Consider the following 115343-nt stretch of genomic DNA (forward strand, 5'->3'; position numbering starts at 1 on the left):
GTCCCCGGACCGTACACCCCTTAGGGGAGAGGGGATCGGATCTTACTCTACAGTCAGTACGCGCGTGGTATTGGTTGAGCCGATGGTGCTCATCACGTCACCCTGCGTCACGATGACGATATCACCAGACACCAGGTAACCTTTATCGCGCAGCAGGTTTACGGCATCGTGCGCCGCGGCTACGCCATCATTGGTGCTGTCGAAGTGTACCGGGGTAACACCGCGGTACAGCGCCGTCAGGTTCAGCGTACGCTCGTGGCGTGACATGGCGAAAATCGGCAGGCCGGAGCTGATGCGAGAGGTCATCAGCGCGGTGCGGCCAGATTCGGTCATGGTGATGATCGCCGTAACGCCTTTCAGATGGTTGGCCGCATACATGGCGGACATCGCAATCGCTTCTTCCACATTGTCGAACTGGATATCCAGGCGGTGCTTGGAGACGTTAATGCTTGGGATCTTCTCCGCGCCCAGGCAGACGCGCGCCATTGCGGCCACGGTTTCTGCCGGATACTGGCCCGCCGCGGTTTCTGCTGACAGCATCACCGCATCGGTACCGTCCAGCACGGCGTTAGCGACGTCCATGACTTCCGCACGGGTTGGCATTGGGTTAGTGATCATGGATTCCATCATCTGGGTGGCGGTGATCACCGCGCGGTTCAGCTGACGTGCGCGACGAATCAGCGCTTTCTGGATACCGACCAGTTCAGGGTCGCCGATTTCCACGCCCAGATCGCCACGGGCAACCATCACCACGTCAGAGGCGAGGATCACATCGTCCATCGCATCCTGATCGCACACGGCTTCCGCGCGTTCAACCTTAGCGACGATTTTGGCATCACAGCCTGCGTCACGGGCCAGGCGGCGCGCATAGTTCAGATCTTCGCCACAGCGTGGGAAGGAGACTGCCAGGTAGTCAACACCGATCTGGGCCGCCGTTACGATATCCGCTTTGTCTTTGTCGGTCAGGGCTTCCGCAGAGAGGCCGCCGCCCAGTTTGTTGATGCCTTTATTGTTGGAGAGCGGGCCGCCGACGGTGACTTCAGTGAACACTTTCATCCCCTGAACTTCCAGCACCTTCAGCTGGACGCGACCGTCGTCGAGCAGCAGGATATCGCCAGGTACCACATCAGCCGGCAGGCCTTTATAGTCGATCCCGACTTTCTCTTTATCGCCTTCGCCTTTGCCGAGGTTGGCATCCAGCAGGAATTTGTCGCCGATATTGAGGAAAACTTTACCTTCTTTAAAGGTTGATACACGAATTTTTGGACCCTGCAGGTCGCCGAGGATAGCGACGTGGCGGCCCAGCTTAGCGGCGATCTCACGCACTTTATCGGCACGCAATTTATGGTCTTCTGGCGTACCGTGAGAGAAGTTCATACGCACCACGTTGGCGCCAGCGGCGATAATCTTTTCGAGGTTATTATCGCGATCGGTGGCCGGGCCTAAGGTGGTGACGATCTTGGTTCTGCGAAGCCTTCTGGACATGTAATACTCCGTTGACTGAAACAACTTTGGTGTTGCGTGAACATTGAATCGACCTTCATCTACCGCAAGGCAGCAAAGAGGGGGCCGAATGCCGAAAATCGTTACATCTAATTATGGGTTACGTCTTCGTTATCTACTTTCAGGGAACATCGCTCTTTATAAGCAATTCTTTATCAAAACGCGATTCCTTCAGCGCTTCCTTGACTCGCTTCAAGTTATCTCGGAATTTTGCGCCCCGGCGTAAGGTAAATCCGGTCGCCAGCACGTCGATTACCGTGAGTTGCGCCAGACGGGACACCATTGGCATATACATGTCGGTATCCTCAGGCACGTCCAGGGTAATGGCGAGAGTCGCCTCCCGCGCCAATGGCGTGCCGGCGGTGGTGAGGGCGATTACCATGGCATCGTTTTCACGGGCCAGCTGCGCCAGCTCAACCTGGCTTTTGGTGCGGCCAGTGTGCGAAATCAGTACCACGACGTCATCCTCACTGCAATTCATACAGCTCATGCGTTGCAGCACAATGTCATCGGAATAAATAACCGGCACGTTAAAGCGGAAGAATTTATTCATGGCGTCGTGCGCCACGGCGGCTGACGAGCCAAGACCGAAGAACGCAATGCGTTTGGCCTGGGTGAGTAAATCCACCGCGCGGTTTACTGAACTCATATCCAGACTTTGACGAACGTGATCGAGCGTGGCCATGGCCGACTCAAATATTTTTGCCGTATAGGCATCTACGCTGTCGTCTTCATCCACATTACGATTAACATAGGGGGTGCCGTTTGCCAGACTTTGTGCCAGATGCAGTTTAAAATCAGGAAAGCCGCGCGTTTCCAGGCTGCGGCAGAAGCGGTTGACCGTCGGTTCACTGACGCCCGCTTCCTGAGCCAGAGCGGCGATGCTTGAATGAATCGCCTGAGCGGGCGCGGCCAGAATGACTTCAGCCACTTTTCGCTCGGATTTGCTAAGGTGTTCCAGTTGATACTGGATTTTTTCAAGCATGTTCATTGTTAACAAGGCGCTCATGGGGGTGGAAACGATTTCACTCATTGATGAAATCTTGATTCGATTAGCCGATATTACCCCTGTGGCTTCCCTAAAGGGTAACAGTCGACAAGATAATGTTGTTGTTTTTTTTCATTACTTGATCGATGTCGGGTTTTGCTATGACCCTGTTGCGCAAATTATCGACGGCTGTTGCGTCATTACGTCGCCATAATCGGCTGAATGGCGAAAAATCGCCGTATCGCACGAGACGATAAGCGCTAATGGTTTCGGGAATGACGTAAAAGCAGTACAGTGCATTGTAATAAAATTACAACGATACCTGGCAGAAGCACCAGGTGATCCAACTGAGGAGAATGACATGGCGGTAACGCAAACAGCCCAGGCATGTGACCTGGTCATTTTCGGCGCGAAAGGCGATCTTGCACGCCGAAAATTGCTGCCTTCCCTGTATCAACTGGAGAAAGCGGGCCAAATTCATCCGGATACGCGTATCCTGGGTGTTGGGCGCGCCGACTGGGACAAGGACGCTTATACCAAAGTTGTCCGCGAGGCGCTCGAAACTTTCATGAAGGAAAAAATTGATGAAAGTTTGTGGGATACCCTCAGCGGTCGTCTCGATTTCTGCAACCTGGACGTTAATGACGTCAGCGCGTTTTCCCGCCTGGGTGCCATGCTGGATCAGAAAAACCGTGTCACCATTAACTATTTCGCCATGCCGCCAAGCACCTTTGGCGCCATCTGCAAAGGTTTGGGCGAAGCCAAACTGAACGCCAAGCCGGCGCGCGTGGTGATGGAAAAGCCGCTGGGGACGTCGCTGGCTACCTCGCGTGAAATCAACGACCAGGTGGGCGAGTTCTTTGAAGAGTGCCAGGTCTACCGTATCGACCACTATCTCGGTAAAGAGACGGTACTGAACCTGCTGGCGCTGCGTTTCGCTAACTCCCTGTTTGTGAATAACTGGGACAACCGTACCATTGACCACGTGGAAATTACCGTGGCGGAAGAGGTGGGGATTGAAGGTCGCTGGGGTTACTTTGACCAGGCCGGCCAGATGCGCGACATGATCCAGAACCACCTGCTGCAAATTCTGTGCATGATTGCCATGTCTCCACCGTCTGACCTGACGGCTGACAGCATCCGCGATGCCAAAGTGAAAGTGCTGAAGTCGCTGCGCCGCATCGACCGCTCCAACGTGCGCGAGAAAACCGTTCGCGGCCAGTACACTGCCGGGTTTGCGCAAGGCAAAAAGGTGCCAGGCTACCTGGAAGAAGAGGGCGCGAACAAGTCCAGCAACACCGAGACGTTCGTGGCCATCCGCGTGGACATCGACGACTGGCGCTGGGCGGGGGTTCCGTTCTACCTGCGCACTGGTAAGCGTCTGCCGACGAAGTGTTCCGAAGTGGTTGTCTACTTTAAGAACCCGGAACTGAACCTGTTCAAAGAGTCCTGGCAGGAGCTGCCGCAGAACAAGCTGACCATCCGTCTGCAGCCGGACGAAGGGGTGGATATCCAGATCCTCAACAAAGTGCCGGGCCTGGATCATAAGCACAACCTGCAGACCACCAAGCTGGATCTGAGCTACTCCGAAACCTTCAACCAGACGCACCTTGCGGATGCTTACGAGCGTCTGCTGCTGGAAACCATGCGCGGTATCCAGGCGCTGTTCGTGCGTCGCGACGAAGTGGAAGAGGCGTGGAAATGGGTCGATTCCATCACCGAAGCCTGGGCTGCCGATCAGGATGCGCCAAAACCGTATCAGGCGGGTACCTGGGGGCCTGTGGCGTCGGTGGCGATGATCACCCGCGATGGCCGCTCCTGGAACGAGTTTGAGTAGGATATTCCGCTAGCCCGAAAGTGTTATTTTACCGGTAACATGATCTAACACAGCTAGTGGCACAATTTTTATACTTTTAAGCTCCGCGTGGATTCACCCGCGGGGCTTTTTTTATTACACTGCCGGAAGTGATTTTGCCCCTGAGCTCCGGACAGCAAGCGTTTCAGCGTTGTTAACAACCGCCAGCGACTTTGTAAACTCCCGAGCCCGGACAGATAAATTAAAGGAGCTTTTATGAATCCTGTATTGTTACGCGTAACACAACGCATTATCGAGCGCTCAAAAGAGACCCGTTCGGCCTACCTCGCCCGCATTGAACAGGCGAAAAGCAACACCGTTCACCGCTCCCAGCTGGCCTGCGGTAACCTGGCCCACGGCTTCGCCGCCTGCCAGCCTGATGACAAAGCCTCCCTGAAAAGCATGTTGCGTAACAATATCGCTATTATCACGTCCTATAACGATATGCTCTCCGCGCACCAGCCGTATGAGGTCTATCCCAACATCATTCGTAAAGCGCTGCACAGCGTGAACGCGGTCGGGCAGGTGGCGGGGGGCGTCCCGGCCATGTGCGACGGCGTGACGCAGGGGCAGGATGGTATGGAGCTGTCGCTGCTGAGCCGCGAAGTGATTGCGATGTCTGCGGCTGTGGGCCTGTCACACAACATGTTTGATGGCGCGCTGTATCTCGGCGTGTGCGACAAAATCGTCCCGGGCCTGGTGATGGCAGCGCTGTCGTTTGGTCATCTGCCTGCGATTTTCGTGCCGTCCGGCCCGATGGCCAGCGGTCTGCCGAATAAAGAAAAAGTGCGTATCCGCCAGCTGTATGCGGAAGGCAAAGCCGATCGTCAGGCGCTGCTGGAAGCCGAAGCCGCCTCCTACCATGCGCCGGGCACCTGTACGTTCTACGGCACGGCCAACACCAACCAGATGGTAGTGGAGTTTATGGGGATGCAGCTTCCGGGCTCGTCCTTCATCCAGCCGGACGCGCCGCTGCGCCAGGCGCTGACCGAGGCCGCGGCCCGTCAGGTGACGCGCCTGACAGGAAACGGCAATGAATGGATGCCGATGGGCAAAATGGTCGACGAAAAAGTGATCGTTAACGGTATCGTCGCCCTGCTGGCGACCGGCGGTTCAACTAACCACACCATGCACCTGGTGGCCATGGCGCGCGCGGCGGGTATCCTGATTAACTGGGATGACTTCTCCGATATCTCCTCCGTGGTACCGCTGATGGCGCGTCTGTACCCGAACGGCCCGGCGGACATCAACCACTTCCAGGCCGCGGGCGGCGTGCCGCTGCTGATGCGCGAGCTGCTGAAAGGCGGTCTGCTGCATGAAGACGTGAACACCGTAGCCGGATTTGGTCTGCAGCGCTACACCCAGGAGCCGTGGCTGAACAACGGCGAGCTGGACTGGCGCGACGGGACGACCGCGTCTCTTGATCCGCAGGTGATTGCCACTATCGACAAACCGTTCTCCCACCACGGCGGTACCAAAGTGCTGAGCGGCAACCTTGGCCGCGCGGTGATGAAAACCTCTGCCGTGCCGGAAGAGAACCAGGTTATCGAGGCCCCGGCGGTAGTGTTTGAAAGCCAGCACGACGTGTTGCCTGCCTTCGACGCCGGTCTGCTGGATAAAGACTGCGTGGTGGTCGTGCGTCATCAGGGGCCAAAAGCGAACGGCATGCCAGAATTACATAAACTTATGCCACCACTTGGTGTATTATTGGACCGCCGTTTCAAAATTGCGTTAGTGACCGATGGCCGCCTGTCAGGCGCATCCGGCAAAGTGCCTTCCGCCATCCACGTCACGCCTGAAGCCTACGACGGCGGCTTGCTGGCGAAAGTGCGCGACGGCGACATGATCCGCGTGAACGGCCAGACTGGCGAGTTAACCCTGCTGGTGGATGACGCGGAGCTGGCGGCACGTCAGCCTCATATTCCTGACCTGAGCGCATCGCGCGTGGGGACCGGACGCGAAATGTTCAGCGCGCTGCGTGAGAAGCTCTCCGGTGCGGAGCAGGGCGCAACCTGTATTACGTTTTAAGACGACTTGATTTTAACGATCTGGCGAGAGAGAACTCTGATGAAAAACTGGAAAACAAGTGCAGAAGCAATCCTGACCACTGGCCCTGTCGTGCCGGTTATCGTGGTAAACAAGCTGGAGCACGCTGTGCCAATGGCGAAAGCGCTGGTTGCGGGCGGCGTTCGCGTTCTGGAAGTGACCCTGCGTACCGCCTGCGCGATGGATGCCATCCGCGCCATCGCTAAAGAAGTGCCGGACGCCATCATCGGTGCGGGTACCGTTCTCAACGCGCAGCAGCTGGCGGAAGTGACCGAAGCCGGCGCACAGTTTGCCATCAGCCCGGGCCTGACCGAGCCGCTGCTAAAGGCCGCGACCGAAGGCACCATTCCCTTGATCCCGGGCATCAGCACCGTATCTGAACTGATGCTGGGCATGGACTACGGTCTGAAAGAGTTCAAATTCTTCCCGGCAGAAGCGAACGGCGGCACCAAAGCGCTGCAGGCAATTGCGGGTCCCTTCTCTCAGGTACGCTTCTGCCCGACGGGCGGTATCTCCCCGGCTAACTACCGCGACTACCTGGCGCTGAAAAGCGTGCTGTGCATCGGCGGCTCATGGCTGGTTCCGGCGGATGCGCTGGAAGCGGGCGACTGGGATCGCATCACGAAACTGGCTCGTGAAGCGGTTGAAGGCGCGAAGCAGTAAGCCATATGCAGCATGAAAAACGGGCCTTTCGGCCCGTTTTTTTTATCCTGCTACCTGAACGTTCGCAGCCGCTGCTTTTGCTCTTACTACGGCCTCGTCAACGTTATCCCCGGTGGCTAACGCCACGCCCAGACGACGCGTACCGTCGATCTCCGGCTTGCCGAACAGACGGACCTGCAGGCCTGCGCCCACCGCGCCTTCGACGTTATCAAACGTCACATTCTGGCTGGTCAACTTCGGAAGGATCACCGCCGACGCCGCCGGGCCGTACTGGCGGATGCCGCCAACCGGCAGGCCGAGGAAGGCGCGCACGTGCAGGGCGAACTCCGAGAGATCCTGCGAAATGAGCGTGACCATACCGGTGTCGTGCGGGCGAGGGGAGACTTCGCTGAAGATCACTTCGTCACCGCAGACGAACAGCTCCACGCCGAACAGGCCATAACCGCCCAGGGCCAGAACGGTTTTACGGGCAATCTCCCGGGCACGCTTCAGCGCCAGGTCGCTCATCTGCTGCGGCTGCCAGGATTCACGATAATCGCCATCTTCCTGACGGTGACCGATTGGGTCGCAGAAATGGACGCCGTCCACGGCACTGACGGTGAGCAGAGTGATTTCGAAATCAAACTTCACCACGCCTTCGACGATCACGCGACCGGCACCGGCACGGCCACCCTGTTGCGCATAATCCCACGCGCTGTCCAGAGCGCTGCTGTCGCGAATAAAGCTCTGACCTTTTCCGGAAGAGCTCATCACCGGCTTAATGATGCACGGGTAGCCAATCTCTTCAACGGCCTGCAGGAATGCGGCTTTGTCACCCGCAAAACGGTAGCTAGAGGTAGGCAGCCCCAGCTCCTCCGCCGCCAGGCGGCGAATGCCTTCACGGTTCATGGTCAGCTTTGCGGCTTTCGCGCAGGGCACCACGCGCTGGCCTTCCTGCTCAAGGGCGATCAGCGTATCGGTTGCGATAGCTTCAATTTCCGGCACGACAAAATCCGGTTTCTCCCGTGCAATGAGCGTACGCAGGGCATCACCGTCCAGCATGTTAATCACATAAGAACGATGGGCGACGTGCATGGCGGGCGCGTCGGCGTAGCGGTCTACGGCAATCACCTCCACCCCTAAACGCTGACACTCAATGGCGACTTCTTTACCCAGTTCGCCCGATCCCAACAGCATTACGCGCGTCGCCGCAGGTCGCAGCGCGGTTCCTAAACGAGTCATAACATTCCCCCTGAAAAAGATGCGCGCAGTATAAACGAAAACGTTTGCGTCTGTCTTGCGCACGGCAAAAGGGCAGACCAGAAATTTGCGCTTCTTTAGGCTTGATGGACATTTCCTGACGCCTGCTCGCTTACGCTGGAGAACATGTTAACCGTTAAGCGAGGGAAACCATGTCAGGCTGGTTAAATCAACTGCAATCCATGTTAGGGCAGAAAACGTCTGGTTCCGGCGAACAGGGGCTTAGCAAACTGCTGGTACCGGGGGCGCTAGGTGGGCTGGCAGGGCTGCTGGTTGCCAATAAATCCTCACGCAAGCTGCTGGCGAAGTACGGTACCGGCGCGCTGCTTGCCGGGGGCGGCGCTATCGCCGGCACCGTGCTGTGGAACAAATATAAGGACAGGGTGCGAGCGGCGCACCGCGATGAACCTCACTATGGGGAGCATACTTCTCCGCTGGATCTGCGCACGGAGCGGCTCATCCTTGCGCTGGTGTTTGCCGCCAAAAGCGACGGGCATATTGATGATAATGAAAGAGCGGCTATCGAACAGCAGCTGCGCGAGGCGGGTATTGAAGAACAGGGCAGAACGCTGGTGGCGCAGGCCATTGAACAGCCGCTCGATCCGCAGCGTCTGGCACTGAGCGTGAAAAATGAGGAAGAAGCGCTGGAACTCTATTTTCTCAGCTGTGCCGCCATAGATATCGATCACTTTATGGAGCGTAGCTACCTTAACGCCCTCGGCGACGCGCTGAAGATCCCTCAGGACGTGCGCGAGGGGATAGAAAAAGATATCGGGGAACAAAAACAGGCGCTACAGGGCTAACTCGCGCCCCGTGGTCATGTTTCGCTTGCATCATGCGCGGGTTTTGCCAACCTTATAGGGTGTAAAACTTAAAAGAATGATGACATGCCACCGAAAGCCCGACGTAATCCTTATGCGATCGTCACGCATGGCGATACGCGCATAGACAACTACTACTGGCTGCGGGACGATTCGCGTTCCCGGCCAGAGGTGCTCGACTACCTGCACGAGGAAAACGACTATGGCCGCAGGGTCATGGCCAGCCAGCAGGCGCTGCAGGACCAGCTGCTGAACGAAATGGTGCAGCGTATTCCCCAGCGCGACATCTCCGCGCCCTGGACCAAAAACGGCTATCGCTATCGCCATATCTTTGAGCCGGGCAACGAGTATCCCATCTATCAACGACAGTCGGTATTAAGCGCCGAGTGGGATGAATGGGACATCTTGCTGGATGCGAACCAGCGCGCCGCCCACAGCGAGTTTTATACCCTGGGTGGTATGTCCATCTCCCCTGACAACACCATCATGGCACTGGCGGAGGATTATCTCTCCCGGCGCCAGTACGGCCTGCGTTTTCGCAATCTGGAAACCGGCAACTGGTATCCGGAAATGCTGGAGAACGTCTCCCCGGATTTTGTCTGGGCGAACGATTCCGAGACGGTCTACTACGTTAAAAAGCACGCCTCCACGCTGCTGCCTTATCAGGTGTGGCGCCATACCGTAGGCACGGACTCAGCCGATGACGAGCTGGTCTATGAAGAGAAAGACGAAACGTTTTATGTCAGCCTGCATAAAACCTCCTCGCGCCACTATGTGATTATCTTCCTCGCCAGCGCCACCACCTCGGAAGTGCTGCTCCTGGATGCCGAACTGCCTGATGCCCAGCCGCTCTGTTTCCTGCCGCGCCGCAAGGACCACGAGTACAGCCTGGATCACTTCCAGCACAGCTTTTATCTGCGTTCGAATCGTGAAGGCAAGAACTTTGGTCTGTACAAAACCAAGGTGCGCGACGAGCGCAAGTGGGAGGTGCTCATTCCCGCGCGGGATCAGGTGATGCTGGAAGGGTTCACGCTGTTTACCGACTGGCTGGTGGTGGAGGAGCGCCAGCGGGGGCTGACCAGTATCCGGCAGATCAACCGTAAAACGCGTGAGGTGATAGGGATTGCGTTCGACGATCCGGCCTACGTCACGTGGATCGGCTTTAACCCGGAACCTGAATCGTCCCGGCTGCGCTACGGCTACTCGTCTATGACCACGCCGGATACGCTCTTTGAGCTGGATATGGATACCGGACAGCGCCAGGTGCTTAAGCAAACCGAAGTGAAGGGCTTTGATTCCGACAATTACCGCAGCGAACACCTGTGGGTCACCGCGCGCGATGGCGTGGAGGTGCCTGTTTCGCTCGTTTATCACAAGGCGCATTTCCATAAGGGTAAAAATCCGATCCTGGTCTACGGCTACGGCTCCTATGGCTCCAGCATGGATGCCGACTTCAGCAGCAGCAGATTAAGCCTGCTCGACCGCGGCTTTGTTTTCGCCATTGCCCATATTCGCGGTGGCGGCGAGCTGGGGCAGCACTGGTATGAAGACGGGAAATTCCTTAAAAAGAAAAACACCTTCAACGACTATCTCGACGTCTGCGATGCGCTGATTGAGCAAGGCTATGGCGATCCTCAGCTATGCTTCGGCATGGGCGGCAGCGCAGGGGGGATGCTGATGGGGGCGGTCATCAATCAGCGGCCCGATCGCTTTAAGGGCATTGTTGCGCAGGTCCCGTTTGTCGATGTGGTTACCACCATGCTCGATGAGTCCATCCCTTTGACGACCGGGGAGTTTGAGGAGTGGGGCAACCCGCAGGATGAAACCTATTATCGCTATATGAAAGAGTACAGCCCGTATGACAACGTAGAAGCGAAAGCGTACCCGCACATGCTGGTGACGACCGGTTTGCACGATTCACAGGTGCAATACTGGGAACCGGCAAAATGGGTAGCAAAGCTGCGGGAGCTGAAAACTGATGACAACCTGCTGCTGCTCTGTACTGATATGGACTCCGGGCACGGGGGGAAATCGGGTCGATTCAAATCCTACGAAGGGGTGGCCCTGGAGTATGCCTTTTTGATAGGCCTGGCGCAGGATACGTTGCCAGGCCGTGTGCAGCGTTAAGCTTCACCCAGATAGTGTTTCAGGGTTAAGCGCAGCTCCGGGCTCATTTTGTCGAGGTTGTTATACAGCCAGCGCAGATAGCCCGGATCTTTATCTGCAATATCCGATACCGCTCTCCCGCGGTATTTGCCGAAGGTGAACGTCGTCAGCAGCGCAGGGCGTCCGGTGATCGTTGCCATATCATCCGGCGTCCAGCCCGATGTGTTCATAATATCTATGAGCAGCGCAGCGGTGATATAGCAGTCATACAGGGCGCGGTGATGGTGCAGCCCTTCAGGGGTTCTGACGCTGAGCTTGCGGGATTTATACAGCGCCATATTGCTGTACTTGATCCCTGGCCAGAGGCGACGCGCCAGCTTCATGGTACAAATCCACTCCCCGGGCATTTCGGGGAGTACCCGACGGTCAAAGCTGGCGTTGTGGGCAACGTACCATGGGCTGCCGTAGTAGTGCGGGATAACGTCTTCTATCCAGGGTTTATCCGCCACCATTGATTCTGTAATGCGATGGATAGCCATGGCCTGTGGGCTAATAGGACGATCGGGACGCACCAGATGGCTCATCGGGTTGACGATTTTTCCATCAACCACGTCCACCGAGGCCACTTCCACAATTCCGCCCTGAAGATCGCAAGTTTCGGTATCAATGACGCGCAGCATGAAAATCTCCTGAGCTTAAAACGCTTAGCCTAAAGGAATGATATCGCCTTGCCAACCCTGTCCGTTGCGCGTGCCGGTCAACAGGAGCTCACCCTTATCTGCCCGAACGATCAGCTGGCCTTTTTCATCCCATAACGCGCTGCCCGCGCCGGCATTTGCCATTAACACCGCGATGGCATACCTGTGTGCAAAGCGCTGCAGGGTATTGATGGACTGTCGCCAGCGGTAATCCCTCACCGACTGGCAGCTGGTGAAGAGTGTTGCCTGCGGATCAAGATTCGGTGAATCGCTTTGCCCATCTATAATCGTGAGTTGTTTATCACCCGGCACCAGGCTGGCGCCGCTCCCCTGAGGGTAACGCAGAATACGATCGCGGGAGGGGATAAACAGCGCAAGGCCTTTCTGGCGCTGACCGTTTCGTTCAACGGGAAGCCCTGCAATGAGGGTAATGCGGTAAAAATGCGCGGCATCAAGCAACGGCTGTAGTCGATCGTCTTCGGGCGGAAGCGGTAATGCCGTCGCGCCCGGGCCGGTTAATGAGAGTTCCGGGAAAACCAGCAAATCGCACTGATGCTGTGCTGCTTCGGCAATAAAGTGGAGATGGTGCGCAATATGGTCATCTACGCTGTGATGCTGCCCGCCATACTGGGCTGCCGCAATATTCCAATGTGACATCGTGACTTCCTTATACACAGAGTCGCAGGGATTAAAGAGTACACCTAATTTAATCAGGGTTTTCTTATCCTGCCAGATTCCGCGTAAGGAAGTGTAACGAGTCGTTAAGCTTATTTAACTTTCGGCTCGTACGGCAAGCGGGAGAGGTTGACCGAGGCGAGACGGTGGGCAATTAACCTTTCGCGAAACCAGTCACGCAGATGGGCGGGCTGTTCTCGCTCCACCACTTCAGCCACGACGGGCATGTTGTAACGCTCTTTAAAGGCGACGCCAGCGGCAGCGAGATCGACATTCACTTTATCCATCTCGTCCTGAGGAAGGGCGGCCAGATTGATCTTCATTACCTTCTCCTTATTTTGCGGCGGCAACGTTACCGCGATTGCGCGACGATGACAAGCAGAGCGGGATGATCCTCGACTCGTTTATTATACAGCGTTATTCTTTAGCATACAGACATAACAAAAAGGAATGATTGTGATGGGTTTATCCGCTTCCCGCGCGGTATGCGCACTGGTTTTTTTGGCCTCAACGGTAATCTCACCCTCCGTGTTGGCGCATGCGCATCTTAAGCAGCAGAGCCCGGCAGCGGACAGCCAGGTGGCGTCACCGCAGGTGCTGACGCTGAATTTCTCCGAAGGTATCGAGCCCGGATTTAGCGGCGTTGTGGTGACGGATGCGCAAAAGCAGGTGATCAAAACCGGCACCGCCACGCGAGACGAAAAGAACAAAGCACAGCTGACCGTTCCGCTGGAACAGACGCTGGCGCCGGGGGCTTACCGGGTGGACTGGCACGTGGTTTCCGTCGACGGCCATAAAACCAAAGGCAGCTATCGCTTCAGCGTGAAATAGCATGCTGGGACTGTTATACGTAGGATTGCGCTTTATCCATTTTGCGGCGCTAATGCTCGTTTTTGGCAACGCGCTTTACAGCGTCTGGTTTGCGCCTTCCGGGCTGCACCGCCTGATGGCCCGGCGTTTCCAGCTCCAGCAGAGAGTGGCGTCCATCGTCAGCCTGACCGCTGCGATCCTGATGTTTATGCTTCAGGGCGGCTTAATGGGCAACGGCTGGGGCGATGTGTTTAACCCGCAAATCTGGTACAGCGTGCTGGGAACGCGGTTTGGTGGCGTCTGGTTGTGGCAAATTATCCTCGCTGCCATCACCGTTGTCGTCGCGTGGCTCGCGCCGCTGAAAGGATCGCGCCTGCTGCTGCTCGCCATGGGCCAGCTTATCCTGCTGGCAGGGGTAGGGCACGCGGCGATGAGCGACGGCCCGATGGGAACGATACAGCGACTCAATCATGCTGTTCACCTGCTGTGTGCCGCAACCTGGGTGGGTGGATTGCTGCCGCTGCTGTTTTGCATGCGTCTGGCGAAAGGACGCTGGCAGAACGCGGCCATCTATACCATGATGCGTTTCTCGCGCGTGGGGCATTATGCCGTCGCAGGCGTGCTGCTCACCGGCGTAGTGAATGCGCTGTTGATTCTGGGCATCCATATTCCCTGGCAGGCTGGCTACGTGCAGTTTTTGTTGTTCAAATGTGCTCTCGTGGCGTTGATGGTGGCAATTGCGCTGGCAAATCGGTATTTTCTGGTGCCACGGTTCCGTCCGGATTCCGGGCGCGCACAACAGATGTTTATCAGGATGACACAGGCAGAGGTGGTGCTGGGCGCGCTGGTTCTGGCAACGGTCAGTCTGTTTGCTACCTGGGAACCCTTCTGACAAGGTTAACTATTAAATGAAAAAGACAGTACTTTCTCTCTTATTGCTGGCCTGCGCGGGAAGCGCTCTGGCGGCACCGCAGGTAATCACCGTAAGCCGCTTTGAAGTGGGCAAAGACAAATGGGCCTTTAATCGCGAAGAGGTGATGCTGACCTGCCGTCCGGGCCATGCGCTGTATGCGATCAACCCGAGCACGCTGGTCCAGTACCCGCTCAACGATACCGCTGAGCAGCAGGTCGCCAGCGGCAAGAGCAGCGGTCAGCCAGTCAGCGTGATTCAGATTGATGACCCGGCCAACCCGGGGCAGAAGATGAGCCTGGCACCGTTTATCGAGCGCGCTGACAAGCTCTGCTGACGTTCAGGTTTCCAATAAAAAAACCGCAGATGCTCGCCAAAGCACTGCGGTTTTTCACTTTTAATGATGCTCTGCCGCTTTTTTTCAGGCCACTTTTGCTGTGGACTGGAAAACCTGGCGTCGTCATCTATTCTTAAAAGGCAAGGCGACTTAGCCTGCATTAATGCCAACTTTTAGCGCACGGCTCTCTCCCAAGAGCCATTTCCCTGGACCGAATACAGGAATCGTATTCGGTCTCTTTTTATCCCTATGTTTCTCAAAAGGTTTCTTCGGTTATGGACCTAAAACCCCGAGAATAGATGGACAGTTCCCTATCCTGACTAAACCATAACATACTCAGGACCGCGTACGTCCAGGGTTTTTTGGCATCTTTGTTAAAAAATTGTGGCCTGGCGATCGCTGTGGAATCTTCGTCGGTGAAGTAAAGGCCCGGCCTGATAGTTAAATAATGAATTCCCTGAATTTATCTTTGTTGTTAACGATATACTCGGGGAAATTGTCTGCCGACAGCTCTTGCCTGATTAACTTCCTGTCTCGTCCCCAGATATCTTCGGCGTTTTTTATCACCTTCATGATATGTTCCGGGTTATTGAACTCAGGCAGATCGTATTCCGTGTGGGAGATGGTGGACATTTTTTCAGAGATGCGTTCAGGGGTCATAACCCATGAGAAATGCCAGCCACTATTTTCAATGATGCGATTGTTAAGTTTGAACCAATTCCATTTAAGCCAGGACCAGTTTTTGACGCTTCTGGTGCGTTTAAGATTTCTGAACGACTCAGGCTCGCCGCCAAAAAAATGAACGAGGTTTTTATATTTTGTGGCTCTCGGCAGTTTACATTTTCTTGGGGTGTTATCTGTATTAAAAACCTGCAGATTAAACTGATAATTATAAAAGTTTTGATAAAGCGTTGTGCAGAGTTTATTCGCGTTGATAGAGCCGATAACCTGTGGTGAAAAAATCTCGTCCACATCGGAAATTAAAATCAAATCATCATCTTTAGCACTTTTGAGGCCCTGCATGATGGCATTTCTCTGCGCGGCTTCATTCGCCCATGCATCCACCACCAGACCGTCCTGATGCTGATCGCCGCCGTCAGAGGCTTTCATGAGAGGTGTTTCATCATGCACAACATAAATAATTTTATCTTTAAAAGGACCGTATTTATTTATGTCAAAGTGAAGCTGTCGCTTTTTGCCGGTAAAGGTATGCGTTGACTCAACAATAACGAAGCGATCAACAACGCCTGCTAGCGTATTCAGCCTGATATCAAGAAGCATATCTTCATCGTAATACAAGAAGCAGTCGTAAATCATCATCAAAGTCCTTAAATTTGCGTCTACACTGCGCTTTTCCAACGCATTCGCTATTTTCATTTCGCGCAATGCTAACTGAGCACCCCTGGCATATGCAAGAGTGCTCTGCTTTATCATTCCTTTCTCAAACCGAGTGCATTCTCTGTGCTGAGAGCGAAAACGCTTGTCGCGATTAGAAATGGGACTTAACGGACGCCTCAATTTCATCAAGCAGTTCAAAGCGACGACGGTATTCAGCGCGTTTTTTACTGGCTATCTCGTCGAGGGATTTGCGCTCCATCTGCAGCGGCAGCTGCCAGCAGAAGGCGGAAAGTTTTTTTCCACCCAAAGAATCCCAGAATTCGTCATAGCTGGCGTGGAAATGACGGCCTTTGCTGAGGCGATAGCGCAGCGCGCGGAAAACGTGTCCCTCATCGCTGACGGCAAAAATGGCCCGAACAGATGACTGCGCTGCCAGCTGGAAAAGTACCTCCATCAGCACGCGCTTGGGAAACAGGCCATGGCAGGCGCGAGTTGCCAGTTTAATGGCATCTCGTGACACGCAGCGACGGGGGCCCTGAAGACCGCCAATGACCATAACGGGCTGGCCATTGCTGCGGGCGACGCTAAAGGTCAGGCTGGCAAGAAGCGTATCCTCGTTGTCGCGCAGCCAGAGCGTACTCTCACCTTCACGCTCGGCTTTGCCAGCTGAGGACGCATTAACCGTGTAGGTCACGCCGTCTTTGACGTGGAACTGCGCAATAGGTTGTTCCTGCGCGCCGGTCATAGCCTGGGCAAGACGGCTCTCCTTCAGGCGATCGATCCAGTAGTAATGGTTAACGATAGCGTCGGCGCGATCGTTAGCCGTTAAGCCGCGCATCAGGTACTGCCGATGGGTCTTGCTGGGCAACGTAATTTGCGATGTCAGCAGTTTGTCGAAATCGTCACGGCCAGAGAGGGCTTCCAGCATACGGTGGGTGGAAGACCAAAAGAGCAGGGAACGTAAAAGGAACTTCAGTCTGTAGTCGCGTTTCCGCCAGATTGGCCCCGGGACGCGTTTACCGTTCACCAGCTCGGAAATAATATTCGTGCGATGCGGATAGAAAACATCGTTATGTAGCTGTGTATTAGACACGTGAAGACCTCTCGTTTTTATCTCCCCTTATTCTAAGGAGCCAGTAAAAAGGGATTAAGAGCGCGCGGATCTTTATTTCTCTTTGGTTTACCGTTTGTTTTACTTTGTAAGGGCTGCGCTGATCTTCTTGCGCTTTTGACGGCGGCTATACTGTTAAAGGGAGGCCTTATGTATCAGCGAATAGAAGGTGGAGAGTGGCGTCACGTATGGGTTGTCAGCGACATACACGGCTGTTACCAGAGGCTCATGGAGGAACTGAAACGCCGTCATTTCAATCCTTATGAGGATTTACTTATTTCCGTTGGCGATCTGATCGATCGTGGTCCGGACAGCGTTAAATCATTGCAGCTCATCAATGAGAAATGGTTTCGAGCAGTGCGGGGCAATCATGAGCAAATGGCAATAGATAGCCTGGATAATAATGATTTTGCGCTCTGGACAATGAATGGCGGAATGTGGTTTTCGCGGCTTGAGCATGAAGAGCAGCAGCGGGCGCGCTCGTTACTTAACGCATGTCGTGCGTTACCGCATATTATCGAAATTACCTGCGCGAACGGGGTGAACGTTATTGCTCATGCTGATTACCCGGCGGAGGAATACCGCTGGGAAAAACCGGTAAGCGCCCAGCGCGTGTTATGGGATCGCGACCGCCTGATGGGGTTTATGGTGGGCAAAGGGCAGGGAATTAGCGGGGCGGATCACTTCTGGTTCGGACATACGCCCGTCGACAGAAGGTATGATTTTGACAATCTGCACTACATTGATACGGGAGCCGTATTTGACGGTTATTTTACGCTGGCGCAGCTGCAGTAATAAATAACCCGCCTTCGGGCGGGTTCTCTTTAGGTCAGGCAAGACGCATGACCCAGGCATCGGTTTTACTATCGTAATGCTCACGGTAAAGGACAGAATGTTCGCCATCAAGTATTGCCGGGACGCTGGTGTCTGCATCCCATGCATCGAGCTGCATGCACAAATCCGGGTCGGATTTGCAGGGAATACTTAACGTTCGATCGCCTTGTGCTTCGCCGCGCAGCTCTGCGTCGTCGATCTCAAAAGCGCCAATACGCACGCTGGTTTTCGTCATAGTGCTCTCCGGGTCGGTTGTCAAAATCTGGTATGACCAGTATGGGCATCCATTTTTGATCGTAGACAAGGAGAGCAAAATCGCCAGTAAAAAAATGCGCTTTTTTCAGGCGGTGCGATCGTTACCGGTAAACAGTCGGCCATCCCGGACCAGTTCGCGTGGATAGCTGTTTTTAAGCCTTGAACCGACCTTTTTGGCCAGCCCCAGCGGGAATCCCTGATAGGTCACTACCACTTCATCTGCGGAAGGCGAGCTGTCAGGATAAACATCGCGGCCACGGTACCACTCTTCGGCTTCCTGATGCGTCAGGGCAAAGGTATTCTCGTGTCCGGCAAGCGCGATGACGGCCTCATGCTGCCAGCGATAGCCTTTATTATGCACTTCCGCCAGGCGGATCCCGATTCGGGAAAAACGCACTTTGCCAATCAGTGGCTCGATATTCGCCGGGAAAAGCCAAACCTCTTTGTCGCGCTGCCAGAGATGCATGCTCTCATCCCACTGCAACCCGACCTTGCTGGCTGCGGCTTCAAGCTGCGCGACGTCGCGGCCTTTAAGCGGCGCAAACGGGAAATTGCCGACCTTGAATTTGGGTGCGGGCAGGGGAGTAATCGCCTGCGTTTTACGCAGACGCGCCACAAAGAACCCTTCGCAGTCGTAAATCTGCGGGAACACGTGGAGGAAACCTTCCGGCGTGACCGCCTCCTGTGCCGAGGAAAACAGATCGTTGAGCGGCATGAACTCGACGGCATCCGGGTATTGCGCTTTCAGCCACAGGCAGACGTCTTCGTTTTCATCGCGGTTTAAGGTACACGTTGAATAGACCAGCGTGCCGCCGGGGCGCAGGGCGTGGAACGCGCTGTCGATCAGCTCGCGCTGCGTGGCGGCGATCTCAAGATTGCTCTCCACGGACCAGTTCTTTAACGCATCGGGATCTTTACGCACTACCCCTTCACCGGAGCAGGGGGCGTCCAGCAGGATGGCATCAAACATTTCCGGCAGGGCGGCGCCAAAGACGCGACCGTCGAAGTGCGTAAGAGCGACATTGTGAATACCGCAGCGGCTGATATTGGCATGCAACACCTTCACACGGCTGGCGGAAAATTCGTTAGCGAGGATTGCTCCGCGGTTGCCCATGCGCGCGGCAATCTGCGTGGTTTTCGAGCCGGGCGCGGCGGCGACATCCATCACGCGTTCAGGCGCGTTGCCGTCGGCGAACAGGGCGGCAACCGGTAACATCGAGCTCGCTTCCTGAATATAAAACAGACCGCTCAGATGTTCTGCGGTACTTCCCAGCGGCACCGCGTCTTCGTCATCGCGGTCGATCCAGAATCCCTCTTCACACCACGGAACCGGCGTAAGCTGCCAGCCGTACGGAGAAACCAGCGTCAGAAAATCCTCGACGCTGATTTTCAGGGTGTTGACGCGAATGCTGCGGCGTAACGGACGCTGACAGGCGGCGATAAAATCGTCCAGCGAGAGATGAGAGGGAAGCGCCTCGCGCATCTGCGCCAGGAATTGATCGGGAAGAAATACGGAGTTTTGAGCCACGAGCACACCACAGGGAAAAGTTCAGGTGCGCAGTGTAACATAAAGGCTCCGGTGCGTTGACACCGGAGCCTGTCAGATTAACGCGGCAGGGCCGTTCCCCATTCGCGCCACTCTTTCGGTTCGCTTTCCAGCAGCAGGAAGTGTTTACCCGGTTGCGCTTTCGGCGCCAGCGGCGTTCCCGGCGGGGTGGCAAAGGCAATACCGCCGCGGATGAACTGGTTGAAGGTACCGGTTTTCACCACGCCACCCGTCAGGCCGAAGTCCAGCGAATAGCCGGATGCCAGCCAGAACACCGAGTTATTACGCACCAGATGCTGGTAACGCTCGCTGATGCGTAGCGCCACCATCACGCGGTCGGAGAGCGTGCCGAGCGTGAGGCCCGTTACCGTACCCACCTCAATGCCGCGGAACAGCACCGGCGTACCGATGCCAAGCGAGCCCGCTTCCGGCACTTCCACTACAATGCTCAGGCCGCCAAGGTAGCGCGAGTCGGTAATGGTAGCTTCCTGCAGCTCGAAATCACGACGGGCTTTGCCCTGACCGGGCTCGACGTTGATGTAAGGCTGCAGAATGGTGTCGAGATGCTCAACGCCCGCGGCCGAAATCTGTGGGGTCACCACCGAGAAGCGGGAACCCGAGCGGGCGAAGGTCTGCACATATTCCGGATAAAGCACGGCGGTGGCCTGCACCTCGTTGCGCGAGGTGATGAGCGTCAGCTTCTGGATCTGCCCGATATCAATGCCCAGGTAGCGAATTGGCATGCCTTCCGCCAGCTTGCCGGCATCGAACGCATGCAGGGTAATCTGCCCACCCACGGCACGCGCGGCGGTTTCGGATGGGAAGAGAATTCGCTTATCGCCTTTACGCAGGTTCGCGCCCGCGCCGCTGAGGTTATCAAAGCTGATCGCCCCGCGCAGCGCGCGAGAGAGCGGGGAGGCCTGCACGGTCAGGCCGTTGCCGTTAAGCTGCACCTTCGCGCCGCCCTCGGCCCAGAAGACGCTGTTTGGGGTCAGCAGCTTGCGGTACTCGGGTTTGATATGCAGTTCGATATCAAACGCGTCCGCACGCGGGCGAACGGCGATCACCTCCCCAACCTCAAATTTGCGGTAGAGCACCACGGAGCCCGCCTGAACGTCAGGCAGCGTCTCGGCGCTTAAGGTCAGGGTCGTGGTTGGCATATCGCTCAGGCTGTTTTCAATCGCTTTGTCCAGGTTGGCGTAGAGCGGGTAGCTGTCGCGAACGGGGCCTTTATTGCCCGGCAAAATGCGAATGCCGCCGTTAACCCATTCGCTGGCGCTGGCGCCGAGGAACTCCACGCCGTCCAGACCCACCTTCACGTCGACGCGGCTGTTCACCACGAACTTACTGTCGCCATGGACGAGGTTGCTGTATTGCGGATCGATAGCTACCGAGAAGCTCACGCCATTTTCGGAGAGCGTTCGCTCCAGCACCTGACCCACCTGTACGCCGTGCAGAATCAGCGGCTGACCGGCCTCAATGCCGTAACTTTCAGGCGCATTGAGCGTAACCGTCACGACGCCCGGTTTTTGCAGCAGCGCTTTATCCGCCGGGGCAATGACGAAGCTATTGCTGGGCTGACCTTCACCGGGGATCAGTTCAAAGGTATTTCCGGTCAGCAGCGTGCTGAGGCTGGCATCGTTCAGAGAAAGTTTAGGGCTGCGCATCTCGATGCGCGTTTTCTCGCGCAGGAGATCGACCACGCTCGGATCGACCGTCATTTCGCCCGTGACCGAGCCGCCCGGATTGAGCGTCATTTTGGTGAGCTGGCCGACCTGCAGCCCCTGGTACATCAGCGGCGTTGACCCCGCTTTCAGTCCTTTGGCATCAGGCAGAACGAGCTTAACGATCACGCCACGCTGGCTGTGCGCCAGATCCGGGTATAAACCGAACGTGTCATCGGCCGTGGCAGGGCTTGAGTTTTCCGGGGAGTCAAAGGCAATGGCACCGTTAACCAGGGCGGCCAGACTCTCAAGCTTTACTTTTGCACCGCTCAGGCTGAGGTCGGCATCGACGCCGGAAACGTTCCAGAAACGGCTGCCTTTTTTCACCAGATTGGTGAAACGACGCTCGATCAGCACATCAATGGTGACGCCCTGTTTATTCGGGTTGATGCTGTAATCATACACGCGGCCAACCGGAATCTTGCGGAAGTAGACCAGCGAGCCGCTGTTCAGCGAGCCCAAATCCGGTGCCTGAAGATGGATCATCAGATCGCCGTTATTGAGGCGGTATTTCGGCTGCGTATCCAGCGCGACAAAGTGATCCTGCGGTTCACCCTTGCCCGGCATCATGCCGATGTAGTTGCCGCCAACCAGCGCATCCAGCCCGGACACGCCGGCCAGGGAGGCTTTCGGCGTCACCAGCCAGAACTGCGTTTCGCTGCGAAGAGCATCCTGCATGTCAGATTTTATACTGACCCGCACCTGAATCTTGTTAAGCCCTTTTCCAAGGGAGATGTCCTGAACCGTACCGACTTCGACCCCCTGAAAACGAACGGGGGTTCGTCCGGCGACGATGCCGTCGGCGGTCTGAAAATCAATGGTGACGGTACTGCCGCGATCTTCATAGCTCGTCCAGATAAGCCAGCCTGCAATCATCAGGGCGATGACGGGCAGCAACCAGAATGGCGAAATGCGGCGTTTAGTTTTAATTCTCGCTTCAGTCGGCGAAGCGGGGGTTTCCTGACTCATGTGCATCCCAAAGTAAGCGGCTATCCAGCCATTCCACAGCAAGAATAGTCAATATCACCGCAGAGCCGAAATAAAAAGCCGCGGGTCCCATAGTAAAAGCAAGAAGCTGGTCGCGATTGATCAGCGACATCATCAGCGAAATCACAAACAGATCCAGCATTGACCAGCGGCCAATCCAGGTGACGAATCGCAGAAGCAGAATACGGGTACGTAAACCTTGTTCACACTTAAAGTGAATGCTGACGAGCAGGGTAAACATCACCACCACTTTGGTAAAGGGAACCAGGATACTGGCAATAAAGACGATGGCCGCCACCCCAACGTTACTGTGTGCAAGAGAGATAATACCGGAGAGGATAGTATCTTCCTGACGGCCACCGTTCACGTAAATAATGGATATCGGCAGCATATTGGCCGGGAACAGAAACACCAGGGAGGCAATCAGCGCCGCCCAGCATTTTTGCAGGCTGTTGTTGCGTCGTAACCTCAACGGTATGTGGCAGCGCGGGCAGCGTCCACGCTTGTCGGGCAACCCGGTGTAATGGCATCCCAGACAGACGCGGAGGTTTTCATCCGGGCGGGTGGCAGGGCGCTGCGGGTAAAAACGCTCCCAAAGCTGCTCAACGTTCAGGTGGATCAGTGTCAGGATGCTGAGCAATACCAGGCAGATAAAGGCAAAAAGCCCGACGCCCGGCTGCAGAAAGGCATAGTCCTGCACCTTGATTGATGCCACGCCCACGCCCACCAGATAGATATCCAGCATGACCCACTCTTTAAGCTTTTCCAGCATCAGCAATACCGGACGCAGGTTCATCCCCAGGATGTTACCAAACCACAGGTAGGCAATGGCTGCAACCAGCACCAGCGGCGCGCCGACAACGCAGAACAGTACCATGGCGGCGGTGAGAGGATCGCCCTGGCTCGTCATCTGCCAGATACCCTGCAGCACGTTGGCGTCAATGCGCACACCAAGCAGGTAAAGCTTCAGAAGCGGTTCGGTCCAGGCGAAAGGCATCAGCAGCAGCATAGTAACGGCCATAGCGGCAAGGCGGGTTAACGACCAGTCGCGGCCGTCACGAATTTTAGCGTCGCAGCGGGGACAAAAGGCGCTTTGGTGCGATTTCATCTTCGGCAACATAAAAAGCGTATCGCACTGGGGGCAACGCTGATAATGTGCACGAGGCAAAGCGTCGCTTACCGTATGGACAGTTATCTTTTTTGTCGGCGTAATTTTGGTTGTTTTTAAGGCCATCAGCTGCGCGCAAATAAGTATTGTTGAACGTTATATTAACTCATGAACGGATTCATCTTGAGCATGAGCGCATTTATTGCTTATTTTAATAGGCTATGCGGTAATTTTGTAAGACAACTAAGTGATTGAATAATGAACAAAACAGAATTCTACGCGGATCTGAACCGCGATTTTAAGGCATTGATGGCAGGTGAAACCAGCTTCTTAGCCACTCTGGCAAATACTAGCGCATTGCTGTTCGAACGGCTATCCGATGTGAACTGGGCTGGCTTTTATCTCCTGGAAGGTGAAACGCTGGTGCTGGGTCCGTTTCAGGGCAAACTGGCCTGCGTGCGTATTCCGGTAGGGCGCGGCGTATGCGGTACCGCGGTGGCCGAGAATCAGGTTCAGCGCGTGGAAGATGTTCATGCGTTTGACGGGCATATCGCCTGTGATGCTGCCAGCAATTCAGAGATCGTTCTGCCGCTGGTGGTAAAAAATCAGATTATTGGCGTTCTGGATATCGACAGTACGGTCTTCAGTCGCTTTACAACCGAGGACGAACAGGGGCTGCGCGAGCTGGTGGCGAATCTGGAAAACGTCCTCGCTGCAACCGATTATCAAAAATTCTTTGCGAGCGTCGCAGGATAATCAACGGATAACGTAGCATTTACTGATAGCGTCATTATAATGACGCCTGTTCATGCCTGCGCTTGTTGGCAACGTCCGTTGTAATCAGGAAATTTCATGGAAAATCAACCTAAGTTGAATAGCAGTAAAGAAGTTATCGCATTTCTGGCCGAGCGTTTCCCGCAGTGCTTCAGCGCGGAAGGTGAAGCACGTCCCCTGAAAGTCGGTATTTTTCAGGATCTGGTAGCGCGTGTTGAAGGGGAAATGAACCTCAGCAAAACTCAGCTGCGTTCTGCCTTACGTCTTTATACTTCGAGCTGGCGTTACCTGTACGGTATCAAACCGGGCGCGACCCGCGTGGATCTCGACGGCAACCCTTGTGGCGAGCTGGACGAGCAGCACGTAGAACACGCGCGCAAGCAGCTGGAAGAAGCCAAAGCACGCGTTCAGGCACAACGTGCAGAACAGCAGGCGAAAAAACGCGAAGCCGCAGCGGCAAACGGCCAGGAAGAAGCGCCTCGTCGTGAGCGTAAACCACGTCCTGCGCCGCGTCGTCACGACAATAACGATCGCAAACCGCGTGCAGACAAACCAGCAGCGAAAGCCCCTCGTGCGCCTCGTGAAGAGCAGCGCCATACTCCGGTTTCTGACATTAACGCCCTGAGCGTGGGTCAGGCTCTGAAGGTAAAAGCGGGCAACAACGCAATGGACGCCACCGTACTGGAAATCACCAAAGATGGCGTTCGTGTACAGCTGACTTCTGGTATGTCAATGATTGTACGCGCAGAACACTTGTTGTTCTGAAACGGAGGCCAAGCCTGGCATGAACACTTTTTTTAAGCTCACCGCGCTGGCGGGCCTGTTTGCCATAACAGGTCACGCTTTCGCAGTGGACGATATCACGCGTGTTGATCAAATTCCGGTACTCAAGGAAGAGACGCAGCACGCGACGGTAAGCGAACGTGTAACCTCTCGCTTTACCCGCTCGCACTATCGTCAGTTCGATCTCGATCAGGCCTTTTCGGCCAAAATCTTTGACCGCTATCTGAACTTGCTGGATTACAGCCATAACGTTTTGCTCGCCAGCGATGTCGAGCAGTTCGCTAAGCGCAAATCCGAGGTGGGTGATGAGCTGCGGTCAGGCAAGCTGGATCTGTTCTACGATCTCTACAACCTGTCGCAGAAGCGCCGCTTTGAACGCTATCAGTACGCGCTGAAAGTGCTGGAACGTCCAATGGACTTCACCGGCAACGACACCTTTAATCTCGATCGCAGCAAAGCGCCCTGGCCGAAAGACGAAGCCGAGCTGAACGCGCTGTGGGATGGAAAGGTCAAATACGACGAGCTAAGCCTCAAGCTGACCGGCAAAGATGAAAAAGAGATCCGCGACACGCTGACGCGTCGTTACAAATTTGCCATTCGCCGTCTGGCGCAGACCAACAGTGAAGATGTTTTCTCACTGGCGATGACCGCCTTTGCGCACGAAATCGATCCGCACACCAACTATCTCTCTCCACGCAATACCGAACAGTTCAATACTGAGATGAGCCTGTCTCTGGAAGGTATTGGCGCGGTACTGCAAATGGATGATGACTACACGGTGATCAACTCCATGGTCGCGGGCGGCCCGGCATCCAAAAGCAAAGCGATAAGCGTAGGCGATCGCATTGTGGGGGTAGGACAAACCGGTCAGAGCATGGTTGATGTCATTGGCTGGCGTCTGGACGATGTGGTTGCGCTGATCAAAGGTCCGAAAGGCAGCAAAGTTCGTCTGGAAATTCTGCCTGCCGGTAAAGGCACCAAAACCCGTATCGTGACCCTGACCCGCGAGCGTATCCGTCTGGAAGACCGCGCGGTGAAAATGTCGGTGAAAACCGTGGGTAAAGAGAAGGTGGGTGTCCTGGATATCCCTGGCTTCTACGTGGGGCTGACCGACGATGTAAAAGTTCAGCTGCAGAAACTTGAGAAGCAGAACGTGAGCAGCGTCATTATCGACCTGCGCACGAACGGTGGCGGTGCGCTGACCGAAGCGGTGTCGCTCTCAGGCCTGTTTATCCCGTCTGGCCCGGTTGTACAGGTGCGTGATAACAACGGTAAAGTTCGTGAAGATGCTGATAACGACGGTGTGGTCTATTACAAAGGCCCGCTGGTGGTCCTGGTTGACCGCTTCAGCGCGTCCGCATCTGAAATCTTTGCCGCTGCAATGCAGGACTATGGCCGCGCGCTAATCGTGGGTGAGCCCACCTTCGGCAAAGGTACTGTTCAGCAGTATCGCTCGCTGAATCGTATTTACGATCAGATGCTGCGTCCGGAATGGCCTGCGCTGGGCTCCGTTCAGTACACCATTCAGAAGTTCTACCGCGTTAACGGCGGCAGTACGCAGCGTAAAGGCGTAACGCCGGATATCATGATGCCGACCGGCACGGAAGAGACCGAAACCGGCGAGAAGTTTGAAGATAACGCGTTGCCGTGGGACAGCATCAATGCTGCGACATTCGTGAAGGCAGGTGATATGACGCAGTTTGGCCCTGAGCTGCTGAAAGCGCATAATGAACGCATCGCGAAAGACCCGGAATTCCAGTACATCATGAAGGACATTGCGCGTTTCAATGCCCTGAAAGATAAGCGGAATATTGTTTCTCTGAACTACGCTCAGCGTGAAAAAGAGAACAACGAGGACGACGCAACGCGTCTGGCGCGTATCAACGATCGCTTCAAGCGAGAAGGTAAGCCTCTGCTCAAGAAACTGGACGATCTGCCAAAAGATTACCAGGAGCCGGATCCGTACCTGGACGAGACGGTGCATATCGCGCTCGACCTGGCGAATCTGGAAAAAGAGAAGCCTGCCGTACAGCCCGCTCCGGCAAAATAATCTCCCAACAGGCACAAGAAATTGTGCCTGTTTCTTTTTGTTCTGCATCCTTCCGTCAGGCTGATTTCCAATTGTGTAAAGTTGTGTCTTTCTGGTGACTTACGCCCACCGGATGCTTGAAAATAGCCGTAATACCCATACGATGTGGGTAATCGCATAGTGCGTTTTGTTAAACTGAGGTTAAAAGAAAATTATGATGCGAATCGCGCTCTTCCTGCTCACCAACCTGGCGGTGATGGTGGTTTTCGGGCTAGTGCTAAGCCTGACGGGAATTCAGTCGAGCAGCGTTCAGGGTCTGTTGATTATGGCGCTGCTGTTTGGTTTTGGTGGCTCTTTCATTTCCCTGCTGATGTCAAAGTGGATGGCGCTGAAATCCGTAGGCGGTGAAGTGATTGAACAGCCGCGTAACGACATGGAACAGTGGCTGATGAATACGGTGGCACAGCAGTCTAAGCAGGCAGGCATTGCGATGCCGCAGGTTGCTATTTACCATGCCCCGGATATTAACGCGTTTGCTACGGGTGCCCGTCGTGATGCGTCACTGGTTGCCGTGAGCACCGGGTTGTTGCAGAACATGAGCCGTGATGAAGCCGAAGCGGTTATCGCGCACGAAATCAGCCATATCGCCAACGGTGACATGGTGACCATGACCCTGATTCAGGGTGTGGTGAACACCTTCGTTATCTTCATCTCCCGTATCCTGGCGCAGATTGCGGCTGGCTTCATGGGCGGCAACCGTGATGAAGGTGAAGAGAGCAACGGTAATCCGCTGATTTACTTCGCCGTATCGATGGTGCTGGAACTGGTGTTCGGTATTCTGGCCAGCATTATCACCATGTGGTTCTCCCGTCACCGTGAGTTCCATGCGGATGCTGGTTCAGCGAAGCTGGTAGGGCGTGAAAAGATGATAGCTGCTCTGCAGCGTCTGAAAACCAGCTACGAGCCGCAAGAAGCGAACAGCATGATGGCATTCTGCATCAACGGCAAATCAAAGTCGCTGAGCGAGCTGTTTATGTCTCACCCGCCGCTGGATAAACGTATTGAAGCGCTGCGCAGTGGGGAATACCTGAAGTAACGCTAAGTGCTTAAATAAGCCGGGCAGGAGAAGACTCCGCCCGGCTTTTTTTATGCCTGAACGCCGGGTTGGGTCACGCGCAACCCGCTGACGATGGCTGCAAGGGTGGCAAGCGCACCTGCGGTGAGAAGCGCAACGTGGTTGCCGTTTTGCCCGGCAAGGTTAAACATCAGGGCAACCAGCGCCGCACCGGTGCTTTGCCCCAGCAGACGCGCGGTCCCCAACATGCCGCTGGCCCCTCCGCTGCGGTGGCGCGGCGCAGAGGTAATAATGGTGTGGTTGTTGGGGGACTGAAACAGGCCAAACCCGGCTCCGCACAGAATCATGCGCCAGATGATGTCCAGATCCCCTGGCGATGATGGAAGCAGCGCCAGCGCGAAAAGACCTGTTGCCATCACGGCCAGCCCCACCGCGCCCAACAAACCGGCATGTACACGTTCTATTAAATAACCTGCCAGGGGTGCCATCACCATCGTCGCCAGCGGCCAGGGGGTTAACAGCAGCCCGGTCTCCACTTCGGAACGTCCTATCACGCTTTGCAGGAAGAAGGGCAGAGAAACCAGAGCCAGCATCTGGGCGCAGAATGAGCAGACAGAGGTGCAGATGGAAAGCGAAAAGAGGGGAATACGCAGCAGATCGACCGGCAGTAAGGGCACCGGCAGGGAAAGCTGGCGGCGAACAAAGAAGAAGCCCGTCACCAGCAGGGCAACAAGCTCCACGGCGGTTAGCATCAGGGATTGACCCTGCGCAAAACCGCTCAGGGCGGTAATCAGCAGACCAAAGGTGAGCGCATTCATCACCGCGCTTGCCACGTCAAAGCGCGGCATGGTGCTTTTCGGGCCGTTAGCGGGGAGAAATCGCAGGGCAAAGAAGATGGCCACGATACCCAGCGGCACGTTTATGGCGAACAGCCACTGCCACGAGGCGACAGAAAGAATGGCCGCTGCAATCGTTGGCCCGGCGGCAGAAGAGACCGCGACAATAAACGAATTTATCCCCATGCCGCGGCCCAGATGGCGGTGCGGATAGATTAAGCGGATTAGCGCCGTATTGACGCTCATCAGCGCCGCGCCGCCAAAACCTTGCGCGATGCGTGCCAGCGTCAACGTATGCAGAGAGTCCGAAAGGGCGCACAGCAGTGATGTAAAGGTAAATACCACCAGCCCGCACTGATATACCCGACGGTGGCCGAACATATCGCCCAGAAAAGAGAAAGAGAGCAGGGAAACCACAATCGCAATCTGATAGGCGTTAACAATCCATATCGAACTGGCCGGGGAAGCATGCAGATCGGTGGCAATGGTGGGAAGGGCAACGTTCGCAATCGCGCCGTCAAGAACGGCCATTGAGATACCAATAATAATCGTAGCGATAGCGCCATACCGCTGGGGCAAAGGCAGGCCATCGGAAAGGTTCTTTTCCATCGGGGATAAAAAGCTCAGAGTGAAATTATTCTCAGGGTAACTATTTTAGCATCGTTAACACCGTTTTATGTCGCAGATTTGTAACGAAGTAAACGCGGATTGATTGCAGGTAACATGACGGGAATTTATAATAAAAACCGGTTCTGATTTTTATAAAACACTCTCTATGAGGTGGTAAATGGCAATTGCGGATTTGGATAAACAGCCAGATTCAGTTTCTTCCGTGCTGAAGGTGTTTGGCATCTTACAGGCGCTCGGGGAAGAGCGTGAAATTGGTATCACAGAGTTGTCACAGCGCGTGATGATGTCGAAAAGCACCGTTTACCGCTTTTTGCAAACCATGAAATCACTGGGTTACGTTGCACAGGAAGGCGAATCTGAAAAATATTCTCTGACGCTGAAACTGTTTGAACTGGGTGCCCGGGCATTGCAAAACGTGGATCTGATCCGTAGCGCGGATATTCAGATGCGCGAGATCTCCCGCCTGACCAAAGAGACTATCCACCTGGGCGCGCTGGATGAAGACAGTATTGTTTACATCCATAAAATAGACTCCATGTATAACCTGCGTATGTATTCGCGCATTGGTCGCCGCAACCCGCTTTACAGCACGGCAATCGGTAAGGTTCTGCTGGCGTGGCGCGATCGTGAAGAAGTTAAACAGATCCTCGATGGCGTGGAGTACAAACGCAGCACAGAACGCACCATTACTAACACCGATGAGTTATTAACGGTGCTCGACAAGGTGCGTGAGCAAGGGTACGGCGAAGATAACGAAGAGCAGGAAGAAGGGCTGCGCTGTATTGGCGTTCCGGTGTTTGACCGTTTTGGCGTCGTGATCGCGGGGTTGAGCATCTCTTTCCCAACGCTTCGCTTCTCGGAAGAGCGCCTGCACGAGTACGTGGCTATTCTGCATACCGCCGCGCGTAAGATTTCTGAACAGATGGGTTACCACGACTATCCGTTCTAACCCCGGTTAGCATAAAAAACGCCGCATCTTTGCGGCGTTTTTTATTTGTCGTAAACGCTGTGGCTCAGCCATTATCAATCACGACGGAGGTCTTACGCAGTACCGGGCAGTTGGTTAACCCAATGATCCCGCTATCAGAATGGAGATACTGCGCCGTGCTGACTCCCTGTGCTGTTAAATACTTACATTGAATGCCTAACCCTGCTGCGTTTTCGGTACTTCCCACCAGCACGCCATAACCCGTTAAAAGAAGGCCAATCCAGAGTATCGCCAGTGCAACAATTGTACGAATAATTAAGCGCATTATTACCTCTTTATCATTGTTATCATGATGCTAGCCTAACCGGTTTACGTAATGAAACAAGTGCAGGATTCTGAAAAGAGCCTGATGGCGCTACAGTTAGTCCTTGTTTAAGATAACCGTGATAACCTGGTCATATCAGGTCTGTAAACGGAGTGTGGAGTGAAAAAAATACGCTGGGTGATTCTGATTATCGTGCTGATAGCGTGCGTGGTATTGTGGACGCAGACTATCAACGTGATGTGCGATCAGGATGTACAGTTTTTTAGCGGCGTTTGCGCAATCAATAAGTTTATTCCGTGGTAGCACGCATTTTTTCTTCAGGTGATTTCCTTCCTTCGCGCCAGTGGTAAAATAGACGTTTTTATTGAGGTGGTGAAATGGGTGAGTTACTGAATTCAGGGCTGCTAAATATGGCATCCCTGACGATCTCTTTGGTTGTTCTGCTGGTGGGGCTGGTCATTTGGTTTTTCGTAAACCGTGCCAGTTCACGTACCAATGAGCAGATCGAACTGCTGGAAGCGCTGCTTGAGCAGCAAAAACGGCAGAATGCACTGTTGCGTCGTCTGTGCGAGGCTAACGAGCCGGAAGAGAAAGAAGCACAAAAAGAAGCGGTCGCTGACGAGAACAACGATCAAGACGATTTTATCCGCCTGGTGGCTGAGCGTTAATCGTATTATTCCGGGAGGTGGCAGTGGTCTGGAAAAATCCCTGGTATGACCCCTCCCTGAAACATCACACCCCAAACGGTTTTCGTAATACCACTTCTGCAGGACACCAGCCTGGCGACCTTGACCGCTGGCGCAAAGAACGCAAAGCCGCTGGCTTACCGAAGCCGCCCGCGTTCGGCTACGATGACTTTATACGGCGGTGGTGGCAACCGGCCGATCTTCAGCAGCCGCAGCAGGATGGGGCGTGGTGGCTCGGACATGCGAGCATACTGCTGCAGCTGGACGGCAATATCCTTCTTACCGATCCCGTTTTTTCAAGGCGCGCTTCTCCACTTCCTTTCTTAGGCCCGCAGCGTAGAACGCCTCCGGCACTCTCTGTCGATCAGCTGCACCAGCTTGACGCGGTCGTTATCTCGCATAACCATTACGATCATCTTGATGAACTCACTGTTCGCCACATTCTCAAACGCTTTCCGGACGTTAGCGTGTTTGTTCCTTTAGGCCTGGGCGGCTGGTTTCGCCGCCGGGGCGCAAAACACGTGGTTGAGCTCGACTGGTGGCAGAGTTTTACCTGGCAGGGGATAACATTATCCGCCGTACCGGCGCAGCACTGGAGTATGCGCACGCCCTGGAACCGCAATCGCTCATTGTGGTGTGGCTGGGTCTTTGAAGGGCGGCATCACCGGTTCTGGTTTAGTGGCGATACCGGCTATTCGCCTGAGCTGCTGTTGATACCGGAACGTTTGGGGAAAATTGATGCTGCAGCATTGCCCGTTGGCGCCTATGCTCCGCGATGGTTTATGGCCGTACACCATATGGATCCCCAGTCTGCCGTTGCGCTGTGGCAACAGTTAGGTTGCCCGCTGGCGTTCCCTGTTCACTGGGGCGTGTTTGAGCTGGCGGATGAAGCGCTGGATGACCCCATAAAAGAATTAACTGATGCGCTGGATAATGTAGCACCAGTTAATAATACTTTCAGGATACTGAAAGTTGGCGAGTATTTACCCTTATAAACGAAGCGATAAATTGTTGCGTATATTGTGTATGTATTCGTCGTCAGGAAAATTTTAATTTTATCGAAACGTTTTGCTTGCCTTGTTTTGATGCAGAGTCATAAAAATTTCATTATTTTGGTGCATAACACTGCTAATTACCTGATGGATTTTAATACAGAAGGGTGCGGATTATTAACATCGTTTTTGGCTGAAACAATACGGTCACGTTACAATGATTTAAGCATAAGTTTTCACAATTTGTTCTAACTCAATCAACGCCAAAGATTTCTTTTCCCGACTGCTGGACGCATTGTAATGATTGAGCTATGTTAAAAAAGTCTTAGATTACAGCGGTTGTGCAAGCAGCGTTGAGTCTGTGTAAGGGAGTATAGCCGTCTGTTTGAGAAGCGCATAATTGTGCAATTCCTTACAGACAGTGTTCGAATTTGTGCGGCGGATCGAGACATGTTTAAAAATGGCTTGCCATATTAAACATAGTGTGTGATAACACGTTTTGGGTCAAACGAGGTACAGTTCTGTTTATGTGTGGCATTTTCAGTAAAGAAGTCCTGAGTAAACACGTTGTCGTTGAATACCGCTTCTCTGCCGAACCTTATATTAGTGCCTCATGCAGTAATGTCTCAGTTTTATCTCAGTTAATGCCTGCGGGCTAAGAAAACACTCTAAGGAATTTTGCAAAATGGCAAAGATTAAAGGTCAAGTTAAGTGGTTCAACGAGTCTAAAGGTTTTGGTTTCATTACTCCTGCTGATGGCAGCAAAGACGTGTTCGTACACTTCTCTGCAATCCAGGGTAACGGCTTCAAAACTCTGGCCGAAGGCCAGAACGTTGAGTTCGAAATTCAGGACGGCCAGAAAGGCCCAGCTGCAGTTAACGTAACTGCTATCTGATCGAACCGCTGCTGACTGGGGCGCATAGCGCTTCACTCTCAGACATAAAGCCTCGCATCATGCGGGGCTTTTTTATTCCCTATCTTTCAAAATATTACTATCTACGGTCTTGTTAGCAACTTGTTGCAAAGCTGCGAGGTTAGTATCACAGTTTCGCCTCCCTAAGCGCATCTTTTCTCGTTAAATCAGAGCGTTGTTTAACAGCTCTGGGGTTCAGGTGAAGAAAAAAATGATATTAACCGCTGGCAATTTCACGCCGGCGCGTTTTGCGCTGCTCTGTTTCGCTATTTTCTGCAGTCTGGCCTTTTTACTTGGCCGCGTTGCCTGGCTACAAATCATCAAACCTGACAATCTGGTGAAGCAAGAAGATATGCGATCCCTCCGTCAGCTGGCGATTGATGCGCCGCGTGGGATGATTATGGATCGTGAAGGACGTCCTCTGGCGGTCAGCGTGCCCGTCAGGGCCGTATGGGCCGATCCTAAAACGGTGCTGGCAAAAGGTGGCGTTGGGTTTGATGAACGCTGGCAGGCGCTGGCGAGCGCGCTGCACCTCTCGTTGAGCACCCTTTCATCACGAATTAACGCCAACCCCCAGGGACGCTTCATCTACCTGGCGCGTCAGGTCGATCCTGCTCAGGCGAAGTGGATTGATAAGCTCAATTTACCCGGCATTAATTTGCGCGATGAATCCCGCCGCTTTTACCCGGCAGGCCACGTGGCGGCGAACCTGATTGGCTTCACCAATATTGACGGGCAGGGCATTGAAGGGGTGGAGAAAAGCTTCAATACTCAGCTGACCGGTAAAGCGGGTGTCCGACAGGTCCGGGAGGATCGCTACGGGCGCGTGGTTGAAAACCTGACGGAAGTGGCGCCCACGCCGGCACATAACATCCAGTTGAGTATTGACGAGCGGCTGCAAACCATTACCGAAGACGCGCTGGACAATGCCGTCGCCTGGAATAAGGCCGAGTCAGGGGCATCGGTGCTCATTAATATCCCCACCGGGGAAATACTCGCCATGGCGAGCTATCCGGATTTCAATCCCAATAACCGGGAAGGCGCGACGATAAACGATTTTCGCAACCGGGCAATCAGCGATACGTTCGAGCCCGGTTCGACCGTCAAGCCGCTGGTGTTGATGACGGCTCTGCAGCAGGGGCTGGTCCAGCCGGACAGCGTCATTGATACCCACCCGTATACCCTTGACGGGCATCGTATCCGCGATGTGGGTTATTATCCTGAGCTGACCATGACCGGGATCCTGCAAAAATCGAGCGACACCGGCGTATCCCGGCTCTCGCTGGCAATGCCTGTCCAGCATCTTATTGATACCTATCGAAACTTTGGGTTTGGCACCAACACGGGGCTGGGCTTAACGGGCGAAAGCGCCGGGCTGTTGCCACAGCGTAAATACTGGAGTCAGCTAGACCGCGCGACTTTTGCCTTTGGCTACGGCCTGATGGTCACACCGCTCCAGCTGGCCCACGTCTATGCGACGATTGGCGGCTTCGGGCTTGAGCGTCCACTCTCCATCACCCGCATCGATCCCCCGGTTATCGGCCACCGCGTCATGCCGGAGGAGATCGCGCATGAAGTGGAGCACATGATGGAAAGCGTCGCGCTGCCCGGCGGCGGGGGCGTTAAGGCCGCCGTTCGCGATTATCGCGTGGCGGTTAAGACCGGGACGGCGAAGAAAATTGATTATAGCGGCAAATATGTCGATAAATACGTTGCCTATACCGCAGGCGTTGCGCCTGCCAGCGACCCGCGTTTCGCCCTGGTGGTGGTGATTAACGATCCTCAAAACGGGGCCTACTATGGCGGGGCGGTTTCCGCGCCGGTCTTCAGCGAAATCATGGGCAACGTGCTGCGCCTGGAGAATATTAAACCCGATGGCCTGCCGGCCGGTTCAGACCACCTTATCGTCATGCGGTAATCCAGCCATTTTATAGCAGGGCGAATAGCGGTACACTTCGCCCTTTGGTTTATCTCCCGGAGTTTCCATGCCCTTCAGCTGTCCCCTTTGCCACGCGTCACTGACGCGCTCAGATAAAAGTTATGCCTGTCCGCAGGGACATCAGTTTGATATGGCGAAAGAAGGATATGTGAATCTTCTTCCGGTGCAGCACAAGCGCTCCCGCGATCCGGGCGATAGCGCAGAGATGATGCAGGCGCGCAGGGCGTTTCTCGATGCCGGGCACTATCTGCCGCTGCGGGAGACGGTGGCGCAGATGCTGGGTGACTTATTGCCTGATTCGGCGTCCGCCATGCTTGATATCGGCTGTGGGGAAGGGTACTACACCGCACGGTTTGCGGATGTGGTGCGGGAGAAGGGGGCCGTGACATTCGGTCTCGACGTGTCGAAAGTGGCGATCCGCGCGGCGGCAAAACGTTACGCTGGCGTGACGTTTTGCGTGGCATCCAGCCACCGGCTGCCATTTGATAATGCCAGTATGGATGCCGTTATCCGCATCTACGCGCCGTGTAAAGCAGACGAGCTGGCGCGCGTGGTGAAGCCCGGAGGCTGGGTGATAACCGTCACGCCGGGTCCGCGTCACCTGATGGAGCTGAAGGGACTCATTTACGACGAGGTGCGTCTGCATGCCCCACACTCTGAACAGCTGACAGGCTTTACGCTGAAGCAGGAGCATTCAGTGGCGTATGAAATGAATTTGAACGGGGAAGAAGCGGTAGCCCTGCTGCAGATGACGCCGTTCGCGTGGCGGGCAAAGCCGGAAGTATGGGATGCGTTAGCGGCTCGGACGACGTTTGTCTGCCAGACGGATTTCAGTATCCACGTCTGGCAGCGCGACGCTTAAGGCGCGAAGTGTGCCCAGAGGATCTGGGCACCAATGCCGATCAGCACAATACCGCCTAAGATCTCGGCGCGTTTACCCAGCAGCGGGCCGATAAACCGCCCGACCATCATGCCCAGCGTGGACATAATCAGCGTTGCACAGCCAATGGCCAGCGCGGTGGCGATAATATTGACCTGCAGGAATGCCAGACCCACCCCGACGGCCATGGCGTCAAGACTGGTTGCGATAGCGGTTGTCACCAGAAGCCAGAAACCGTGGCGGTGCAGCGGTGCTTCATCTTCATCATCATTCCCGCGAAAACCTTCAATCATCATTCGGCCTCCGAGAAACACCAGCAGGACGAACGCAATCCAGTGGTTCCACTCCAGCACGAACTGGCTGGCGAGCATGCCCAAACCCCAGCCGATGAGCGGCGTCAGCGTTTCGATGGCACCAAAGATCAGACCGGTGCGCAGAGCTTCTGTGAATTTAGGTTTGTGAAGCGTGGCGCCTTTGCCGATGGAGGCGGCAAATGCATCCATGGACATGCCAAAAGCGAGAAGGATCGTAGCGGAGATGTTCATAAGAGCGTCCAGACCGGGGATATCCATATGACACATCACTGCCCCCAGTAAACAGCAGTTGATGTATCTATGGTCTCGCCTGATCTCTTTTGCACGGTAAGCGTGCTGAAAGCGATCCGTACGCGCCACGTTTTTCAACGAGTATGTTGACGCGTACATTTCCTGCGTGCAGGAAATCGGCTACTCCCCAACGACGGGCGCAACCTTAACATATTTTGAGAATATAAAACAACAACGAGCAAGGCTTAATTTATCTGCGTCTTTGATAACGATTTTCATTTAGGTTTAAGCGTGAAAATATCGTTAATAAATATAAGTCAAAGAGGAGAGAAGATATAGCAACGGCTATATTCTTTGCGAAAGAATATCACAATATATAGCCGAGGTTATAATGTTAACTTATTGAGTTTTAACGAGTAATGTGTAGATTTTCTCAAGGTCATCAATATTTTTGACCCGAATGAGCAGGCGGCGCTGTTCTAATTGCATCACTAACACGCCGTCTTCGGATAAATTCATCTCTTTAATGCGGTTATATTCTATCCATACGTTGGCAAAGAAGAATCCCTGTTTTTTAAAAATGAGTTTCGGCGAGCGGATCCAGAACAGGTAAATCGCCATTAATGCCAGCGCACATAATAACCATGTGGTTAATATTGCACCGTGGCTGGTCACGTTATTGTAAATCAGAATGACCACCAGGCCGGCGAAGATAAATGCATCAATGCGTCCACGGCGTAAGAGGGGAAGGGTCAGCAGCGTCTCGCCGTTACGGCGAGGCATAATGAACTCGTCATAGATCGCGTAAGCCAGAAGGGCAACAATAAACAACACCAGTACGATGTCCGTAACAGTCATTCATCCTCCAGATAAAAAGACCGGGGGCAAGCCCCCGGTCGATAACGCAATGTTTTACAGGCCCAGCAGGCCGACAGCGTAGCCCGCGATACCGATGACGAAGAAGCCAACGATGATCCACAGCGGGTTCACTTTCTTACGCAGCAGCCACATACAGGCGAAGGTCAACAGCAGCGGCACCAGGCCAGGCATCAGCTGGTCCAGAATCGTCTGCACGGTGGTGACGCGGGTTTGACCATCCTGACCGGTGATGGTCGAAACCACCAGCGGGATGTTCACGTGCGTCCACTTGTTAACCAGCGCCCCCATCACAAACAGGCCGAGAATTGACGCCCCCTCGGTCAGTTTCTGCAGGAAGCCGCCGCCCATATCCTTAACGATGTCCACGCCCTTACGGTAGCCGTAGGCCACGCCGTAGTAACGGGTCAGCAGACGTACCGCGTTGAACAGGATAAAGAACAGCAGAGGACCGAGCAGGCTGCCGCTCATCGCGATCCCGGCACCCAGCGCCGCGAAGACCGGACGAACAGTACCCCAGAAGATAGGGTCGCCCACGCCGGCCAGCGGACCCATCAGACCGACTTTGATACCGTTGATGGCACCATCGTCAATCTCCGCGCCGTTCGCACGCTGCTCTTCCATCGCCAGCGTCACGCCCAGAACCGGAGCCGCGACGTAAGGATGGGTGTTGAAGAATTCCAGGTGACGCTTAATCGCCTGACGGCGTGCTTCGTTGTTCTCAGGGTAGAGGCGTTTTATCGCCGGCACCATAGAGAAGCAGAAGCCCAGCGCCTGCATACGTTCGAAGTTCCATGAACCCTGAAACAGGTTAGAACGGATGAACACGCCACGAATATCACCCGGAGTGAGTTTTTTCTCGGTGGTAGTTTTTGTCATATCAACCATTTCGCTCACCTGTTAGTCCAGTTCGTTATCGAGATCGTTGTTACCAGCAGCCTGCGCTGGGGCACCCGCAACACGGTTGTATTTTGGGCTGAGCTGGATGTAGAGAATCGCCATCACGGCACCAATCACGCCCAGCGCAACCAGGTTGAAGTTGGTGAATGCTGCGGTGACGAAGCCAAGGTAGAAGAACGGCATCAGGTAGCCCGCGCGCATCATGTTGATGACCATCGCGTAACCTACCACGACGATCATACCGCCCGCGATGTTCAGACCGCTGGTGACCACTTCAGGAATCGCGTTCAGCATGCCCTGAACTTCACTGGTGCCGACAGAGATCGCAACGATAACCGCCGGGATTGCGATACGCATCGCCTGCAGGAACAGGGACGACACGTGGATCCAGGAGAGTGCCGTGAGGTTGCCGTTCTCGGCCGCCTTATCCGCCGCGTGCTGGAAGGCCACGGTGATGGTACGAACGATGATGGTCAGCACCTGGCCTGCTGCGGCCAGAGGAATGGCAAGGGCAATACCTGCACCAATACTCTGATGACCGGCAATAACCAGAACGGTTGAGATGATTGAGGCCAGTGCGGCATCAGGCGCAACGGCGGCACCGATGTTCATCCAGCCCAGGGCGATCATTTCCAGCGTACCACCGATGATGATACCGGTTTTCATATCACCCAGAACGGCACCGATCAACGTACAGGCCACCAGAGGTCGGTGGAACTGAAATTCATCAAGTACGGATTCCATACCCGCAATACACGCGACGATGAACACCAGCACAATCTGAAGAGTGGTAATCTCCATTGTACTTCTCCTATAACATAAGCTTTATGTGAAAAACCGGCGCGGGCTTATTTCCCAACTTTACCGATCAAATCCATCATTTTCAGTTTCTGGTCAGTGGAAACCTTACGGGCTTCCAGCTCAATACCGCGAGCATTCAGCTTGTTGAACGCCTCGATATCTTTCGCATCAACTGAAATCGCGTTGTTGACCTGCGTTTTGCCCTGACGGAAAGCCATACCGCCGATGTTCACGGAGGTGATTTTCACGCCGCCTTCAACAATGCGCTCGACGTCTGTCGGGTTAGTAAACAGGAGCATCACGCGTTCACCCGCATATTTCGGGTTGTTGTAAACGCGGATCATCTTGGCGACATCCACCACGTGCGCGGTAACGCCCGGTGGTGCAACCTGAGTCAGAAGGGTTTTACGGACACTGTCGGCGGCCACTTCGTCACTGACCACGATGATACGCTGTACGTTGGTCTCTTTGGTCCAGCGAGTCGCAACCTGTCCGTGAATCAGACGGTCATCAATACGCGCCAGGCCGATAACCATGTAATCGTTCGGTCCCATCGGTTTTGCCGGTGCCGCTGCTTTCGGTGCCGCCGCAGCCGGGGCAGGGGCGGGTTTTTCAACCGGCTGAGCCTTCAGGGCTTTCACCCCTTCGCGGCCGGTTTCAACGGCCAGCGCGACCAGCTCATCGAAGCCTGGGTTGTCGTCGCGCGCCATAAAGGTTTCCACCAGCATGGGAATGTTTACCCCGGCGACGACTTCATAATGCTCTTTATCGACGACAATGCGGCTGGCAGCATTAAACGGACTGCCGCCCCATGTATCGACGAGAAACAGCACGCCTTTGCTGGTATCCAGCTTCGCGAGTTGAGCGTTGTACTTCTCAATCAGCGTCTCGGCATTTTCACCGGGAACGAAATCGATCCAGCCGACGTTTTCCTGCTCGCCCAACAGCATCTCTGCCGTTTTGAGTAGCTGCTCAGCAGCCCAACCATGTGTGCCTATGACAATAGCAATGGTCACTTGCTACCTCCTTTTATTATCATTAATACGCCTGCCGGGCAGACGTACTGAGAATCGTATTGGCGAACCGAATCGATTCAGATAAGGGTTAGACTTCAAAAAACTAAGACTTCCGCGAATTATTTTAGATAGTGAAAAAATAATTTATGTGATGAAGATCCGTAATTTAGCCACGCGTTACAGAATTATCTGTAGCGTATAGCCGCTGTGTTACAGAACTTTGCAAAGGAACGTAAATCTTTGCTAAAAACACAGTCTCTCTGATATGTTTAGCCTCCGTTTACTTGTTCAGGAGTATAGGGCTACAGCCCACTATATGGACCGTCACCGACGTCAGTCATCTACCAGGCCATTCCGCGCCTTTTTCACCGGCGAACCACGCCACGTATCAACTCTGTCTGCCTCTTATTTGCCCACGTTGAGTGGGGCACCGTTTTGTCATTCCTTTAGCAGGAGCTTGTCATGGAATTCTTAATGGACCCGTCAATCTGGGTGGGACTGCTCACGCTGGTGGTGCTGGAGATCGTTCTCGGCATCGATAACCTGGTGTTTATCGCCATCCTTGCGGATAAGCTGCCGCCAAAACAGCGTGATAAAGCGCGTCTGATTGGGCTCTCGCTGGCGCTGGTCATGCGACTGGGGCTGCTCTCCGTGATCTCGTGGATGGTCACGCTGACCAAACCGCTGTTCTCCGTCATGGACTTCACCTTCTCCGGCCGTGATTTGATCATGCTAATCGGGGGGATATTCCTGCTGTTCAAAGCGACAACAGAGCTGCATGAACGGCTGGAGAACCGGCAGCATGATGATGGTCACGGTAAGGGCTACGCCAGCTTCTGGGTCGTGGTGCTGCAAATTGTGGTGCTGGATGCAGTCTTCTCGCTGGATGCGGTGATTACCGCGGTCGGTATGGTGAACCACCTGCCGGTGATGATGGCGGCTGTCGTGATTGCGATGGCGGTGATGCTGCTGGCCTCGAAACCGCTGACGCGCTTCGTCAACCAGCATCCGACGGTGGTCGTGCTCTGTCTGAGCTTCCTGCTGATGATTGGTTTGAGCCTGGTGGCGGAAGGTTTCGGCTTCCATATTCCGAAAGGCTACCTGTACGCCGCGATTGGCTTCTCGATCCTGATCGAACTGTTCAACCAGATTGCGCGCCGTAACTTTATTAAGCAGCAGTCAAATCAGCCGCTGCGCGCCCGTACGGCGGACGCCATTCTGCGCCTGATGGGCGGACGCCGTCAGGTGAACGTCCAGTCTGACCCTGAAAACCGTAACCCGGTGCCGGTTCCGGAAGGGGCATTTGTGGAAGAAGAACGCTACATGATTAACGGCGTGCTCTCCCTGGCCTCCCGCTCGCTGCGCGGCATCATGACGCCGCGCGGGGAAATTAGCTGGGTCGATGCGAACCTGAGCGTTGATGAAATTCGTCAGCAATTGCTCTCATCTCCGCACAGCCTGTTCCCGGTGTGTCGCGGTGAACTGGATGAAATCATCGGCGTGGTTCGGGCGAAAGAGATGCTGGTGGCGCTGGAAGAGGGCGTCAACGTGGAGGCCATTGCAGCTTCGTCGCCAGCGATTGTCGTACCGGAAACGCTGGATCCGATCAACCTGCTGGGCGTATTGCGTCGCGCGCGCGGTAGCTTTGTTATCGTCACCAACGAGTTTGGTGTGGTACAGGGGCTGGTGACGCCGCTGGACGTGCTTGAAGCGATTGCCGGTGAATTCCCGGATGAAGACGAAACGCCTGAGATTGTGGCCGACGGCGAAGGCTGGCTGGTCAAAGGTGCGACCGACCTGCACGCGCTCTCGCATACGCTGGGGCTGGAAAATGTGGTTAACGATGAAGAAGACATCGCAACCGTGGCGGGGCTGGTTATCGCCGTAAACGGTCAGATTCCGCGCGTCGGGGATGTGATCGAGCTTCCTCCATTGCACATCACTATCGTTGAAGCTAACGACTACCGCGTCGATCTGGTCCGCATTGTTAAAGAGCAGTCTGCACACGACGAAGACGAATAAGTCTGCTTAACGGGTACGATGTGCCCGTTACGATCTTCTGGCGGGGAAGATTTTCCCGCCAGCCATTGTGGCGTTACTACCGCGCCTGCTTCTCTCTCAACCCGTTCGCTATTTAGCCGCTGCCTGATGTCAGGCCGAGCGCGAGCAGCCGCGACCGTAAAAGTGTAGTGGGGAAAGAAGAAGGAGACGAGAATGAAGGGAGAAATTCGCCCATCCGTTGCGGATGGGCGAAAGAGAGGGATTAGTCGCACTGCACCTTAATGGCCAGACCGCCGCGCGACGTTTCACGGTACTTCGCGTTCATGTCTTTGCCGGTTTCGTACATGGTTTCGATAACCTTATCCAACGACACGCGTGGTTCGCTGGTACGGCGCATCGCCATGCGTGAGGCGTTAATCGCTTTGACGGAGGCAATCGCGTTACGCTCAATGCACGGCACCTGCACCTGGCCTGCGACCGGATCACAGGTCAGACCGAGGTTATGCTCCATGCCAATTTCCGCCGCCACGCAAACCTGTTCAGGGCTTGCGCCCAGCAGTTCGGCCAGACCGGCCGCCGCCATGGAGCAGGCCACGCCTACTTCACCCTGACAGCCCACTTCAGCGCCTGAAATGGACGCGTTCATCTTGTACAGCGCGCCGATAGCGCCTGCCGCGAGGAAATAACGGATATAAATATCCGGCGTCACAGGCTCGATAAAGTGATCGTAGTAGGCCAGCACCGCCGGAACGATCCCGCACGCGCCGTTGGTTGGCGCAGTCACGACGCGCCCCCCCGCGGCGTTCTCTTCGTTCACCGCCAGAGCAAACATGTTCACCCAGTCAACTACGTTCATCGGGTCGTTAGAGAATTTGTCCGTGGTCACCAGCATACGGCGCAGGGCAGAGGCACGACGCGGCACGCGCAGTGGCCCTGGCAGTACGCCTTCGGTGTTCATCCCGCGATCGATACAGGCGCGCATGGTTTGCCACACGTTGGCAAAATAGTCTTCGATCTCTTTTTTGCTGTGCAGCGCCAGCTCGTTCTGCATCACCATGCCGGACAGCGACAAACCGGTCTCTTTGCAGTAGCCCAGCATCTCGGTGGCCGATTTGAACGGATAGGGCACGTTCACGTCGCCCGCGCTCTCTTTACCGAAATGCTCTTCGTCAACGATGAAGCCACCGCCGATGGAGTAGTAGGTTTTGCTGTAGATCTCTTTTTCGCCGCTCCAGGCGTGGATAGTCATGCCGTTTTCATGCAGCGGCAGGTTGTCGCTGCGAAAACGCATGCCGTCATCCTGCGGGAAATCCACTTCGTGCTGACCGTTAGCCAGCAGCAGGCGACCGCGCGCTTCCACGTCGCGGATGAATGCCGGGATGGCATCAATATCAACAGTGTCCGGCATATTGCCCGCCAGACCCATAATAATGGCGATATCGGTGTGGTGGCCTTTACCCGTTAATGACAGTGAACCGTAAACGTCTACGGCGACACGGGTAACGCTTTCCAGTAATCCTTTTTCGACCAGATCATCGACGAACTGTTTACCGGCCTTCATCGGCCCTACAGTGTGGGAAGAAGAAGGACCAATCCCCACTTTGAACATGTCGAATATACTAATCACTTTCACACTCCTGACAGGGTTACCGGGGTTCCAGTAACGATGTTATAACTGCGCATAGTGTAAGAGGGAACACCAACCTCGGCTTAACTATTCACATGAATTAAACTAATGGTTAACGATGGGTTTTGCTAATAGCGCGACGCGGATCGCAAACCTGCAAAAAAGGCTGGAATGTAAAGTATAGTCAAGGCTTCAGGCCGATTTGTAGCGCCAGTTCACGAATGATGCCCGCCGTCATGCCCCAGACAAAATAATGCTGATACCAGGACAACCAGACCCGATGGTCATGCCCCCGGCGATGGATATCCAGCGGATGATAGCGGCTTAGCCGGAGCGCCTCTTCAAGCGGCATCTCAAACACCGCAGAGACTTCGTCGACGCTGGCATGATACTGAAGATTGGGGGGGATAATGCCGACGACCGGCGTGACCTGAAAGCCGGTCACGCTGTCGACGGGCGGCAGCACGCCGATGACTTCCACCGCGTCAGGCGGGATCGCCACCTCCTCCTGCGCTTCCCGCAGCGCGGCGGCAATCAGCGACGCATCGGTGCTGTCCACCGCGCCTCCCGGGAAGGCCACCTGACCGGCGTGTTTGCGCATATGCGGCGAACGCTGCGTAAGCAGCAGGCCCGGCTGTTCCCGGCGCACCACCGGGATCAGCACCGCCGCCTGACGCTGATTCAGCGTGGCGCGGTTGACCTGCGGCCGTAGCAGCTGAAAGCGCGACAGAAAATCATCCAGCGTCAGGTTCTCTTTCTCCACCGTTAGTTCTCCAGTTGCTTCAGGATGCGGTTCACCTTATCAAAGGTTTCCTGATATTCCGCCTCGACCTGGCTGTCCGCCACAATGCCGCCGCCCGCGGAACAGTACAGATTGCCGCCGCAGGCCGTCAGCGTGCGAATGGTAATGCTGGTATCCATGGTGCCGCACAGGCTGATATAGCCGATGCTGCCGCACCAGGCGTTGCGGCGGTGCGGTTCCAGTTCGTCGATGATTTCCATGGCGCGAATTTTTGGCGCACCGGTGATGGAGCCGCCCGGGAACGCGGCCCGGAGCAGATCGCAGGCGGTGCGAGAGGCGGGCAGACGCGCGGTGATGGTGCTGACCAGATGATGCACTGCCGGGAAAGGTTCGACGACGAACAGCTCCGGCACGCGCACGCTGCCTGGTTCGGCGACCCGGCCAATATCGTTACGCATCAGGTCGACAATCATCAGGTTTTCGGCGCGATCCTTCGGTGACCCGGCGAGTTTCTCCGCCTGCTGGCGATCGGCGTCCGGATCGGCAAGGCGCGGCAGCGTGCCTTTAATCGGGCGGGTCTGAATCGTCCCTTCCGCCAGATGGATAAAACGCTCCGGCGACAGGCTGAGGATGGCCCCCTGTTTCAGACGTACGAACGCGCTGAACGGAGCCCTGTTGCTGGCATTGAGACGGGTAAACGCCTGCCACTCGTCCCCCTGGTATGCTGCCTGGAACCGCTGGGCAAGGTTAACCTGATAGCAGTCGCCGCTTTGCAGATAGGCCTGCACGCGGGAGAATTTTTCCGCGTATTCCGGCGCGGTCATGTTCGAGCGCCAGCCGGAGGTCAGGGTGAACGCCTCAGCTGGAGCAGGCTTCTGTGCCTCAAGCCAGGCCAGACGCGCCTGCACGTCATCATGGCTCAGCAGGGAGACCCTTTTTTTCTGGTGGTCCACAATCAACGCCCAGTCATACAGCCCCACGGCCATGTCCGGCAGGGCAATATCCGCCTGCGCATGCTCGGGCAGCATTTCGAAGCGGCGACCCAAATCGTAGCCAAACAGGCCCAGCGCGCCGCCCTGGAAGGGCAGGTCCAGGTTAGGGGTAGCGGATAAGCCCAGCGCGTTGATTTCCTGCTGAAGCTGCATCAGCGGATCGTCCGTCGTCGACAGATCGTCGGTCGTCAGCGTCTTCAGCGGATCGGCCACCAGAATATCGAAGCGGCTGTACGGGTGATCCGCATGGCCGGAGTGCAGCAGCATGGCAAAGGGAAGATGGCTCAGACGGGCAAACCAGAACTCAGCGGCGTCAGCGCGCCAGGGTAAGGTAACAACAGTGGGGAAGCGCATGTTCATGTATGGCATACTACCGGGCAGCGTGAAATAATTAGCGCGAATAATTTAGCAGGAGTTGACGATGTTTGCAGGTTTACCTTCTCTGAGCCATGAACAGCAGCAGAAAGCGGTTGAGCGAATTCAGGAACTGATGTCCCAGGGGATGAGCAGCGGACAGGCGATTTCCCAGGTGGCGGAGGAGCTGCGCGCCACCCATACCGGCGAGCGGATCGTGGCGCGTTTTGAGGATGAAGATGAAGAGTAACCGGGCTTAAACCGCCGCGATAATCTTGATCTCAACCTTGTATTCCGGTTTCATCAGCGTGGCCTGTACGGTGCAGCGTACAGGCGCGTGACCCGCTACCACCCACGCATCCCAGGCTTTGTTCATCGCCGCGAAATCGTCTTTATTTGCCAGGAAAATGGTCGCATCCAGAATGCGGGATTTATCGCTGCCCTGTTTTTTCAGCACGGCATCAATCTGCGCCAGGGTATTCGCCGTCTGTTCGAACGCATCCGCGTCCAGATTTGACGGTACACCGGTGTAATACAGCGTCTGGTTATGGATCACCACATCAGACCAGCGGGCTTCGGCATCAATGCGCACAATTGTCATAAACGTTTCCTCGTTATTTTTCGTCGTCAGGCGGCAAGACTGCCATATTGTTCTGCCGTCGTCACTATTTGGGGTGGCACAGGAGAAGATGGGCTGACATAATCCCTGTGCAAAAATACAGTGAGAGAGCAACGTGGCAGACGATTTTTCCCCTGAAGGTCAATTAGCGCAGGCGATCCCCGGCTTCAAGCCCCGTGAGCCTCAGCGACAGATGGCGCACGCCGTTGCCCGCGCCATTGATCAGGCCCAGCCGCTGGTGGTTGAAGCCGGAACCGGCACGGGTAAGACCTATGCTTACCTTGCGCCGGCGCTGCGGGCGAAAAAGAAAGTGATAATTTCCACCGGATCGAAAGCGCTGCAGGATCAGCTCTACAGCCGCGATCTGCCTACCGTAGCAAAAGCGCTGAAATACAAAGGACGCCTGGCACTGCTGAAAGGGCGATCGAACTACCTTTGCCTGGAGCGACTTGAACAGCAGGCGCTGGCCGGCGGCGATCTGCCGGTACAAACCCTGAGCGACGTCATCATCCTGCGCGCCTGGGCGAACCAGACCGAAGAGGGCGATATCAGCACCTGCGCGAGCGTGCCGGAAGACTCCCCGGCCTGGCCGCTGGTGACCAGCACCAACGACAACTGCCTCGGTAGCGACTGCCCGCTGTATAAAGACTGTTTTGTGGTGAAAGCGCGCAAAACCGCGATGGACGCAGACGTGGTGGTAGTGAACCACCACCTGTTCCTCGCGGACATGGTGGTTAAGGACAGCGGTTTCGGCGAGCTGATCCCGGAGGCGGACGTGATGATCTTCGATGAAGCCCATCAGTTGCCGGATATCGCCAGCCAGTATTTCGGCCAGTCGCTCTCCAGCCGCCAGCTACAGGATCTGGCGAAAGATTTTACCATTGCCTACCGGACCGAACTCAAAGATACCCAGCAGCTGCAGAAGTGCGCCGACCGTCTGGCGCAAAGCGCGCAGGATTTCCGCTTACAGCTTGGCGAGCCGGGCTATCGCGGCAACCTGCGCGAACTGCTGGCGGACAAAAATATCCAGCGCGCGCTGCTGCTGCTCGATGATGCACTTGAGCTTTGCTACGACGTGGCGAAGCTGTCCCTCGGACGCTCCGCGCTGCTTGACGCCGCCTTCGAACGCGCCACGCTCTATCGCGGGCGGCTCAAACGGCTAAAAGAGATCAACCAGCCGGGGTACAGCTACTGGTATGAATGCACCTCGCGCCACTTTACCCTGGCGCTCACGCCGCTGACGGTGGCCGATAAATTCAAAGAGGTGATGGCGCAGAAGCCGGGAAGCTGGATCTTCACTTCCGCAACCCTGTCTGTAAATGACGATCTGCACCACTTCACCGAGCGCCTCGGTATTGAGCAGGCGGAATCACTGCTGCTGCCCAGCCCGTTTGATTACGAAAAGCAGGCGCTACTCTGCGTGCCACGCAATCTCCCGCTGCCGAACCAGCCGGGGGCGGCGCGGCATCTCGCAGCGATGCTCAAGCCGATGATTGAGGCCAACAACGGGCGCTGCTTTATGCTCTGCACCTCACACGCCATGATGCGCGATCTCGCCGAGCAGTTTCGCGCCACCATGACCCTCCCGGTGCTGCTGCAGGGGGAAACCAGCAAAGGCCAGCTGCTCCAGCAGTTTGTCAGCGCCGGTAACGCCCTGCTGGTGGCAACCAGCAGCTTCTGGGAAGGGGTGGACGTGCGCGGCGACACGCTCTCGCTGGTGATCATCGATAAGCTGCCGTTCACGTCGCCGGACGATCCGCTGCTCAAGGCGCGGATGGAAGACTGCCGTCTGCGCGGCGGCGATCCGTTTGACGAGGTTCAGCTGCCGGATGCGGTCATTACGCTTAAGCAGGGGGTAGGGCGCTTAATCCGTGACGTCACCGATCGCGGCGTGCTGGTCATCTGCGATAACCGCCTGGTGATGCGTCCTTACGGCGCAACGTTCCTCGCCAGCCTGCCGCCCGCCCCGCGTACGCGGGACATTAAACGCGCGGTGCGTTTCCTGGCAAACCCAACGGCGGAGTAATTCGCTCCGGAGTGTGCTAAGATGCGCGCCATTTTGTGACTGACCCTTGCGAGAGCGCGACGACTGATGCGAATTCTGGCTATTGATACCGCGACAGAGGCTTGCTCTGTTGCTCTGTTAAACGACGGTGCTGTTTCTGCTCATTTCGAAGAGTGCCCACGGGAACACACCCAGCGTATTCTGCCCCTGGTAAAAGCCATTTTAACCCAGGGCAACACCACCTTAACCGACCTCGACGCGCTGGCCTTTGGCCGCGGCCCCGGCAGCTTTACGGGCGTGCGCATTGGGATTGGCATCGCGCAGGGGCTGGCGCTGGGCGCTGATCTGCCGATGATCGGCGTCTCTACGCTTGCGACGATGGCGGAGGGTGCCTGGCGCATGACGGGCGCGACCCGCGTGCTCGCCGCTATTGACGCTCGCATGGGTGAAGTTTACTGGGCGGAATATACCCGCGATGAAAACGGCGTGTGGCACGGCGAAGAGACGGAAGCAGTGCTTAAGCCTGAAGCCGTTACTGAGCGCCTGAAGCAGCTGTCCGGCGAGTGGGCGACGGTCGGCACGGGCTGGCCGGCGTGGCCAGAGATGGCGAGCGGCACCGGCGTGACGCTGGTGGACGGCAACATGCTCCTGCCTGCGGCAGAAGATATGCTCCCGATTGCCCGTCAACTGCTTGCAGCAGGAAAAACCGTTGCCGTTGAGCATGCGGAGCCGGTTTATTTGCGAAACACCGTCGCGTGGAAGAAACTTCCGGGCCGCGAATGAATCTCAGTAACAGGAACTGAGAAAAAGGAGTCGCATCATGGCGGTTCAGACTAAAGTAGTACGCCTTTTTATGGCAGGCGCGGTTGCCATAGCACTGAGCGGTTGCGTAACCGTACCTGATGCGATCAAGGGCAGCAGCCCGACGCCACAGCAGGATCTGGTTCGGGTAATGAATGCGCCCGAGCTTTACGTCGGCCAGGAAGCCCGCTTCGGTGGGAAAGTGATCGACGTTCAGAACCAGCAGGGGAAAACCCGTCTGGAAATAGCCACGGTACCGCTCGACAGCGGCGCGCGTCCCGTACTCGGTGAAGCCTCTCGCGGGCGTATCTATGCCGACGTTAGTGGTTTCCTCGACCCGGTCGATTTTCGCGGACAGCTGGTAACCGTTGTCGGGCCGATTACCGGTTCGGTGCAGGGCAAAATCGGCAACACGCCGTATAAATTTATGACCATGCAGGTGAACGGCTATAAGCGCTGGCGTATCGCCCAGCAGGTGGTGATGCCGCCTCAGCCAATCGACCCGTGGATGTGGGGCCCACATCCTTACCGTTACGGTTATCCGGGATGGGGCTGGTATAACCCGGGCCCTGCACAGGTGCAAACGATCGTAACTGAGTAACTTACTGTTATTGTTAAGAAAGAGACAGCGGCTCAGCCGCTGTCTCTGTTTTTTTACGGATAAAACGAAAAAAAAGAGTGACGCGCTTCGCAACCTGCAATCTGAACAATTAATAAACTGGTACGCTGAGTTAATATAATGTTAACAAACTGTTTATTATCGGGGCTGTGATGACGACGAACACTCATTTCAGAGGTGATGCATTGCAAAAGGTTTGGCTTAACCGTTATCCCGCAGATGTGCCTGCGGAGATCAATCCTGACCGTTATCAATCCCTGGTGGAATTATTTGAGCACTCGGTAAGACGTTACGCAGACCAGCCCGCGTTTGTGAATATGGGCGAGGTGATGACGTTCCGTAAGCTTGAGGAGCGTAGCCGGGCGTTTGCGGCTTATCTGCAGGAAGGACTTGGGCTGCAAAAAGGGGATCGCGTCGCGCTGATGATGCCGAACCTGCTGCAATACCCGGTGGCGCTGTTTGGCATCCTGCGTGCCGGGATGATTGTGGTCAACGTTAACCCGCTTTACACGCCGCGCGAGCTGGAACATCAGCTGAACGACAGCGGGGCGGTGGCGATTGTCATTGTTTCTAACTTTGCCCATACCCTGGAAAAAGTGGTCGACAAAACCCAGGTGAAGCATGTCATCCTGACGCGCATGGGCGATCAGCTTTCCACCGCCAAAGGGACGCTGGTTAACTTTGTCGTTAAATACGTCAAACGTCTGGTACCAAAATACCATCTGCCGGATGCTATCTCTTTCCGCCGCGCGCTGCATGCGGGCTATCGCATGCAGTACGTCAAGCCTGAAGTCGTCTCCGAAGACCTGGCCTTCCTGCAATACACAGGCGGCACCACCGGCGTGGCCAAAGGGGCGATGCTGACCCACCGCAACATGCTGGCGAACCTTGAGCAGGTCAATGCCACCTACGGGCCGCTGCTGCATCCGGGTAAAGAGCTGGTAATCACCGCGCTGCCGCTGTATCACATCTTCGCGCTGACCATGAACTGCCTGCTGTTTATCGAGCTGGGCGGGCAAAACGTATTGATCACCAACCCGCGCGATATCCCGGGTCTGGTGAAAGAGCTGGCAAAATACCCGTTTACCGCCATGACCGGGGTGAACACCCTGTTTAACGCGCTGCTCAACAACAAAGAGTTCCAGCAGCTTGATTTCTCCACGCTGCATCTCTCCGCGGGCGGCGGCATGCCGGTTCAGCAGGCGGTGGCCGAGCGCTGGGTGAAGCTAACCGGGCAATATCTGCTGGAAGGCTACGGCCTGACGGAGTGTGCCCCGCTGGTGAGCGTCAACCCGCACGATATCGACTACCACAGCGGCAGCATCGGCCTGCCGGTCCCGTCGACGGAAGCAAAGCTGGTGGATGATGAGGATAACGAAGTTCCTCACGGCGAGCCGGGCGAGCTGTGCGTCAGAGGGCCGCAGGTGATGCTGGGTTACTGGCAGCGTCCTGATGCGACCGACGAAATCATTAAAGACGGCTGGCTTCACACCGGCGATATTGCGGTGATGGATGACGAAGGCTTCCTGCGCATCGTCGATCGCAAAAAAGATATGATCCTGGTCTCCGGCTTCAACGTCTATCCGAACGAAATCGAAGACGTGGTGATGCAGCACAGCGGCGTGCTGGAAGTGGCGGCGGTGGGCGTTCCTTCCGGCAGCAGCGGTGAAGCGGTGAAGATATTTGTGGTCAAGAAAGATCCTTCTCTTACCGAGGAAGCGCTGATAACGTTTTGTCGCCGTCAGCTGACGGGCTATAAGGTGCCGAAGCTGGTGGAATTCCGCGATGAGCTGCCGAAATCCAACGTCGGGAAGATATTACGACGAGAATTACGTGACGAAGCCCGTGCCAAAGTAGACAATAAGGCCTGAGCTTCACGTTAATCGCCCAGACGCCGGTTAAGCCGGCGTTTTTTATGGGCGCAAACAAAAGAGAATCCGATTTGAATTACCAGATGATCACGACCAACGACGAGCTGGCTTCGCTGTGCGAAGTGACGCGCGACTTTCCTGCCATCGCTCTGGATACCGAGTTTGTCCGTACTCGCACCTATTATCCACAGCTGGGTTTGATACAGATGTACGACGGTAAGCACGTCTCGCTGATCGACCCGCTCGGCATTACCGACTGGGCGCCGATGCGAGACCTGCTGCTGGATACTGCGGTAACGAAATATCTGCACGCGGGCAGTGAAGATCTGGAAGTCTTTCTTAACACCTTTGGCATCATGCCTCAGCCGCTGATTGATACGCAGATCCTCGCGGCGTTCAGCGGTCGTCCGCTGTCGTGGGGCTTTGCCGCCATGGTGGAGGAGTACACGGGCCTGACGCTGGATAAAAGTGAATCCCGTACCGACTGGCTGGCCCGTCCGCTTACCGAGCGTCAGCTGGAATATGCGGCGGCAGACGTGTTTTACCTGCTGCCGATTGCCGGACAGCTGATGAAAGAGGCGGAAGCCTCCGGCTGGCTGTCTGCCGCGCTGGACGAGTGCCGTATGACGCAGCAGCGTCGCCAGGAAGTGGTCGACCCGAAAGAGGCCTGGCGTGATATCACCAACGCCTGGCAGCTTCGCACGCGTCAGCTGGCCTGCCTGCAGCTGTTAGCGGACTGGCGTTTGCGTAAAGCGCGCGAGCGCGATCTGGCCGTGAATTTTGTGGTGCGTGAAGAGCATCTCTGGGCGGTCGCGCGCTATATGCCGGGCAGTCTGGGCGAACTGGACAGCATTGGCCTTTCCGGCAGCGAGATCCGTTTCCATGGTAAAACCCTGCTGGCGCTGGTCGCCAAAGCGCAGGCGCTGCCGGAGGACGCACTGCCTGAGACGCTGCTGAATCTCATGGATATGCCGGGCTATCGTAAAGCATTTAAGGATATCAAAGCGCTGGTGCAGGATGTCGCAACGGAAAGCAAGCTGAGCGCTGAACTGCTGGCGTCACGCAGACAAATTAACCAGCTGCTGAACTGGCACTGGAAGCTGAAACCGCAGAATGGCGTGCCGGAACTGATGGCTGGCTGGCGCGGGGTATTGATGGCCGATCGCCTGAATACCTTGCTGGAAGGTTATCCGCGATAAAAATATGCCGGGCGATATACCCGGCATATTCCCCCGGTGGCGCTGCGCTTACCGGGGCTACGACACCAGGAACCTACGGACGCGACTCTTCCGCTTCCGGAAGCGTTACGTTCAGCTCCAGAATCGAAATATCCCCGTCTTTTTGCTCCAGCTGTACGGTGACCATCTCCGGGTCAATCTGCACATACTTACAGATCACTTCCAGGATGTCCTTGCGCAGCTGCGGCAGGTAGTGAGGCTCGGCGTCGCTACGACGACGCTCCGCAACGATAATTTGCAGGCGTTCTTTTGCGATGTTGGCGGTGCTTTTTTTCCGCGAGAGAAAAAAGTCCAGTAATGCCATAACTTATCCTCCGAACAGGCGTTTGAGGAAACCTTTCTTCTCTTCTTCAATGAAGCGGAAAGGACGTTCTTCTCCCAGCAGACGGTCAACGGTATCGGCGTAAGCTTTACCTGCATCTGCCGTTGTATCAAGGATCACGGGCTCGCCCTGGTTAGAGGCGCGTAACACGGACTGGTCTTCCGGGATAACGCCAACCAGTTTAATGCGCAGGATCTCCAGCACGTCTTCCATGCTCAGCATGTCACCTTTGTTTACGCGACCCGGGTTATAGCGGGTCAGCAGCAGGTGCTCTTTAATCGGATCCTGGCCATTTTCCGCACGGCGGGATTTGGAAGCCAGAATACCGAGAATACGGTCGGAGTCACGCACGGAGGAGACTTCCGGGTTGGTGGTGATGATCGCTTCATCAGCAAAGTAGAGCGCCATCAGGGCACCGGTTTCAATGCCGGCAGGGGAGTCACAGACGATGAAGTCGAACTCCATTTTTTTCAGCTCGTCGAGTACCTTTTCCACGCCTTCACGGGTCAGGGCATCTTTATCACGCGTCTGAGAAGCCGGAAGAATGAAGAGGTTCTCGGTGCGCTTGTCTTTAATCAGCGCCTGGTTCAGCGTGGCATCGCCCTGAATGACGTTCACGAAGTCATATACGACGCGACGCTCACATCCCATGATGAGGTCGAGGTTACGCAGACCGATATCGAAGTCGATAACGACGGTTTTCTTTCCCTTCTGGGCCAAACCAGTAGCGATGGCCGCGCTGGAGGTGGTCTTGCCAACGCCTCCTTTACCCGAAGTAACAACAATAATGCGTGCCATAGAAATTCCTTGTTAAAAAGGGATTAATTCAACGGTTGAACGGTCAACGCGTCGTCTGCCAGAAGCAGGCGAGCCGCTTTGCCATAAAATTCGGCTGGGATCTTGTCGCTCAGCCAATATTCACCTGCGATGGACACCAGTTCCGCCGTCAGGTGAGTACAAAATATTTGCGCGTCCCGATCGCCACTTGCGCCCGCGAGCGCACGTCCACGCATCATACCGTAAACGTGAATATTGCCATCTGCAATAAGCTCTGCGCCAGCACTGACGTGGCTTGTAACAATTAGATCACAGTTTGGCGCATAAATGCGCTGACCGGAACGAACCGGCACATCAATCATTCGCGTTTTTGTGAGAGCGGTAACGTTTTGCGCCGCAGGAGGGGGCGTTTGTACGGCAGCGGGTGCTGCACGTGGGGTTTTTTCTTTGCCTTCATTAAGAAGAGGCAGCCCCGCACGGTCGATTTCCGCTTTCAGCTCGGGATCTTTGCAGCCGCTGATGCCGACAATACGCAGCCCGGTAGAGGAGACCGCCTGCTGGAGACGTGTCCAGTTAACCGGTGCCTCAAGACCGCTGACGTTGATGACGACGGGGGCGTGCTTCAGAAAGGCGGGAGCCTGGGCGATTTTGTCTTCTAACGCCTGACGAATAACCTCGGGTTTTGCATCATGCAAATGAACCACTGATAAGGTGAAGCTACTGCCTTTAAGCTCGATGGGCGTGTTTGACATCCTGGCCTTACTCAATTTGCTATTAACCGCAACCATTCGCTGCGATATTCCGAAGAGTATCAGGCATGTTATAGTCAGGAGTATATTGAGGCAAGCAACCACCGATTAATTCAGAGTAAAAACATGTTTTGTGTGATCTACAGAAGTACAAGCCGTGACCAGACCTATCTTTATGTCGAAAAGAAAGACGATTTTTCACGCGTGCCGGAAGAATTAATGAAGAGCTTTGGCCGACCACAGCTGGCGATGCTGCTGCCGCTGGACGGCCGTAAGAAACTGGTGAATGCCGATCTGGAAAAAGTGAAAACGGCATTAGCCGAGCAGGGCTATTATTTACAGCTTCCACCGCCGCCTGAGAATTTATTAAAACAGCACCTCGAGGCGTCCGGGAAAAAATAGCCTCAGCTGTTTTCGGGCATAACACATCAACCGATTAGGGGTCGAGCATGTATCAACATCATAACTGGCAAGGTGCATTACTGGATTATCCCGTCAGCAAAGTGGTCTGCGTGGGCAGCAACTATGCGAAGCATATTCAGGAGATGGGCAGCGCAACCCCAGAAGAGCCGGTCCTGTTTATTAAGCCCGAGACGGCGCTATGCGACATCCGCCAGCCGCTGGCGCTGCCGCAGGGGCTGGGGTCGGTGCATCACGAAGTAGAGCTTGCCGTGCTGATCGGCGCCACGCTGCGCCAGGCTTCCGAAGAGCATGTCGAGAAAGCGATTGCTGGCTACGGCGTGGCGCTGGATCTGACCCTGCGCGACGTGCAGGGCAAAATGAAGAAGGCAGGGCAGCCGTGGGAAAAAGCCAAAGGCTTTGATAACGCATGTCCGATTTCAGGGTTTGTTCCGGTGAATGAATTTACCAACGATCCGCAGGACACTCCGCTCAGCCTGAAGGTTAACGGCGAGATCCGCCAGCAGGGCACCACGGCAGATATGATCCACAAGATTGTGCCGCTGATCGCCTACATGAGCCGTTTCTTCACCCTGAAGCCGGGCGATGTGATCCTCACCGGCACGCCGGAAGGTGTGGGCCCGCTCGCCAGCGGCGATGAGCTTGAGGTCGGTTTTAACGGCCTGTCGCTAAAAACCCGCGTGCTGTAACCGCAACTTGCCGCCTGCAAAGGGCGGCAAAACTTGCAACCACGTGCCAGACTGGTTATAAGGTGCGCTTTCTTTTGACGTGTGGACATCCTGATGAACGACATTCCTTTCTGGCAAAGCAAAACTCTTGACCAAATGACCGACGCGGAGTGGGAATCGTTGTGCGACGGCTGCGGGCAGTGCTGCCTGCACAAGCTGATGGATGAAGACTCCGATGAGATCTATTTCACCAACGTCGCCTGCAGGCAGCTGAACATTAAAACCTGCCAGTGCCGCAACTACGAACGCCGCTTCGAGTTCGAGCCGGACTGCATCAAGCTCACCCGTGAAAATCTGCCGACTTTTGAGTGGCTGCCGCACACCTGCGCGTATCGCCTGCTGGCGGAAGGGAAAGATCTACCGGCCTGGCATCCTCTGCTGACCGGTTCAAAAGCGGCGATGCACGGCGAGCGTATCTCGGTACGCCACATTGCGGTGAAGGAGTCCGAGGTACGGGACTGGGAAGATCACATCATGAATCACCCTAATCGGTGATAATAAAAAACCCGCCGGGGCGGGTTTTTGCTTTTACCTTCCAAACAAATCGCGTTTCTTCGGTTTGAACGGCTGAGCGATCAGCACCAGCAGCGCCACGACGAAGTAGGCCACAAAAATGCCCACCAGCCACTGCGGCATCTCCAGCGTCAGGAATTCCCACTGACGTACGGAGCAGTCACCGGATGCGACAAACACCTGCGGAAGCCACTTATCCAGCGGCAGCCAGCTCGGGAAGCGGGCGGCGAAATCACAGGTCATAAACGGTGACGGATGCAGCTGCATCATGGTGTGCTGCCAGGAAAGCTCAATCCCTTTCCAGGCGCTGTACAGCCAGATGGCAATACCGACGTAGCGCAACGGCGTTTTTGGGGCAATTGCGCCCACCAGGCCTGCACCCATAATGCCGAACAGCGCGCAGCGCTCGTAGATGCACAGCACGCAGGGCTTGAGTCCCATCACGTGCTGGAACCACAGCGCAACCATTTCCAGCGCAAAGGCGGTCAGGGCCATCAACAACCACGCTCCGCGACCGCGGGAGCACTGGTTTAAAAATCTCAACATAATCATTTCCCTGGAACATGCTTAGAAAGCGCAGTGTAAACGAATTTTAATGCGCCGCAAGTATACCCGCTTGTAGCAGCCATTGCGTACAGGGAACGAGAGTAATTTTGATGCACAGCAAACCAACAACGGTGAGCACCAGCGTGTACGGCAGCGCCATCCAGACCATTCTTCCATAAGAAAGCCGTATGAGCGGTGCCAGCGCCGAGGTCAGCAGGAAGAGAAATGCCGCCTGGCCGTTAGGTGTTGCAACGGAGGGCAGGTTTGTTCCGGTGTTGATGGCCACCGCCAGCAGGTCGAACTGCCCGGTACTGACGATCCCTTGCTCCATCGCCGCTTTGGCCTCATTGATATACACCGTCCCGACAAAGACGTTATCGGAAATAGAGGACAACAGACCGTTAAAGAGATAGAACAGCGTAAGCTGCGAGTCCGGCGAGGCCTGAAGCACAAACGCGATAATCGGTGCGAAAAGGTGTTGGTCAATAATCACCGCCACGACCGCAAAAAAGACCGCCAGCAGCGCGGTAAACGGCAGGGCTTCGGTAAAGGCTTTACCAATAGCATGTTCGTCCGTAACCCCGCTAAAGGTGGTGGCAAGAATAATGACGGAGAGGCCAATCAACCCGACTTCGGCAAGATGCAACGCCAGCGCGGCGATAAGCCAGATGCCGATGATCCCCTGCGCAATCAGACGCAGCGTCTCCTGGCGCGTACGCTGTTTGCGGCTCTGCTCGTCAAATTTATGCAGTTCTTTGCGGACCGGTTCAGGCAGCTGTGCGCCGTAGCCGAACAGCCTGAATTTTTCGACCAGAATGCAGGTCGCTAACCCGCAGACCAGCACAGGCACGCTGACGGGGGCCATGCGCAGGAAAAACTCGCCAAAATGCCATTCAGCCGCTTTCGCGATGATCAGGTTTTGCGGCTCGCCCACCATGGTCATCACGCCGCCCAGTGCCGTACCGACCCCTGCGTGCATCATCAGGCTGCGCAGAAACGCGCGGAACTGTTCCAGCACGTCGCGGTTATGCGCCTCGACGTGGCTATCGTCCTGTAAATCCTCACTTGGGCGAGAGGAGGCCACGCGGTGATAAATGCCGTAAAATCCGACGGCGACGCTGATCACCACCGCGACAACGGTGAGCGCATCCAGGAAGGCCGACAGAAAGGCGGCGGCAAGGCAAAACGCCAGCGAGAGGATCGTTTTTGACGTAATGCTCAGCAGCAGGCGGGTAAAGATAAACAGCAGCAGCTGTTTCATAAAGTAGATACCGGCCACCATAAAAATGAGCAGCAGGAGCACTTCCAGATTGGAGGCCAGCTCTGCTTTTACATGCTCTGCGGACGTCATGCCGATGACAACGGCTTCAAACGCCAGCAAACCGCCGGGCAGCAGGGGATAACACTTCAGCGCCATGGCCAGGGTGAAGATAAATTCCGCCACCAGCAGCCACCCGGCGATAAACGGATCCACGCTAAAAATGATGGGATTAACGACCAGGAAAACCAGCAGTATCAGTTTGTACCAGTCAGGAGAATGACCTAAAAAATTGCGCCACAGCGCGCGCCCAAAAGAAATTTCCACAACAGACGTCCTTCCCGTTAAGTAATACAAAACATCAGTATACGCAAAAATCGCGGCCCGGAGGCGGATAAGACCGCATTGTAAATTTCACAAAAATGAAACGGCGATCCCTCTTTTCTCACTTTGCCGCGCTACCTGCCGTTGCACGCCTCTGGTATGATGAGTCCAATTTGCAAAAAGCTGTGTAATGGAAATCTCACTATGGTCATTAAGGCGCAGAGCCCGGCGGGTTTCGCGGAAGAGTACATCATTGAAAGCATCTGGAATAATCGTTTCCCTGCGGGGTCCATTCTTCCGGCTGAACGCGAACTCTCTGAACTGATTGGCGTCACTCGCACCACGCTGCGTGAAGTGCTTCAGCGACTGGCGCGTGATGGATGGTTGACGATCCAGCACGGCAAGCCAACAAAGGTAAACAACTTCTGGGAAACCTCGGGGCTGAACATTCTTGAAACGCTGGCGCGCCTCGACCACGAAAGCGTGCCGCAGCTGATTGATAATCTGCTCTCCGTGCGCACCAACATCGCGACTATTTTTATTCGTACCGCTTTCCGTCAGCATCCTGAAGATGCGCTTGCGGTGCTGGCCAGCGCGAATGAAGTTGAAGATCACGCCGACGCCTTTGCCACCCTCGATTACAACGTGTTTCGCGGCCTGGCGTTTGCCTCCGGCAACCCGGTTTACGGCCTGATCCTCAACGGTATGAAAGGGCTCTATACCCGCATTGGTCGTCACTACTTCGCTAACCCTGAAGCCCGCAGTCTGGCGCTGGGCTTCTACCATAAGCTGAGCAAGCTCTGCACCGAAGGCCTGCACGATCAGGTTTATGAAACCGTACGCCGCTACGGCCACGACTCCGGTGAAATCTGGCACCGTATGCAGAAAACGCTGCCGGGCGATTTGGCGATTCAGAGTCGCTAAAATAAAAAACCTCTCAATCGAGAGGTTTTTTTTCGCCCGGTGGCGCTACAGCGTATTCAACCGCGCCGGGCAGCGTTCCAGCAGCTCCACGCTGCCGTCCTCATTCTGCTGCTCCAGTTGCACGTCAAAGCCCCACAGGCGGTGCACGTGCTTCAGCACCTCTTTACGTCCTTTATCCAGCGGCGCGCGGTTGTGCGGGATATAGCGCAGCGTCAGGGAGCGGTCGCCGCGCAGGTCCACGTTCCACACCTGAATATTGGGTTCAAGGTTGCTCAGGTTGTACTGGGAGGAGAGACGGGAGCGGATCTCCCGGTATCCTTCCTCGTTGTGGATCGCGGAGATCTCCAGATAGTTGTTGCGGTCATCGTCCAGCACGGTGAAGAAGCGGAAATCGCGCATGATCTTCGGCGACATGAACTGGCTGATAAAGCTCTCATCCTTAAAGTCGCGCATCGCAAAATGCAGCGTTTCCAGCCAGTCAGAACCGGCGATATCCGGGAACCAGTACTTGTCCTCTTCCGTTGGCGACTGGCAGATGCGCTTAATATCCTGGAACATCGCAAAGCCCAGCGCATACGGGTTAATCCCGCTGTACCACGGGCTGTTGTAGGGCGGCTGGAACACCACGTTAGTATGGCTGTGAAGAAATTCCATCATGAACCGCTCGGTGACTTTCCCCTCGTCATACAGATGGTTGAGAATGGTGTAGTGCCAGAATGTTGCCCAGCCTTCGTTCATCACCTGGGTCTGTTTCTGCGGATAGAAATACTGGCTCACCTTACGCACGATACGCAAAATCTCGCGCTGCCACGGCTCCAGCAGCGGGGCATTCTTCTCCATAAAATAGAGCAGGTTTTCCTGCGGCTCGGACGGATAACGACGCGCTTCGGCAATCGTTTTTTCCTCCTCACGCTTCGGCAGGGTGCGCCACAGCATGTTCACCTGGCTCTGCAGATACTCCTCGCGGCTTTTCTGCCGGGCTTTCTCCTCCTGCAGTGAGATTTTCTGCGGGCGTTTATAGCGGTCCACGCCGTAGTTCATCAGCGCGTGGCAGGAGTCGAGCAGCTTCTCTACCTCGTCCACGCCGTAGCGCTCTTCGCAGTCGGTAATGTATTTACGCGCGAAGATCAGGTAATCGACGATGGAGCTGGCGTCCGTCCAGCTGCGGAACAGATAGTTATTTTTAAAGAAAGAGTTATGGCCGTAGCAGGCGTGCGCCATCACCAGCGCCTGCATGGTAATGGTGTTCTCTTCCATCAGATAGGCGATACACGGGTTGGAGTTAATGACGATCTCATACGCCAGCCCCTGCTGGCCGTGCTTGTACAGCCGCTCCGTTTCAATGAATTTTTTACCAAACGACCAGTGCGGATAGTTGATCGGCATCCCGACGCTGGAGTAAGCGTCCATCATCTGTTCGGAGGTAATCACCTCAATCTGATGGGGATAGGTATCCAGGCGATACAGTTTTGCCACCCGGTCGATTTCGGCGAGGTAGACATCCAGCAGCTCGAAGGTCCAGTCGGGTCCATCGCTCAGACGTGTGTTGTCCTTGTTCAGGGAATCAATAGTAGCCATTAGCGCGCCCTCGTTGTGGGTGCTCTCTCTGTCTGGAGAGCCTCCTTTCAAGCATAGATCAACGTGTTAAAAAGCGTGCTGGCGCAGAAATTTTTTCTTTGCGATTTCCCATTTTTGATACGGCAAAAAAAGCGCACTCATCAGAATTTTATGCTGGTTAAAAATAAAGCTCAGCAGGAGATCCCAAATTACCCCTGTCCCCTGATGCTGGGGGATGTGTGAGGTAAGTCACCATAAAAAAGTCGTATGTTGAATAATATTTTCAACTAGGTTATCAATCTGTAATTAGATGATTGTTCTTTTGCTCATAATGGAGTGGCTATGCGTGTTGTCATACTGGGAAGTGGTGTCGTTGGCGTAACCAGCGCCTGGTATTTAAGTCAGGCGGGACATGAGGTTACCGTTATCGATCGTGAATCCGGCCCGGCGCTTGAAACCAGTGCGGCAAATGCCGGTCAAATCTCTCCTGGCTATGCGGCCCCTTGGGCGGCGCCCGGCGTGCCGCTGAAGGCGATCAAATGGATGTTCCAGCGCCACGCGCCGCTGGCCATCAGCCTTGACGGCACGCAGTTCCAGCTGAAGTGGATGTGGCAGATGCTGCGCAATTGCGACACCCGGCACTACATGGAAAACAAAGGCCGCATGGTGCGTCTGGCGGAATACAGCCGTGACTGCCTCAAAGCCCTGCGCGCGTCGACGGGGATTGAGTACGAAGGCCGTCAGGGCGGCACGCTGCAGCTGTTCCGCACCGAGCAACAGTATGAAAACGCCACCCGCGATATCGCCGTGCTGGAAGATGCCGGTGTACCGTATCAGCTGCTGGAAGCCAGCCAGCTGGGGCAGGTGGAACCCGCGCTGGCCGAAGTGGCCCACAAGCTGACCGGCGGTCTGCGTCTGCCGAATGACGAAACCGGCGACTGTCAGCTCTTTACCCAGCGGCTGGCGCACATGTGCGAGCAGGCAGGGGTAAAATTCCGCTTTAATACCTCCGTCGACAAGCTGCTGTCGGAAGGCGAAAAAATTTACGGCGTGAAGTGCGGCGACGAGGTGATAAAGGCGGATGCCTACGTGATGGCGTTTGGTTCCTACTCCACCGCCATGCTGAAAGGCATCCTCGATATTCCGGTCTACCCGCTCAAGGGCTACTCATTGACTATCCCGGTGAAAGAGGAGAGCGGGGCGCCCGTGTCAACCATCCTGGATGAAACCTACAAAATCGCCATTACCCGCTTTGATAACCGTATTCGCGTCGGCGGCATGGCGGAGATTGTCGGCTTCAACACCGAGCTGCTGCAGCCGCGTCGTGAAACGCTGGAGATGGTGGTGGGCGATCTCTTCCCGCGCGGCGGGTTTGTGGAACAGGCGACGTTCTGGACCGGCCTGCGTCCGATGACCCCGGACGGCACGCCGATTGTGGGCCGCACGCCATACAAAAATCTGTGGACCAATACCGGACACGGCACGCTCGGCTGGACGATGGCCTGCGGCTCGGGCCAGCTGCTGAGCGACCTGATTTCCGGGCGCACGCCGGCAATTCCGTTTGACGATTTAAGTGCTGCGCGCTATCAATCAGGATTTACGCCATCGCGTCCTCAGCACCTGCACGGCGCGCATAATTAAGGAGTTGTCATGTCCCGTCCTGTTCTGGCTCAGCTGGATCTGCAGGCCCTGAAGGAAAACCTGCAAATTGTTCGCCGGGCAGCACCTGGTTCGCGCGTCTGGTCAGTCGTCAAGGCAAACGCCTACGGCCACGGTATTGACCGTATATGGAGCGCGCTCGGCGCGACCGACGGTTTTGCGTTACTGAATCTCGAAGAGGCCATCCTGCTGCGCGAGCGCGGCTGGAAAGGGCCTATTCTGCTGCTGGAGGGGTTCTTCCACGCGGACGATCTGCCGCTGCTGGATAAGTATCGCCTGACCACCAGCGTTCACAGCAACTGGCAGATTAAAGCCATTCAGGATGCGAAGCTCCACGCTCCGCTGGATATTTATCTCAAGGTGAACAGCGGCATGAACCGCCTGGGCTTCCAGCCTGAGCGGGTGCATACGGTCTGGCAGCAGCTGCGTGGCCTGAAAAACGTCGGCGAAATGACGCTGATGGCGCACTTTGCCGATGCGGAAAAACCGGACGGCATTGCTGATGCTATGGTCCGCATTGAGCAGGCGGCTGAAGGGCTCGATTGTCCGCGCTCCCTGTCGAACTCGGCGGCGACGCTTTGGCATCCTGAAGCCCACTATAACTGGGTGCGTCCGGGGATCGTTCTGTACGGTGCATCACCCTCAGGCCAGTGGCAGGATATTGCCAACAGCGGCCTGAGGCCGGTCATGACCCTGCGCAGCGAGATCATCGGCGTGCAGACGCTGAAAGCGGGCGACACGGTAGGCTACGGCAGCCGCTTCCGGGCGAAGGGCGAGCAGCGGATTGGCATCGTCGCGGGCGGTTATGCCGACGGCTATCCGCGTATCGCGCCGACCGGCACGCCGGTCTGGGTGGATGGGGTGCGCACGGGCACGGTGGGGACCGTCTCAATGGATATGCTGGCCGTTGACCTGACGCCATGCCCGCAGGCGGGCATCGGTTCACCGGTCGAGCTGTGGGGCAACGAAATCAAAATTGATGACGTGGCGGCCGCGGCGGGAACGGTAGGGTATGAACTGATGTGTGCCCTGGCACCAAGAGTGCCGGTTGTGACGGTGTAACTTGTATCTTTGCCGGGTGACGCGAAGCCGTCACCCGGTAAAAAAAACTACTCCGCGTCCTCTTCCATCGGCCTCAAACCGACCTTCCGCACCGCGTTATCTTCTTTTTCTGCCACCGTCCAGATCATCCCGGCAAACTCCACCTGGTCACCCACAACCGGCGCAGCGCCAAGCCGCTGCTGAATGATTTCGCCCAGCGTTTGCGGGTTATCACCGTCTTCTGCACCTTCATCCAGGCCATAAATGAGCGCCACATCCGCAAATTTGGCGCTAGCTTCCAGAATAAAATCGCCGAAGAAACGCTGGTCCAGCGCCACGGGAGGCGACTGGCTGAACAGCTTGCCCAGCGCGGGCAGGTCGCGCTCGCGGCCAATGACGCACAGAATATCTCCTTCGCGCAGGCGGGTGCTGCCAGTCGGGTGCAGCAGGACATTATCGCGGAACAGGGCGGCAATGCGCGTTTCAGTCGGCATGTGCAAATCGCGCAGCGAGGCCCCCACGCACCATTTGTCGGCGCTCAGCTGGTAGACGAACTGCTCCCACGGGTTTTCCGGGTGAATGTCCAGCCCCACGCGGGAGACCGGCCAGCCTACGGGCGGCACCACCACTTTGGCCTTTTTCGCCGCCCACCCGAGCGACGTGCCCTGGAACAGCAGGGAAATCAGCACCACGAAGAACGCCACGTTGAAGAACAGCCGCGCGTTGTCGAGACCGGCCATCATCGGGAACACCGCAAGGATAATCGGCACCGCGCCGCGCAGGCCGACCCAGCTGATAAAGACGCGCTCGCGCAGGTTAAAACCGCGAAACGGCAGCAGGCCTGCAAATACGGAGAGCGGACGGGCGAAGAAGATCATCCACGCCGACAGCAGCAGCGCCGGAACGGCGATCGGCAGCAGGTCCGACGGGGTCACCAGCAGGCCCAGCACCAGGAACATGCCGATTTGCGCCAGCCACGCCAGGCCGTCAAAGTTCTGCAAAATAGCATGACGGTTGCGAATAGGGCGGTTGCCCATCAGGAACCCGCAGAGGTAGACGGCGAGAATACCGCTGCCGTCCAGCGCGGTGGTAACGGCAAAAATGAGAATGCCGCCGCTCAGCGCCAGCAGAGGGTAAAGCCCCGAGGGCAGAGAAATGCGGTTGATCGTCTGCTGTAACAGGTATCCCCCCGCCAGGCCGATGACAATCCCCAGCCCGAACTGCTGCAGAATATGCAGGGCAAACATCCAGCTCAGGCCCGTCTCGTGCTGCTGGATCATCTCTATCAGCGTGATGGTCAGGAACACCGCCATCGGATCGTTACTGCCGGATTCAATCTCAAGCGTTGAGCCAACGCGTTCGTTAAGCCCTTTACCGCCAAGCAGGGAAAAGACCGCAGCCGCATCGGTAGAGCCAACGATTGCGCCAATCAGCAAGCCTTCCATGAGATTGAGATTGAAAAGCCATGCGGCCATCATCCCGGTGAGGCCGGAGGTGATCAACACGCCGACGGTCGCCAGCGACAGCGCAGGCCCTAAGGCCACGCGGAAGGAGCTCGCCTGAGTGCGCATCCCGCCGTCGAGCAGGATCACCGCCAGCGCGAGGTTACTCACCATGTAGGCGAAGGGATAGTTATCGAAGGGGATACCGCCGATGCCGTCAACGCCGGCCAGCATGCCGATGGCAAGGAAAATAACAAGAATGGGTATGCCAAGACGCGATGAAAATGAACTTAATAAAATACTGCTGGTTACAAGTACAGAACCCAAAATGAAAAGGCTGATTATCGCTGCGGCATCCAATGTTCTCTTTCTCCCACCTCAATGTTAACGCTGTTACTAAAACCCTAACATATTAACAACGGCAACAGCGTTTTATTAAGGGGGTTTTTTATGCTTTTATGACCGGATGACCACCGATCGTTAACCGACTGCCCGAAACATCATGTGTAAGCGTCGCCTGCGCGCCCAGCGCAAGGGTAACGGTCTGCTGCTCATGGCCGAAATCCAGACCGGTGATAACCGGAATATCCAGCCGCGAGCGGATGAAATCGACCATCGTTTCCAGGGAGTAGCCCGCATCATAGTCATTCGGGGCAGAGCCGCTGAAGCTGCCCAGCACGATCGCGGACTGGCGATCGAGAATACCGGCATGATAAAGCTGCAATAACATGCGCTCGACGCGGAACGGATGTTCGTTAATATCCTCCAGCACCAGAATGCCGTCCTTGATTTGCGGCATCCACGGCGTGCCGATGAGCGAGACCAGCATCGCCAGGTTACCGCCCCAGAGCTGGCCCTCACATTCCCAGTGCGGTCCATTGCCTTGCCATTCCACGCTGTAGGTGGGATTGCGCAGCGCGCGCCAGAAATGCTCCACGGTGAACGCGTCCAGTTCCGGCGCGCCGAAGTTACCGGCCAGCATCGGGCCGCTAAACGTGATGACGTTATGCAGCGCCAGAAGACCAAGCTGGATGGCGGTGAAATCGCTGTGGCCGCATATCAGCAGCGGATCCTGCTGCTGGCGCTGTGCCAGGCCCTGCCAGTCAATGCTCTCAAGCAGCCTGCTCGCACCATAGCCGCCGCGCACCGCAAGGACTATTCGGTTTTCGCCCTTCAGGTTCACCAGGCTATTGATATCATTTAGCCTCTGCGCTTCTGTTCCGGCAAAACGCTGCTGGCGGCGGGGGATAATTGTCTGATTTTCTACCTGATGGCCGGATTCCAGTAAGCGCTGAACGCCCCGCTGCGCCGCGTCCTGGTTAATACAGTAGCCCGACGGCGCGATGAGATGAAACTGAGACATGGCAATTCCTTGCTGAATGAGAAACTAATTGTCTATATCATGCCGCGTATACGCCGCCTGCTTCAAGGGCGGCGCACCGCGATGACCGGCTATAAGGATAGATGACGTGAAATTGAGATGGTTTGCTTTTTTGATTGTTTTGCTGGCTGGCTGTAGTTCAAAACATGATTATCAAAACCCGCCCTGGAATCCGGAAGTGCCGGTGAAACGGGCCATGCAGTGGATGCCGATCAGTGAAAAAGCCGGGAAGGCATGGGGCGTCAGCCCGCGGCTGATCACCGCCATTATTGCGGTGGAGTCCGGTGGCAATCCTACGCTTGTAAGCAAATCCAACGCGGTGGGGCTGATGCAGCTGAAAGCCTCTACGGCGGGGAGAGAGGTCTACCGCTATATGGGCTGGAGCGGCCAGCCATCGACCAGCGAGCTGAAGAACCCGGAACGCAACATTTCTATGGGGACCGCTTACCTGAGCATTCTGGAACACGGCGTGCTGAAGGGCATTGAGGATCCGGAAGTGATGCAATACGCGCTGGTGGTCTCGTACGTGAATGGCGCCGGGGCGTTGCTCAGAACCTTCTCCTCGGACCGCAAAGAGGCGATTGAGGAGATCAACGACATGGACAAAGATGAGTTCGTCGAGCATGTGGCGAAAAATCATCCGGCACCGCAGGCGCCTCGCTATATCTGGAAAGTACAGAAAGCGATGGATGCCATGTAATGCCGCAAACGGGCGGCGCTCGCTGCCCGACTTTTCCTACAGAACCTTATTCGCACGTTCCCGTGCTTCCCGTTCCAGCGAATAGATAATGCGCTGCAACTCGCGCTCCGCGCCGGGCCCGACGTTCAGAAAACGGAAGCTCAGACGCGGCGTGGTAATCGTTTCATTTTTGCTGTCCACCACCGTGCGCTCGCTGATGGCAATCAGCTGTGCATCGAAATAAAAACGGCCCCAGCCCGCCATATCCAGTTCTATTTGCGTAAACCGCATGCCTTCTACCAGACCCTCCGGCTTCGGGGTATCCATCAGCGCGCCCATTCCGCCCAGCGACAGGTCAAAGAGACGGAAGCGGATCTCTTTTTTGTCCGGCATTTTGGCCTTACAAAAATAGGCAGGATGAAGGGGGGCGCTGATGCGGAAATATTCACGGCGCTGGACAAACCAGAGATTGCCAGGAAGGAGGGTAACAAAAGCCGGAAGTCCCTGGTATTCGCTCAGTTCCAGTCGCGGCAGGACAAATTCCACTTTGGCCCCATGGGTTTCGGCCATGACCACGATATTCTCTGCTTTCAGCGCCGCGCGGTTTTCATACTCCAGGCTGCCCAGGTCAATAACCAGCCTCTCCTGCGAGACGTCAAGGATCTTGCTGATAAACTGATTATTCGACCAGCTGATGCGCAGCGGCACTTCGCCTTTTTGCAGGTCGCGTAATACCCCTAATACAGCCAGCGGATTTTGCTTGAGGAACTGCTCACTGTAATGACTCACGCCGGATGGCTCCTTGATTGATGACAGACTGTCTTAGCGTTATCGGCAATCCACCCTCAAACTTAATACAAACCGGTGAGATTTTTTTACCGTTGTCCGCAGGATAAGTCGGTGAGACGAAACTGGTTTTCCGGTGATGACCTATACTTAAGTTAGCTGTGCAGAAGGTTTTCTGTACATGCGTTTAATCTGCAAGAGGGCATTGCTATGGGTATCATCGCCTGGATTATCTTTGGCCTTATTGCCGGCGCTATCGCAAAACTGATCATGCCGGGAAACGATGGCGGCGGCTTTATTTTGACCTGCGTACTCGGGGTCGTTGGTGCGGTTGTAGGCGGCTGGCTGGCGACGATGTTTGGTTTTGGTGGTGACATCAGTGGTTTCGACATGCACAGTTTCCTGGTCGCTGTCGTGGGAGCCATTGTCGTGCTGGGCATATTCAGATTACTGCGACGAGCATAAAATGACAGAACGGCTCTCTGCGGAGGGCCGTTTTTTTTGCCGCTATATTGATTTGCTAATCTAAATGATAATAATTGTCGTTCCGTATTGCATGTAATAACAAGACGACATTATGAACTCCTCACGTTTTACGTTATGCACCCTGGCGGGTGCAGTCACGCTGGCATTGCAGGTCCAGGCTTTCGCCGAAGAATCAACCATTGTCGTCACGGGCTCAGAGCAGGGCAGCGCGCTGCCGGCCTGGACCAACAGCGCCACCAAATCGGCCGTTGCCGAAAGTAAAACGCCGCAGGTTATCAACACGCTCTCTGCGCCGGAGATCGAAAAGCGTCACGCGAACTCCGTGAATGAAATCCTGCGCTATGCCCCAGGCGTCTCAACCGAGGTGCGGGGGAATACCTCCTATATGAGCGAATACAAAATTCGTGGCTTTACCGTCGATCAGGAGTTTTACAACGGGCTGCAGCTACCCTATAACGTCACCGGCAACACCAAGGCGCGCATCGATCCGCTGTTAATAGAGAGCGTCGATATCCTGAAAGGGCCTTCATCGGTGCTTTACGGCGGCGGTTCGCCGGGCGGGCTGGTAAATATTCAAAGCAAAAAGCCGCAGCGGGAAGCCCGAACCGAGGTCGGTTTTAATACCGGGAACCGTAATCTGAAAGAAGGCTACCTCGATTCGACCGGACAAATTGCCGACAGCGACTGGAATTATCGCCTGCTGGGTAAGGCGACGGAGAATGACGATCAGCCGCACACCAGCCGCTATGAAAATTATCTGGTCGCCCCGTCCGTTACATGGCAACCCGACAGTAAAACCCGCCTCACCCTGGATGCGCTGGCGCAAAACTCCCCGAGCCTGACGCCGTCTAACCCGCTGCCGCTCGCTTATCTGCGGTCCAAATATGCCGATCGCCGGGATTACGCCGGAGATGAGTGGAGCGGGTTTAAGCAGCGGCAGTGGATGCTGGGCTACAGCTTCGAACACGAGTTCGACAGCGGCTGGGGCTTTAATCAGAAAGCGCGCTATTTCGACGTCGATACCCACCAGAACAGCGTCTACGCGACGGGAACGGGAAGTGAGGTCTATCAGCTTAACCGCTTTGCCTATACCACCGATGAAGATCTTAAGAGCTTCAACATCGACAACCAGGTGACTAAAACCGTTGCGCTGGGCGACTGGAAACACCATCTGCTGGCCGGGTTTGACTATCAGAGGCTGAACTCCCATTTCCACTACCGCTACGCGTCGACTACGCCGGGCATGGATATGCGTAATCCGGACTATTCGCAAATCCACGAAAGCGCGCTGGGGCTTTACACCGCCCAGAAAAACCGCCTCAGCTACCAGCAGAACGGGTACTACCTGCAGGATCAGGTGGAATTTGGCGGCTTAAGTCTGTTGGGCAGCCTGCGCTACGACGATTACCGCTCCGTTACCACCGATTACCTGCAAAACGGCGATAAGGCCTGGGTATCGCAGGATCGCGTTACCAAACGCCTGGGGGCGCTTTACGCCTTCGATAACGGTATTTCGCCGTTTATCAGCTATTCAGAAGGTTTTGCACCGGTCTCGCCGCAGGGGACGCTCACGGCGAAAGACGTCAAGCCAACCACCAGCAAGCAGGTAGAAGGCGGGGTAAAATATCTGCTGGCAGAGTACGCCACGACGTTTACCGCCTCGGTGTTTAACATCCGGCAGAAAAACGTCGTCACCTCCGACCCGGGCTTCCTGAACTACCGTCAGACTGGTGAAGTGGAATCCAAAGGCGCGGAGCTCTCCGCCATCAGCCGCCCGACGGACAACCTGACGCTGATTGCCAACTATGCCTACACCCACGTAATTAATACCGAAGATGATAAATACCAGGGCAAGCGTCCCACTCAGGTGCCGGAAAATGCGTTCAACCTGTGGGGGGACTACACCTTCGAGAGCACGCCGCTGAAGGGGCTGATGCTGGGCGCCGGGGCGCGCTATACCGGGCCGATGGAGATTTCACCGTCTAACGATGCGGGTAAGCTGGGGGGCACTACGCAGTACGACCTGGCGGCGTCGTACCGGATGGGCGAAATTCTGCCTTCGCTGGCGGGGCTGACGCTTAAGGCAAGTATGCAGAACATCACCAATAAAGAGACGCTGACCTGCTACGATGCGACTAACTGCTGGATTGGGCGTGACAGGACGTATCAGCTAGGGGCGAGTTACAGCTTCTAAATCCCTGTGAGTTCAAAATGTAGGCCGGGTAAGGCGTAGCCATCACCCGGCAATACTCCCTTACTGCGCCGCAGCTTTCACCGGCGCAGCCTCATCGTTCGCCGCAGGCTGATTTTCCGGCACGCTGTCGCACGGTTTCTCTTTCGGACAAACCAGATCCAGCATTTTCAGCGTCACGCCGTTGCTCCAGCCGAACCCATCCTGGAGCGGATATTCACCGCCGCCACCGCCGGTACCGGTAGAAGAGACATCATACTTCTCCACCAGCTTCTTCTCGCGGTCATAAGTATGCTGAACGTTCTTCAGGAAGCGCCAGGTCACGTCCATTGCAACCTTATCCTGCCCATAGTTCTGCAACCCTTCCGTTGCCACCCACTGCAGCGGTGCCCAGCCGTTTGGCGCATCCCACTGCTGGCCGCTGTTGATGGTGGTGGTGGTAATACCGCCCGGCTTCAACAGGCGTGCGGAGGTGGCCGCGGCCACTTTATCGGCGCGATCCTGTGCCGCCGCCTTCACGTAGAGCGGGAAGAGGGCCGCCGCCGTGAGCTGGTTGCGTACCTTCTTACTCTTGAGATCGTAATCGGCGTACCAGCCCTCTTTATCGTTCCACAGGTGGCGCTCAATGGCTTTTTGACGCGCGGTTGCTAATGCCTCGTATTTACTCGCCGCCGCGCTGTCGCCCGCCTCCTGGCCTGCTCGCGCGAGCAGTTTTTCCATTTTAAACATCAGGGCGTTCAGATCGACGGGCACAATGCTGGTGGTGCGGATGGTGCCGAGCTTTTGCGGGTCGTCCATCCAGCGGGAGCTAAAGTCCCAGCCCGAGGCCGCCGCGGAGCGCAAATCGCGGTAGATCTCCGTCGCAGGCCGGTTAGGGTTGCTCTTCGCCGTGGTGATATCGTCAAGCCAGGACTCCGGGCGCGGGGTATCGCGATCGTCCCAGTAGCGGTTGAGTACGGAACCGTCATCGAGCTTCACCACGCGCTGGTTAGCCTGCCCAGGCTGAAGGCTTTCTACACCCTCCATCCAGTAGGTGTACTCTTTTTCCATTTGTGGACGGTATTTTTTCAGCGCGTCTTTGTCATGCGTCGCCAGCAACTCAACCATCAGTGAGAAGAACGGCGGCTGGGAGCGGCTCAGGTAGTAGCTGCGGTTGCCGTTGGGGATATGGCCGAAGGTATCAATCTCCCAGGCGAAGTTATCCACCATATCGCTGATTTTGTCCCAGTGATCGCTCTCCGCCAGGCCCAGCATGGTGAAATAGCTATCCCAGTAGTAGACCTCGCGGAAGCGCCCGCCGGGCACAACGTAAGGTTTCGGTAACGGCAGCAGGGAATCCCATTTGTTACTGGCTTTATCCGTGGTGCGCGTCAGCACAGGCCAGAGGTCGTCAATGTGCTCACGTAAGCTTTGTCCCGCAGGCGGCACATATTTTTCACCTTCCGCAGGCAGCATGAAGTTCATCTCCACAAAGTGGCGCAGGTCAAAGCTTGTCTGGGTGTGCTGCATCCGGTAATCCGCCAGAATCATCAGCGGGTCGCTTTTGGGAACGGCATCGGCAAAGGTTTTCTGATCGGGAAACAGTTTGGCACTCTGCACGTCGTTAAACAGAGGGCCAAGCAAAATATCGGGTGAATTTTTCTGGTAGGCTGGCTGTTCTTCAGCATAACCCATCGTTGCTACACCGAGCAGCGCGCCTCCCAGCGCGAGGTGCAAAAGAGCAGGGCGTAAAGTACGAGGTCTTATCATCGGTTCGTCTCCTGTATTCCTGAACAGCGTGACCGCTGTTATCAATCACCTGAAAACCTTAGACGAATATTGCCCGCTTCGCGTGTTGAATATCCCATTTTGCGCAGAACCAGACAATTTACCGCTTCGCACGCCCTGTCCGGAAGGATTTGTTGTGCAACAAAAAACATAATAGAACCCAAAAGGCTATGTAGTCGAAATAGCGATGCTCCCTATTTGCGTATTCACTTTTATAATCAGGATGGATTTTATGAAATTAAAAAAAAAACGGTAATACTGATAAGTGCATTTTATTCCGGCGCTTAGACAGCAGCAGGCGGCCGCCGCGCAGGCAGCACCCGCCGTTGTTGTGCACTCCGAAGAGCCGGTGAGCAAAGCCGAACCGCCAAAGCTGACGCTTTCAGGGTTTGGTGATATTAAATTTTATGGTGACGTGGAGTTTAATATGGATGCCGCCAGTAAAACAGGCAGTCTGACCTCCATTAAGCAAAGTGCTAATAGCGACCGGGCGCCGGGATATAAAGAACGCTGGGATATTAACGGGCGTAATTTATGAGATTTTGATGGTTATCGAAAAAGGGATAACGGCAATTTTACCGGATTTTCCGTTCAGCCTCTCGGCGGGAAAATGTATCTCGATGATGCGGTATTCTTCTTCGGTTCTGTGAACGACTGGGAAATTAAAGTCGGACGATCTCTACAGCGACGGCTACGGGTTTACTATGACCTGGGACGGGCTTAAAACCGATCCGCAGAACGGCGTGGTCATGAACCTCAACACCGCTTACCTGGACGCGAAGGCGAGTACGATATTCATACCATCCATACGTCGTACCCGATCCCGAACGTCCTGAAGATGAAAAACTTCAATATCTATCTGGGCGCGTATGCGTCCTGGGTCAACGCTTCCCCGAAAGCGGGCGATAAGAAAAACGACGATCGCTACGGTGGCCGCGTGCGCTTTAAATACTCTTTCTGATGCCAGCCTGCCGGTCAGACCTCTTCCGGGGCCTGGCCGGCTTCCCGCAGCGTGCCCGGCGCATGGCCAATGATGCGCTTAAAGGCCCGGCTAAACGCCGCCAGCGATCCGTAACCCAGCCGCAGGGCGACCGTTTCAATCGGCTGATTTTCGTGACGAATGTACTGAATCGCCAGCCGCATTCTCAGTTCGCTGAGATACTTTGCCGGGGTCGTCCCCGTCGCGGCCAGAAACCGTTCGGCAAACACGGAGCGTGAGGTGCCCGCTTCTTTCGCCAGGTCCGCCACGCTCCAGTTCAGGCCAGGCTGCTGGTGCATGGCGTAAATGGCCCGGCTCAGGCGCGGGTCGCGTAAAACCTGCACCCAGCCGGTGGCTTTACCGCAGCCGCCCTCAACCCAGCCGCGCACAATTAACGCCGCCACCACGTCAGCCAGCCGGGCAAGGATCCCGGCGAACCCGGCCTGACGGGTCATGGATTCTCGCTCCATCGCCGCCAGTAGCGGATGAATTTCCGGCCAGGTGGACATCAGCCGGCTGACCATCATCACTTCCGGCATTGCTTTGATCAGCGGCTGCATCCCGCCGAGTTCAAAATCCATACACCCGCTAAAGATGATGGTGTTCTCGCTCTCCGGACAGGGCTCGCAAGTAATGGCGCACACCGAGCCGCAGATAGGTTCGCTCGGAAAAGCGTTCACCGGAGTAATGGCTGCCTGCGCGTCAGAGAGCAGGGCGTGGGCATTCCCGCCAGGAATAAACAGCGCGTCGCCGCCGCTCAGTTCGAAGGTCGCACCGCTCTCCATACGCAGCAGGGCGCTACCGTGGCTCACAAAATGGAACTGCGCCTTACCGGGCGCCTGGTGGAACGCCACGCCAAACGGCGCGCTGGCTTCAATCCGTCGGTATTTCACGCCCGACAGGCGCATGCCGCGTAAGAGTTCGCTGATCAAATCGGGGGACTGAACGGTCATGGCGCAACTCCGGACGAATAATCAATAAGTGGAGATTATATGTCATAGATCGTCCACGGTGAACCCTCTATGCTTTTGCGACAGTTGTCACATTTTTATAACGGGAGAACAACAGATGAATTCATGTGTCGTGGCGAGAGAGGCCGTGGCGCCAGCCAGACCCGCCTGGCGGGCCGTCTATTCACTGGGGCTGGGCGTGTTTGGGTTGATAACGGCTGAGTTCCTGCCAGCCAGTTTGCTGACGCCGATGGCCGCGAGCCTGGGCGTCAGCGAGGGCATGGCCGGGCAGGCCGTCACCGCCACCGCGCTGGTGGCACTGGTCACCGGGCTTCTGATTACGCCAGCGACCAAAAGTATCGACCGTCGCTGGGTACTGATGTTTTTCTCCGTGCTGCAAATCATCTCCAGCCTGCTGGTGGCCTTTGCGCCTACGCTGCACGTCCTGCTGATGGGGCGCCTGCTGTTAGGGGTCGCCATCGGTGGCTTCTGGGCGATGTCGACGGCCACCACGATGCGCCTGGTTCCGACGGATAAAGTACCGAAGGCGCTGGCGGTGATCTTCTCCAGCGTGTCGATTGCCACCGTGGTTGCTGCCCCGCTGGGGAGCTATCTGGGTAGCCTGATCGGCTGGCGCAACGTCTTTGTGCTCTGCATACTGCCGAGCGTACTGGCGCTGCTGTGGCAGATCTGGGTGCTGCCGTCCATGAAGCCCGAGAGCAGCGGTAGCCTCAGCACGCTGTTCCGCGTACTGCGTCGACCGGGCATGATCGGCGGCATGCTGGCCACTATTCTGATCTTCAGCGGCCATTTCGCCTTCTTTACCTACCTGCGCCCGTTCCTGGAAACGGTGGGGCAGGCGAACGTTGAGACCATTTCACTGATCCTGCTGGGCTTTGGGCTGGCGAACTTTGTCGGTACTTCCGTTGCCGGACATCTGCTGGTACGTAATCTGCGCCTGACGCTGGCGCTGGTGCCGTTCGCCATGGGCATACTGGCGCTGACGATGGTGGCGTTTGGCCATCTGGCGATGCTGGACGGTTTCCTGGTGGCGCTGTGGGGCTTTGCGTTTGGTCTGGTTCCGGTGGGCTGGTCAACCTGGCTTGCCACCACCGTTCCGGATGAAGCCGAAAGTGCAGGGGGGCTGCTGGTGGCCTCAATCCAGCTGGCGATAAGCGCCGGTGCGGCCGGGGGCGGGGCGGTATTTGACCTTAACGGTGCCAGCGGCGTATTCGCCGGAAGCGGGTTCCTGCTGGTGACGGCGATGGTGATTGTGTTGATGGGCGTGAAAGTGAAAGCGGAATGATTTTTTGCCGGGTGAGCGTTCGCGCCACCCGGCTCCAGGCTTACAGCCCTTTCTTATCCATTAGCACCGCCAGATCCACCAGGCGGTTAGAGAAGCCCCACTCGTTGTCATACCACGCCAGGATCTTCACCATGTTCCCGCCAATTACCAGCGTGGAAAGCCCGTCGATAATGGAGGAGCGCGGGTCGCCCTGGTAGTCGCTGGAGACCAGCGGTTCATCGCTATAGCCCAGGATCCCTTTCAGAGGCCCGCTGGCGGCCGCGTTGCGGAACGCCTCATTCACCTCTTCGGCGGTTACGCTACGGCTGAGCGTTACCGTTAAATCCACAATCGACACCACCGGCACCGGCACGCGCAGGGAGTACCCGGTCAGCTTGCCGTCCAGGGAGGGGATCACTTTGCCCAGCGCTTTCGCCGCGCCGCTGGAGTAAGGCACAATCGACAGCGCCGCCGCGCGCGCGCCGCGCAGATCTTTTTCCGGCTGGTCGTGCAGCGCCTGGCTGTTGGTGTAGGCGTGCGTCGTGTTCATCAGACCATGCTCGATCCCGAACTGCTGATGCAGCACCTGAGCCGCCGGCGCCAGACCGTTAGTGGTACAGCTCCCGTTACTGACGACCACGTGCTGAGCCGGGTCGTAGCGATCGTGGTTCACTCCCATCACAACCGTCAGATCGTCATTCTTGCCGGGCGCGGAGATGATGACGCGCTTTGCACCACCCTGCGTGACGTGCACCGCCGCTTTTTCCCGATCGGTAAAGAAGCCGGTGGCCTCAATTACCACGTCAACACCAACATCGCGCCACGGAATATTTGCCGGGTCGCGTTCGCTAAACACCACAATCCGCTGACCGTCCACCTGCAGCGCGCCGTCAGCCGCTTCAACGGGCGCGGGCAGTTTGCCCAGAAGGGAATCATGTTTCAGCAGGTGGGCGAGGGTTTTGCTGTCCGTCAGATCGTTAATGGCCACAATCTGAAGATCCGGGTTACCCAGCGCCGCGCGCAGGAAATTACGTCCGATACGGCCGAAACCGTTAATACCGACCTTAACCATGGTGCACTCCTTATCTCTGTTGTCTGGAGTCACTGTAGGCGCGGGGCCGGTTGGCGTAAACGACAAGAAAGGATCGGATTACGCCATCTTGCGGCAGTGGAAGCGCTGGCGGTACTCGCCTGGCGTGAGGTGGAGCTGTTTCTCAAACACGCGGCGCAGGTTAATGCTGGTGCCAAACCCGCTTTGCTCGGCAACCCGCTCAAGGGGATCATGGGTCTGCTCAAGCAGCTGTCGGGCGGCGGCCAGGCGCGCTTCCGTCACGTAACGGGCAGGCGAGACGCCCGCGTCGCGGGTAAAAACCCGGGTGAAATTGCGCGGGCTCATCGCCACCTTTTCGGCCAAATTTTCCACGCACAGGTCGGCGGTGAGGTTCTGCAGGATCCAGGTTTGCAGTTCGCTGATAGGCCCCGATGCGCCAGGCTGCTGCAGGCTATAGCGGCTGAACTGCAGCTGTCCGCCGGGGCGACGCAGATACATCACCATATCCTGCGCCACGTCGCGGGCGAGGGTAAATCCATAGTCGTCTTCCACCAGCGCCAGGGTCAGATCGAACCCGGAACTCACGCCGCCGGAGGTCCAGATGGGGCCATCCTGAATATACAGCGGGCCGCCTTCGACGTGGATAGCCGGGTACTGGGCTTGCATCGTCTCCAGCAGCCGCCAGTGGGTGGTTGCGCGGCGGCCGTCCAGCAAGCCGGTCTGGGCAAGCAGCATCGCGCCCCCGCAAATGGAGGCGACCCGCCGGGCGTGCGGCGCAGCGAGATGCAGCCAGTCCACCACCGCCGTGCTCTCCTGCTCGTTGATCCCGCGTCCGGTGATGATAATGGTGTCCAGCGGTTCGCGCGGATCCAGCTCCGGCAGACGATAGTCCGCCAGCAGGTTCAGGCCAGACTGGCCGTGGATCACCTGATGGGGCTGCGTGGTGGCAATGATGATACGGTAGCGGGGCTGGGTCAGCCCTTCCGGATGCAGCCGGTTGGCCTGCATCAGAATGTCGGCGATACCGGCGGCCTCAAACAGCATGCCGCCGTCAGGTACGATAATTAGTATTTTCTTCATGTCCTGAAAAGTACCTTTACCACAGAATAAGTCAAGCCGGGCGTGACCCTGCGTTTCCGGCAAAGCAAAGCGATTTAAGTTCTTTGTCATTTCAGGCGTTATCCCCGATCGTCAGAGCATTGTCTCTGGCGAAACGGCGTCTGAAGGAATGAGTAAACGAAGCACCCTCTATTTACATCCGCAGCAGCGCAATCACATCCACCGACTTGCATCTGGGGTTCTGTGGCGAAGTGAACTCCCTACGTGGCTGCTGATCGTCATTATCTATACCGGCTGGTTTGCCACTCTAACGTTCTGGCAAACGCTCGGCCTGCTTCCCGCCACGCTGCTGCTTATCTGGTTTACCGCCTGGTACATGTCCCTGCAGCACGAGCTGATCCACGGGCATCCCACCCGTTTTGCCCGGCTTAACCAGCTGTTCGGCACGCTCCCGCTGGCGGTCTGGTATCCGTATGGCCTGTACAGGGATTCCCATCTGGCCCATCACCGTCACGATAGCCTGACCTTTCCGGCGGATGACCCGGAGTCGTATTATTTTACCGAGGCGAGCTGGGCGCGCTTTTCCCCGTGGCAGAAGCGCGCGATCCGGGCCCGGAATACTTTCGTCGGGCGGCTGGTGCTGGCGCCGCTGCTGGATATCCTTCAGGCGCTGGGTGGCGCCGTGGCGGCGTTTCGTGATTTTCACCTGCGGGCGATGGCGATGTGGCTGGTTCACGCTCTGCTGCTGGCTGCACTTTTCACGTGGATGGTGCATCACGGCTTTTCACCCGTCTGGTTTGTGCTGGCGGTGAGCTATCCGGCGCTGGCGCTGACCAAGGTCCGCTCGTTCTACGAACATCGGGCGGCGGACGATCCGCTCGCGCGCTCGGTCATTAACGAGGCCGGGCTTGTCTGGCGGGTGCTGTTTTTGAATCTCAACTACCATTCTATTCATCACGATTTACCGGGCGTTCCCTGGTACGGGTTGCCGACGATCTACCGGCAAAACCGGGAGGCGTACCGGCAGCGTAACCACGGCTTTGTGGTCCGGGGCTACGGTGAATGGCTACGCCAGTTCTGGACCCGGCCAGTGGAAGTCACCGTCCATCCCGGAAAACAACAGGAGGAGAGGTATGAGTAACCTGCTGGCGTTTCCCATGTACGCCGTGGATCGCGGCGATACCCGCGCGCTCTGGCTGGCGGTGCAGCATCTGCTGGCCGCGCGTGGCGTGCCCGTCGATCGTACTCCCGGCTGGCCGGAGTCTGACCTGCTGGCCCACTGGCAGCAGCCAGAGCTTATCCTCAGCCAGACATGCGGCTACCCGCTGGTAACGCAGCTCCCGGAGGTACAGGTGGTGGGCTGTTTTCACTACACCGCCGCGGGCTGTGAAGGGAGCCAGTACCGCAGTTTTCTGGTAGCGCGCGAGGAGGAAAGGCATCTCACGCTGGCGGATTTTCGCGGACGTCGGGCGGTTTGTAATTCGGAAGACTCGCAGTCCGGCTATAACGCGCTGCGAAAAAAGGTGGCACCCCTGATTGTCGACGGGCCATTTTTCTCACAAACGTCCTTCAGCGGCAGCCACCGTCAGTCGCTGATTGACGTGCAGCGCGGGAAGAGCGATATCGCCGCCATCGACTGCGTGACCTGGGCGCTGCTGGAGCGTCATGAGCCGGAACGGCTTGCGGGGCTGGCGGCGTTCGATCGAACGCCGCTGACGCCAGGGCTGCCATTAATCACGTCGCGACGCGCGTCCCCCGAAACGCTCAGCGCCATTCGCGATGCGCTGCGCGAGCTGGTGAGTGCGCCGGACTACCGGGAGGTCTGCGCCGCAGTGCTGATCGGCGGTTTCAGCGTGGTGACGCGCCAGGCTTACGCCTCCTTGTCCGCGTGATAAATCGCCTGCGCGTCGGTAAAGCAGCGCAGCGCCAGCGAAGAGACGGGTTTCTGCCTGCGCATAATCAGGCCGATGGGAGCCTCAATGTTCGCGTCGGCGATGGGGACAATCCTGAAAGTGCTGTTCAGGGCTTCCAGCCCGTTATTCAGCGGCATCACGGCGCAGCATACGCCGCTCTGAACCGCCTGAATGATCTGGAACGTGGAGTCGCTCTCAAAAACGGCCGTCGGTTCGATGCCAGCAGCTTTAAAGCTGGCCTCCATATGCGCCCGGTAGTGCATCCCTTTGGTCAGGAACCCCAGCGGAAAATCCGTCAGGTCGTGCCAGGTCAGCATCTCCGGGGTAAGCTGGAAATGACGGGTGTCGTGGAGCAGCCCCATCTTCGTTTTAGGAAGCTGAATAATGTCAAACAGGCTGGTGTCGATGCTGTTCAGGTAGCAAATCCCCAGCTCAAGCTGATTGCGGCTGACGCCGTCGGCAATCTGCGCCGAAGACATAGAATAGAGGCTGTAGGTCAGCTCCGGGTACTTTTGCGTAAGCAGGCGGATAAAGATCATCGGATCCACGCTTGCCAGCGGCACCATCCCCAGACGTAATTCTCCCACCACCTGGCCTTTACACAGCGCGGCTTCCGCCTGCAATCCGTCGTGTGCGGCAAGAAGCGCGCGCGCCCATGCGAGGATGCGCTCTCCCTCCGGCGTAAACCCTTCAAAACGCTGCCCGCGCACGATCAGCACCAGCCCCAGCTCCTCTTCCAGGCTGCGGATGCGCATGGAGAGGGTCGGCTGGGTGATGTTGCACCGCAATGCCGCTTTACCAAAGTGGCGGGTCTCGTCGAGCGCGAGTAAATATTTTAACTGTTTTATGTCCATCACTCTTCTCTGCGCGTAAAGCGTTACAGCATGCGGATCTCTTTCGAGCGCAGGGTAATGCGAACCGGAACCGATTTATACGACGGCGTACCGCTGTCCTTATCGAGATAATCGAGCGGCACCAGCACGTTGGCCTCCGGGTAATACGCGCCGACGGAGCCCGGGGCGATGTTGTACGCCACCACCGTAATATCTTCCAGCCGCTGCGCGCTGCCGGGGAGGGCGGTTTCGATATCCACGCGATCGCCGTGTTCCAGCCCTGACTGCGCCATATCTTCTTCGTTCATAAACAGCACGTCGCGGCGGCCAAATACGCCACGGTAGCGATCGTCCAGGGCGTAAATGGTGGTGTTGTACTGATCGTGGCTGCGCAGCGTGATCAGGCGCAGCACATGCTCGCCTTCACCGCTGGCGTTTTCCTGTACGCCGTCGAATACCGAGAACATCGCTTTGCCCGTTGCGGTCGGCCAGATACGCTGTGTCGGAGGCAGCGGCATGCGGAAGCCGCCGGGAACACGGATCCGCGCATTGTAGTTCTCAAAGCCCGGAATGGTCTGCTCGATCAAATCGCGGATGCGGTCGTAATCCTCGACCAGCGTCAGCCAGTCCACGCGTGTTTCCGGCAGGGTAGCCTTTGCGAGGCCAGCGACGATGGCAGGCTCCGAACGGAGCAACGGCGAGGCGGGTTTCAGCTTGCCGGAGGAGGCATGCACCATCGACATAGAGTCTTCGACGGTGATGGACTGACGGCCGGTGGCCTGCATATCCAGCTCTGTGCGGCCGAGACACGGGAAAATAAAGGTCTCTTTGCCCACCAGCAGATGGGTACGGTTCAGCTTGGTCCCGACGTGCACGCTCAGATCCAGGTTACCCATCGCCGGGAAACCGTTCTCGTGGTCGGGCATCGCGACGGCAAAGTTACCGCCGAGGCAAATGAGCGCTTTTGCGCGACCGTCGATCATGGCCTGCGTCGCCTGCACCGCATCGTGTCCGTGACGGGAAGGGGGCTCAAAGCCAAACACCTCTTTCAGGCGGTTCAGGAAGGCCGGGGCAGGCTTCTCGCTAATCCCGACGGTCCGGTTCCCCTGAACGTTAGAGTGGCCGCGCAGGGGGCAGATCCCCGCGCCGGGCTTGCCGATATTCCCGCGCAGAAGCAGCAGGTCAGCAATCAGGCGGACGTTCGCCGTGCCTTTATTGTGCTGGGTAATCCCCATTCCGTAAGTAATGATGGTGGCGTTTGATTTGGCATAGGCCTCGGCCACCTTTTTGAGCGCCGTCTGGCTGAGCCCCGACTCGCGCTCAATGTCGTCCCAGCGGGTCTGCGCGATATCGGCGGCAAAATCTTCAATACCCCGGGTGTGTTCTGCAATAAACGCGCGGTCAAGCACGTCACCGCGTTCGGCCTCCATCTCCAGAAGGTGTTTAGCAATGCCTTTCAGCGCGGCGGCATCGCCCCCGGCCTTCACCTGGAAGTAGGTCGAGGCGATGTCCGTAGAGCTATAGGTTGCCATTTCAATCACGCTTTGCGGGTCGGCAAAACGTTCGAGGGCGCGTTCGCGCAGCGGGTTGAAAACGATAATCGGCACATTGCGACGCGCCAGCTCGTGCAGGGTACCCATCATTCGCGGATGGTTGGTGCCGGGGTTGTGACCGATGGAGATCACCAGCTCAGTCTTGTCGAAATCGTCCAGCGAGACAGTGCCTTTCCCAATTCCGATGGAGCGCGGCAAGCCGACGCTGGTGGCCTCGTGACACATATTCGAGCAGTCCGGGAAATTATTGGTGCCGTACTCGCGGGCGAACAGCTGGAACAGATACGCCGCTTCGTTGGAGGCGCGCCCGGAAGTATAGAACTCGACCTGGTCCGGTTCGAGCCCGCGCAATATTTCCCCGATGCGTTGAAACGCCTCGTCCCAGTCGACGGGCCGGAAGGTATCGCTGGCCCGGTCATAGCGCAGGGGATGCGTCAGACGACCGTAACCTTCCAGCTCAAAGTCCGATTTGGCCAGCAGCGAGGAGACGCTGTTTTCCGCCAGAAAATCGGGCGTCACGCGCTTACTGGTCGCTTCCCAGGTCACCGCTTTCGCGCCGTTCTCGCAGAACTGGAATGTCGACTTGTGCTCTTTATCGGGCCACGCGCAGCCGGGGCAGTCAAAACCGTCCGGCTGGTTGGTACGCAGCAGCGTCGCGGGAGCGTCCAGGGTATCCATTTGGGTACGCACTGCAATGGCCGTCGCCTTCAACGCGCCCCAGCCGCCGGCAGGACCATCGTAGTGTCTGATACCGGGAACTGAGCGTCTTTTCGTGTTCATACTGACTCCTGACGTGTTTGGTCGCGCAACGGCTGGGTAATAAGCAAAAGCAATGACTGGTGGAGATGGAAATCCACGCGGTTGAGTTACGGCTCTTGCCTGTAATTATCTTTATAACAATGAGTTAAAAATGTTGGCATGCAACTATTTAAAGAAATTATAACGAAATTTTATCATTTTAATAATAAATTGTATCTATCATCCGGTAGGCAGGATAGATAGTATCGAGAGAGAAAGCATGTAGCGCAGGTAAAATTTCGAATGAAAGAGACGGTCGCTCTAAAGTGGAAACGTGGCGGCTGACAGGCGCTGTAGCAACATCGGTATTCGAAATAGTGACGAGAAGGTTTACTCAGGCTTAATGATTAATGGAAATGTATAATCACTTACAGGGTTATTATCACAACATGAAATATAAGTTATTTTGAGTCGTGAAATTAAAGGAGCAGTCAATAAGTTAAATAGCGATGGTGTCGTCAGGTGATGCGGCAATATTAAACATACCCTGTTGGTGCAACAAATAATTCATCGTCGATATCTTCTTCTGATATCACCAAAACGACATTTCTACTAATTATGGTAGTGGCGATAATAGCATTATTGCGTTAATGAAATCCGTTCTCTTTTGAATTTTATGCTTTAATAACAGTGTGTTATATCATTATAAGGTGTTGAAATAAGTAGATCCAGGCCATGTCGGGTTTTTTTATCAGATTAATCCTATAATGTTTTGGCTGCTTCAATTACCACCACTTACGCTGCGGTAAATATTGAATTGAAGCATAGCTCATGTAAACTTGTTTACCGTTTGTCAAAATATGTCAGGAAGACGCTGGGCCTTATTCTGAAGGGCTCGTGCGGTAGCTATGTCTTTAAATTAGTAACACCCCGAAATTATCCTGACTATTTTAACAATAGCACCTAAGTCAAATTTCATCCCCTTATCTCCATCATCAAAATATCGCTACGGAAAAGCATATGAAAATGCGCGTACTGTTTTCACTTCTGTTTGTAATGGCGGTGGCGGGCTGTAAAGCGCCACAGAAACCGGCAATCACCGACGACACGATCGTGACCAGCCAGGTCAACGGTGTCACCCTGACCCACCGTCACGCCGTGGTGCCGCCAACGGAATTCACCCAGCTCAACGAGCCTTATCGTGCCATGTACCCGGCCTCCCTGATGAGCCGTCCTGATTTTGGCGGAAAGGTTATCCGTACGCTGGAAACCGGAAAAACCTATGTAGTGCTGGGGCAGGTTGAACACTACTGGATGGCGCTCGCCGATGAGGGGAACGACCAGCTGATTGGCTACGTCCCGATGCGCGCCGTTATCAAAGCCGACCAGTACGAAGCCACCGTCCGCAAACAGGCCATTCGTCCTAAGGTGCGTAAAAAAGCGACCTGCGTCGATGTGGATGGCAACAGCAAAGCCTGCAAAGACAGCGCTAACGGTACCTGGATCCTGAACTAAACGGCTTTCGTGGGCGTATTTTTATGAATAATAAAAAGTTTCATCGGCTGTGGTTAGTCTTTTACGCGGCGATTTTCGCCCTTGTCAGTGGTTGTACGTCGTCTTCACACAGCGACCCTTCCCGCTACAATCTGCAGTTTCAGGCTCATCCACAAATCAATGATTCTGCGCCACTTAAAGTCCGGGTGCTGTTGTTGAAATCCGATGCGGATTTCATGTCCAGCGACTTCTATTCCCTGCAGAACAACGCGTCAGCAACGCTTGGCGCGAATCTGCTGAACAGCGACGTTTTCTTCCTGATGCCGGGACAGCTGTCCAAAACCCTCAGCGGTCAGAGCGATCCTGAGGCGCGTTATATCGGCGTGATGGCGGAATATCAGAAGCTGGACGGTAAAAAATGGCGCGTTTCACTCCCGCTGCCTGTGCCAGGCGAAAATCATATCTACCAGTTCTGGAAATGGTCCGCGGATGAACTCCAGGCCAACGTTTTTCTCGACGTAAACGGCATTCGGGTCATCAGCCAGTAACGCGCTTCACAACAGGAAACACATCATCATGACCAAAGCAGAAAAGGTCGTCTGGACCGAAGGCATGTTCCTGCGTCCACACCATTTTCAGCGGACTGAAAGTTATCTGCTCAACCATGTTCGTGAGTGGGGTGCGCTGCAGCGTTCCTATCTCTGGGGCTTTCTCGACGTAGAACTGGACGAAGCGATGCTTCGCCAGGGCTGTATTGCCCTGAGCTACTGCAGCGGGTTACTGCCGGACGGCACCTTTTTCCAGGTCCGCAACGGACGCAATGGTCCCGCGCCGCTAAAAATTCCTGACAATCTCACCAACGAAAAGGTGGTGCTCGCGCTGCCGGTTCGTCGTGGCGAGCGGGAAGAGGTGATTTTCAGCGAAGAGCCCGCCTCGCTGGCCCGCTTCGTCGCGTTTGAGCAGGAGGTGGAGGACGATAACGCCATGTCGGTGGGGGATGCCACCGTCCAGTTTGGCCGCCTGCGCCTGACGCTGATGCTGGAAAAAGACCTCACGGCAGAATGGACATCCATCGGCGTGGCGTTTGTGACTGAAAAACGCAACGACAACCACGTGCGGCTGGATAACAGCTACATCCCGCCGATGCTGAACGCCAATAACAGCCCGCAGATCTACAGCATGATCAACGATCTGCACGGTTTGCTGGTGCAGCGCAGCCAGCAGATTGGCGGCCGCCTGCGTCAGCCTGGCCGCTTTAACACCTCTGAACTGATTGAATTTACGCTGCTTTCGCTCGTGAACCGTCATCTGGGCGAGGTTTCACATTTAAAAACGCTGCCGCTGCTGCACCCGGAAACGCTCTGGCGCAGCTGGCTGCCGTTTGCCACCGAGCTCACGACCTGGACGTCGCAGCGCACCACCGAGAGCGTGCTGCCGATCTACGATCACGACGATCTGGCGAACTGCTTCAGCAAGCTGATGCTGATGCTGCGCCAGGGGCTGTCGCTGGTGATGGAAGACCACGCCATTCAGCTGCCGCTTAACGAGCGCTCGCATGGCCTGAACATCGCCACCGTTCCTGAAACCAGCATGGTGCGCGAATTTGGCTTCGTGCTGGCGGTGAAAGCCAACGTGCCGGGCGAACACCTGCAAACCCACTTCCCGGCGCAGATGAAAATTGCCCCGGTCTCGAAAATTCGCGATCTGGTTCAGCTGCAGCTGCCGGGCATTATGCTGCGCGCCATGCCGGTCGCGCCGCCGCAGATCCCGTGGCATGCCGGCTACAGCTACTTCGAGCTGGAGAAGGGCAGCGAGCTGTGGCACGAGATGGATAAGTCCGGCGCATTCGCCCTGCACCTTGCAGGGGAGTTCCCGGGGCTGGATATGGAGTTTTGGGCCATCCGTAGCCCGACAGAATAATAAAGCGAGCGCTTAATATGCAGGAACGACAGGATAGCGGCAGTGATGCCGCGTTTACCGGAGCCAGTAGCAACAATCAGCTGGTGGCGGCCGCCAATCCGCTGCTCAACGCGATTCCGCAGATCCGTCATTCGGTATCACATGACGATCAGGTGGCGTTACGCCAGCGCCTGATCGATGAGATTCGCCGTTTTGAAGTCCGCTGTCAGCAGGCGGGGCTGCCCTACGAAGTGATCGTCGGGGCGCGCTACTGCCTGTGCACGGCGCTGGACGAGGCCGCCGCGCTGACTCCCTGGGGCAGCAGCGGCGTTTGGTCCAGCAATGGCCTGCTGGTGACGTTCCATAACGAAACCTGGGGCGGCGAAAAGTTCTTCCAGCTGCTGGCGCGCCTGTCGCAGAACCCGCGCGAGCATATCCTGCTGCTGGAGATGATCAACTACTGCCTGCTGCTCGGCTTCGAGGGGCGCTATCGGGTGCTGGACAATGGCCGCACCCAGCTTGAAACCATCAAGCAGCGGCTGTGGCAAATGATCCGCGGCGTGCGCGGCAGCTATCCGCCGCCGCTTTCTCCTCATCCGGAAGATCGTCCGGTGCTGCGCAAGCTCTGGCGGCCGATGGTTCCCCTGTGGGCCTGCGTGGCGCTGGCCGGGTTTATCGCCTGCCTGTTTTATATCGTGCTTAACTGGCGCCTTGGCGACAACACCAACCCGGTGCTGGCGAAGATTTATCAGTCCCAGCTGCCGGAAACCACCATCCAGCAGCCGGCGCGTCAGCTGCCCGCAGTGCTTAACCTGCGCGGCTTCCTGAAGCCTGAAATTGAGGCGGGCCTGGTGGCGGTAAAAGACCAGGCAGATCGCAGCGTCGTGATCCTGAAGGGCGATGGGCTGTTTGCCTCCGCCTCGACCGTCGTGCGCGACCGCTATGAACCGGTCATCAACCGCATTGCGCAGGCGATGAACAACGTCAGCGGCAAAATTCTGGTGGTGGGCTACAGCGATAACGTGCCGATCCGCAGCGCGCGCTTTGCCTCTAACTACGAGCTCTCACTGGAACGCGCGCGCTCCGTACAGAAAATGCTGCAGGGAAGCCTCTCTCAGCCTGGCCGCGTGAAGGCGGAAGGGCGGGGCGAGATTAACCCGGTGGCGCCGAACACGACGCCGGAAAACCGCGCCCGTAACCGCCGTGTGGAAATTACTCTGCTGGTGTCGCCTGAAAACACCCAGGCCGAGCTGAACGGATTGCCGCAAGGAAACTAAGGATGCTGACTACACTTCTTTCCATTCTGACCAACCGCATTCTGTGGAGCTTCCTCGGCGTAACGGCGCTGGCGGCGGTGATCTGGATGATTGGCCCGCTGTTGTCCATCGTGGACACCCGACCGCTCGAATCCGAACAGAACCGCATCATCAGTATCGCCGTGGTCTACCTGCTGTGGGCGCAGGGCCATATTCTGCCGCGCCTTTATAACGCCTGGCTGAACCGCAAGCTGATGGACAAGCTCAACGAGAACACCACCAGCCCGGAGGCGGCGGATCCGCAGCAGCGCCTGAACAGTGAGGAGCAGATCCTCGCCAGCCGTTTTGATGAAGCCGCGCAGATGCTTAAAAAAGCGCACTTCAGCAAAGCGGGCCAGGGCGCCCAGTGGACCCAGCGCTTCAGCACGCAATATCTCTATCAACTGCCGTGGTACGTCATTATCGGCGCGCCGGGCTCCGGTAAAACCACGGCGCTGGTGAACTCCGGGCTGCAGTTCCCGCTGGCCGACCGTTTTGGTAAGACCGCGCTGCGCGGTATTGGCGGCACGCGCAACTGCGACTGGTGGTTCACCAACGAGGCCGTGCTGCTGGACACCGCGGGTCGCTATACCACCCAGGAGAGCGAGCAGGCGCAGGATGCCGGTGAGTGGCTGCAGTTCATGGGGCTACTGCGCAAGTACCGTCGCCGCCAGCCGATCAACGGCGTCATCGTCACGATCAGCATTTCGGACCTGCTGACCCAGTCTGCCGAGGCGTCCCGCCAGCAGGCGGTGAACCTGCGCCAGCGCCTGTCTGAGCTGCATGAACAGCTGGGTATCCGCTTCCCGGTGTACGTGATGGTGACCAAGGCCGACCTTCTCAAAGGCTTCCGCGCCTGGTTTGCCGACTACGATAAAGCGCAGCGCGACCAGATCTGGGGCTTCACGCTGCCGTGGGAGCAGACCAAACACGCCGATTACGACCTGATGGGCAACTTCCAGCAGGAATTTTCTCTGCTGCAGCAGCGTCTTGATGCCGGGCTGCCGGAAACCATGCTCAAAGAGCATGACGCGAAAACCCGCGCCGAAGCGTATCTCTTCCCGCAGGAGTTCGCCGCGCTGCGTCCGCTGCTGGCGGACTACCTGAACACGGTCTTTGCGCGCTCCAACTTCGAAACTGAGTTCTCCCCGCGCGGGATCTACTTCGCCAGCGGGACGCAGGAAGGCCTGCCGTTTGACCGCGTAATGGGCGAACTGAACCGCGCGCTCTCCCTGCCGGAAGGGGCAGAGCGCGATAACTGGGATTCGGTCAGTAAAGAAGCCCCAATCCCGGGCGCGAAGGGCCAGAGTTTCTTCATCAAGAACCTGCTGCAAAACGTTATTTTCCAGGAAGCCGGGATCGCCGGGGAAAACCGCTGGTGGGAGCTGCGCAACCGGGCGGTGATCTGGTCCGGCTACGCGGCGCTGCTGGCCCTGCTGGCGATCCTCGGCGGGCTGTGGCTCACCAGCTATGCTAAAAACAAGGCCTATCTGGAAGAGGTGGATGCGAAGGTGCCGCTGCTGGACCAGCAGAGCAAAGCGTTGCAGAACCAGCCGCAGCGTGACCTGTTCGATCTGCTGCCGTTGCTGAATGGCCTGGTGGACCTGCCGAAAAGCGACGCGTTTGATGTCAACGATCCGCCAGTCTCCCGCCGCATGGGGCTTTACCGTGGGGATGACGTCAGCGATGCTTCGCAGTCCCTGTACCAGAAGGCGCTGGATCAGCTGCTGTTGCCCGCCGTTGCTATGCACATCACCACCTGGCTGCGCAACGATAACGGCAGCGACGTGGAGTACAGCTACGAGGCGCTGAAAGCCTATCAGATGCTCTATCAGCCGAAGCACTACGACGGCAAATTCCTGCACTCCTGGGTGATGCTCAACCTGCAGCGCAACCTGCCGCAAAACGTCACGAAGGCGCAGCTGCAGCAGCTCGAATGGCATCTCACCCAGCTGCTGGAGCCGAAAATTCAGGCCTCGCCGTACGCGCAGGACGAATCCCTGGTGGCGCGTGAAAGAGCGCTGATCAACCAGCAGCCGCTTTCAACCCGCGTCTACGGTCGCCTGAAGCGCCTGCTGGAACATGACGACAACCTCAAACCGGTCTCCCTTTCCGACCTGGGCGGGCCACAGAGCGAGCTGGTGTTTTCCCGCAAAAGCGGTAAGCCGGTGAGCGAAGGGGTGCCGGGTCTTTATACGCCGGACGGTTACTGGAAAAGCTTTAACAGCCAGATTGACAGCGTAACGACCGCCCTGCATGAAGACGACGCCTGGGTGCTGGGCGCCGCGACCGCGCAGGAAGATAAACAGCAGATCGATAACGCCGTACGCCAGCTCTACATGCGCGACTTTATCGCGAACTGGGATCGCTTTCTCGCCGACATCCAGCTTAACAACAGCGCCGATCTCTCCCAGCGCATCAACACTGCGCGCCTGCTCTCTGGCGCAAACTCGCCCCTGCGCCGTCTGGTGCAGAACCTGAGCCAGGTGCTGACGCTCTCCCGGGATACCCCGGCACCGGAAGATGCCGATAAAGCGCAGGCGCAGAGCAACCGCGCCACCCGCACGCTGGAAGCGCTGTTCAGCAATAATGACAATGCTCCGACGCAGGCCGCCGCGATTACTCAGGCGCCGGAGCAGCTGGTGACGGACCACTACGCGCCGATGATTGAGCTGGCCCAGCCGCTGGAAAAGGGTGGCAAGACCATCGTCTTTGATGATTTTCTTAAGCAGGTGGACGAGCTTTATCGTTACCTGACCGCCGTGCAGGACGCCGCCAACAGCGGTATGCCGGCACCGGGCGGCGAGGCGATCAGCCGTCTGCAGGCCAGCGCCGGTCGACTGCCGGGCGGATTGCAAACCATGTTCAGCAACATGGCGGTGGGGGCCAGCAGCGATACCCAGCGCCGCGATCTGGAAAACGTGCGTAAGCGGATCAACGTTGAAGTCGGCGGTTTCTGCCGTCAGGCGATCGCCGGTCGCTACCCGCTGGTGCGCAGCGCCAGCACTGAGGTCACTCCGGACGATCTCGCCCGCATGTTCGCGCCGGGCACCGGGCTGATGGATACCTTCTTTCGCGACAACCTGACCAGCAAAGTGGATACGACGCAGGCAAACTGGCGCTTTATGCCGGGTATCGACGGTAAAACCCTGCCGGGCAGCGAAGGGTTGCTGAGACCGTTCCAGCAGGCCCAGTCGATTCGCGACGCCTTCTTTGCTAACGGCGCAACCACGCCGTCCTTCAAGGTGACGGTTCGCACCGTGCGAATGGATAACACCATTCTGAACCTGACGCTGGATGTCGACGGCCAGCTGCTGCGTTACAGCCACGGTCCGCAGGCGGTGCAAATCATGAACTGGCCGGGGCCGGGCGGCACCAACCAGGTCCGTATGCAGCTGGGTCTGGCTAACGGCAGCACCGCGACGCTTGTGACCAACGGCTCCTGGGCGCTCAACCGCTTTTTTGACAAAGCGAGCACCAGCCCGAGCGCGGGAAGCCTGAGCCGTCAGGCCACCTTCAACGTCGACGGACATCAGGTCACGCTGGAGTTTGCGCCGAACAGCATCCGCAACCCGTTCCAGCTTCCCCGTTTTTCATGCCCATAACCGCAAGGACAGCCGTATGACGAATACCCCTGCGATGAACCGCTACAGCTGGTATGGCAAATTACCCAGCGCCGGAGATTTCCTGCAGCGTCGCTTTCCTGACACCTTACAGCGCCAGTGGTCGCACTGGTTTCAGGTTGGCCTGCTGGCCTGGCAGCAGGAAGAGCAGCGCAGCGGCGAGCGCCAGTTCACCAAAGCTCCGGTCTGGAATTTCGTCGTCCCGCCGATGCTGGGCAGCCAGATGATCCAGATGGGCTGCCTGCTGCCCGGCCGCGACAGCGTTGGCCGACAGTACCCGGTCTGCATTCAGTTGAGCTTCGCCCCGTCAGAGTGGTCGACCAGCCTGCTCAGCCAGGCGGAGAGCTGGTATCAGCAAATTGGTCGCCTGGGGCTGCACGCGGTGCGTAACAGCTTTTCCGCCTCGCAGCTGGATGAGATGCTGATGTCCATTCCGGCGCCGCAGCCCGTCGAGCCGCAGAAGCGCTCTGACATCCTCGACGTCATTGGTTACGACGAGGACGGCCAAAGCACGCTGGGCTGGCCGCAGGCGGCAGAGTGCTTTGACCCGCTGCGTCAGACCAGCTACTGGTGGACCAACCGCTGCGACGGTTACCCGCTGTACACCCACGTTCACAGCGGCAACTTCACCGGGCAGCTTTTTACCCTGCTGTTCGACCCGGCAGGGGGCGCCCGCCCGGGGCGTCACGGTCTCTATCCGCCTATGTTTGAATAAGCAGGGATCTCATGAATATCGAAGAATTTCTCGCGCCAATAAGTCCCGACAAGCCCTGTGGCGACAATCTGGAATATGACGCTGACTTCCAGGCGATGAATCAGGCCAGTCAGGGCAAAGCGGAACAGCAGTTTGGCGACACCATCATCCCGGCAGAGCCTGCGGACTGGAACACGGTAGAAAAATTCGCTACCAGCCTGCTGAGCCGCACCAAAGATCTTCGCGTGATGCTGGCGTTAACCCACGCCTGGACCCGCCGTCGCGGTCTTGCGGGCTACGCGGACGGGCTGTTGCTGGTGCAGGAGGCGATCGCGCGCTACTGGGAGCCGCTCTATCCGCTGCTGGAAGAGTATGGCGAAACCGACCCGTTCTATCGCATTAACGCTCTGGCAGGGCTGAGCGATAAATCCGAGCTCACCGTCGCGGTACGTAACGCCTCGCTGCTGCGTTCAAACGGCGATGAAATTTCGCTTCGTGACGCCCAGGCGCTGCTGGACGGCAGTAAAACCGAGTGTCCGGACTATCCCGGCGGTCGCCCGAGGCTGATTGACGAACTGGCCCGCGGCGACCAGCCGGGAACCGCAGCGGTCATTGTGATTAACGAACGGCTGCTGGCCATCCGCGAGCTGCTCACCGGGCATCTCGGTGAAAGCGGCGTACCGGAAATGGAACAGCTGTTGAAAACCGTGGGGCTGGTCGCCAGCGCGTGTCAGGTGACCGACATCAGCAAGCTGCTGCCGAACCGTGAAGCGCAGGCTGAACAGCACGCTGAGCCGCAGCCTGCGGCAGCGCAGCCCGTTCAGCCGGTCACCGACTGGCGCAGCGTGCAGGTTACCAGCCGCGCCGACGCGCAGCTAATGCTGGAAAAAGCGAAGCAGTATTTCGCGCAGTACGAACCGAGCCACCCCGCGCCGCTGATGATTGAACGGGTGCAGCGGCTGTCAGAACTTAACTTTATGGACATTATTCGCGACCTGGCGCCAGACGGCGTTAACCAACTGGAAAACATCTTTGGACGCCGCGAATGACGCGTCCTGGCATTATGACGACAGGCATGGAGTCTGCCGTTTCACCTTCACCGCGCATCTTTGATGGAGAACATCATGGCAATGAGTAACAGTGGACAGAAATTCATCGCACGCAACCGTGCTCCCCGCGTGCAGATCGAATACGACGTAGAGATCTACGGTGCAGAACGCAAAATTCAGCTGCCGTTTGTGATGGGCGTTATGGCCGATCTGGTTGGCAAGCCGGTGGAAAATCTGCCAGCCGTCGACGAGCGTAAATTCCTGGAAATCGACATCGATAACTTCGATGAACGCATGAAGGCGCTGAAGCCGCGCGTGGCGTTCCAGGTAGATAACACCCTGACCGGCGAAGGTAAGCTCAACGTCGATCTGACCTTCGACAGCATGGACGACTTCCTGCCGGACGCGGTGGCCCGCAAGGTTGAGCCGCTGAACAAGCTGCTGGAGGCGCGCACGCAGCTCTCTAACCTGCTGACCTACATGGACGGCAAAAACGGCGCGGAAGAGCTGATCGCAAAAATCCTTCAGGATCCGACGCTGCTCAAATCCCTGAGCCAGATGCCAAAAAATGACGAAAGTGCGAAAGGTAGCGAGGAATAATCGATGAGCAACCAGACTCAACAACACGATCAGCAGGCGGGTCAGGCGTTCAGCCAGGATGAGTTCAGCGCGCTGCTGAACAAAGAGTTCCGCCCGAAAACCGATCAGGCGCGTTCCGCCGTGGAGAGTGCGGTCAAGACCCTGGCGCAGCAGGCGCTGGAAAATACCGTTACCTTCTCGAACGACACCTACCGCACCATTCAGAACCTGATTGCCGGTATCGACGAGCAGCTCTCGCAGCAGGTGAACCAGATTATTCACCACGAAGAGTTTCAGAAGCTGGAGAGCGCCTGGCGCGGCCTGAGCTACCTGGTCAACAATACCGAAACTGACGAGATGCTGAAGATCCGCTTTATGAGCATCTCCAAGCAGGAGCTGGGCCGCACCCTGAAGCGCTACAAGGGCGTGGGCTGGGACCAGAGCCCGATCTTCAAGAAAATCTACGAGCAGGAGTACGGTCAGTTCGGCGGCGAGCCGTTTGGCTGCATCGTCGGCGACTATTACTTCGACCACAGCCCGCAGGACGTTGAGCTGCTCGGGGAAATGGCGCGCATCGGCTCTGCGGCGCACTGTCCGTTCATTACCGGTACCGCGCCGGGCGTGATGCAGATGGAGTCCTGGCAGGAGCTGGCTAACCCGCGCGATCTGACCAAGATCTTCCAGAACACCGAATACGCCGCCTGGCGTTCCCTGCGTGAATCCGAAGATGCCCGCTATCTGGGGCTGGTGATGCCGCGCTTCCTGTCGCGTCTGCCGTACGGCATTCGCACCAACCCGGTGGACAGCTTCGATTTTGAAGAGCAGACCGATGGCGCGAACCACAACAGCTACTCGTGGGCGAACGCGGCCTATGCGATGGCCGCCAATATCAACCGCTCCTTTAAAGAGTACGGCTGGTGCACCTCGATTCGCGGCGTGGAGTCCGGCGGGGCGGTGGAAAACCTGCCGTGCCATACCTTCCCGAGCGATGACGGCGGCGTGGACATGAAGTGCCCGACCGAGATCGCCATCAGCGATCGTCGTGAAGCCGAGCTGGCGAAAAACGGCTTTATGCCGCTGGTACACCGTAAAAACTCCGACTTTGCCGCCTTCATCGGCGCGCAGTCCCTGCAAAAACCGGCCGAGTATCACGATCCGGATGCCACCGCCAACGCGCGCCTGGCGTCTCGTCTGCCGTACCTGTTCGCCTGTTGCCGCTTTGCCCACTACCTGAAGTGCATCGTGCGCGACAAAATCGGCTCCTTCCGCGAGCGCGAAGAGATGGAGCGCTGGCTGAACGACTGGGTGATGAACTACGTCGACGGTGACCCGGCTAACTCCTCCCAGGAAACCAAGTCCCGCAAACCGCTGGCGGCTGCGGAAGTGCAGGTGCAGGAGATTGAAGACAACCCGGGCTACTACGCCGCGAAGTTCTTCCTGCGTCCACACTACCAGCTGGAAGGTCTGACCGTTTCTCTGCGTCTGGTTTCTAAACTGCCGTCGCTGAAGACGAAAGACGCGTAAGAGCAACATCTGCACGGGCCGGCAAGAAAGACGGCTGGAACGGTAATAATGACTTCACATTCATTCCGTTATTTCGGAGGAATGTAAGACTGTCAAATGACACGGGTCATTTGATATGAGGCAGAGGTAAAATATGGACGGTTTTATTCAGCCCCATGCTTTCCTGTTTGCCATATAAGTGCTTTTTCGAAAGCAATATTGTTCATCCACGAAGAGTAGATATTATGGCTATTGATATGTTTCTGAAGGTCGAGGGTGTTACGGGCGAATCTAAAGATTCTAACCACACCGGCTGGACTGATATTACCTCCTTCTCCTGGGGCGCTTCCCAGCCAGGTAATATGAGCGTTGGCGGTGGCGGCGGTGCCGGTAAAGTTAACTTTAACGACCTGCACGTTAACGCGCTGATCGACAAATCCACCACCGCTATCCTGAAACACTGCGCCAGCGGTAAACACCTGACTAAGGTTGAGCTGTCCGTCTGTAAAGCGGGCGGTCAGCAGGTGGAATACTCCCGCATTACGCTGGAAGATGTGCTGGTGACTTCCGTTCAGTACACCGGTGCAGACAACGGCGACACCGTGGGTGTGACCTATGCATTCCAGGCTGCGAAAGTGAAACAGCAGTACTGGGAGCAGACCACGTCGGGTGGTAAAGGTGCTGAAAGCAGCGCTGGCTGGAATATCAAAGAAAACAAAGAAGCATAATAATAGTGGGCCCGAAAGGGCTCACTTTACCCTGAGCTTCTTATCAAGGAGAAACGAGATGTCTCATATGCGTCCTGCTTTTGGTGCCGCCTGGAACAGATTCAGAGAAGTGAACGTAAACGTAGAACAGGTTGGCAAATTATTGGGTGGAAAAGTTCAGCATAATATCGACGCCGGTATTTTTAAAAATGCCTGCCCAATTCGTATGAGTTACGTTTTAAATTACTGTGGCATTCCGATTCCTTCTAACAGTAAATATGCGACAGTGACCGGGAACGACAAAAAGCGCTATATGTTCCGCGTTAAAGATATGATTGCATTTCTACCCACGGTACTGGGCAATGCAGATATGTCGGTCTCTTCCCCAACGCCTGCGCAATTTGCAGGCAAGCAAGGCATTATCATCTTTACCGGGCATGGCTGGAGCGACGCAACCGGTCATGTAACACTCTGGAATGGAAATATTTGCTCTGATGATTGCCATTTCCTCGGCTCACCGGGTAATGGTTCGTTTATTCCGACCAACGCCACCTTCTGGAGCCTGAAATGAAACGTTTATTACTGCTGGTATTGGCTATCAATGCCTCTGCTGTTTATGCCCAAAATCTGCCTGCCGTCAGCGCTTTTTCTCAGCAACAAATCTTTGAAAATTGGGTGCAAAACCGTTGCATCAGTAAGATCGCGGACAGTAAAAGTCTGAAAGATGATGCAGAGGCCAGCGCGGCCGCCTGGCTGGAAGCAAGCAATCTCCCTGCTGAAAATTTTGAAAAAGCTGACCAGATCATTGTTTCTTCTCTGAAAGAGAAGATAGGCGGTACTGAACCGGGTCAATATCAGGTTTTAAAGTGCAGCTTAATCGCCAACAGCGACGCGATTCGTCCGCTCAAAACCGCAAAATAGAAGCAATGGAAGCGGCCCCAAACGCCGCCGTTCTCGTCCCGAGAGCGGCAGCGTTTGAGCGCTAATCATACCAGCAGGAATACGCCATGCGATTCACGATTATTTCTACGAAACCCGGTCATCAGCCGCCGCAAAGCAGCTGTGATTTTTACGCCCCGGGCGGCACCATTGGGCGCGGTACGGATAACAATCTGGTATTGCCGGACAATGACCGCACCATCTCGCGTCTGCAGGCCATTGTCCACGTTGACGCTCAGGGCGAGTGCCGTGTCACCAACCGTGGCAGCGTCACCCGCGTGGTATTAAACGATATTCCGCTGGAGCGCGGACGTCAGGTTGAACTGCAGGATGGCGACATTCTCGGTATTGATGACTACCGTATCGAAGTGACCGAACTGATCCACGACACACAGCCGGTGAGCCGTATGGCGGCCAGCATGCAGCAGCAGGCGCGTCCGACAGCCGCACCCGCTGCGCCCGCAGCGCAAGCGAAGCCTGCTAACCCCGCGCCACGCGGGAAGGCGGAACCGACCGCCGTGCCTTCCGAAATCTGGGACAGCCTGATGCAGGAGTTCTCCATCTCCGACAGCATCTCCAGCAACCGCGCAAAACCGCAGCCTGCGGCCTCACAGGATCCCTTCTCCCAGCCCGCCGCGCCGGAGCGTAATGCCGAAGATCCGTTGGCGATGTTCAACGACAGCGATCCAACGCTTGAGCGCAAGAACGTCGACCCGGACACGCTGTTCAGCGACGAAGCGCTGTTCAAAAAAGAGAGCATTTTTGACGATGTGACGCCTTCCACGCTGGTGCCGCCGGTTGAGGGGCAACCCGCCCCTAAAGAAGACGCGGCGGACGAGCTTGACCCGCTGGCGCTGTTCGGTGGAAAGGCCAGCGCGCCAGCCGCGCGCAATGATGACCCGCTCGGGCTGATGGGCGGAGCACCGTTGACCCACCCGGATGATATTGCAGACGAAAAGCCAGCATCAACGCCTGAACCGGAGCAGGAAGAGGACGTGCTTGCCGATTCTCCGCTGTTCGCCCCAGAGCCGCAGGAAACGCCACGTGAAGAAGAGCCGGCGCGGCCGGATTACGCAGGCTTCACCATGCCTACGCCGCAGGCCGTTGCGCGCAGCAGCGCTCAGGCACCGAAGGGGCGCCTGCGCATCGACCCGGTCAATAACGCGGCATCCCCAACCGCCAGCCCGAATAATGGCGAGAAGGGTGAAGTGCTGCAGGGCGAGCTACTGCAGGCGCTGCTTGAAGGTATGGGCCTGAGCGAAATGCAGCCTGTTCCGCAGTTTGACCGGGAAAATATGCGTCAGTTGGGGCAGATTCTCGGCATGTTCTCGCAGGGCACCGTGGCGCTGCTCTCGTCGCGCTCCATCCTGAAACGCGGCGTAAAAGCCGATATGACCATGGTGCTGGACGATGCCAACAACCCGTTCAAGCTGTTGCCGACCGGGAAAACCGTCTTAATTCAGATGTTCGGCACCCCGATGCCGGGCTTTATGCCGCCGACCAAATCGGTGCGCGACGCGCTGATCGACCTTCAGGCGCACCAGCTGGGGATGATCTCCGGTATCCGCGCCATCATCGCCGCGATGCTGCAGTCCTTTAACCCGGAACAGCTGGAGGAGCAGGCGAAGCAGAACGGCATGACCTCGCGTCTGGCGCTGCCGGGCAGCCGCAAAGCCGCCCTGTGGGACTATTTTGTTCGCAGCTATGGCGAGACGGCGGGCGAGATTGAGGATGACTTCCACACCCTGTTCGGCGAAGCCTTCCTTCATGCGTATGACATGGAGGTGAATCAGTACAAAGACTCACAGAGCGGATCGGAAGACAAATGAATATCGCAACCGCTTCTCTCTCCCGCCAGGGGACGCGCGCCAGCAACCAGGATCAGACGGGAGAAACCATAGGGGAACGCTCAGCCTGCTTTGTCGTCTGCGACGGCATCGCGGGTCTGCCCGGTGGTGAAGTCGCCGCGGAACTGGCCCGTAACAGCATTATCTCCCGCTTCGATGGCGACAAGCACCTCAACGCGCAGCATATCCGCGACTACGTGCAGACGGCGAATCGCACCATTCTGAGCGAACAGCAGGCCGTTCAGGACTATCGCCGGATGGGCACGACGCTGGTCAGCCTGTTCATTGACCGGGACTACGGGCTGGCGTACTGGGCGCATGCCGGCGACAGCCGCCTGTACCTGTTTCGCCGGGGGTGGCTGTGGCACGTCACCACGGACCACAGTCTGGTGCAGCAGATGAAGGATGCCGGGCATCAGACGGACGATCTCAACAGCAACCTGCTTTATCTGGCGCTGGGAATTGAAAACGGCGGACCGGAAGCGAGCTACAGCGACGTGGTGCAGGTAGAAGACGGCGATGCCTTTTTACTCTGCACCGACGGGTTCTGGCACGGCGTCAGCGAAGAGCAAATGAAGCAGTCGCTGCACATGGTCAATACGCCGCAGGAGTGGCTGACCTTAATGAACCAAATCATTCAAAAGAATGGCGAGCAGGAGGGGAATGCGCAGGATAACTATACCGCCCTGGCGGTATGGATGGGCAACCCTCAGGACACCACTTTGCTGCACACCCTCTCTGATGCAGCACAATTTCTTCCCTGCGGAACTGATTAGACACACAAGGAACGATATGAAACTTTGGCTATCGGGTTTGGCACTTCTGGCGGCGACCTCCACCGCGCAGGCTGAAAATTTCCGCATCGTGCAGTCTCCTGCGCAGAAGCTGGATATCTGGATCGACAACATCAAAGACAACACCCCGCAAAGCTGGTGTAAGCCTGAGGTGGCGCTGCGCATTGTGGCGAACGGCAAGAAAGACGTCTCTGTGCTGGAAAACTTTGTGCCGCGTCTTGGCTCGCTGCTGGAACACCAGTGCAGCAAAGTGAATAAACTCAGTTGGACGCTCAACGATCCCGAGGGGACGACGCTGGCGCAGGGCACGGCAGCTAAAGCGCAGGACTGGGCGCTGGTGGTGAAACAGCAGCAGGCCGCGCCTGCCGAGACCGTCACCGCAACCCCAGCCAGCGGCGCGTTACTGCCACCCGATCAGAACGTGGCTTCCCGCACCGTTGCCGCCGACCGCACGCCGTGGCAGGAGTTTACCCTGCAGGATGGCTGCCACCTGCGCACCTTCTGGGAGGGCGGCGCGTCCGCTCCGGCGCTCTTTATTCCGGATTCTGACACCACCCGCTGCGGTAACGGCAGCTGGCTGAGCGGTCACACCGTTATCTCTCAGTCCCGCAACGGCGGGCAGAAAGAGATGGCGGTGACGTACATTCACGGCTTCCCGGTGATGGGGCTGAATCAGAGCGCCGATCCGGAAAACGCGCTGATCACCTCCGTCAATAAAGAGCGCATGGTATTCAGCACGCCAGACAGCGATCAGAGCTGGATGATCCTGCCTTACGACAGCACCCTGAACAGCTGGAAGAGCAACGGCACGGTAGCGGTAGAAATTTCCCGCGAGACCGCCAGCGACGATGCAAAACTGCAGGCGCGTATTGCGGCGGTGAAGAAAACCTGGAGCGCCTGGGTTGCCCCAGGCACCCCGCTGAATATCGTTCTGATTGATACCCTGCGTCCTCAGCTGCGCGATCCGGCAGTAGGCGCCTGGCGCGCGGCGAATTAAGGAATGGCTATGAATACGCTCTATCAACACCTGGCGGGTGAAACGCTCAACGACGCGCTGGCGCGTCTTGAAGTGGAGATCAAAGCCCGTCCGGCAGATGCAGACCTCCGCGCCGCGTTCGTGCAGTTTTTAATCCTCAGCGGCAACGGGACGCGCGCGCTGACCCAGCTGAAAAGCTGGCTGGCGCTGAAGCCGCAGGCGAAACCCACCGTCACGCTGCTGGAGCAGTCCATTCAGGGCGAGCTGCAGCGCGCACAGGTGATGGCGGGGCAGGCGCGTCCGGCCATGCCTGAAACTCAGTGGCCGTGGCTGACCACCCTGGCCGCGGCGCTCCGTGAGGAGGGCGAGCGTGCCCGGTCGCTGCGCCTTGAAGCGCTTGACCAGGCGCAGGCCACTCCCGGCCACATCACCCTCGAAAACGATGAAGCTCAGGCGTTTGACTGGCTGATGGACGGCGATGCCCGTCTCGGCCCGGTGTGCGAAACCATCGTGAACGGCCGCTATTTCTGGCTGCCGTTTAACGCTATCGCCGAGATCCGTTTCCAGGCGCCTGCCAGCGTAACCGATCTGGTCTGGCGTCACGCGCTGGTGCGCCTGACTGACGGTACGGAACAGGTATGTCAGATCCCGGCGCGTTACCCGTTTGCTGCCGATGCGTCGGATGCGATCAAACTGGGCCGCACTACCGAGTGGCAGCCGCTCGACGAGGACGGCACCCTGTACGAAGGGATGGGCCAGAAAGCCTGGCTCAGCGAGCAAAGCGAAAGCCCGTTGCTGTCGTTAAGCCTCGTGTCGTTTGCGACGGATGGAGCCGATGAGTAATCCCGCTGGCGAAGGCGATCTGCTGCGCAGCGGCTGGCAAGCCCGCAGCAGGCAGGAGAAGGTGGGGGCGCGCGACAAAATGCAGCCTTCGCTGCTCGATCGCCTCACCGATAACGACCCGGAAAAAAAACGCGAGCCGGCCAACAGCAACCTGATCACCCACGCAGCGCTGCGTCGTAACGTGCTGCGGGATCTGCAGTGGCTGTTTAACACCATCAACCACGATGCCTCCGGGGATTTGAGCGCCTTGCCGCACGTGAGCCGCTCGGTGGTTAACTTTGGCGTCGCGCCGCTCGCCGGGAAGAGAATGTCGGACATCGAATGGCACGATATTCAGCGCAAGCTCACCGAGGCCATCATCAATTTTGAACCGCGCATTTTGCCGCAGGGGCTGCAGGTCCGCTGCGTGTCGGATACCTCCTCGCTGGATCTGCACAACGTGCTCTCCATCGAGATTAAAGGGCGCTTATGGTGTGTGCCGTACCCGCTGGAGTTTCTGTTTCGCACCGATGTCGATCTGGAAAACGGCCATTTTGAACTGAAAGATGCGGGGTAATCATGGAAAGTAAACTGCTCGAATATTACAACCGTGAGCTGGCCTACCTGCGCGAAATGGGGGCCGAGTTTGCCGAACGCTATCCGAAGGTCGCCGGGCGGCTGGGCATGCGCGGCATCGAAGTGGCGGACCCGTACACCGAACGCCTGATGGAAGGTTTCGCGTTTCTGACCTCCCGCGTGCAGATGAAAATGGACGCGGAGTTTCCGCGTTTCTCCCAGCGTCTGCTGGAGATGATCGCGCCGAACTACCTCGCGCCCACCCCTTCAATGGCGATTGCGGAAATTGAGCCCGACAGCAGCCGCGGCGATCTGAGCAACGGCTTTATTGTGCCGCGCGGCACCATGATGGACAGCCTGGCGCTGAAAAAAACCGGTGTAACCTGCAGCTATACCACCGCGCACGAGGTCAATCTGCTGCCGCTGAAAATCGACAAAGTTGAGCTCGGCGGCGTGCCCGCTGACCTGCCGCTGGCGCAGCTCGGCTTAAGCCAGCGGGGGATCAACAGCGCTTTGCGGATCCGCATTGCCTGCGACGGCCCGCAAAATCTCGGGCACCTGAATTTTGACCGGCTGGAGTTTTTCCTCAGCGGCCCGGACATTGAGGCGCTGAAGCTGCTGGAGCTGGTGATGGAGCACCACGCCGGGATCGTCTGCCAGACGGTCAGCCCGCAGCCGCAGCGACAGCTGCTGGCAACGGATGCGCTGCGTCAGGAGGGCTTTGCGCCGGACCAGGCGCTCCTCCCGGACGATCTGCGCAACTTTGACGGCTACCGTCTGCTGCAGGAGTATTTTGCGTTTCCGGCCCGCTTCCGCTTTATCAGCCTGAGCGGTCTGAGCACGCTTATCCAGCGCTGCGAAAACGAAAAAGCCTTCGATATCTTCATTCTGCTGGATAAGTCGGATGAACAGCTGGAGCGCGTGGTCGACGCCAGCCATCTGGCGCTGCACTGCACGCCGGTCATCAACCTGTTCCCGAAAGTGGCAGCCCGGCAGAAGCTGAATGAAGGCCAGCATGAATACCATCTGGTGGTCGATAACATCCGCCCGCTGGACTACGAAATTTATGCGGTAAATAAAATTTTTGGCAGCGCCGACGGCCAGCGCGACGACCAGACGTTTCGTCCGTTCTGGAGCACCTGGAGCGGCGACGCGGGCAACTACGGGGCCTATTTTTCCCTGCGCCGGGAACAGCGTGTGCTCTCCGAGCACGCCCTGCGCTACGGCACCCGTACCGGCTATATCGGCTCGGAGGTCTTTGTCTCGCTGGTGGATGAACAGCATGCCCCGTGGCAGGAAAACCTGCGCTACATCTCTGCCGAGGTGCTCTGTACCAGCCGCGACCTGCCGCTGATGCTCCAGCAGGAGCTCGGGCAGTTCATTATGGCCGACTCCATGCCGGTGAAGGGGTTAACCCTGCGCAAAGGCCCGACGCCGCCGCGTCCGGCGCTGGCGGAAGGGTTCAGCACCTGGCGGCTCATAAGCCAGCTGCAGATGAACTACCTCAGCCTGATGGACAGCGAAAATGAAGAGGGGGCAGCGGCGCTGCGCCAGCTGTTAGGTCTGTATGCCAACCTGGCCGAAACGCCGGTTGCGCGTCAGGTGGAGGGGGTTCGCCACTGCGTGCTGGAGCCGGTACACCGCCGCGTGCCTGAACCCGGCCCGGTCGTTTTCGCCCGCGGAATTGGCATCACCCTGACGGTGGACGAGCGGGCGTTTTCCGGCGCCAGCCCGTGGCTTTTCGGCAGCGTGATGGAGCGCCTTTTTGCCCGTCTGGTCTCCATCAACAGCTTCACCGAGTTCACCCTGAAGAGTCAGCAGCGCGGCGAGATAGGCTACTGGGCGCCGCGCATGGGTAAAAGGGCGCTGGTATGAGTGACGCTGCCACCGCACCGCTGCGCGTGCATCGCCTGACGAAGCTGCCGGATACGTTCTGGCAGGGGGTCCGCGAGACGCCCTGGCGCTACGATCTGTTTCAGCTGTTAAGGCGCATTGATGCCCAGGGCGGCGAGCGCTACCCGCTGGGACGCGCGCCGCTGCCGAAATTTGAGCCGCTGCGCATTGGCCAGCAGCCCTCAATGAGCTTTGCGCCGTCGACGCTGGCCCAGGTACGACAGCGTGAAGAAAGCGGGCTGCATGAGGTGTCGATCCTCAGCTTTGGCCTGTTTGGCCCGAACGGCCCGCTGCCGGTGCATATGACCGAGTACGCCCGCGAGCGGATTCATCATCATCAGGACACCAGCCTCAGCGCGTTTGCCGATCTGTTCCATCATCGTCTGGCGCTGCTGTTTTACCGCGCCTGGGCGGATGCGCAGCCTGCCGTTTCCCTCGATCGCGCCGACAATAAGCGCTTTGAGGGCTACCTGGCGTCGCTGATCGGCATGGGACAGCCGGGTCAGATGAACAAGGGCAGCCTGAGCGCCCATGCCCGCTTTACCCACGCCGGGCACCTGACCCGCCATGGGCGGGATCCGGAAGGGCTGGAGAAGATCCTGCGCAGCTATTTTAAAGCGCCGGTTAAGCTGGTGAGCAACGTGCCGCAGTGGATGCCGCTCTCCACGCGCGAGCAGGCGCAGCTGGGAGCAGGACGCCGCATGCCGCGCATGGGGGAATCCGCGTTTCTCGGCGTCGCCGTCCGCGACGTGCAGCATAAGTTTCGTATCGAGATCGGCCCGCTGAGCGCGGAGGAGTACAACCGATTTTTGCCGGGCGAAGCGTGGGTCACCGAGCTGCGCGACTGGGTGCGCCAGTACGCGGGAATTGAGTTTGAATGGGAAACAAGGGTGATCCTGCGTGAAGACGCGGTGCAGGGCACCACGCTCGGCAGCGATGGGCGATTAGGCTATAACACCTGGCTGGGGCATCAGCCGCAGCCTGTCCCGCGTGGCGATCTGGTGTATCGCGCAGAGCGATAAATTTTTCTAACGCATTGTTATCAACGGAACCGAACATGTCAGAAATTAGCCGTGCCGTGCTTTTCGGCAAACTGGATACGCTGTTATTTACCTCTCTGGAAAGCGCGACTGCCTTCTGCAAGCTGCGCGGCAACCCCTACGTTGAGCTGGTGCACTGGCTGCATCAGCTGATGCAGCAGCAGGATGGCGATCTGCAGCAGGTCATCCGCCACTTTGCCCTCGACGAACAGCAGCTAACGCGCGATATCGTGGCTGCGCTGGACGCTCTGCCGCGCGGCGCAAGTTCCGTTTCCGATCTCTCCGAACATATCGACAGCGCCGTGGAGCGCGCCTGGGTATTCGGCTCGCTGAAGTTTGGCGTCAGCCGCATTCGCGGCGGCCATTTGCTGATTGGCATCCTCAAAACCTGGAATCTGGCCAACGTGCTGAAGAGCATCTCGGCGCAGTTCACCCGTCTTAACGTCGAAGTGCTGATCGAGCAGTTCGACGCTATTTGCGCCAACAGCAAAGAGACGCAGCAGGCTGCTGCCGCCGTCGATGCACCGGCGGGTGCGGTCCCGGCGGCCCAGGGAACGCTGGCCCAGTACGGCCAGGACCTGACCGCCCGCGCCCGCGACGGGAAGATTGACCCGGTTGTCGGGCGCGACGAGGAGATCCGCCAGATGGTGGATATCCTGATGCGTCGCCGCCAGAACAACCCGCTGCTGACCGGGGAGGCCGGGGTCGGCAAAACCGCAGTCGTTGAAGGGCTGGCGCTGCGTATCGCCGACGGCGACGTGCCGGAGCCGCTGCAGAACATTCAGCTGTGGCTGCTGGATATCGGCATGCTGCAGGCAGGCGCGGGCATGAAAGGCGAGTTTGAAGCCCGTCTGCAGGCGCTCATTAACGAAGTCCAGTCCAGCGCCACGCCGATTATTCTGTTTATCGATGAGATCCACACTCTGATTGGTGCAGGCGGCCAGCAGGGAACCGGCGATGCGGCGAACCTGCTGAAGCCGGCCCTGGCGCGCGGTCAGCTACGCACCATCGGTGCCACCACCTGGGCGGAATACAAAAAGTACATCGAGAAAGACCCGGCGCTGACCCGTCGTTTCCAGACCGTACAGGTTCACGAGCCGGACGAAGCGAAAGCCATTCTGATGCTACGCAGCACCGTGTCGCCGCTGGAGACGCACCACCAGGTCCTGCTGCTCGACGAAGCGGTCAGCGCGGCGGTGAAGCTGTCCCATCGCTATATCCCGGCGCGTCAGCTGCCGGACAAAGCCGTTGCGCTGCTCGACACCGCCTGTGCCCGCGTGGCCGTCAGCCAGAGCGCGCCGCCGGCGCAGCTGGAAGACTGCCTGCGCCATCTTGCCGCGCTGGACGTGGAAATTGAAATTGCTGAACGCGAAGCGCGCGTCGGCGCCGGTGACGCAGAGCGCGTAACGGCATTAATCACAGAGCGCGACGCGTATGAAACAAAACGCGAAGCTCTGGCCCGGCGCTGGGAAGACGAGCGCGGTCTGGTGCAGGAGATCATCCGCCTGCGCGCCGCGCTGTTTGCGGCGGGCGAGGAAGAGACCGCCGAGCTGCGCAGCCAGCTGGCGGAGCAGCAGCAGGCGCTGAACGCCTTGCAGGGTGAAGAGCCGCTGCTGTTTGCGGCGGTAGATGAAAACGTGGTCGCCGCAGTCGTCTCTGACTGGACCGGGATCCCGCTGGGCCGGATGGTGAAAAACGAGATCGACGCGGTGCTGAACCTTGCCGATACGCTGAACCAGCGCGTTATCGGCCAGCGTCACGGGCTGGATCTCATTGCCCGCCGCGTGAAAACCTCGCGGGCGAAGCTCGACGATCCGAACAAACCGGTGGGCGTCTTTATGCTGTGCGGCCCGTCCGGCGTCGGGAAAACTGAAACCGCGCTGGCGCTGGCGGAATCTCTGTACGGCGGCGAGCAGAACGTCATCACTATCAACATGAGCGAGTTCCAGGAAGCGCACACCGTTTCCACCTTAAAAGGTGCGCCTCCGGGATACGTAGGGTATGGTGAAGGCGGCGTGTTAACCGAGGCCGTGCGCCGTCGCCCTTACAGCGTGGTGCTGCTGGACGAAATTGAAAAAGCGCACCCGGACGTCCATGAGATCTTCTTCCAGGTCTTCGACAAAGGCTGGATGGAGGACGGCGAGGGGCGCCACATTGATTTCCGTAACACCATTATCATTCTGACGTCCAACGTGGGTACCGAGCTGATAAGCGCCATGTGCGCCGATCCGGAGCTGATGCCGGAGCCTGATGCGTTAAGCGGCGCGCTGCGCCAGCCGCTGCTGGAAGTATTCCCGCCGGCGCTGCTGGGCCGCCTGCTGGTGGTGCCGTACTACCCGCTCAGCGACGAGATGCTCGGGCAGATTGTGCGCCTGCAGCTCAAGCGCATTCAGCGTCGTCTGGAAGAGAATCACAGCATTATTTCTGAGTTTGACGACAGCGTGGTGGAACAGATTGTTCAGCGCTGCACCGAGGTGGAGTCCGGGGGCCGCATGGTGGATGCTATTCTTACTAACACCCTGCTGCCTCAGATGAGCCAGATCTTACTTACCGCCAGCCGCAGCGACGAGCAGTTCCGACGCCTGCATGTCACCTGCGAGCAGGGCGAGTTTCACTGTCAGTTTGCCGCGTAATAATCATCAAGAGAACTGTAAAAGATGACGGATAATGATAACAATCGGACTGTCCCAAACGCGCTCCCGGTCGGGTACCGCTTCAACGAGTTTGAAATCAAAGAGGTGATCGGCGGCGGCGGTTTTGGCATTGTCTATCGCGCGTGGGATCACCAGCTCGAACGCACTATCGCTATCAAAGAATTTATGCCTTCCTCGCTCGCCGTGCGCGGCGACGACATGACCCTGGTGCTGCGCAGCGAGCGCTTTGGCAAAGCATTTTCCGCGGGCCTGAACAGCTTTATTCAGGAAGCGCGTCTGCTGGCGCGTTTTAACCACCCGAACCTGCTGCACGTCCTGCGTTTCTGGGTGCAAAACGACACGGCTTACATGGGGACGCTGTTTTACAGCGGCACCACGCTTTCACGCCTGCGCGAAGAAAAACCGGAGCTGATCAACGAGGCCTGGATCCGCCGCACGCTGCCGATGCTGTTCGGGGCGATCAAGACCATCCACGACGAAGGCTATCTGCACCGTGATATCTCTCTGGATAACATTCAGATCCAGGATAACGGCCTGCCGGTGCTGCTCGATTTCGGCTCCGCGCGCCGCACCATCGGTAACCTTTCCGACGAAACGGAAACCATGCTGCGCCCCGGCTTTGCGCCGATTGAGCAGTACACCGACGACAACGAGAGCGAGCAGGGGCCGTGGACGGATATTTACGCCCTCGGCGCGGTGCTGCGTACCCTGATTGTGGGTTCTCCGCCGCCGGTCAGCGTGGTGCGCTCCATCCAGGATACCTGTAAGCCGCTGGTGGAAATCATGCCGCAGGGCTACTCCATCCCGCTGCTGCAGGCCATCGACCGCGCGCTGGCGCTGCACATGGAGGATCGTCCGCAGTCTATCGACGAATTCGCGGCGCTGATTGAGATGCCGGTCGCCGGGATCAACGACGTGCTCACCGCCAAAAAGACCGGCACCATGCTGGTTCCGGTTGAGGAAGAGAAGCCAGCTTCGGTGCTCGACTGGCGTCGCTATAAGATCCCGGGCATGGTTGCCGCGGGCGTGCTGGTGGGCGTTGTCGCCGGGGCGATGCTGTTCAGCGGTGGGAATGATGCGCCTGAGCAGGCTGCCCAGGCTCCGTCAGAGACGCGTCCGACAGAAACTGCCGCGAACGCGCCAGAGGTGAAGCCAGAAGCCGCGACGGTGAGCGAGCCAGCGACGGCGCAACAGACACCACCGCCAGCCGACGCCAGCCCGATTGCGCTGGTCTATATCCGTATCCAGGACGGCGAAACGCTGAAAGTTAACGGTGAGCCAAAAGCGCTGCGTCCGGCGACCAACGGCTATGCCTCGCTCAAGCTGCCAGCCGGTGAGACGAAGATTGAACTGCAGGGCAACGGGAGAACGCGCAGCCAGACGCTGGATATCAGCAAGCCGGGCACCTGGCTGGTGAATCCTTAGTAATGCACGATCTTCAAGGCCAGAGACTTATTCCAAAGGTGTTCGAAGAGCGTCTCTCCTCTTTATGTACAAAATCGCTTTAGGATTGAAAGCTCAGTTGGCTTAGTAGCGGTGGTCTTAATTGACCACCGTCAGTGAAAAACGACAGGCCCTTTTGTCTCCGACCCCGGAGAGTTAGCTGAAGCGAAGTTGCGGAATTCCATTTTTGTCAGTGTTAATTACGTGTATAAACAAAATGTCGCTCATTTAAAGAGTAAATCAGGGTATTTCTGGGGAAGTATGGATCTTCTCGCAATTTTAATTTATTGCGCGAATTCAGTACGCCACAACAGAATCCCATTTCTTTCTGACGCAAAAGCATTTAGTGCTTCGTTGAATTATTTTGCAGGTGATGGTTTCAGCATTTTGGTCATGCTTTTTTTTGTGCTTGACTTACTTTTACTACTCTCTTTGTTTGCTTCGGCCTGGTTATTCTTCAAACGAAAGAACGGTGCAGTCAAATTTGCTCTTGTTCAGGAATTATTTCGTTTGATTTCATTCAGATGTTCAGTCTCATTTTTCCCTCTTTTAGTAAGCGTGTTTGGAATTTCAAACGTCTGGTTGAATGTAGGGTTATTTGTCACATCAGAGTCACTGAAAATCTACTCTCTTGTTTTTTGGATGAACGAGCGGGAAAAGCCCCTTTCTTGAATGATGCTTTATCAGAGATGCGACCCGCTTTTTTGCATCGCATAAGCTAAATGGAATAAAGATTATGCTCAACCGAATTACCGTTCAGCTCCCGGTGGAGGGGCTTCTGTTCTGGAAACTCTCAGGCCGCGAGGCGATGTCCGAGTCGTTTGCGCTGACGCTGACCGTGCTCGGCACGGACGCGCGCATTGACCGCAGTAAGCTGCTGGGCCAGCCGGTCACGGTGACCATCCCGACGCAGAGCCTGCTGACGTCCCGCTATATTAACGGCAAGATTACCCGCGTGGCGGTGAGCGCCGTTGAGCTGACGGGCACCCGCTATGCGGTGTACCAGCTGACGGTGGAGCCGGACCTGTGGCCGATGAAGCGCGACCGTAACCTGCGTATCTTCCAGGGGCAGACGGTGCCGCAGATTGTCAAAACCCTGCTGGGCGAGCATCAGGTCAACGTTGAGGATAAACTCACCGGCAGCTACCGGGTCTGGGACTACTGCGTGCAGTATCAGGAGTCGAGCCTGGACTTTATCAGCCGCCTGATGGAGCTGGAGGGGATTGCGTATCACTTCCGCCATGGGGCGGACAAGCACACCCTGGTGCTGACTGACGCCGCCACGCAGCATCAGCCGTTCAGCGGCTATGAGGTCATCCCGTACCACCAGACGCCGTCCGGCGGCAGCACGGATGAAGAGGGTATCAGCCAGTGGGCGCTGGAGGACAGCGTGACGCCGGGGATTTACAGCCTCGACGACTATGACTTCCGCAAGCCGAACGCGTGGCTTTTCCAGGCCCAGCAGAACCCGGCGTCGCCGAAGCCGGGCAGCATTGACGTGTACGACTGGCCGGGTCGCTTTGTGGACAAAGGTCACGGGGAGTTCTATGCCCGTATCCGTCAGGAGCGCTGGCAGGTGGAGCATCAGCAGATTCAGGCCACCGCCACGGCGGCGGGGATAGCGCCAGGGCACACCTTCACGTTAACCAACGCGCCGTTCTTCAGCGACAACGGGGAGTATCTGGTGACGGCAGCGGGCTACCACTTCGAGGAGAACCGCTACGCCAGCGGCGAGGGGGAGACCATACACCGTACCGATTTCACGGTCATTCCGTCGGCGGTGGTTTACCGTCCGGCGCAGTCCACGGCGTGGCCGCGCACCTACGGCCCGCAGACGGCGAAGGTGGTGGGGCCGAAGGGGGAGAGTATCTGGACGGATAAATATGGCCGGGTGAAGGTGAAGTTCCACTGGGACCGGCTGGCGAAGGGCGATGACACCAGCTCCTGCTGGGTTCGCGTGTCGAGCGCGTGGGCGGGCCAGGGCTACGGCGGGGTGCAGATCCCGCGCGTCGGCGACGAGGTGGTGGTGGACTTTATCAACGGCGACCCGGACCGTCCGATTATTACCGGCCGCGTGTACAACGACGCGAGCATGCCGCCGTGGGCGCTGCCGGCTGCGGCGACGCAGATGGGTTTTTATAGCCGCAGCAAAGATGGCCATAAAGACAATGCCAATATTCTCCGTTTTGAAGATAAAGCCGGGCACGAGCAGATCTGGATCCATGCAGAAAAAAATATGGATACGGATATTGAAAATTCTGAAACTCATGATGTCGGTGTCGATCGTAGAAAAACCATCGGACAGGATGAGAATATTACGATTAAGCGGAACCTGAAATCAGATGTAGGTAATAATGAAACGCATAATATTGGTAACAAGCACGTTATAAACGTTGGGAAAGATCAAACCGCCTTGACCATGGATAAAGAAGGTAACGCGCTGCTGGAATCTGTGACCACGATTAAACTCAAAGTTAAAGACAACTATATTCTGATCGCCCCGGATACCATTGAGATTCACGTAGGCCAAGGCAACCTCAAAGCAGAGGCTGTGGAACAAGCCATCTTCAAAGGTGATGAGCTTACAAGACTAGGTGATGGGATCAATACCGAGCTCAAAGCAAATGATACGGTGAGTATAACGGGAACTAACCTTACCGATATTAAGGGCGCGATTGTAAAAGTTAACAGTTAATCTGCGTACAGAGAACGCTATTATGGGAAAACCAGCCGCCAGAGCGCGCATTGATTCCAGCGCACATACTGGCCCAATTCAAAGCGGAAGTCCCAACGTAATTATTGGCGGATTTCCGGCAGCACGAAAAGGCGACCCGCTTTCATGCTCCCAACATGGTCAGGGAAGTATTCTCAGTGGTTCAACAACGGTATTTGTAAATGGTTTGCCTCTCGCCAGGGAAGGTGACAAGACGGGTTGCAATACCTCAGCGACCCCTGCGGTCGCATCCACTCAACCCGCACCTCCGCAATACTGGGGCGGAACGGCGGCGAAGGATGCGGGTAAAGATGGTGCTATACATGGTGATGTTTACGACGCCCGTGTGCTTGGCGCCTATGCAAGCCTTGAAGATAAATCCGGCTTTGGAAAACCCGATACGGCTTCAGTCGGATTCGCACTTGCCGATATCACGGTCGGGAATACAAAAAGTCAGGATAAATATAAAGGCGAGGTACGTACTAAAGTAGGGGTGGCGACTGCCAGCGGCACGTTAGTGACCGATCGAGCTGATTACGGGGCGATTAATCTCAATGCAAACGCCACCGCAATACAATATGGCGCCTCGGGAAGCATTGGAAAAGAAGGGCAACAGTACGGCGGCGTCGGTGGGGATGTATACCTGGCAACCGCTGAAGCGAAGGCCGTCAGTGAACTATATGACGGAAATAAAGGGCGTTATGGTTTTAATGTTGAACTTGGCGCAGAAGCCGCGGCGGTCAAAGGAGAGGCGACGGCTAAAGCCGATTTTTATGGCGTAGTCGTTGCCGATGGCAAACTTTCAGGGAGTGCAGGGAGCGCTGGCGCTTCTGCAGGCGTGGGAACCTGGATTGATAGCACTGATTATTCATTTAACCTTAAGGTGTCCGGTGAGCTTGCAGCGGCGCTCGGTCTGGGAGGGGATGCCAGTATCAAATTTGCTCTCAAACCGATCCTTGACTGGATTTATGACGATGATGAAAGTAAGCCGTCCCCAGCGGCGGGCAGTGGCGATGGTGTGATTAAGACTGGCTGTGTTACAGTCCTGATAGGAGATTAAAATGTGTAAATGGGGAACGTTGTGATGCATTGGTTTTTCTTTATAGTCTTTATGATTTGGACGCTAGCGCTTATCTGGAATGGAAAAGATTTATTTAACAAAAAGCAGTGGCTCCTTGCGGGGTTAATGTTCGTTCTAGTGTTAGTGGCTACGGTCGTCATTGGCTTTACGTTGAAATGGCTTGCTCAGTCAATGTCATTATTTTCCGTCGCAACGGCCAAGCATTATTCGATCATCTTATCCATGTCTTTCTTGTGTGTTTGGGGATTAAAGATCACAGTAGTGCTGCTCTGCACGTTATTTTCCGGGATTATGGGGGGGCACAAAAGATACAACGCGGAAAATTATGAAAAATTATCGTCTATGACACGTGCCGTGGCGCCTGGCTTACTTATCTTTGCTAAGAGCTTAATTACCCTCGGAAGCTTCCTTATGTTTTCGGGTTTATGGCTTAAGTAAGCGCGACGAGTGAGGTTGCATTATGGTTGCTGAAAAACAATATTTTTTCCCTCTTGAGATGAAGGATCAGGAAAAAGAGATTCGGGAAAACTTCTGGAAATGTCTCTATACCTCTGCAGAAAAAGAGATGCTTCATTACTGGCTATTGTTACCCCAGAATGTTAAGCCAGCAGAGTTAAAGCCGATCACATTTCAGGAGGTTGGGCTGACGAATATCGGACGATACATCGCCGATGACACCGGCCCCTATATTGAAGTCTGGGCTGCATATGAACACTGTCAGTGGGAGATGAATGCGTCAGACTGGCTTATAAATAAGCTCGATTTAATGGGTGAGAAAGTACTGAGCCAAAGAATAATTACGCATCCTTCAGGAAGCGGGAAGTTTGCGGATATCCTGTCCATTAAAACGATGCCATCGGGTGATGAGGTCGTTTCACGATATACGGTGCAAAAGGATTATAATCCTGTAAATGGTGGGGGAAATTACTTCCTTTTGAAAACGGCTTGTGCGTCGAAAGATTACAACACGATTGCCGATACTATTTTCCTGATTGCTATCAACTGGGATTTACTGCATCGCAGCAATTTGATGCTTTCAGAACTGTTGAAAACAGTCAGCCTTAGCAACAAAAATGACAGTGGATTTAAAATTCCGGATTCATGGCTGGTGAATACGCTGGATGATAATCGTCTGGTAATTGAACACACAATAGGTAACGTCAACCATGGAGTGATTAATTTCTGTCTTTTCCGTCAGGCTGATTATCCCGCTGCGCAGGCTATTTTCGATGAAGCAACTGCGCGCTTTAACCGCCACGATAGTGCGGTCTCTCTTACGACATCGGACATTGCCAGCATCCCAAATGATATCAATCCCTCGTTTACAGGCGATCTTTTTAGCTGTACGGGAGAGGTAGTCAGTGCTGCTGAGAATATCAGGGCTTATTACGATATGCGTATCTTTAAAATGAATGATTTGTGGTGTTACGTTGAGGTGGTTGGGCCTCATCGTAATCATCAGGATTATTATTACGAAGCCAATAAACGATGCATGGAAATCATTCTTTCTACGTTTCGCATAGAAAAACGATGAGCTGACAAAGTTAATTCATGGCCATCTAAATAAAACCATAGAAATGTGGTTTTATTTTTTGTTTCACAGAAATAATATCATAACCGCCCTCGTTCTGAGGATTAGTTAACTTCAGGCACTGAGAACAGATCATCGTGGAATAAAAAATCATGCTCAGCTGAACTATCGTTCAGCTCGCGGGAGTGGATATTCTGTTCTGAAAACTGACATCCCGCTATGTTAACGGCAAGATTATCCATGTGGCGAACGGTGCCGTTGAGAGAACGGGCACGCACTATGCTGTGTAACAGGTAGAAGTGGAGCATCCGCAGGTTCAGGCCATCGCCAGGGCAGTATTTGAGGTGACTCATGAGTAAAGAAAATTACACCGCGCTGAATTATATCAATGATGCTATTGATGCAATTAATCATCGATTAGATGAAAATCCTACATTTTCTTTATATGTTATGGCGAAGAATCAGTTGGACTATATTAAGTCTATTCTAACGGGGTCTGAGAAAGATAAAAGTAAATTGCACAAATTAAATCTTGGAGTGCTTGCGTCAAAAGAGTTTGATACAACCGATGCAGAACTTGCTCAGCATTTGTCCAATGTTAATTATATAGCTTCGCAAATGGGAAAAGGATTGAAGTTTATTCTCCCTCATGAGCAAGACGTTGAGTATTTGAAAAGGCAAAAACGATATCGCAAGTGGTAAACAACGTTTGATTAAAGGGTGCGGGATGATAGATCTTTACAGCGAAGACTCAGTAATTAATCATTATGCCGATCGTTATCGTAACTACATGCCAGTTAATGTTCGTAAGGTAATAAGAAGCAGCATTGATGATTCAAATTCCTCTCATGTATGGGATGAAATATTACCTTTAATCACAAATGAAGATGTTTCACGCGATAAAGCACTTGGGGCGTTAGTGGGTTTGG

At 56.4% G+C, this 115343-nt stretch carries 105 protein-coding genes, 2 pseudogenes and 1 riboswitch (1 of these 108 running past the window's edge); of the genes and pseudogenes, 69 read left to right on the forward strand and 38 right to left on the reverse strand.

Annotated features, from left to right (window positions below; translation table 11 throughout):
- Positions 1-42: 42 nt before the first annotated feature.
- Together pyk and IM265_RS01010 are read right to left on the reverse strand one after the other, a co-directional pair.
- Positions 43-1485: a pyruvate kinase gene (pyk, locus tag IM265_RS01005; RefSeq protein WP_028013616.1), complete on the reverse strand. Its 1443-nt coding sequence runs from the start codon at positions 1483-1485 to the stop codon at positions 43-45.
- 139 nt (positions 1486-1624) lie between these two features.
- Positions 1625-2494 (reverse strand): MurR/RpiR family transcriptional regulator, encoded by an 870-nt coding sequence (locus IM265_RS01010; protein WP_028013615.1) that lies wholly within the window; start codon positions 2492-2494, stop codon positions 1625-1627.
- A 358-nt stretch (positions 2495-2852) separates the two neighbouring features.
- On the opposite strand from IM265_RS01010, the gene zwf reads away from it, so the two are divergent.
- From zwf to kdgA, 3 genes are all read left to right on the forward strand, one after another.
- Positions 2853-4328 (forward strand): glucose-6-phosphate dehydrogenase, encoded by a 1476-nt coding sequence (gene zwf / locus IM265_RS01015; RefSeq protein ID WP_028013613.1) that lies wholly within the window; start codon positions 2853-2855, stop codon positions 4326-4328.
- Positions 4329-4562: 234 nt separating this feature from the next.
- Entirely contained in the window at positions 4563-6374 is a 1812-nt protein-coding gene (edd, locus tag IM265_RS01020) for a phosphogluconate dehydratase (protein WP_193031941.1), read from the forward strand.
- Positions 6375-6413: 39 nt separating this feature from the next.
- The gene (kdgA, locus tag IM265_RS01025; protein ID WP_014884307.1) at positions 6414-7055 is read left to right on the forward strand and encodes a bifunctional 4-hydroxy-2-oxoglutarate aldolase/2-dehydro-3-deoxy-phosphogluconate aldolase; all 642 of its coding nucleotides are present in this window, start codon (positions 6414-6416) and stop codon (positions 7053-7055) included.
- 42 nt (positions 7056-7097) lie between these two features.
- Here the strand turns inward: kdgA and purT are convergent, their stop codons facing one another.
- The gene (gene purT, locus IM265_RS01030; RefSeq protein WP_193031943.1) at positions 7098-8276 is read right to left on the reverse strand and encodes a formate-dependent phosphoribosylglycinamide formyltransferase; all 1179 of its coding nucleotides are present in this window, start codon (positions 8274-8276) and stop codon (positions 7098-7100) included.
- 170 nt (positions 8277-8446) lie between these two features.
- Here purT and IM265_RS01035 point away from each other — a divergent pair, with 170 nt between their 5' ends.
- Both IM265_RS01035 and ptrB read left to right on the forward strand, forming a co-directional pair.
- Positions 8447-9097, forward strand: a complete 651-nt coding sequence (locus IM265_RS01035) for a tellurite resistance TerB family protein (RefSeq protein WP_028013609.1) — start codon at positions 8447-8449, stop codon at positions 9095-9097.
- 84 nt (positions 9098-9181) lie between these two features.
- Complete coding sequence (gene ptrB / locus IM265_RS01040; RefSeq protein WP_193031946.1) at positions 9182-11242, forward strand: oligopeptidase B; 2061 nt, start codon at positions 9182-9184, stop codon at positions 11240-11242.
- Here the strand turns inward: ptrB and exoX are convergent.
- The 3 genes from exoX to IM265_RS01055 form a co-directional block, all read right to left on the reverse strand.
- A complete protein-coding gene (exoX, locus tag IM265_RS01045; protein WP_025756911.1) occupies positions 11239-11901 on the reverse strand; it encodes an exodeoxyribonuclease X in 663 nt (220 codons plus the stop codon). The two genes, ptrB and exoX, sit on opposite strands and share 4 nt — an antisense overlap.
- Before the next feature lie 24 nt (positions 11902-11925).
- Positions 11926-12576: a nitrilase-related carbon-nitrogen hydrolase gene (locus IM265_RS01050; protein WP_045260312.1), complete on the reverse strand. Its 651-nt coding sequence runs from the start codon at positions 12574-12576 to the stop codon at positions 11926-11928.
- A 110-nt stretch (positions 12577-12686) separates the two neighbouring features.
- Entirely contained in the window at positions 12687-12917 is a 231-nt protein-coding gene (locus IM265_RS01055; protein WP_008500465.1) for a DNA polymerase III subunit theta, read from the reverse strand.
- 136 nt (positions 12918-13053) lie between these two features.
- On the opposite strand from IM265_RS01055, the gene yobA reads away from it, so the two are divergent.
- From yobA to IM265_RS01070, 3 genes are read left to right on the forward strand one after another with little or no spacing between them, the layout of a single operon-like run.
- Complete coding sequence (yobA, locus tag IM265_RS01060) at positions 13054-13425, forward strand: CopC domain-containing protein YobA (protein ID WP_069733025.1); 372 nt, start codon at positions 13054-13056, stop codon at positions 13423-13425.
- A gap of 1 nt (position 13426) precedes the next feature.
- Positions 13427-14296, forward strand: a complete 870-nt coding sequence (copD, locus tag IM265_RS01065; protein WP_193031948.1) for a copper homeostasis membrane protein CopD — start codon at positions 13427-13429, stop codon at positions 14294-14296.
- Between the two features lie 16 nt (positions 14297-14312).
- Positions 14313-14651, forward strand: coding sequence for a YebY family protein (locus tag IM265_RS01070; RefSeq protein ID WP_028013604.1), 339 nt, complete (start codon positions 14313-14315; stop codon positions 14649-14651).
- A gap of 441 nt (positions 14652-15092) precedes the next feature.
- Here the strand turns inward: IM265_RS01070 and IM265_RS01075 are convergent, their stop codons facing one another.
- The gene (locus IM265_RS01075) at positions 15093-15968 is read right to left on the reverse strand and encodes a benzoate transporter (protein ID WP_193031980.1); all 876 of its coding nucleotides are present in this window, start codon (positions 15966-15968) and stop codon (positions 15093-15095) included.
- A 172-nt stretch (positions 15969-16140) separates the two neighbouring features.
- Positions 16141-17082, reverse strand: coding sequence for a VirK/YbjX family protein (locus IM265_RS01080; protein WP_045260308.1), 942 nt, complete (start codon positions 17080-17082; stop codon positions 16141-16143).
- A gap of 168 nt (positions 17083-17250) precedes the next feature.
- On the opposite strand from IM265_RS01080, the gene pphA reads away from it, so the two are divergent.
- Positions 17251-17895, forward strand: coding sequence for a protein-serine/threonine phosphatase (pphA, locus tag IM265_RS01085; RefSeq protein WP_048998654.1), 645 nt, complete (start codon positions 17251-17253; stop codon positions 17893-17895).
- A gap of 34 nt (positions 17896-17929) precedes the next feature.
- Here the strand turns inward: pphA and IM265_RS01090 are convergent, their stop codons facing one another.
- The 4 genes from IM265_RS01090 to yebS all read right to left on the reverse strand — a co-directional run bounded on the left by IM265_RS01090 (position 17930) and on the right by yebS (position 23680).
- A complete protein-coding gene (locus IM265_RS01090) occupies positions 17930-18169 on the reverse strand; it encodes a YebV family protein (protein ID WP_008500472.1) in 240 nt (79 codons plus the stop codon).
- A 105-nt stretch (positions 18170-18274) separates the two neighbouring features.
- A complete protein-coding gene (gene rsmF, locus IM265_RS01095; protein WP_214581401.1) occupies positions 18275-19723 on the reverse strand; it encodes a 16S rRNA (cytosine(1407)-C(5))-methyltransferase RsmF in 1449 nt (482 codons plus the stop codon).
- Between the two features lie 71 nt (positions 19724-19794).
- Positions 19795-22428, reverse strand: coding sequence for a PqiB family protein (locus IM265_RS01100; protein ID WP_045630782.1), 2634 nt, complete (start codon positions 22426-22428; stop codon positions 19795-19797).
- Positions 22397-23680, reverse strand: coding sequence for a membrane integrity lipid transport subunit YebS (yebS, locus tag IM265_RS01105; RefSeq protein ID WP_041909475.1), 1284 nt, complete (start codon positions 23678-23680; stop codon positions 22397-22399). Before yebS ends, IM265_RS01100 begins: the two co-directional genes overlap by 32 nt.
- 132 nt (positions 23681-23812) lie before the next feature.
- Here yebS and IM265_RS01110 point away from each other — a divergent pair, with 132 nt between their 5' ends.
- The 4 genes from IM265_RS01110 to htpX all read left to right on the forward strand — a co-directional run bounded on the left by IM265_RS01110 (position 23813) and on the right by htpX (position 28236).
- Positions 23813-24310 carry a GAF domain-containing protein gene (locus tag IM265_RS01110; RefSeq protein WP_008500476.1) on the forward strand — a complete coding sequence of 166 codons (498 nt, stop codon included), beginning with the start codon at positions 23813-23815 and terminating at the stop codon, positions 24308-24310.
- Positions 24311-24406: 96 nt separating this feature from the next.
- Positions 24407-25093: an RNA chaperone ProQ gene (proQ, locus tag IM265_RS01115; protein WP_028013543.1), complete on the forward strand. Its 687-nt coding sequence runs from the start codon at positions 24407-24409 to the stop codon at positions 25091-25093.
- A 19-nt stretch (positions 25094-25112) separates the two neighbouring features.
- A complete protein-coding gene (gene prc / locus IM265_RS01120) occupies positions 25113-27161 on the forward strand; it encodes a carboxy terminal-processing peptidase (RefSeq protein WP_028013542.1) in 2049 nt (682 codons plus the stop codon).
- A gap of 193 nt (positions 27162-27354) precedes the next feature.
- The gene (gene htpX / locus IM265_RS01125; RefSeq protein ID WP_010432647.1) at positions 27355-28236 is read left to right on the forward strand and encodes a protease HtpX; all 882 of its coding nucleotides are present in this window, start codon (positions 27355-27357) and stop codon (positions 28234-28236) included.
- Between the two features lie 50 nt (positions 28237-28286).
- Here the strand turns inward: htpX and IM265_RS01130 are convergent, their stop codons facing one another.
- Positions 28287-29660, reverse strand: coding sequence for an MFS transporter (locus IM265_RS01130; RefSeq protein WP_193031952.1), 1374 nt, complete (start codon positions 29658-29660; stop codon positions 28287-28289).
- A 178-nt stretch (positions 29661-29838) separates the two neighbouring features.
- Between IM265_RS01130 and kdgR the strand changes: the two genes are divergently transcribed.
- On the forward strand, positions 29839-30630 hold the full coding sequence (kdgR, locus tag IM265_RS01135) for a DNA-binding transcriptional regulator KdgR (RefSeq protein WP_014884288.1): 792 nt from the start codon (positions 29839-29841) through the stop codon (positions 30628-30630).
- Positions 30631-30694: 64 nt separating this feature from the next.
- Here kdgR and IM265_RS01140 read toward each other — a convergent pair whose 3' ends face one another.
- Positions 30695-30934, reverse strand: coding sequence for a YobH family protein (locus IM265_RS01140; RefSeq protein ID WP_041909477.1), 240 nt, complete (start codon positions 30932-30934; stop codon positions 30695-30697).
- Between the two features lie 159 nt (positions 30935-31093).
- Here IM265_RS01140 and mgrB point away from each other — a divergent pair, with 159 nt between their 5' ends.
- The 7 genes and pseudogenes from mgrB (at position 31094) to rlmA (ending at position 36326) form a co-directional block, all read left to right on the forward strand.
- The gene (gene mgrB / locus IM265_RS01145; protein ID WP_006175995.1) at positions 31094-31237 is read left to right on the forward strand and encodes a PhoP/PhoQ regulator MgrB; all 144 of its coding nucleotides are present in this window, start codon (positions 31094-31096) and stop codon (positions 31235-31237) included.
- 74 nt (positions 31238-31311) lie between these two features.
- A complete protein-coding gene (locus IM265_RS01150; RefSeq protein ID WP_047364849.1) occupies positions 31312-31602 on the forward strand; it encodes a YebO family protein in 291 nt (96 codons plus the stop codon).
- A 23-nt stretch (positions 31603-31625) separates the two neighbouring features.
- Positions 31626-32615 carry an MBL fold metallo-hydrolase gene (locus IM265_RS01155; RefSeq protein ID WP_193031954.1) on the forward strand — a complete coding sequence of 330 codons (990 nt, stop codon included), beginning with the start codon at positions 31626-31628 and terminating at the stop codon, positions 32613-32615.
- 524 nt (positions 32616-33139) lie between these two features.
- Positions 33140-33284 (forward strand): annotated as a pseudogene (locus IM265_RS01160) (DUF2627 domain-containing protein).
- A 13-nt stretch (positions 33285-33297) separates the two neighbouring features.
- Positions 33298-33507, forward strand: coding sequence for a transcription antiterminator/RNA stability regulator CspE (gene cspE, locus IM265_RS01165; RefSeq protein WP_001062678.1), 210 nt, complete (start codon positions 33298-33300; stop codon positions 33505-33507).
- A 229-nt stretch (positions 33508-33736) separates the two neighbouring features.
- Entirely contained in the window at positions 33737-35443 is a 1707-nt protein-coding gene (ftsI, locus tag IM265_RS01170; protein ID WP_193031956.1) for a peptidoglycan glycosyltransferase FtsI, read from the forward strand.
- A gap of 67 nt (positions 35444-35510) precedes the next feature.
- Positions 35511-36326 (forward strand): 23S rRNA (guanine(745)-N(1))-methyltransferase, encoded by an 816-nt coding sequence (rlmA, locus tag IM265_RS01175; protein WP_193031958.1) that lies wholly within the window; start codon positions 35511-35513, stop codon positions 36324-36326.
- Here the strand turns inward: rlmA and mntP are convergent.
- The 5 genes from mntP to manX form a co-directional block, all read right to left on the reverse strand.
- On the reverse strand, positions 36323-36889 hold the full coding sequence (mntP, locus tag IM265_RS01180) for a manganese efflux pump MntP (RefSeq protein WP_041911997.1): 567 nt from the start codon (positions 36887-36889) through the stop codon (positions 36323-36325). The genes rlmA and mntP overlap by 4 nt on opposite strands.
- A 10-nt stretch (positions 36890-36899) precedes the next feature.
- Positions 36900-37090, reverse strand: a riboswitch (yybP-ykoY riboswitch).
- Between the two features lie 198 nt (positions 37091-37288).
- Positions 37289-37747 carry a DUF986 family protein gene (locus tag IM265_RS01185; RefSeq protein WP_047367801.1) on the reverse strand — a complete coding sequence of 153 codons (459 nt, stop codon included), beginning with the start codon at positions 37745-37747 and terminating at the stop codon, positions 37289-37291.
- 54 nt (positions 37748-37801) lie between these two features.
- Positions 37802-38653, reverse strand: coding sequence for a PTS mannose transporter subunit IID (locus IM265_RS01190; protein WP_006810994.1), 852 nt, complete (start codon positions 38651-38653; stop codon positions 37802-37804).
- A gap of 12 nt (positions 38654-38665) precedes the next feature.
- Positions 38666-39466: a PTS mannose transporter subunit IIC gene (gene manY / locus IM265_RS01195; protein ID WP_003859914.1), complete on the reverse strand. Its 801-nt coding sequence runs from the start codon at positions 39464-39466 to the stop codon at positions 38666-38668.
- A 47-nt stretch (positions 39467-39513) separates the two neighbouring features.
- Positions 39514-40482, reverse strand: a complete 969-nt coding sequence (manX, locus tag IM265_RS01200) for a PTS mannose transporter subunit IIAB (protein ID WP_182035257.1) — start codon at positions 40480-40482, stop codon at positions 39514-39516.
- 462 nt (positions 40483-40944) lie between these two features.
- On the opposite strand from manX, the gene yoaE reads away from it, so the two are divergent.
- Positions 40945-42504, forward strand: a complete 1560-nt coding sequence (gene yoaE / locus IM265_RS01205; RefSeq protein WP_049138823.1) for a CNNM family cation transport protein YoaE — start codon at positions 40945-40947, stop codon at positions 42502-42504.
- 241 nt (positions 42505-42745) lie between these two features.
- On the opposite strand, the gene sdaA is transcribed toward yoaE, so the two are convergent.
- The 3 genes from sdaA to pabB form a co-directional block, all read right to left on the reverse strand.
- Positions 42746-44110: an L-serine ammonia-lyase gene (gene sdaA / locus IM265_RS01210; RefSeq protein WP_028013531.1), complete on the reverse strand. Its 1365-nt coding sequence runs from the start codon at positions 44108-44110 to the stop codon at positions 42746-42748.
- Positions 44111-44294: 184 nt separating this feature from the next.
- Positions 44295-44873 carry a CoA pyrophosphatase gene (locus tag IM265_RS01215; RefSeq protein WP_028013530.1) on the reverse strand — a complete coding sequence of 193 codons (579 nt, stop codon included), beginning with the start codon at positions 44871-44873 and terminating at the stop codon, positions 44295-44297.
- A 2-nt stretch (positions 44874-44875) separates the two neighbouring features.
- The gene (gene pabB / locus IM265_RS01220; protein WP_182035267.1) at positions 44876-46204 is read right to left on the reverse strand and encodes an aminodeoxychorismate synthase component 1; all 1329 of its coding nucleotides are present in this window, start codon (positions 46202-46204) and stop codon (positions 44876-44878) included.
- A gap of 61 nt (positions 46205-46265) precedes the next feature.
- Here pabB and IM265_RS01225 point away from each other — a divergent pair, with 61 nt between their 5' ends.
- Positions 46266-46448 carry a YoaH family protein gene (locus IM265_RS01225; protein ID WP_008500497.1) on the forward strand — a complete coding sequence of 61 codons (183 nt, stop codon included), beginning with the start codon at positions 46266-46268 and terminating at the stop codon, positions 46446-46448.
- Positions 46449-46454: 6 nt separating this feature from the next.
- On the opposite strand, the gene IM265_RS01230 is transcribed toward IM265_RS01225, so the two are convergent.
- The gene (locus tag IM265_RS01230) at positions 46455-46799 is read right to left on the reverse strand and encodes a RidA family protein (protein WP_041909491.1); all 345 of its coding nucleotides are present in this window, start codon (positions 46797-46799) and stop codon (positions 46455-46457) included.
- A 133-nt stretch (positions 46800-46932) separates the two neighbouring features.
- Between IM265_RS01230 and IM265_RS01235 the strand changes: the two genes are divergently transcribed.
- From IM265_RS01235 to rnd, 5 genes are all read left to right on the forward strand, one after another.
- Positions 46933-48843: an ATP-dependent DNA helicase gene (locus IM265_RS01235; protein WP_182035259.1), complete on the forward strand. Its 1911-nt coding sequence runs from the start codon at positions 46933-46935 to the stop codon at positions 48841-48843.
- 66 nt (positions 48844-48909) lie between these two features.
- Entirely contained in the window at positions 48910-49605 is a 696-nt protein-coding gene (gene tsaB / locus IM265_RS01240) for a tRNA (adenosine(37)-N6)-threonylcarbamoyltransferase complex dimerization subunit type 1 TsaB (RefSeq protein ID WP_047367799.1), read from the forward strand.
- Positions 49606-49642: 37 nt separating this feature from the next.
- Positions 49643-50224, forward strand: coding sequence for a Slp family lipoprotein (locus tag IM265_RS01245; RefSeq protein WP_041909497.1), 582 nt, complete (start codon positions 49643-49645; stop codon positions 50222-50224).
- A 203-nt stretch (positions 50225-50427) separates the two neighbouring features.
- Positions 50428-52113: a long-chain-fatty-acid--CoA ligase FadD gene (fadD, locus tag IM265_RS01250; protein WP_072252102.1), complete on the forward strand. Its 1686-nt coding sequence runs from the start codon at positions 50428-50430 to the stop codon at positions 52111-52113.
- Between the two features lie 71 nt (positions 52114-52184).
- Positions 52185-53312 (forward strand): ribonuclease D, encoded by a 1128-nt coding sequence (gene rnd, locus IM265_RS01255; protein ID WP_028013523.1) that lies wholly within the window; start codon positions 52185-52187, stop codon positions 53310-53312.
- A 73-nt stretch (positions 53313-53385) separates the two neighbouring features.
- On the opposite strand, the gene minE is transcribed toward rnd, so the two are convergent.
- From minE to minC, 3 genes are read right to left on the reverse strand one after another with little or no spacing between them, the layout of a single operon-like run.
- Positions 53386-53655, reverse strand: a complete 270-nt coding sequence (gene minE / locus IM265_RS01260) for a cell division topological specificity factor MinE (protein WP_010432714.1) — start codon at positions 53653-53655, stop codon at positions 53386-53388.
- Positions 53656-53658: 3 nt separating this feature from the next.
- Positions 53659-54471 (reverse strand): septum site-determining protein MinD, encoded by an 813-nt coding sequence (minD, locus tag IM265_RS01265; protein WP_028013522.1) that lies wholly within the window; start codon positions 54469-54471, stop codon positions 53659-53661.
- A gap of 23 nt (positions 54472-54494) precedes the next feature.
- Positions 54495-55202 (reverse strand): septum site-determining protein MinC, encoded by a 708-nt coding sequence (minC, locus tag IM265_RS01270; RefSeq protein ID WP_028013521.1) that lies wholly within the window; start codon positions 55200-55202, stop codon positions 54495-54497.
- Positions 55203-55325: 123 nt separating this feature from the next.
- Here minC and IM265_RS01275 point away from each other — a divergent pair, with 123 nt between their 5' ends.
- The 3 genes from IM265_RS01275 to IM265_RS01285 all read left to right on the forward strand — a co-directional run bounded on the left by IM265_RS01275 (position 55326) and on the right by IM265_RS01285 (position 56842).
- Positions 55326-55601, forward strand: a complete 276-nt coding sequence (locus tag IM265_RS01275) for a YcgL domain-containing protein (RefSeq protein WP_063154453.1) — start codon at positions 55326-55328, stop codon at positions 55599-55601.
- Positions 55602-55648: 47 nt separating this feature from the next.
- On the forward strand, positions 55649-56308 hold the full coding sequence (locus IM265_RS01280; protein WP_028013519.1) for a fumarylacetoacetate hydrolase family protein: 660 nt from the start codon (positions 55649-55651) through the stop codon (positions 56306-56308).
- Positions 56309-56401: 93 nt separating this feature from the next.
- Positions 56402-56842 (forward strand): YcgN family cysteine cluster protein, encoded by a 441-nt coding sequence (locus IM265_RS01285; protein WP_028013518.1) that lies wholly within the window; start codon positions 56402-56404, stop codon positions 56840-56842.
- 33 nt (positions 56843-56875) lie between these two features.
- Here IM265_RS01285 and dsbB read toward each other — a convergent pair whose 3' ends face one another.
- Together dsbB and nhaB are read right to left on the reverse strand one after the other, a co-directional pair.
- Positions 56876-57406, reverse strand: a complete 531-nt coding sequence (gene dsbB / locus IM265_RS01290; protein WP_028013517.1) for a disulfide bond formation protein DsbB — start codon at positions 57404-57406, stop codon at positions 56876-56878.
- Between the two features lie 46 nt (positions 57407-57452).
- Complete coding sequence (nhaB, locus tag IM265_RS01295; RefSeq protein ID WP_028013516.1) at positions 57453-58991, reverse strand: sodium/proton antiporter NhaB; 1539 nt, start codon at positions 58989-58991, stop codon at positions 57453-57455.
- A 201-nt stretch (positions 58992-59192) separates the two neighbouring features.
- Here nhaB and fadR point away from each other — a divergent pair, with 201 nt between their 5' ends.
- Positions 59193-59912, forward strand: coding sequence for a fatty acid metabolism transcriptional regulator FadR (gene fadR / locus IM265_RS01300; protein ID WP_028013515.1), 720 nt, complete (start codon positions 59193-59195; stop codon positions 59910-59912).
- A gap of 45 nt (positions 59913-59957) precedes the next feature.
- On the opposite strand, the gene IM265_RS01305 is transcribed toward fadR, so the two are convergent.
- A complete protein-coding gene (locus IM265_RS01305; protein ID WP_023293929.1) occupies positions 59958-61490 on the reverse strand; it encodes a SpoVR family protein in 1533 nt (510 codons plus the stop codon).
- A 321-nt stretch (positions 61491-61811) separates the two neighbouring features.
- Between IM265_RS01305 and IM265_RS01310 the strand changes: the two genes are divergently transcribed.
- Together IM265_RS01310 and dadX are read left to right on the forward strand one after the other, a co-directional pair.
- Complete coding sequence (locus tag IM265_RS01310) at positions 61812-63110, forward strand: D-amino acid dehydrogenase (RefSeq protein WP_049138818.1); 1299 nt, start codon at positions 61812-61814, stop codon at positions 63108-63110.
- Between the two features lie 9 nt (positions 63111-63119).
- Positions 63120-64190: a catabolic alanine racemase DadX gene (gene dadX / locus IM265_RS01315; protein WP_028013513.1), complete on the forward strand. Its 1071-nt coding sequence runs from the start codon at positions 63120-63122 to the stop codon at positions 64188-64190.
- 47 nt (positions 64191-64237) lie between these two features.
- Here dadX and IM265_RS01320 read toward each other — a convergent pair whose 3' ends face one another.
- The gene (locus IM265_RS01320) at positions 64238-65971 is read right to left on the reverse strand and encodes a potassium/proton antiporter (protein WP_041909504.1); all 1734 of its coding nucleotides are present in this window, start codon (positions 65969-65971) and stop codon (positions 64238-64240) included.
- Positions 65972-66059: 88 nt separating this feature from the next.
- A complete protein-coding gene (gene ldcA / locus IM265_RS01325) occupies positions 66060-66974 on the reverse strand; it encodes a muramoyltetrapeptide carboxypeptidase (RefSeq protein ID WP_028013511.1) in 915 nt (304 codons plus the stop codon).
- A 106-nt stretch (positions 66975-67080) separates the two neighbouring features.
- Here ldcA and emtA point away from each other — a divergent pair, with 106 nt between their 5' ends.
- Complete coding sequence (gene emtA, locus IM265_RS01330; protein ID WP_028013510.1) at positions 67081-67692, forward strand: membrane-bound lytic murein transglycosylase EmtA; 612 nt, start codon at positions 67081-67083, stop codon at positions 67690-67692.
- 36 nt (positions 67693-67728) lie between these two features.
- Here emtA and IM265_RS01335 read toward each other — a convergent pair whose 3' ends face one another.
- A complete protein-coding gene (locus tag IM265_RS01335; protein ID WP_028013509.1) occupies positions 67729-68460 on the reverse strand; it encodes a flagellar brake protein in 732 nt (243 codons plus the stop codon).
- A 207-nt stretch (positions 68461-68667) separates the two neighbouring features.
- Between IM265_RS01335 and IM265_RS01340 the strand changes: the two genes are divergently transcribed.
- The gene (locus IM265_RS01340; protein WP_028013508.1) at positions 68668-68922 is read left to right on the forward strand and encodes a GlsB/YeaQ/YmgE family stress response membrane protein; all 255 of its coding nucleotides are present in this window, start codon (positions 68668-68670) and stop codon (positions 68920-68922) included.
- A 112-nt stretch (positions 68923-69034) separates the two neighbouring features.
- The gene (locus tag IM265_RS01345) at positions 69035-71137 is read left to right on the forward strand and encodes a TonB-dependent siderophore receptor (RefSeq protein WP_049138816.1); all 2103 of its coding nucleotides are present in this window, start codon (positions 69035-69037) and stop codon (positions 71135-71137) included.
- 60 nt (positions 71138-71197) lie between these two features.
- Here IM265_RS01345 and IM265_RS01350 read toward each other — a convergent pair whose 3' ends face one another.
- Positions 71198-72883 (reverse strand): alpha,alpha-trehalase, encoded by a 1686-nt coding sequence (locus tag IM265_RS01350; protein WP_049138815.1) that lies wholly within the window; start codon positions 72881-72883, stop codon positions 71198-71200.
- 283 nt (positions 72884-73166) lie between these two features.
- Here IM265_RS01350 and IM265_RS01355 point away from each other — a divergent pair.
- A pseudogene (locus tag IM265_RS01355) lies at positions 73167-73862 on the forward strand (carbohydrate porin).
- 14 nt (positions 73863-73876) lie between these two features.
- Here the strand turns inward: IM265_RS01355 and IM265_RS01360 are convergent.
- Positions 73877-74833 (reverse strand): AraC family transcriptional regulator, encoded by a 957-nt coding sequence (locus IM265_RS01360; protein WP_028013503.1) that lies wholly within the window; start codon positions 74831-74833, stop codon positions 73877-73879.
- Positions 74834-74948: 115 nt separating this feature from the next.
- On the opposite strand from IM265_RS01360, the gene IM265_RS01365 reads away from it, so the two are divergent.
- On the forward strand, positions 74949-76136 hold the full coding sequence (locus IM265_RS01365; protein ID WP_193031960.1) for an MFS transporter: 1188 nt from the start codon (positions 74949-74951) through the stop codon (positions 76134-76136).
- Between the two features lie 40 nt (positions 76137-76176).
- Here the strand turns inward: IM265_RS01365 and gap are convergent, their stop codons facing one another.
- Both gap and IM265_RS01375 read right to left on the reverse strand, forming a co-directional pair.
- Positions 76177-77187, reverse strand: a complete 1011-nt coding sequence (gene gap / locus IM265_RS01370; protein ID WP_049138809.1) for a type I glyceraldehyde-3-phosphate dehydrogenase — start codon at positions 77185-77187, stop codon at positions 76177-76179.
- A 78-nt stretch (positions 77188-77265) separates the two neighbouring features.
- Entirely contained in the window at positions 77266-78246 is a 981-nt protein-coding gene (locus IM265_RS01375; RefSeq protein WP_041909518.1) for a GlxA family transcriptional regulator, read from the reverse strand.
- A 148-nt stretch (positions 78247-78394) separates the two neighbouring features.
- On the opposite strand from IM265_RS01375, the gene IM265_RS01380 reads away from it, so the two are divergent.
- A complete protein-coding gene (locus tag IM265_RS01380) occupies positions 78395-79366 on the forward strand; it encodes a fatty acid desaturase (protein ID WP_193031962.1) in 972 nt (323 codons plus the stop codon).
- Positions 79359-80117, forward strand: a complete 759-nt coding sequence (locus IM265_RS01385; RefSeq protein WP_193031964.1) for a phosphate/phosphite/phosphonate ABC transporter substrate-binding protein — start codon at positions 79359-79361, stop codon at positions 80115-80117. Before IM265_RS01380 ends, IM265_RS01385 begins: the two co-directional genes overlap by 8 nt.
- Here IM265_RS01385 and IM265_RS01390 read toward each other — a convergent pair.
- Positions 80096-80992 (reverse strand): LysR family transcriptional regulator, encoded by an 897-nt coding sequence (locus tag IM265_RS01390; protein WP_045260281.1) that lies wholly within the window; start codon positions 80990-80992, stop codon positions 80096-80098. The two genes, IM265_RS01385 and IM265_RS01390, sit on opposite strands and share 22 nt — an antisense overlap.
- A 23-nt stretch (positions 80993-81015) precedes the next feature.
- Positions 81016-83304 (reverse strand): FdhF/YdeP family oxidoreductase, encoded by a 2289-nt coding sequence (locus IM265_RS01395; RefSeq protein ID WP_048998693.1) that lies wholly within the window; start codon positions 83302-83304, stop codon positions 81016-81018.
- A gap of 978 nt (positions 83305-84282) precedes the next feature.
- Here IM265_RS01395 and IM265_RS01400 point away from each other — a divergent pair.
- The 28 genes from IM265_RS01400 to tri1 form a co-directional block, all read left to right on the forward strand.
- Complete coding sequence (locus tag IM265_RS01400; protein WP_028013496.1) at positions 84283-84777, forward strand: hypothetical protein; 495 nt, start codon at positions 84283-84285, stop codon at positions 84775-84777.
- Between the two features lie 23 nt (positions 84778-84800).
- Entirely contained in the window at positions 84801-85304 is a 504-nt protein-coding gene (gene tssJ, locus IM265_RS01405) for a type VI secretion system lipoprotein TssJ (RefSeq protein ID WP_028013495.1), read from the forward strand.
- A 28-nt stretch (positions 85305-85332) separates the two neighbouring features.
- Positions 85333-86676 (forward strand): type VI secretion system baseplate subunit TssK, encoded by a 1344-nt coding sequence (gene tssK / locus IM265_RS01410; RefSeq protein WP_041909533.1) that lies wholly within the window; start codon positions 85333-85335, stop codon positions 86674-86676.
- A gap of 17 nt (positions 86677-86693) precedes the next feature.
- A complete protein-coding gene (locus IM265_RS01415; protein ID WP_028013493.1) occupies positions 86694-87932 on the forward strand; it encodes a DotU family type VI secretion system protein in 1239 nt (412 codons plus the stop codon).
- 2 nt (positions 87933-87934) lie between these two features.
- Entirely contained in the window at positions 87935-91555 is a 3621-nt protein-coding gene (gene tssM / locus IM265_RS01420) for a type VI secretion system membrane subunit TssM (protein ID WP_193031966.1), read from the forward strand.
- A 16-nt stretch (positions 91556-91571) separates the two neighbouring features.
- Positions 91572-92288: a type VI secretion system-associated protein TagF gene (tagF, locus tag IM265_RS01425; RefSeq protein ID WP_028013492.1), complete on the forward strand. Its 717-nt coding sequence runs from the start codon at positions 91572-91574 to the stop codon at positions 92286-92288.
- A gap of 11 nt (positions 92289-92299) precedes the next feature.
- Positions 92300-93316, forward strand: coding sequence for a type VI secretion system protein TssA (tssA, locus tag IM265_RS01430; RefSeq protein ID WP_048956570.1), 1017 nt, complete (start codon positions 92300-92302; stop codon positions 93314-93316).
- 75 nt (positions 93317-93391) lie between these two features.
- The gene (gene tssB, locus IM265_RS01435; RefSeq protein WP_022648413.1) at positions 93392-93916 is read left to right on the forward strand and encodes a type VI secretion system contractile sheath small subunit; all 525 of its coding nucleotides are present in this window, start codon (positions 93392-93394) and stop codon (positions 93914-93916) included.
- Between the two features lie 3 nt (positions 93917-93919).
- Positions 93920-95419 carry a type VI secretion system contractile sheath large subunit gene (tssC, locus tag IM265_RS01440; RefSeq protein ID WP_006810956.1) on the forward strand — a complete coding sequence of 500 codons (1500 nt, stop codon included), beginning with the start codon at positions 93920-93922 and terminating at the stop codon, positions 95417-95419.
- A 224-nt stretch (positions 95420-95643) separates the two neighbouring features.
- Entirely contained in the window at positions 95644-96126 is a 483-nt protein-coding gene (locus IM265_RS01445; protein WP_008502640.1) for a type VI secretion system tube protein Hcp, read from the forward strand.
- Positions 96127-96184: 58 nt separating this feature from the next.
- Positions 96185-96676, forward strand: coding sequence for a type VI secretion system amidase effector protein Tae4 (locus tag IM265_RS01450; RefSeq protein WP_023330611.1), 492 nt, complete (start codon positions 96185-96187; stop codon positions 96674-96676).
- The gene (locus IM265_RS01455; RefSeq protein WP_048960690.1) at positions 96673-97026 is read left to right on the forward strand and encodes a T6SS amidase immunity protein Tai4 family protein; all 354 of its coding nucleotides are present in this window, start codon (positions 96673-96675) and stop codon (positions 97024-97026) included. Before IM265_RS01450 ends, IM265_RS01455 begins: the two co-directional genes overlap by 4 nt.
- 86 nt (positions 97027-97112) lie before the next feature.
- Positions 97113-98873, forward strand: a complete 1761-nt coding sequence (gene tagH / locus IM265_RS01460) for a type VI secretion system-associated FHA domain protein TagH (RefSeq protein WP_059358138.1) — start codon at positions 97113-97115, stop codon at positions 98871-98873.
- A complete protein-coding gene (locus IM265_RS01465; RefSeq protein WP_023336024.1) occupies positions 98870-99667 on the forward strand; it encodes a PP2C family serine/threonine-protein phosphatase in 798 nt (265 codons plus the stop codon). The genes tagH and IM265_RS01465 overlap by 4 nt, the downstream gene beginning before the upstream one ends.
- 16 nt (positions 99668-99683) lie before the next feature.
- The gene (locus IM265_RS01470) at positions 99684-100682 is read left to right on the forward strand and encodes a hypothetical protein (RefSeq protein ID WP_063437358.1); all 999 of its coding nucleotides are present in this window, start codon (positions 99684-99686) and stop codon (positions 100680-100682) included.
- 9 nt (positions 100683-100691) lie between these two features.
- Positions 100692-101504, forward strand: a complete 813-nt coding sequence (locus IM265_RS01475) for a type VI secretion system accessory protein TagJ (protein ID WP_193031968.1) — start codon at positions 100692-100694, stop codon at positions 101502-101504.
- Positions 101497-102060 carry a type VI secretion system baseplate subunit TssE gene (tssE, locus tag IM265_RS01480; RefSeq protein WP_028013485.1) on the forward strand — a complete coding sequence of 188 codons (564 nt, stop codon included), beginning with the start codon at positions 101497-101499 and terminating at the stop codon, positions 102058-102060. The genes IM265_RS01475 and tssE overlap by 8 nt, the downstream gene beginning before the upstream one ends.
- Before the next feature lie 2 nt (positions 102061-102062).
- Entirely contained in the window at positions 102063-103934 is a 1872-nt protein-coding gene (gene tssF, locus IM265_RS01485; RefSeq protein ID WP_045260272.1) for a type VI secretion system baseplate subunit TssF, read from the forward strand.
- Positions 103931-104974, forward strand: coding sequence for a type VI secretion system baseplate subunit TssG (gene tssG / locus IM265_RS01490; RefSeq protein WP_193031970.1), 1044 nt, complete (start codon positions 103931-103933; stop codon positions 104972-104974). Before tssF ends, tssG begins: the two co-directional genes overlap by 4 nt.
- 35 nt (positions 104975-105009) lie before the next feature.
- Positions 105010-107625, forward strand: coding sequence for a type VI secretion system ATPase TssH (gene tssH, locus IM265_RS01495; protein WP_193031972.1), 2616 nt, complete (start codon positions 105010-105012; stop codon positions 107623-107625).
- A gap of 24 nt (positions 107626-107649) precedes the next feature.
- The gene (locus IM265_RS01500; RefSeq protein WP_193031974.1) at positions 107650-109071 is read left to right on the forward strand and encodes a serine/threonine-protein kinase; all 1422 of its coding nucleotides are present in this window, start codon (positions 107650-107652) and stop codon (positions 109069-109071) included.
- Positions 109072-109350: 279 nt separating this feature from the next.
- Positions 109351-109761, forward strand: a complete 411-nt coding sequence (locus tag IM265_RS01505; RefSeq protein WP_226839271.1) for a hypothetical protein — start codon at positions 109351-109353, stop codon at positions 109759-109761.
- Positions 109762-109825: 64 nt separating this feature from the next.
- Positions 109826-111784, forward strand: coding sequence for a type VI secretion system Vgr family protein (locus IM265_RS01510; RefSeq protein ID WP_193056004.1), 1959 nt, complete (start codon positions 109826-109828; stop codon positions 111782-111784).
- 22 nt (positions 111785-111806) lie between these two features.
- The gene (locus tag IM265_RS01515) at positions 111807-112862 is read left to right on the forward strand and encodes a PAAR domain-containing protein (protein ID WP_193032233.1); all 1056 of its coding nucleotides are present in this window, start codon (positions 111807-111809) and stop codon (positions 112860-112862) included.
- 24 nt (positions 112863-112886) lie between these two features.
- Positions 112887-113321, forward strand: a complete 435-nt coding sequence (locus tag IM265_RS01520; protein WP_028013479.1) for a hypothetical protein — start codon at positions 112887-112889, stop codon at positions 113319-113321.
- Positions 113322-113343: 22 nt separating this feature from the next.
- Complete coding sequence (locus IM265_RS01525) at positions 113344-114417, forward strand: hypothetical protein (RefSeq protein ID WP_193032231.1); 1074 nt, start codon at positions 113344-113346, stop codon at positions 114415-114417.
- Between the two features lie 348 nt (positions 114418-114765).
- Positions 114766-115116 (forward strand): immunity protein Tsi6 family protein, encoded by a 351-nt coding sequence (locus IM265_RS01530; RefSeq protein ID WP_193032228.1) that lies wholly within the window; start codon positions 114766-114768, stop codon positions 115114-115116.
- A gap of 25 nt (positions 115117-115141) precedes the next feature.
- Positions 115142-115343: the start of an ADP-ribosylarginine hydrolase Tri1 gene (gene tri1, locus IM265_RS01535; RefSeq protein ID WP_193032226.1), read on the forward strand. Its footprint extends 866 nt past the window's final position; 202 of the gene's 1068 nt are visible here — the first part of the coding sequence; it begins with the start codon at positions 115142-115144; the stop codon falls past the right edge of the window.

This window comes from Enterobacter cloacae complex sp. P17RS (assembly GCF_014895885.1).
GTDB lineage: Bacteria > Pseudomonadota > Gammaproteobacteria > Enterobacterales > Enterobacteriaceae > Enterobacter > Enterobacter bugandensis.

Excerpts from the sequence above, each read along its gene's own strand:
- IM265_RS01185 (WP_047367801.1), bottom strand. The coding sequence starts at position 37,747 with ATGACTGTTACGGACATCGTACTGGTGTTGTTTATTGTTGCCCTTCTG.
- copD (WP_193031948.1), top strand. The coding sequence starts at position 13,427 with ATGCTGGGACTGTTATACGTAGGATTGCGCTTTATCCATTTTGCGGCG.
- dadX (WP_028013513.1), top strand. The coding sequence starts at position 63,120 with ATGTCCCGTCCTGTTCTGGCTCAGCTGGATCTGCAGGCCCTGAAGGAA.
- IM265_RS01450 (WP_023330611.1), top strand. The coding sequence starts at position 96,185 with ATGTCTCATATGCGTCCTGCTTTTGGTGCCGCCTGGAACAGATTCAGA.
- IM265_RS01390 (WP_045260281.1), bottom strand. The coding sequence starts at position 80,992 with ATGGACATAAAACAGTTAAAATATTTACTCGCGCTCGACGAGACCCGC.
- IM265_RS01010 (WP_028013615.1), bottom strand. The coding sequence starts at position 2,494 with ATGAACATGCTTGAAAAAATCCAGTATCAACTGGAACACCTTAGCAAA.
- tssE (WP_028013485.1), top strand. The coding sequence starts at position 101,497 with ATGAGTAATCCCGCTGGCGAAGGCGATCTGCTGCGCAGCGGCTGGCAA.
- edd (WP_193031941.1), top strand. The coding sequence starts at position 4,563 with ATGAATCCTGTATTGTTACGCGTAACACAACGCATTATCGAGCGCTCA.
- IM265_RS01310 (WP_049138818.1), top strand. The coding sequence starts at position 61,812 with ATGCGTGTTGTCATACTGGGAAGTGGTGTCGTTGGCGTAACCAGCGCC.
- IM265_RS01340 (WP_028013508.1), top strand. The coding sequence starts at position 68,668 with ATGGGTATCATCGCCTGGATTATCTTTGGCCTTATTGCCGGCGCTATC.
- IM265_RS01305 (WP_023293929.1), bottom strand. The coding sequence starts at position 61,490 with ATGGCTACTATTGATTCCCTGAACAAGGACAACACACGTCTGAGCGAT.
- IM265_RS01100 (WP_045630782.1), bottom strand. The coding sequence starts at position 22,428 with ATGAGTCAGGAAACCCCCGCTTCGCCGACTGAAGCGAGAATTAAAACT.
- tssC (WP_006810956.1), top strand. The coding sequence starts at position 93,920 with ATGAGCAACCAGACTCAACAACACGATCAGCAGGCGGGTCAGGCGTTC.
- IM265_RS01130 (WP_193031952.1), bottom strand. The coding sequence starts at position 29,660 with ATGGAAAAGAACCTTTCCGATGGCCTGCCTTTGCCCCAGCGGTATGGC.
- pabB (WP_182035267.1), bottom strand. The coding sequence starts at position 46,204 with ATGAACATGCGCTTCCCCACTGTTGTTACCTTACCCTGGCGCGCTGAC.
- tssB (WP_022648413.1), top strand. The coding sequence starts at position 93,392 with ATGGCAATGAGTAACAGTGGACAGAAATTCATCGCACGCAACCGTGCT.
- IM265_RS01365 (WP_193031960.1), top strand. The coding sequence starts at position 74,949 with ATGAATTCATGTGTCGTGGCGAGAGAGGCCGTGGCGCCAGCCAGACCC.
- IM265_RS01230 (WP_041909491.1), bottom strand. The coding sequence starts at position 46,799 with ATGACAATTGTGCGCATTGATGCCGAAGCCCGCTGGTCTGATGTGGTG.
- IM265_RS01055 (WP_008500465.1), bottom strand. The coding sequence starts at position 12,917 with ATGAAGATCAATCTGGCCGCCCTTCCTCAGGACGAGATGGATAAAGTG.
- pphA (WP_048998654.1), top strand. The coding sequence starts at position 17,251 with ATGTATCAGCGAATAGAAGGTGGAGAGTGGCGTCACGTATGGGTTGTC.
- pyk (WP_028013616.1), bottom strand. The coding sequence starts at position 1,485 with ATGTCCAGAAGGCTTCGCAGAACCAAGATCGTCACCACCTTAGGCCCG.
- IM265_RS01455 (WP_048960690.1), top strand. The coding sequence starts at position 96,673 with ATGAAACGTTTATTACTGCTGGTATTGGCTATCAATGCCTCTGCTGTT.
- IM265_RS01510 (WP_193056004.1), top strand. The coding sequence starts at position 109,826 with ATGCTCAACCGAATTACCGTTCAGCTCCCGGTGGAGGGGCTTCTGTTC.
- kdgA (WP_014884307.1), top strand. The coding sequence starts at position 6,414 with ATGAAAAACTGGAAAACAAGTGCAGAAGCAATCCTGACCACTGGCCCT.
- yobA (WP_069733025.1), top strand. The coding sequence starts at position 13,054 with ATGGGTTTATCCGCTTCCCGCGCGGTATGCGCACTGGTTTTTTTGGCC.
- tssF (WP_045260272.1), top strand. The coding sequence starts at position 102,063 with ATGGAAAGTAAACTGCTCGAATATTACAACCGTGAGCTGGCCTACCTG.
- IM265_RS01225 (WP_008500497.1), top strand. The coding sequence starts at position 46,266 with ATGTTTGCAGGTTTACCTTCTCTGAGCCATGAACAGCAGCAGAAAGCG.
- tssA (WP_048956570.1), top strand. The coding sequence starts at position 92,300 with ATGAATATCGAAGAATTTCTCGCGCCAATAAGTCCCGACAAGCCCTGT.
- IM265_RS01275 (WP_063154453.1), top strand. The coding sequence starts at position 55,326 with ATGTTTTGTGTGATCTACAGAAGTACAAGCCGTGACCAGACCTATCTT.
- IM265_RS01070 (WP_028013604.1), top strand. The coding sequence starts at position 14,313 with ATGAAAAAGACAGTACTTTCTCTCTTATTGCTGGCCTGCGCGGGAAGC.
- yebS (WP_041909475.1), bottom strand. The coding sequence starts at position 23,680 with ATGGCCTTAAAAACAACCAAAATTACGCCGACAAAAAAGATAACTGTC.
- IM265_RS01505 (WP_226839271.1), top strand. The coding sequence starts at position 109,351 with ATGGATCTTCTCGCAATTTTAATTTATTGCGCGAATTCAGTACGCCAC.
- IM265_RS01375 (WP_041909518.1), bottom strand. The coding sequence starts at position 78,246 with ATGAAGAAAATACTAATTATCGTACCTGACGGCGGCATGCTGTTTGAG.
- cspE (WP_001062678.1), top strand. The coding sequence starts at position 33,298 with ATGGCAAAGATTAAAGGTCAAGTTAAGTGGTTCAACGAGTCTAAAGGT.
- tagF (WP_028013492.1), top strand. The coding sequence starts at position 91,572 with ATGACGAATACCCCTGCGATGAACCGCTACAGCTGGTATGGCAAATTA.
- IM265_RS01190 (WP_006810994.1), bottom strand. The coding sequence starts at position 38,653 with ATGGTTGATATGACAAAAACTACCACCGAGAAAAAACTCACTCCGGGT.
- purT (WP_193031943.1), bottom strand. The coding sequence starts at position 8,276 with ATGACTCGTTTAGGAACCGCGCTGCGACCTGCGGCGACGCGCGTAATG.
- proQ (WP_028013543.1), top strand. The coding sequence starts at position 24,407 with ATGGAAAATCAACCTAAGTTGAATAGCAGTAAAGAAGTTATCGCATTT.
- rlmA (WP_193031958.1), top strand. The coding sequence starts at position 35,511 with ATGCCCTTCAGCTGTCCCCTTTGCCACGCGTCACTGACGCGCTCAGAT.
- IM265_RS01050 (WP_045260312.1), bottom strand. The coding sequence starts at position 12,576 with ATGTCACATTGGAATATTGCGGCAGCCCAGTATGGCGGGCAGCATCAC.
- mntP (WP_041911997.1), bottom strand. The coding sequence starts at position 36,889 with ATGAACATCTCCGCTACGATCCTTCTCGCTTTTGGCATGTCCATGGAT.
- fadR (WP_028013515.1), top strand. The coding sequence starts at position 59,193 with ATGGTCATTAAGGCGCAGAGCCCGGCGGGTTTCGCGGAAGAGTACATC.
- tssM (WP_193031966.1), top strand. The coding sequence starts at position 87,935 with ATGCTGACTACACTTCTTTCCATTCTGACCAACCGCATTCTGTGGAGC.
- manY (WP_003859914.1), bottom strand. The coding sequence starts at position 39,466 with ATGGAGATTACCACTCTTCAGATTGTGCTGGTGTTCATCGTCGCGTGT.
- IM265_RS01140 (WP_041909477.1), bottom strand. The coding sequence starts at position 30,934 with ATGCGCTTAATTATTCGTACAATTGTTGCACTGGCGATACTCTGGATT.
- IM265_RS01385 (WP_193031964.1), top strand. The coding sequence starts at position 79,359 with ATGAGTAACCTGCTGGCGTTTCCCATGTACGCCGTGGATCGCGGCGAT.
- IM265_RS01470 (WP_063437358.1), top strand. The coding sequence starts at position 99,684 with ATGAAACTTTGGCTATCGGGTTTGGCACTTCTGGCGGCGACCTCCACC.
- exoX (WP_025756911.1), bottom strand. The coding sequence starts at position 11,901 with ATGCTGCGCGTCATTGATACCGAAACTTGCGATCTTCAGGGCGGAATT.
- IM265_RS01475 (WP_193031968.1), top strand. The coding sequence starts at position 100,692 with ATGAATACGCTCTATCAACACCTGGCGGGTGAAACGCTCAACGACGCG.
- IM265_RS01380 (WP_193031962.1), top strand. The coding sequence starts at position 78,395 with ATGAGTAAACGAAGCACCCTCTATTTACATCCGCAGCAGCGCAATCAC.
- minD (WP_028013522.1), bottom strand. The coding sequence starts at position 54,471 with ATGGCACGCATTATTGTTGTTACTTCGGGTAAAGGAGGCGTTGGCAAG.
- ptrB (WP_193031946.1), top strand. The coding sequence starts at position 9,182 with ATGCCACCGAAAGCCCGACGTAATCCTTATGCGATCGTCACGCATGGC.
- IM265_RS01395 (WP_048998693.1), bottom strand. The coding sequence starts at position 83,304 with ATGAACACGAAAAGACGCTCAGTTCCCGGTATCAGACACTACGATGGT.
- tsaB (WP_047367799.1), top strand. The coding sequence starts at position 48,910 with ATGCGAATTCTGGCTATTGATACCGCGACAGAGGCTTGCTCTGTTGCT.
- ldcA (WP_028013511.1), bottom strand. The coding sequence starts at position 66,974 with ATGTCTCAGTTTCATCTCATCGCGCCGTCGGGCTACTGTATTAACCAG.
- htpX (WP_010432647.1), top strand. The coding sequence starts at position 27,355 with ATGATGCGAATCGCGCTCTTCCTGCTCACCAACCTGGCGGTGATGGTG.
- ftsI (WP_193031956.1), top strand. The coding sequence starts at position 33,737 with ATGATATTAACCGCTGGCAATTTCACGCCGGCGCGTTTTGCGCTGCTC.
- IM265_RS01285 (WP_028013518.1), top strand. The coding sequence starts at position 56,402 with ATGAACGACATTCCTTTCTGGCAAAGCAAAACTCTTGACCAAATGACC.
- IM265_RS01245 (WP_041909497.1), top strand. The coding sequence starts at position 49,643 with ATGGCGGTTCAGACTAAAGTAGTACGCCTTTTTATGGCAGGCGCGGTT.
- yoaE (WP_049138823.1), top strand. The coding sequence starts at position 40,945 with ATGGAATTCTTAATGGACCCGTCAATCTGGGTGGGACTGCTCACGCTG.
- tssJ (WP_028013495.1), top strand. The coding sequence starts at position 84,801 with ATGAATAATAAAAAGTTTCATCGGCTGTGGTTAGTCTTTTACGCGGCG.
- IM265_RS01525 (WP_193032231.1), top strand. The coding sequence starts at position 113,344 with ATGGTTGCTGAAAAACAATATTTTTTCCCTCTTGAGATGAAGGATCAG.
- tssH (WP_193031972.1), top strand. The coding sequence starts at position 105,010 with ATGTCAGAAATTAGCCGTGCCGTGCTTTTCGGCAAACTGGATACGCTG.
- IM265_RS01150 (WP_047364849.1), top strand. The coding sequence starts at position 31,312 with ATGGGTGAGTTACTGAATTCAGGGCTGCTAAATATGGCATCCCTGACG.
- minC (WP_028013521.1), bottom strand. The coding sequence starts at position 55,202 with ATGTCAAACACGCCCATCGAGCTTAAAGGCAGTAGCTTCACCTTATCA.
- IM265_RS01345 (WP_049138816.1), top strand. The coding sequence starts at position 69,035 with ATGAACTCCTCACGTTTTACGTTATGCACCCTGGCGGGTGCAGTCACG.
- IM265_RS01090 (WP_008500472.1), bottom strand. The coding sequence starts at position 18,169 with ATGACGAAAACCAGCGTGCGTATTGGCGCTTTTGAGATCGACGACGCA.
- tssG (WP_193031970.1), top strand. The coding sequence starts at position 103,931 with ATGAGTGACGCTGCCACCGCACCGCTGCGCGTGCATCGCCTGACGAAG.
- gap (WP_049138809.1), bottom strand. The coding sequence starts at position 77,187 with ATGGTTAAGGTCGGTATTAACGGTTTCGGCCGTATCGGACGTAATTTC.
- zwf (WP_028013613.1), top strand. The coding sequence starts at position 2,853 with ATGGCGGTAACGCAAACAGCCCAGGCATGTGACCTGGTCATTTTCGGC.
- tagH (WP_059358138.1), top strand. The coding sequence starts at position 97,113 with ATGCGATTCACGATTATTTCTACGAAACCCGGTCATCAGCCGCCGCAA.
- tssK (WP_041909533.1), top strand. The coding sequence starts at position 85,333 with ATGACCAAAGCAGAAAAGGTCGTCTGGACCGAAGGCATGTTCCTGCGT.
- IM265_RS01520 (WP_028013479.1), top strand. The coding sequence starts at position 112,887 with ATGCATTGGTTTTTCTTTATAGTCTTTATGATTTGGACGCTAGCGCTT.
- IM265_RS01465 (WP_023336024.1), top strand. The coding sequence starts at position 98,870 with ATGAATATCGCAACCGCTTCTCTCTCCCGCCAGGGGACGCGCGCCAGC.
- IM265_RS01400 (WP_028013496.1), top strand. The coding sequence starts at position 84,283 with ATGAAAATGCGCGTACTGTTTTCACTTCTGTTTGTAATGGCGGTGGCG.
- minE (WP_010432714.1), bottom strand. The coding sequence starts at position 53,655 with ATGGCATTACTGGACTTTTTTCTCTCGCGGAAAAAAAGCACCGCCAAC.
- IM265_RS01515 (WP_193032233.1), top strand. The coding sequence starts at position 111,807 with ATGGGAAAACCAGCCGCCAGAGCGCGCATTGATTCCAGCGCACATACT.
- IM265_RS01280 (WP_028013519.1), top strand. The coding sequence starts at position 55,649 with ATGTATCAACATCATAACTGGCAAGGTGCATTACTGGATTATCCCGTC.
- kdgR (WP_014884288.1), top strand. The coding sequence starts at position 29,839 with ATGGCAATTGCGGATTTGGATAAACAGCCAGATTCAGTTTCTTCCGTG.
- IM265_RS01500 (WP_193031974.1), top strand. The coding sequence starts at position 107,650 with ATGACGGATAATGATAACAATCGGACTGTCCCAAACGCGCTCCCGGTC.
- IM265_RS01075 (WP_193031980.1), bottom strand. The coding sequence starts at position 15,968 with ATGATTTACGACTGCTTCTTGTATTACGATGAAGATATGCTTCTTGAT.
- IM265_RS01110 (WP_008500476.1), top strand. The coding sequence starts at position 23,813 with ATGAACAAAACAGAATTCTACGCGGATCTGAACCGCGATTTTAAGGCA.
- IM265_RS01350 (WP_049138815.1), bottom strand. The coding sequence starts at position 72,883 with ATGATAAGACCTCGTACTTTACGCCCTGCTCTTTTGCACCTCGCGCTG.
- IM265_RS01415 (WP_028013493.1), top strand. The coding sequence starts at position 86,694 with ATGCAGGAACGACAGGATAGCGGCAGTGATGCCGCGTTTACCGGAGCC.
- prc (WP_028013542.1), top strand. The coding sequence starts at position 25,113 with ATGAACACTTTTTTTAAGCTCACCGCGCTGGCGGGCCTGTTTGCCATA.
- IM265_RS01530 (WP_193032228.1), top strand. The coding sequence starts at position 114,766 with ATGAGTAAAGAAAATTACACCGCGCTGAATTATATCAATGATGCTATT.
- IM265_RS01035 (WP_028013609.1), top strand. The coding sequence starts at position 8,447 with ATGTCAGGCTGGTTAAATCAACTGCAATCCATGTTAGGGCAGAAAACG.
- IM265_RS01360 (WP_028013503.1), bottom strand. The coding sequence starts at position 74,833 with ATGACCGTTCAGTCCCCCGATTTGATCAGCGAACTCTTACGCGGCATG.
- IM265_RS01445 (WP_008502640.1), top strand. The coding sequence starts at position 95,644 with ATGGCTATTGATATGTTTCTGAAGGTCGAGGGTGTTACGGGCGAATCT.
- dsbB (WP_028013517.1), bottom strand. The coding sequence starts at position 57,406 with ATGTTGAGATTTTTAAACCAGTGCTCCCGCGGTCGCGGAGCGTGGTTG.